Below are 112,367 nucleotides of genomic sequence, written 5' to 3'. Positions count from 1 at the left end.
TCGACGGCCCGCTGCTGGACGCGCTGCGGCTGGGTACGTACCAGTTGTTGCGGACGCGGATCGGGGCGCACGCGGCGGTCGACACCTCGGTGGCCCTGGTGCGCGCCGAATTCGGCATCGGGCGCGCCGGTTTCGTGAACGCGGTGCTGCGCCGGGTGGCGGAGAAGTCCGCCGAGGAATGGGTCGAACAGCTCGCGCCGCGGGATCCGCTGGGGCACATGGCCTTCGAGTTCGCGCATCCGGTGTGGATCGCCCAGGCGTTCGCGGACGCGCTGGGCGCGCACGCGGGGGAACTGCGCGACGTCCTCGAAGCCGATGACGCCCGCCCGCTGGTGCACCTGGTGGCCCGCCCCGGCGAAATGAGCGCCGAGGAACTGGCCCTGGTGACCGGCGGCGAGGAAGGTCGCTGGTCGCCGTACGCGGTGTACCTCGACGGCGGCGATCCGGGCAAGCTCGAACCGGTGCGCGAGGGCCTGGCCGCGGTGCAGGACGAGGGCAGTCAGCTCGTCGCGCTCGCGGTGACCAAGGCTCCGCTGGAAGGTCCGGACGGCGGCCGCTGGCTCGACCTGTGCGCGGGTCCCGGCGGCAAGACCGCGCTGCTGGGCGCGATCGCCGATATCGACGGCTTCCACATCGACGCCGTCGAACCGGCCGAGCATCGCGCCGAGCTGGTCCGCCAGGCCACGCGCGGCCTGCCGGTCGACATCCACGTCACCGACGGCCGCGACAGCGGGCTCACCCCCGGCTACGACCGCGTACTGGTCGACGCGCCCTGCACCGGTCTGGGCGCGCTGCGCCGCCGTCCGGAAGCGCGCTGGCGGCGGCAGCCGTCCGACGTGCGTGACCTGGTGACACTGCAGCGTGAACTGCTCACCGCCGCATGGGATCTGGTGCGCCCCGGCGGCGTGGTCGTCTACTCGACCTGCTCGCCGCATCTGCCCGAGACGGTCTCGGTGGTCTCGGACATGGTCCGCCGCACCGGCGCCGAACAGCTCGACACCCGCGAACTCGTCCCCGGCGTGCCGGATCTGGGCGAGGGCCCGGGCGCGCAGCTGTGGCCGCACCGGCACGGCACCGACGCCATGTTCGTGGCCGCGCTGCGCAAACCGCTTCAGTCGCAGTAGTCCTCGCCCGGGGGTGTGGGCCGCCACGCGACCCACACCCCCGCGCGCGGTGCCTCGCGGCAGTGGATGGCCATCCACTGCGGCTGCCACTCGTCGCGATCGGCGCCGGGATCGCTGCGCCCGAGGACGCACGCGCCGTCCTCGTCCGGCTCCAGTTCGATTGTCTCGCCGTTGACCTGGATGAATCGCCGGAGGGTCCCCGGCTCGCCGAAGCCCGCGGGCACGATGTCCAGATCACCCGCGTGGAAGCAGCACCACCATTGCGGCCGCGCGTGCGTGCGGCGCCGCACCGGCTGGGCGGCCATGGACCGCAGGAGTTCGGCCAGCGCGCGACTCTGATCGGCGGTGGAGTAGGTGCCGGCGTCGTCCGAGCCCGGGCACAGCACCGGCGAGCTGTCGTCGGGATACCGATAACCGGGATCGACCCGGCCCCGCCAGCGCATTTCGGCCATCCGCGTGGTGATCGGCAGCCCGTGCCACTCCTCGTCGCACCAGGGATGCGGGCAACGCGGAAAATCCGGATCCCCGTAGTCGTAGCCGGTACACGGTTCCCCGCCGGCCAGCTGCTCGTTCACGAGCTGGTCGATCTGGTTCACAATGCGTTGATCGCGGTGTTGCCTCATGGTCCCGCCCGAGGATGCGGTACGTGCCGACGAGATCGATCGTCGCACCGCGAACCGGGCGAGGCAAGCCCTCTACGGCGGGTCTCGCTCGCATCGGAGCGTTCACTCCCGGGCTGATTGCTCCCTAAGTCGCGCAAGGGTTTTCGCCAGAATGCGGGACACGTGCATCTGGGAGATGCCCATCTGCTGCGCGATCTGGGTCTGCGTCATGGATTCGAAGAAACGCATGGTGAGGATGCGGCGCTCGCGCTCGGGCAGACCCGCGAGCAGCGGCCGGATCGCCACGTACTCCTCGACCCGATCGAACTGCGATTCCTCCTCGCCGAGCGTGTCGAGCAGCGACGCCTCGGTATCGCGCCCCACCGACACCGCGTCGATGGAGCTGGGCTGGTACGCGTTCCCGGCGATGACCGCCTGGGTCACCTCGTCCGGATCGATGCCGAGCTGGGCGGCGATCTCCTTGGCGGTCGGCGAGCGGCCCAGCTGCTGCGACAGCGTGTCGATGGCCGAGCCGATGCGCAGGTGGGTTTCCTTGACCCGCCGCGGAACTCGCATGGCCCAGGTGTTGTCGCGGAAGTACCGCCGCACCTCGCCCATGATCGTCGGCACCGCGAAGGACAGGAAGTTGGAGCCGCGCGAGATGTCGAACCGGTCCACCGCGTGCACCAGCCCGACCCGCGCCACCTGGGTGAGGTCGTCGAAGGGCTCGCCGCGACCGCTGAACTTGCGGGCGATGTGGTCGGCCAGCGGTATGCAGCGCCGAATGAGCTGCGCGCGCAGGACGGCTCGGTGCGCGGACGCCGGATCGGCGGCGGCGAGCTGTTCGAACAACCCCGCCACGTCGTCGTAGCCGGAGACGCTGCGCACCACCTCCTCGGCCTCTTCGGCGTCGACCGGTTCCTCGGCCTCGGCGGTCGCGGCGGGTTCGGCGGCCGTCGGGTCCGAGCCGTTCTCGGGCGCGGCGGCGCCGTCGTGTTCTTCGGGTTTCTTGGGGTGGGGCGAGTCGGAAGCTTCGAACATGATGTCCTCGTCGTGCACTACGCCTTCCCCCGGACCCGCCGGAATTCCACTGCCGTCGGGTAACCGGAGACCGCCGCGTCGAAGGCGCCCTGGCTGGCGTCGATCTCGTCGGACAGGGTGCGCAGGACATGCCAGCCGAAGCTGCGCTGGTCGGGCAGCCCCTCGGTGGCCGCCACGCCGCTGACGCGCACCACCAGGTCGTTCTCACCGACGGTGAAGACGCACTGCAGGGTGGTGCCGGGCGCGGCCAGCCCGATCACGGTGGAAGCGGCCTCGTCCACGGCCAGGCGAATGTCGGCGACCTCGTCGAGGGTGAAATCGCTGAGCAGCACCAGTGTTTCGGCGAGTCCGCGCACGATGGGCAACTGGGAGACGGATGCGGCGACACCGATCTCGACCGGGGTGGCACGCAGCCCTTGTTCCGCCGAAATGTTGATCACCTGCACTAGGCTACCCATTCCAGCCGCCGGCAATCAGCGCAATGGCAGCGATCGCGGATTCCGGACGCCCTCGCAACGGTGCCGGGGTCCGGGGTGCGGCCTGCCCGTTAGACTGCCGCCTGTGTGCACTCCTACCTCGCCCTTTCAGCGGCCCGCGCCGATGATCGCCCCGTCCATCCTGTCCGCTGACTTCGCGCGTCTCGGTGACGAGGTGAAGGCGATCGAGGGCGCCGACTGGGTGCACGTGGATGTCATGGACAACCACTTCGTGCCGAATCTCACCCTGGGCCTGCCGGTGGTGCAGAGTCTGTTGAAGGCCACCGACATTCCGCTGGACTGCCACCTCATGATCGAGGATCCCGAGCGCTGGGCGCCCGGCTATGCCGAGGCGGGCGCGTACAACGTGACCTTCCACGCCGAGGCCACCGACAACCCGATCGCCGTGGCCCGCGATATTCGCGCCGCGGGGGCCAAGGCCGGTCTGTCGGTCAAGCCCGGCACCCCGATCGAGCCGTACCTGGAGATCCTGAAGGATTTCGACACCCTGCTGGTGATGAGCGTGGAGCCCGGTTTCGGTGGGCAGTCCTTCATCGCCGAGGTGCTGGAGAAGGCCCGTAAGGTGCGCCGGCTGGTCGACGCGGGTGACCTGCGCCTGGTGGTCGAGATCGACGGCGGCATCAATATGGACACCATCGAACAGGCCGCCGAGGCGGGCATCGACTGCTTCGTGGCGGGATCGGCGGTGTACGGCACCGCCGACCCGGCAGCCACGGTGGAAGCCTTGCGGCAGAAGGTGATCGCGGTCGAGGCCGCGTCGGCCTCCTAGTCGCGCGGGTCCGGTCTCAGCGCTCGAGCAGCGCCGAGACGACCGACTCCAGGGGCGGCACCGCGGTGGCGCTCCCGGGGGCCTGAATCCAGGTGCGATAGCCCGTCCGCTCGTCATCGGCGGACGGGAGCACCACCTGCGCGCCCGCGCAGGCGACCGTGGCGTACATGCGGAACAGCGTGGCCGAGACCGCGGCGCCGAGCCCGTCGGGCCGGGTCGGGCCGGTGATGAGCGTCCAGCGCCGGGCCCGGGGGTGGTGCACCACCGGACCGGCCAGATCGGCTGCGGCGAGCCGCTGTTGGACGCGTTCGCCGAGTTCGGCGGGCATGGTGATGGCGCCGTACCGGCTGCCTATCTCCAGCAGGATGTGCCGTGACGTCGGATCGATCGATGCCGGCAGATGAAATTCGCGCCGATACTGAACGCAACGAACCTCGAGTGTCGAATCGAGAAGCATCGTTGTCACACCGCACCCCTAAAAGTGTTGTCTTCCACCTGGATCCGGCCCGCGAGGGCCCAACCTTCCTGAGTTTGACTGCTGCGAGGAGCACCCGGACCGGGACTGGCCACGGGTGGGTAGACCGTTCTTCGTTGAACTGCTGTCTCGCCGGAGAACTGCGGAGAAGTTGTACAGCTGAGTAGCTGAGCTGCGGGGTAGTCGGCTGCGGAGCGGACCGCGGGTGATGTCGAACTGCCGGGCAGTTGAACCGTGAAATCAGCTGCATAACAATCTTGCGTCCATTTTCGCTGTGGCGCAAGAATTTGGTGTAAGCGAGTCGCGAATTGGGTACACCCGCCCGATTAGCCCGAATTAGCTAATTCGCTAAATCTGGAAATGCCCGAATTTCAATTGGGATACGTCGGCAATCGGTTCGATTAGCCCACCTCTGGTCCGGTTCGTCGGCTTCGCCGTGCCTCGAAGTCTCGAACGCTCCAGTGAACTAGGCCGCATGTCGCCTACGACCCGGCGTCGTTAGGCTGAGGGGGAGAACCGGGCGGCAACGGCGCGCCGGGAATACCGCCCGCGGCTCGGGCGGTTACCCCGAGCGGCGGGCCCGGCACCGCGGCCGCAGGCGTAAGGGAGAGGCAGGGCATGTTCACAGGCATCGTCGAGGAGCTGGGCGAGATCGTCGCCTCCGAGCAACTGGCCGACGCGGCCCGGCTCACCATTCGCGGCCCCCTCGTCACCGCCGATGCCGGGCACGGCGATTCGATCGCGGTGAACGGCGTATGCCTGACCGTGGTGGACGAGACCGTCGAATCCGACGTCTTCACCGTCGACGTCATGGCCGAGACGCTGAACCGCTCCAGCATCGGCGGCCTCGGGGTCGGCTCGCGCGTCAATCTCGAGCGCGCCGCCGCGGTGAACAGCCGCCTGGGCGGTCACATCGTGCAGGGCCACGTCGACGGCACCGGCACGGTCCTCGCGCGCACCCCCTCGGAGAACTGGGAGGTCGTGCGAATCTCGCTGCCGGACAGCATTGCCCGCTACGTCGTGGAGAAGGGCTCCATCACCGTCGACGGCATCTCGCTCACCGTGTCCGGGCTGGGCCTGGCCGAGGAGGCCGCCCCCGACGGCAGCAAGGACTGGTTCGAGGTCTCGCTCATCCCCACCACGCTGGCCCTGACCACGCTGGGCACCGCGCCCGTCGGAGCGACGGTGAACCTGGAGGTCGACATCATCGCCAAATACGTGGAGAGACTCGTGCAAAGGGGCTGAACCGCCAGTTCGCGACGCCGAAGGCGGCGCAAATTGGACACTGCCCTACTGTAGGTACGGCACCTAATCGAGATGGAGCACAACAGACGTGACCAGGTTCGACACCATCGAGCGCGCAGTCGCCGACATCGCCGCCGGTAAGGCCGTTGTCGTCGTCGACGACGAGGGCCGGGAGAACGAGGGCGACCTCATCTTCGCGGCGGAGAAGGCAACCCCCGAACTGGTGGCCTTCATGATCCGCTACACCTCCGGTTACATCTGCGTACCGCTCACCGGCGAGGACTGCGACCGGCTGGGCCTGCCGCCCATGTACGCCGTCAATCAGGACAAGCACGGCACCGCGTACACCGTCTCGGTGGATGCCCGGGTCGGCATCACCACCGGCATCTCGGCCGCCGATCGCGCCGCCACCATGCGTGTGCTCGCCGATCCGCAGGCCAAGTCCGACGACCTGACCCGCCCGGGGCACGTGGTTCCCTTGCGCGCCAAGGACGGTGGCGTCCTGCGCCGCGCGGGCCACACCGAGGCCGCGGTGGACCTCTCGCGCATGGCCGGGCTCAGCCCCGCCGGCGTCATCTGCGAGATCGTGAGCCAGAAGAACGAAGGCGACATGGCGCGCACCGAGGAGCTGCGCGTCTTCGCCGACGAGCACGACCTGGCGCTCATCTGCATCGCCGACATGATCGCCTGGCGGCGCAAGAACGAGAAGCACGTGCGCCGCGTTGCCGAGGCCCGCATCCCCACCGATTTCGGTGACTTCAAGGCGATCGGCTACGAGAGCGAATACGACGAGTCCGAGCATGTCGCCCTGGTCATGGGCGATATCGCGGGCGCGGACGGCAAGGGCGAGAACGTGCTGGTGCGCGTGCACTCCGAATGCCTGACCGGCGACGTCTTCGGTTCGCTGCGCTGCGACTGCGGTCCGCAGCTGAACGCGGCGATGCAACTGGTGGCCGACGAAGGCCGCGGCGTCGTGCTGTACATGCGCGGGCACGAGGGCCGCGGCATCGGCCTCATGCACAAGCTGCAGGCCTACCAGGTGCAGGACGAACAGGACCTGGACACCTACGACGCGAACCTGGCCATCGGCCAGCCCGCCGACGCGCGCGACTACGGCACCGGCGCGCAGATTCTGGTCGATCTGGGCATCTCCTCGATGCGCCTGCTGACCAATAATCCGGACAAGCGCGCCGGAATCGAGGGCTACGGGCTCAGTATTACCGAGAGGGTGCAAATGCCGGTCCGTGCGAATTCGCACAATCTGCATTATCTGCGCACCAAGCGGGACCGGATGGGCCACGACCTGGTGGGCCTGGACGATCTCGACCTGGGCGAGACCGCCAACTGAGTCTGCAGTTCCTCCACACACGATGATCGAGAAGGGCGGAAATCGATGAGCGGCACGGGCGTACCGTCGTTCGAGCTCGCGGATGCCAAGGATCTCAAGCTTGGCATCGTCGCGTCGCGCTGGCACACCACCATCTGCGACGCGCTCGTCGCCAACGCCGAGCAGACCGCCCGCGCGGCCGGTGTCTCCGACATCACCATCGTCCGGGTCGCCGGCGCGATGGAACTGCCGGTCGTCGCGCAGGCGCTGGCCCGCACCCATGACGCGGTCGTCGCGCTGGGCGTCGTGATCCGGGGCGGGACACCGCATTTCGAGTACGTGTGCGATTCGGTCACCGCCGGGCTGACCCGCGTCTCGCTGGACGAGGGCACCCCGGTCACCAACGGCGTGCTCACGGTCAACACCGAACAGCAGGCCCTGGACCGCGCCGGCCTGCCCGGTTCCGTCGAGAACAAGGGCGAGCAGGCCTCCGCGGCGGCGCTGGACGCCGCGCTGACGCTGCGCGACCTGCGTCAGACCGTCTGAGCAATGCCTGTCGTCCGGATCTGGAAGCGCGACGGCGGTTCGGACGAGCCGCCCCGCGAGCCCGCCGCGCAATCGAAGGATGGTGCGGCCGAAGTGCCTGCGTCAGAGCCGAAGTCATCGACCACCGCGGCCGCGGAATCGGAGTCCGCACCGGGCGGGGGCGCGGCCGACGCCGGTGCGACCGCAGTGAGCGGCGCCGCCGGAACCCGGTCGCAGCCTCCCGGATCGGCCCCTGCCCCGAGCGCGCAGTCGCCGGACGGCGACTGGGATCTCGTTGTGCGCCCGCATCGTTCGGTGCGCACCGCGTGGATCGTCGCGGTGTTCCTGGCGGTGTTCTTCACGGTGATGGGCGTGTTCCTGCGCCGCGGCTCGACGGGCGTGACCTTCCAGGTCTCGGATCAGATCGGCCTCGCGGTCTTCGGCTTCATCCTCGGTGGCGCGGTGCTGCTGCTCACCCGCCCGCGCGTGCGGGTGGGCCGCCGGGGTGTGGAGGTGCGCAACATCTTCGGCGAGAACGAGTTCGCCTGGCCCGACATCCGCGGCCTGTCCTTCCCGGACAAGAAGTCCTGGGCGCGTCTGGAACTCGTGCACGACGAGTACGTGCCCCTGCTGGCCATCCGCACCAACGACAAACTGCTGGCCGCCGACGCCATGGACCGCTTCCGCGAACTGGGCGCGAAGTACACGGGCGAGAATCAGGGCTGAGGGCTCAGCGCTCCCGGTGCGGTGATCGACCGGCCACAACGGACCACGACACCCGCCACCGATCGGTGGCGGGTGTCGCTGTTCCCGGGGTACCGCTCGCGCCGGACGTAGGTGTCAGCGGGTGTCGCCGAGCACGGCTCCCTCGCGACGGGGGTCCGCGCCGCCGATCAGGTCGTCGCCGTCGCGGACCACGGCCGACAGGCCGCTGGACTGCGGAGCCACCGACACCTGGTGGCCCAGTTGGCGCAGGCGCTGGACCAGCGGATCGTTGTCGCCGTTGTTCGCCGGATCGACGGCCGGATGCTCACCGCCCACGTTCGTCACGGGGGAGTTGGCCGCGCCGAAGGAGACCGCGGAGACCGCCTGCTGCGGGTCCAGGCCCCAATCGAGCATGCCCACCAGGGTTTTCACCACGAACTGGATGATCACCGAACCGCCGGGGGAGCCGGTGACGTGCGTGAGGGCGCCGCGCGAGCCGTCGGCGGCGCGGTCGAAGACCAGGGTGGGGCTCATCGAACTGCGCGGGCGCTTGCCCGGATCGAGCCGATTGGCCACGGGCACACCGTCTTTGCCGAGCGGATCGGCGGCGAAGTCGGTGAGCTGATTGTTCAGCACGAAGCCGTCCACCAGGTGGAAGGAGCCGAAGGCCGATTCCACCGTCGTCGTCATCGCCGCGGCGTTGCCGTACTGATCGATGATGGAGATATGGCTGGTGCCGTGCTCGGGCGGCTGCGGCCCCACACCGAGTGGCACGGGTCCGAAGTCACCGGGTTGCGCGGCGCCCATGCTGCGGGTGGGGTCGATGAGGGCCGCGCGCTGCTTCAGGTAGTTCGGATCCAGCAGCGTCTGCGGTGAATTGCCGGGCAGCGGAATGAAATCCGAGTCGGCGATGTATTTGTCGCGATCGGCATAGGCCAGGCGTTCGGCCTCGGAGATCAGGTGCACGGCCTCGGCGGTGGGCTTGCCGCCGTTGCGCGCGGCGTCGTTGTCGCCGTCGGTGCTCGAAGGGCGCATCGAGCCCAGATCGAAGTTCGACAGGATGCCGAGCGTGGCGGCCACGGTGATCCCGCCGGACGACGGATTCGGCATGCCGCATACCTCGTGCGTGCGATACGGCACGCACAGCACTGTCCGCTTCTTCACCTGATAGGAGGAAAGATCCGCCAGGGACACCGATCCCGGTGTCCGCCCGCCGGAGGTGTCGGCCACGGCCTCGACGATGTCGGCGGCCACCGCCCCGGTGTAGAAGGCGTTCGCGCCGTCCACCGCCAGCGCGGCCAGGGTCTTGCCGTAGGCCGGGTTGGTGAGGGTGGCGCCCTCGGTCTTGGCGGTGCCGTCGGGCTGCAGGAAGTAGGCCCGCGCGTTCTCGTCGCGCGCGAGATCGGTTGCGGATTCGGCGATCTGGCCCGCGAGCCGCGGACTGATCTCGAAGCCCTGGTCCGCTAACGCAACGGCCGGTCCGAAGAGCTCGCCCCAGCCCTGTTTGCCGTGCTCGCGATGCGCGGCCTCCAGCAGGCGCAGCACCCCGGGCACGCCGATCGACCGTCCGCTGGCCCGCGCGTTCGGTTGCGGCACAGTGCGATCGGCGTCGCTGATCCAGCGCAGATAGTCCGGGGTCGCCGCGGCCGGGGCGGTCTCGCGCCCGTCGTAGGCTTCGAGTGCCTTGGAGGTCGCGTCGTAGTACAGCAGGAACGCGCCGCCGCCGATGCCGGACGCCTGCGGCTCGACCAGGCCCAGCACGGTCTGCGCGACGATGAGCGCGTCCGCGGCGGTGCCGCCGTCGCGCAGCACCCGGCAGGCCGCCTCGGTGGCGATCGGATTGGCGGTGGAGACCGCGAAAGTGTTGGTGCGCACCGGTTTCATGCCGGTGCGATAGCCGCTGGCGATCTCGGGCCGCAGGCTCAGATTGGTGGTGGTCGGCCCGCCGGTGGCGCTCGCGCGCACGCTGGTCGGCACGCCATTGGGCGCGGTCGTACAGGACTGCGCCTCGTCCTGCCCGGACGAGCATGCGGTCGCCATACCCAGGAGCAGCAGGACCGCGGCACTCGCGCCGCTCCAGAGATTCCGTCGCACGCGCTTCATGGTCGGACTCTAGCGCCGGACAGCGGTCGGGGTCGGGGTTTGAGCCAGCCGGTGCCAGGGATGTCCGGATACCGCCAATGTGGGTGATAGACACCGTTCTGGCATCGTTTCGGCTATTGCTAATCGACCGCATTTCCGCTGGTTATGTCCGGTTATAACCTTTGGCTGTTACCCAGCTCGGAGCGGCGATGTGATCCACGGCAAATCGCGGGGTACTCTCGGACCGCCTCAATACACGATTGCGGAGGGTTAACCGGCGAATGACCGAGATCCGGACGAAGGCCACCAACCTCACAGCTGAGGACAGCGGCTATCACAAGGCCCTCAAGCCTCGGCAGTTGCAGATGATCGCCATCGGCGGCGCCATCGGCACCGGCCTGTTCCTGGGCGCGGGCGGTCGCCTGCGCGACGCCGGACCGTCGCTGTTCCTGGTGTATCTGATCTGCGGCATCTTCGTGTTCTTCATTCTGCGCGCGCTCGGCGAATTGGTACTGCACCGCCCCTCCTCGGGGTCGTTCGTCTCCTACGCGCGTGAATTCTTCGGGGAGAAAGCGGCATTCGTCGCCGGCTGGATGTACTTCCTGAACTGGTCCATGACCGGCATCGTGGACACCACCGCGGTTGCCACCTATCTGCACTACTGGGGTCCGTTCGAGCCGGTGGCGCAATGGATTCTGGCGCTGGGCGCGCTCGTCATCGTGCTCGGTGTGAATCTGGTGTCGGTGAAATGGTTCGGCGAGATGGAATTCTGGGCCGCCATGATCAAGGTGGCCGCGCTCGTGACCTTCCTGGTGGTCGGCACGATCTTCCTGGCCGGTCGGTTCGACGTCGACGGGCAGCCGACCGGGCTCGGCATGGTGAGCGATGCGGGCGGCTGGTTCCCGACCGGCGTGTTGCCCCTGATCACGGTCACCTCGGGCGTCATCTTCGCTTACGCCGCGGTCGAAATGGTCGGCATCGCCGCCGGTGAGACCGAAAATCCGGCCAAGATCATGCCGCGCGCCATCAACTCGGTCATCGTGCGCATCGCGGTGTTCTATTGCGGTTCGATCGTGCTGCTGGCACTGCTGCTGCCGTACGTCGACTACAAGGCGGGCGAGAGCCCGTTCGTCACCTTCTTCAGCAAAGTCGGTGTCGCGCACATGGGTTCGATCATGAACTTCGTGGTGCTCACCGCCGCCCTGTCCAGCCTCAACGCCGGGCTCTACTCCACCGGCCGCATCCTGCGCTCGATGGCCATGAACGGCAGCGCGCCCAAGTTCACCTCGCGGATGTCCAAAGCCGGTGTGCCCTACGGCGGCATCCTGCTGACCAGCGTCATCGCGCTGGCCGGCATCTGGCTGAACTACATCGTGCCGGACGAGGCGTTCGAAATCGTGCTGAACGTGGCCTCCCTGGGCATCCTGGCCTCCTGGGCCACGATCGTGCTGTGCCAGCTCAAGCTCTGGTACTGGTCGCGCGACGGGCGGGCCGAGCGCCCGGCCTTCCGCATGATCGGCGCGCCCTACACCGGCATCGCCACGCTGGTGTTCCTGTTCGTGGTGCTGGTGCTCATGGCGTTCGACCGCCCGGTCGGCACCTGGACGGTCTCGAGCCTGCTGATCATCGTGCCCGCCTTGCTGATCGGGTGGAAATTCGCCGAGAAGCGGGTGCTGGCCATCGCCGCCGAGCGGGCCGGATACACCGGGGAGTTTCCGGTGATTCCGCCGATTCCCATGGACGACAAGTAGTTTTCGGCTTCCGGCGGTACACTGGAGAATTGCCGGGGGACCTGCGCTTACAACGGCCGCACACGCAAATCGTGTGCGGCCGTTATGTGTTCGAGATCACGTTTGAACCCCTCGCGCTATGCGCTGTGGCCATGGTCATAACTTGCCGAACTCGATTGTCGAGTATCCGAACGTTTGGTTAGCGTCAGGCTCTGTGCGTTCGCAGGGGGCGCGCAATCAGGGGTTACTCGACGAGGAGTGCTGTGAGTACGCATACGGCTGTGGTCGATGAGATGGACATCTCGCCGGCAGCTGCGGGAAACGGTGTTCCGGCTTCGGTTTCGGAGCGTTTCACCAGCATTGTTCGTGTTCTTCGTCGTGATGGTTCCGAGATCGCGCTTCCCGCGAAGGTGCGGGAAACCCAGTACGCGGCCTATGTCGCAGCGGGTTTGGCGCTGGTGCACGGCCTGGTGGCGCTGAGCAGCGGCTTCGAATCGGTCCTGGGCAGCGCCGGGCATTTCTTCGCCGCCTGGGTAACCGGCGGCGCGGCACTGCTTTTCGGCCTGCGCTCACCGTGGGTCTGGGTGGGCACGCTGGGTTTGGCCAGCCTGCAAGCGTTTCTGGGCGTCTTCCGCCTGGTCTCTGCGGACATGCCCACGGGGGTGGGGCCTTTCACGATCCTGCTGGGCGTGATGGCTTCCGGCGTCGTGCTCGCGCTGCTGCTGCGCAAGGACTGCTACCGCTGGTTCTGTGCCGTCTCCCCGGATGTTCAGGGCACGGCCGAGAGCCGCTGACCGTCCCCTTCTCGTGCCGCCGGTCGGGCGCCGGGCCGATGTCGGGGGTACCCCGGGAGTCACCCCGAACCCGCGAGATCGGTCGTCACCGCCGCCCGGACGAATAACCGGGCGGCGGAGCGACTTTCGTTACTTCAGCGTCCGGCCCAGCGCCTTGCCGGCCGCGCGGCCGGAGAAGATGCAGCCGCCGAGGAAGGTGCCTTCCAGTGCGTTGTAGCCGTGGACGCCGCCGCCACCGAAGCCGGCGACCTCGCCCGCGGCGTACAGGCCCGGGAACGCCGAGCCGTCGGGGCGCATGACCTGCGAATCCAGGTTGGTCTGCAAGCCGCCCAGGGTCTTTCGGGTCAGGATGTTCAGGCGCACCGCGATGAGCGGGCCGTGCGCGGGATCCAGGATCTTGTGCGGGGTGGCGACCCGGCCGAGCTTGTCCCCGAGGTAGCGGCGCGCGTTGCCGATCGCCATGAGCTGCGCGTCCTTGCTGAACTTGTGCTCGGCGTCGCGATCGCGCGCCACGATCTGCCGCTCGATGTCGGCCAGATCCAGGTGCGGGCCGCGCGAGATCTTGTTCATGCCCGCCACCAGATCCGCCAGGTTATCGGCGACCACGAAATCCGAGCCGTGCTTCTTGAAGGCCTCGACCGGACCCGGTGCGCCCTTGGCCACCCGGCTCTTGAGCGTGAGTTTCAAATCTTTGCCGGTGATATCGGGATTCTGCTCCGAGCCCGAGAGCGCGAATTCCTTCTCGATGATCGACTGGTCGAGAATGAACCACGAATAGTCGTATCCGGTCGAAAGAATCGCTTTCATCGTGGAATTGGTGTCGAAACCCGGGAAACACGGTGCGGCCATGCGCTTGCCGTTCGCGTCGAACCACAGTGACGACGGTCCCGGAATGATCCGGATGGCGTGATCGGGCCAGATCGGATCCCAGTTGTGGATGCCTTCGGTGTAGTGCCACATGCGATCCCGGTTCACGATGCGCCCGCCCGCGGCCTCGGTGATGCCGAGCATGCGCCCGTCCACGTGCGCGGGGACGCCGGAGATCATGTGCTCGGGGCACGGGCCGAGGCGATCCACCGGCCAGTTGCGCCGGATCAGCTCGTGGTTGTGGCCGATGCCGCCGGAGGTCACGATGACCGCCCGGGCGCCGATCTCGAAGTCGCCCACCACATCCCGGGACGAAGCCACCCCGCGCTCGGCCTCGGACGGCTCGAGCACGCTGCCGCGCACTCCGGTCACCGCGTCGCCGGACAGCACCAGCTCGTCCACCCGGTGCCGGAACGCGAAGCCGACCTGCCCGCGCTGTTCGGCGGCCAGCACCGGTTCCAGGAACACGCGCACCACCTCGGGGCCGGTGCCCCAGGTGAGATGGAAGCGCGGCACCGAATTGCCGTGCCCGTCCGCGGTATCGCCGCCGCGTTCGGCCCAGCCCACCAGCGGGGTCACCCGCAGACCGAGATCGTGCAGGTACTGACGCTTCTCGCCGGCGGCGAACTCGACGTAGGCGCGCGCCCACTGCCGGGCCCAGTGGTCCTCGTCGTCGCGGTCGAAGCCGGCCGAGCCGAGCCAGTCCTGCATGGCGAGTTCGAGGGAGTCCTTCACGCCGAGGCGGCGCTGCTCCGGACTGTCCACGAAGAACAGCCCGCCCAGCGACCAGAACGCCTGCCCACCGAGGTTCGCGCGGTTCTCCTGATCCACGATCAGCACCCGCTTACCGGCCTTGACCAGCTCGTGGGTGGCTACGAGGCCGGCCAGACCGGCGCCGACGACGATGACATCCGGATTCTCGATCATCCCTGTTTCCTGGTTCTGTCGAAGTTCGATACATGAGTGTATCGAGTTTGGGTGTCGGTGGGGCATGGCATTGTGCGAGTGTGCCGATTTCGCTCGAGGGAGCGCCCACGTTGACCGTCGCGACGGCGCGTCGTATCGCCCTGGCCGCCCAGGGCTTCGCCGCCGCTCGCCCGAGTACCCCGCCCACCCGGCGCACGGTGCTCAAAGCGCTCGACAGCACCAAACTGCTGCAGCTCGATTCGGTGGCCGCGGTGGTGCGCGCGCACTACGCGCCGCTGTTCAGCCGCATCGGGGCCTACGATCGCACGCTGCTGGACGACCTCGCCTGGAGTCACAGCGCCCGCCGCCCGCGGCAGTTCGTGGAGTACTGGGCGCACGAGGCCGCGCTGCTGCCGGTGCGGGACTGGCCGCTCATGCGCTGGCGCATGGAGAAGTACCGCAACGGCCGCTGGGCGGGATTGTCGGCGGGCGAACGGGATTCGGCCCTGATCGACGATGTGATCGGTGTGCTGCGCGAGTTCGGGCCGAGCACCGCGGGCGCGGTGGAACGCCACCTGGAACTGGACCGGCCCCGATCCAAGGATCACTGGGGCTGGAACTACAGCGAGACCAAGGTCGTCTGCGAGCAGCTGTTCGCCTCGGGTGAGCTCTCGGTCGCGAAGCGGGTCGGTTTCCAGCGCTACTACGACCTCACCGAACGCGTGCTCCCGCCGGAGGTGGCGGCGCGCGAGGTCGACGAGCCGGACGCCATCCGGGAACTGGTGCGGCGCGCGGCCGTCGCGCACGGGATCGGCACCGAGACCGACCTGCGCGACTACTACCGGCTCAACCGCAAACAGACCGAACCCGCCATCGCGGATCTGCTCGAGTCGGGGGAGCTGCGCCAGGTCCGGGTGCAGGGCTGGGACAAGCCCGCGTACCTGCACGCCGATGCCCGCACGCCCCGCCGGGTCACGGGCGCGGCGCTGCTGTGCCCGTTCGATCCGCTGATCTTCTTCCGCGACCGCACCGAGCGCCTCTTCGACTTCCACTACCGCATCGAGATCTACACTCCCGAACCCAAACGCGTACACGGGTATTACGTCTTCCCGTTCCTGCTCGACGGCGAGCTCGTGGGCCGGGTGGACCTGCGCGCGGACCGCGCCACCGGACGCCTGCGGGTGCCCGGCGCGTTCGCCGAGCCCGGCCGCGACACCGCCCGCGTGGCCGCCGAACTGGCCGGCGCGCTGCGGGAGATGGCGGACTGGCTCGAACTCGACACCGTCGAGGTGGGCGACCGCGGCGATCTGGCCGCGGCCCTGGACCGCGAGGTGCGCGCGGCCCGTGCCCTCGAACCCGATACCCGCGTGCGCGCCTGACCCCGGTCGCTTCGCCGCATGGTGACTGACCATGCGGCAAAGCGGTGCCTGCGCGGGAAGTCGAGCCGTCGCGTCCCGCAGACCGGCTCGTTGTACGTGGGTGAGACCCCATGGGTGCGTCGGCGCGCGAGTGCCACCGCGTTGGCGGGATCCACTGTGGCCGCCCGGGGGCGCTGTTCCTGCGCGTCGGAGCGATGCCGAGTGCCGCGCGGCCCCCGGCACCGCGAAGGCGCTCCGAAAGTCCGCAGCGCCCAGGAGTTTTCAGCGTTGTGTCAGCGGGCCCGGCTCAGAACGGGCCGTCGGTCCAGGTCTCGAGGACCACACCGGTCTTGCCCGCGCCGTTGCATTCGATCGTGGTCGGCACCAGCGGGCGCACGGCGTCGCCGACGATGTAGGTGGGGGACTGGGCCCCGTGTCCCACCTGGCGGCTGCCCGCGCAGCGCACGACCGCGGCGTACCAGTTGCCGTCGTCGGGGCAGGTGAAGGTGGCGGTGTCCACCCCGCGATCGATCCGGCAGGGCTGCGGGTTCGCCCGCGCGGACGGGGCGGTCACCACGGCCAGGGCCGGGCCGACCAGTGCGGCGGCGCCGAGACCCAGCGCGGCGGCGACAGCCGGGAACCGGTTGTGCGGGCGGAGACTGATCATCAATGCTGCTCCCCTCGAATTCGGACAGGTCGTCCTGTGACAGGTCGTCCAATACTGACCTCGCGGGGTTCTTCGATGCCGCAGGCTCGGCGGATGCGTCGCTCGGCGTGGCGCGCCACGGGACGGCTGACCACCGTGTTCGGCCGAATCCCGCAGGCGCGGTCAGGCGATCGTGAACCCGGCGCTCGGCGCGCCGTCGCAGGTGGCCGCCTGTGCGGTGCGCACCGTGAATTCCGCCCGCACGACCGGCGCCGACGCGGCGTTCTCGGCGGCGGACGCGGGTCCGGACACGGCCACGAGAATCGCGGCGGCCAGGCTGGAGGCGGCGCTGATCGCGAGGGACCGGCGGCTGCGGCGAAGGCGGATCATGATGCTGCTCCCATCGTTTCGGTGATCTTGCGGATACCTTCGGTGCCGCGGACGTTCCGGATGAATCGCCCGGCGTGGCGCTTTCCTTCGCCGGTGTCGCGTCGCCGGAGCGCCCGGGGTGCGCCGAGCCCGCGACGCCGTCGCGTACGCCCGCGCAGAGACCTCCGCCCGCGGGCGGAGGCAGCCCCGGCGTCGGTGTCGGAGGGCCTCGTTAACCTGGGGGCGTGGCAGATCCCGCGACGTACCGGCCCGCGCCGGGGACCATTCCCGTTGAACCCGGCGTCTACAAGTTCCGGGACGTCCACGGGCGGGTCATCTACGTCGGCAAGGCGAAAAGTCTGCGCAGCAGGCTGAACTCGTATTTCGCCGACGTCTCCTCCCTGCATCCGCGCACCCGGCAGATGGTGACGACCGCGTCCAGCGTCGAGTGGACGGTGGTGTCCACCGAGGTCGAGGCGCTGCAGCTGGAGTACAACTGGATCAAGGAATTCGATCCGCGCTTCAACGTGCGCTACCGCGACGACAAGTCGTACCCCGTGCTGGCGGTCAGCCTGAACGAGGAGTACCCCCGGGTCTTCGTGTACCGCGGTCCGCGCAAGAAGGGCGTGCGGTACTTCGGCCCGTACGCACACGCCTGGGCCATTCGCGAGACCCTCGATCTGCTGCTGCGGGTCTTCCCGGTGCGCACATGCTCGGCCGGAGTGTTCAAGCGGCACAACCAGATCGGGCGACCCTGTCTGCTCGGCTACATCGACAAATGTTCCGCGCCGTGCGTCGGGCGGGTCACCGCGGGCGAACACCGCCGGATCGTCGAGGACTTCTGCGACTTCCTCTCCGGCAAGACCGACCGCCTCGTCAAAGAGCTCGAGAAGCGCATGGTCGCCGCCGCCGAGGACCTGGACTTCGAGACCGCCGCCCGGCTGCGCGACGATGTCGCCGCGCTGCGGCGGGCCCTGGAGAAGCAGGCCGTCGTGCTGGGTACCGGCACCGACGCGGACGTGGTCGACTTCGCCATCGACGAGCTCGAGGTCGCGGTGCAGATCTTCCACGTGCGCAACGGCCGGGTACGCGGCCAGCGCGGCTGGGTGGTCGACAAGTCCGGCGACGCCATCGACGCGGTGGACACCGGCGGCGAGTTGCCCGCCCTGGTCGAGCAGTTCCTCACCCAGTTCTACGGCGAGCAGACCAACCAGGCCGAACAGACCGGCGACGAGCAGCCCGGCGCGGTCGTGCCGCGCGAGGTGCTGGTCCCGGCCCTGCCCAACGACGCCGAACAGGTCCAGCAGTGGCTCTCGGACCTGCGCGGTTCGGCCGTGCAGCTGCGGGTGCCCCAGCGCGGGGACAAGAAGGCGCTGGCCGAGACCGTGCAGCGCAACGCCAAGGAGTCCCTGGCCCAGCACAAGCTCAAGCGGGCCGGCGATCTGACCGCGCGCTCGGTGGCGCTGCAGGGCATCCAGGACGCGCTCGACCTGGACAGCGCGCCGCTGCGCATCGAATGCGTCGACATCAGCCACGTGCAGGGCACCGACGTGGTCGCCTCGCTCGTCGTGTTCGAGGACGGCCTGCCGCGCAAGTCCGAGTACCGGCACTACAGCATCAAGGAGGCAGCCGGGGACGGCCGTTCCGACGACGTCGGCAGCATCGCCGAGGTCACCCGCCGCCGCTTCGCCAAACTGCGCCGCGATCTCGACGCCGCCGAGGCCGCGGAGCTCGAATTCGATTCCGACGCACTGGATCCCGGCTTACCGGGCATCGACCCCAAGACGGGCAAACCGCGCAGGTTCGCCTATCCGCCCAACCTCTACGTGGTCGACGGCGGCGCGCCGCAGGTCAACGCCGCGGCCGAGGTCCTGGACGAACTCGGCATCACCGACGTGGCGGTCATCGGCCTGGCCAAACGACTCGAAGAGGTCTGGGTGCCCAACGAGCCGGATCCGGTGATCATGCCGCGCACCAGCGAATCGCTGTATCTGCTGCAGCGGGTGCGCGACGAGGCGCACCGTTTCGCCATCACCTTCCATCGCAGCAAACGCTCGCGGCGCATGACGGCCTCGGCGCTGGACGCGGTTCCGGGCCTGGGCGCGACCCGGAAGACCGCACTGGTCACCCATTTTGGGTCCGTTGCCAAACTGAAGCAGGCGACGGTCGAGCAAATCACCGAGGTTCCGGGGATCGGGATGGCCACCGCGAAGGCCGTGCTCGCGGCGCTGAGCACCGAGAACGCGTCGAGCGCGGAGCCGGCGCCCGCCGCGGAGGCGCCGGAACCGGCCGGGCAATCGTTCGGCACCGAATAATTCCGGCACCCGTCGCGAGGTCGGCGAGAGGCGTAAGCTACCCCTCGCCAACCTGTCCGACACGCCGAGGGTAAAACTCGCGACACGCGTACTGTGCAGGTCGGAAGAAGTAATCACACTTGTATCTCGGCTCCCGCGTGCGCCTGCCGCGCAAACGGGAGCCGGTGCAGGATGATCGAGGGACACGCCCAGAAAACGAACCCGGTAGGACATGACGCGCGTCGAAGCCAGCAATAGTGCGGTCGAAAGCAGCAGCACGGCCGACATCGATGATCCACAGTCCACAGCGGCCCGGCGTGCACCATCGCTTCCCGATGGGGTCGACGCTCCGGTCGAAGTCGTTATCGTCACCGGTTTATCCGGCGCCGGCCGCGGTACTGCCGCCAAGGTGCTGGAGGATCTGGGTTACTACGTCGCCGACAATCTTCCGCCCGAGCTCATCGGGCGCATGGTCGAGCTGGGGGCGGGTGCGGACCCGCCGATTCGCAAGCTGGCCATGGTGATGGATGTGCGAAGCCGCTTCTTCACCGGAAATTTGTCGGCAGTCACCGAACAACTGCGTGCGGGCGGGGTGCGAACGCGCATCCTGTTCCTGGAAGCCTCCGATGATGTGCTCATCCGACGTTACGGATTCGCGCGTCGGCGGCATCCACTGCAGAGCGAGAGCGCCGATGGCACCCTGACCGCCGGCATCGCCGCGGAGCGTCACCGGCTCGCCTCGGTGAAGACCGCGGCGGACCTGGTCATCGATACCACCGCGCTGTCCATTCACCAGCTGCACCGCAAGCTGGAGGAGGCGTACGGCGGTGCCGGCACCACGGCTCTGCAGCTGACTATCCAATCGTTCGGTTTCAAGTACGGAGTACCACTGGACGCCGATATGGTTCTGGATTTGCGATTCCTGCCCAATCCGCATTGGGTCCCGGAACTCCGAGAACAGACCGGACAGGATGCCCCGGTCAGTGAGTATGTGCTGTCGCGGCCGGGCGCCCAGGACTATCTGGGCACCGGACGCCATCTCATCGATCTCACCACCGAGGGCTACCGCCAAGAGGGGAAGCGATACATGACCGTGGCAGTGGGCTGCACGGGCGGTAAACACCGCAGTGTGGCGATAGCGGAGGCCCTGGGTGAGCTACTCGGGACCGACGCGAACCCGGGATCGAAAGACGTGGTTCGCGTGGTCCATCGGGACTTGGGGCGGGAATGACTGCGCGAGAAACGAATCCGGCGATCGTCGCGCTGGGCGGTGGGCACGGGCTGTACGCCACGCTCACCGCGGTGCGGCGGCTGACGCGCAAGATCACGGCGGTGGTGACGGTCGCCGACGACGGCGGCTCCTCCGGCCGGCTGCGCGCCGAGCTCGGCATGCTGCCGCCCGGTGACCTCCGGATGGCGTTAGCCGCCTTGGCAGAAGAATCGGACGGCATCTGGGCCCGCACGGTCCAGCATCGCTTCGGCGGAACCGGCGCGCTCGCCGGGCATTCGGTGGGCAACCTGATCCTGGCGGGCCTGACCGAGGAACTCGGCGACCCGGTCGCCGCGCTCGACGAGGTGGGCCGGATCCTGCGGGTGACCGGCCGGGTGCTGCCCATGTCGCCGATCGCGCTGACCATCGAGGCGGATGTGGCCGGGCTGGAGGGAGATCCGCGGGTCAGCCGGTGTATTCGGGGTCAGGTGGCGGTGGCCACGACCCCCGGGAAAGTACGCCGGGTCCGATTGATCCCATCCGACCCACCCGCCTGCCCCGAATCAACCTCGGCGATCGAGCATGCCGACGTGGTGGTGCTGGGGCCGGGAAGTTGGTTCACAAGCGTGATACCCCATGTGCTCGTGCCCGATTTGCACGAAGCCTTGTTGCACACGCGGGCTCGGAAGGTACTGGTGCTCAACCTCGCCGCCGAACCGGGCGAAACGGCCGGATTCAGCGCCGAGCGGCACCTGCATGTATTGTCCCAGCACGCACCGGATTTCACGGTCGACCATGTTCTGGTCGATTCCGGCTCCGTACCCGAGGGTAGGGAACGCGAACATGTAGCAAGAGCTGCCGAACAGCTGCGAGCACGAGTAACCTTCGCTGATGTTGCCGAGGCCGGGACAGACCGGCACCACCCCGGAAAGCTTGCCGCCGCACTGGATCAGGTGATCCGGCAACCTCGGCCGGAATCAGCAGGGCTTCGAGTCGAAGGACGGCATATGGGCCAACGTGTGCGGTCCGGGTTGGGTGGAAAGGAGCGCGTCTCGTGGCGATGACAGCGGAAGTGAAGGACGAGCTGAGCCGACTCACCATTTCACAGGTGAGTTCGCGCAAGGCCGAATTGTCCGCGCTACTGCGGTTCGCCGGTGGATTGCACATCGTCGGTGGTCGCGTGATCGTTGAGGCCGAGGTGGACATGGGTTCCATCGCGCGCCGACTGCGACGCGAGATCTTCGAGCTGTATGGATACGGCTCCGACGTGCATGTCCTGGGCGCGGGCGGGCTCCGCAAAACCTCCCGGTACGTAGTTCGGGTATCTAAGGAAGGCGAGGCGCTCGCGCGCCAGACCGGGTTGCTCGATGTGCGCGGACGTCCCGTGCGGGGTTTGCCCGCACAGGTCGTCGGCGGCAGCATCGGTGATGCCGAAGCCGCTTGGCGCGGAGCGTTTCTCGCGCACGGCTCGCTCACCGAGCCGGGCCGATCGTCCGCGCTGGAGGTGAGCTGCCCCGGACCCGAGGCCGCTCTCGCTCTGGTCGGCGCGGCCCGGCGCATGGGCATCTCGGCCAAGGCGCGCGAGGTCCGCGGCACCGATCGGGTGGTGGTGCGTGATGGCGAGGCCATCGGCGCGCTGCTCACCCGCATGGGGGCCCAGGACACGCGGTTGACGTGGGAGGAACGGCGCATGCGCCGCGAAGTCCGCGCCACCGCGAACCGGCTCGCGAATTTCGATGACGCAAACCTGCGTCGCTCGGCACGGGCAGCGGTCGCCGCCGCCGCCCGCGTGGAGCGCGCCCTGGAGATATTGGCCGACGACGTGCCTGATCATTTGGCCGCCGCCGGCAAACTGCGCGTGCAGCACCGGCAGGCGTCACTGGAGGAGCTCGGCCAGCTGGCCGATCCGCCGATGACGAAAGACGCTGTGGCGGGCCGCATTCGACGCCTCCTGTCGATGGCCGACCGCCGGGCGAAGGAGCTCGGCGTGCCGGACACCGAATCCGCCGTCACCGCGGAGTTGTTGGAAGAGGCGTGATCCCGTCCGAAAATCGGACATAATCGACTGATGGCGCCGCACCTCGAAAAAGGTGCGGTGCCATCGGTGTTTCGAAACACCCCCGCAGACCGTTCCGTACGGGTCGTGCCACCTGCTCACACCGCGCTGCGCGGCCGTGAGAGGGGTCCGTCCGTTACGTTCGCGTGACGGTCTAGGGTGAGGGTGCAACAGAATAAGTTCCGCGACACAACTGAGGAGCGATAACGTGACTGTCCGGGTAGGTATCAACGGCTTCGGCCGCATCGGACGTAACTTCTTCCGGGCCGTAGAGGCGCTGAAGGCCCTCGGCACCACCGACATCGAGATTGTCGCGGTGAACGACCTCACCGACATCAAGACCCTGGCGACGCTGCTGAAGTACGACTCCATCCTGGGTCGTCTGCCGCAGGACGTCTCGGTCGACGGTGACTTCATCGTCGTCGGTGAGCAGCGCATCAAGGCGCTCGCGATCAAGGAGGGCCCGTCCGCCCTGCCGTGGGCCGAGCTGAATGTCGACGTGGTCGTCGAGTCCACCGGTATCTTCACCGACGCGACCAAGGCGAAGGGCCACCTGGCCGCCGGCGCCAAGAAGGTCATCATCTCCGCGCCCGCCAAGGGCGAGGACATCACGATCGTGATGGGCGTCAACGACGACAAGTACGACGGTTCGCAGAACATCATCTCGAACGCCTCGTGCACCACCAACTGCCTGGGCCCGATCGCCAAGGTGCTCAACGACTCCTTCGGCATCGAGCACGGTCTGATGACCACGGTCCACGCGTACACCCAGGACCAGAACCTGCAGGACGCCCCGCACAGCGACCTGCGTCGCGCTCGTGCCGCCGCCCTCAACATCGTGCCCACCGGCACCGGCGCGGCCAAGGCCATCGGCCTGGTGCTGCCCGAGCTGCTCGGCAAGCTCAACGGTTACGCGCTGCGCGTGCCGGTTCCGACCGGTTCGCTCACCGACCTGACCGTGGTGCTGAAGAAGGCCGCGACCGTCGACGAGATCAACGCCGCCATGAAGGCCGCCGCCGACGGACCGCTCAAGGGCATCCTGAAGTACAACACCGATCCGATCGTCTCCACCGACATCGTGACCGACCCGCACTCCTCGATCTACGACGCGCCGCTGACCCAGGTCATCGACAACCAGGTCAAGATCGCCTCCTGGTACGACAACGAGTGGGGCTACTCCAACCGCCTCGCCGACCTCATCGGCCTCGTCGGCAAGTCGCTCTGACACCGATGGCGATCAAGACACTCCAGGATCTGCTGAACGAGGGTGTCGAGGGCCGGGGCGTGCTCGTGCGCTCGGACCTCAACGTCCCCCTCGACAACGGTGTCATCACCGACCCGGGCCGCATCATCGCGTCCGCGCCGACCATCAAGGCGCTCGCTGAAGCCGGCGCCAAGGTCGTCGTGACGGCGCATCTGGGCCGCCCGAAGGGCGAGCCGGATCCGAAGCTCTCGCTCGCTCCGGTCGCCGCGCGTCTCGCCGAGGAGCTGGGCCGCAACGTCCAGCTCGCCGGTGACGTGGTGGGCCAGGACGCGCTCGCGCGTTCGGAGGGCCTCACCGACGGTGACGTGCTGCTGCTCGAGAACATCCGCTTCGATCCGCGCGAGACCAGCAAGGACGACGCGCAGCGGGCCAAGCTCGCCAACGCGCTGGTCGAGCTGGTCGGTGACGACGGTGCGTTCGTTTCCGACGGTTTCGGTGTCGTGCACCGCAAGCAGGCGTCGGTCTACGACGTGGCCAAGGTGCTCCCGCACTACGCGGGTGGTCTGGTCGCGGCCGAGACCGAGGTGCTGAAGAAGCTGACCGAGAACGCGGAGCGCCCGTACGCGGTCGTGCTCGGCGGCTCGAAGGTCTCGGACAAGCTGGCGGTCATCGAGGCGCTCGCGCCGAAGGTCGACACGCTCGTCATCGGCGGCGGCATGTGCTTCACCTTCCTTGCGGCGCAGGGACTTCCGGTCGGCGGCTCGCTGCTGCAGGAAGAGATGATCGAGATCTGCAAGGGTCTGCTCGACAAGTACGCCGACGTCATCCACCTGCCCCGGGACATCGTGGTCGCCGACAAGTTCGCGGCGGACGCGGAGTCGAAGGTGGTCTCGGCCAACGAGATTCCGGACGGCTGGATGGGCCTGGACATCGGCCCCGAGTCGACCGCGCGTTTCGGCGCGCTGCTGACCGAGGCCCGCACGGTGTTCTGGAACGGCCCGATGGGCGTGTTCGAGTTCGAGAAGTTCTCCGCAGGCACCCGCGGCGTCGCCGAGGCCATCGCGGTGGCCACCGGCAAGGGCGCGTTCACGGTGGTCGGCGGTGGCGATTCGGCCGCGGCCGTGCGCACCCTGGGCCTGCCGGACGACGGTTTCTCGCACATCTCCACCGGCGGCGGCGCGTCGCTGGAATACCTGGAGGGCAAGGAACTTCCCGGCATCTCCGTCCTGGAGGACTGAACCATGGCACGTAAGCCTCTGATCGCCGGCAACTGGAAGATGAACCTCAATCACCTCGAGGCCATCTCCCTGGTGCAGAAGATCGCGTTCGCGCTGCCGGAGAAGTACTTCGCGAAGGTCGACGTCACGGTGATCCCGCCGTTCGTCGATCTGCGCAGCGTGCAGACCCTGGTCGAGGGCGATCGCCTGCTGCTCACCTACGGTGCGCAGGACGTCTCCACCCACGACGAAGGCGCGTACACCGGCGAGATCAGCGGTTCCATGCTGGCCAAGCTGGGGTGCTCGTTCGTCGTGGTCGGCCACTCCGAGCGTCGCCAGTACCACCTGGAGGACGACGCGACGGTGCTGGCCAAGGCCAAGCAGGCGCTGAAGTACGGCATCACCCCGATCGTCTGCATCGGTGAGGGCCTGGGCGTTCGCGAGGCCCGCACGCACGTCGAGTACAACCTCGAGCAGCTGCGCGGCTCGCTCAAGGGCCTGACCGCCGAGGAGATCTCCAAGGTCGTCATCGCCTACGAGCCGGTCTGGGCCATCGGCACCGGCAAGGTGGCGACCCCCGCCGACGCGCAGGAAGTCTGCGGCGCCATCCGCAAGGAGCTCGCCGAACTGGCGGATCCCGAAGTGGCGGCGGGCGTCCGCGTCCTCTACGGCGGCTCGGTCAACGCCAAGAACGTCGGCGAGCTGGTCGGCCAGACCGACATCGACGGCGCCCTGGTGGGCGGCGCGTCGCTGAAGGGCGACGAGTTCGCCACCCTCTCGGCGATCGCCGCGGGCGGCCCCCTCCCGTAAAGGGCTGCCGCACAAGGCAATACCCCACAGGGCCGGACATCCACGGATGTCCGGCCCTGTGTCGTTCTCACGCCGCGCGATCAGTCGTCCTCGACCGGAGGGCTCGGACCGGGGAGATTCCACGGCGCCTTCGAAGCATGGACCAACCATTCCGGTGACACCGGAGAGCCGGCGCGATCCGGTCGTCGATGGCCGGGAATCTGGCCGTTGTCGTCAAAGGCGGGGGCATCGCGCTGTGGAATAGTCGAGGCCGGATTGTCCCGAAGGTGGAGGAGATACGCGCGTGCAGGTTTCCGGCAAAGTGGCCATTGTTACCGGTGCGGGGCGGGGGATCGGGGCGGCGCTGGTGCGGGCGCTGGTAGCCGGCGGGGCGCGGGTCGTCGCCGCCGATATCGACGAGTCCGCGGCGAAAGAGGTCACCGAGCGGGTGAACGCCGAGTATCCGGGGGCGGTGGCCGGGGTGGGGGCCGACGTCACCGACAGTGCGCGCATCGCGGAGTTGATCGCGGTGGCCGAGCGCGAATTCGGTCCTGTCGACCTGTATTTCGCCAACGCGGGGATCATCGGGGCGCTGGGGCTGGACGCGGACGACGCGGAGTGGGATCGGGCGTTGGGGGTCAATGTCCAGGCGCATGTGCGGGCGGCGCGGCTGTTGGTGCCGGGGTGGGTCGAGCGAGGTGAGGGATATTTCATCAGCACCGCCTCCGCGGCGGGACTGCTCACGCAGATCGGGTCGGCCACCTATTCGGTGACCAAGCACGCGGCGGTGGGATTCGCGGAGTGGCTGCATATCACGTACGGGGACAGGGGGGTTCGGGTCAGTTGCCTGTGCCCGATGGGGGTCAATACCGAACTGTTGAACCAGGGGGATCCCGAGGCGGCGGCCGCGCATCCGGTGGCGCGGGCCGTCACGGCGGCGGGGGAGGTGCTCGAGCCGGACGCGGTGGCGGAGGTGACGCTGGCGGCGATCGCCGAGGAGCACTTCCTGATCCTGCCGCACCCGCAGGTGCTGGACATGTACCGCCAGAAGGGGTCGGACTACGACCGGTGGCTGCGCGGAATGCGCCGGTACCAAGCAAGTTTGGGGCTCTGAGCGCTCGAGGGGCCAGGCCGCGCAGCGGGCTGCGCGCGGCACCGGGTCGCCCGGGCAGCGCCGCCCGCGGTCGCATACCGGCTCTACGGTCGCGTGCGCGGGGTCGCGGCGGCGCCGAGTAGACGGTTGAAGTTCGGGCAGTCCAGGTGAGAGGGGTGGGGGCAGGCCGCGGCGTGGCGCAGGGCGTCGCGCATGGCGGTCAGGTCGCGGATGGAGCGGTCGAGTTCGTCGGCCTTGGCGGTGAGCTGAGTCGGCTTCAACTGAGAAGCTCGAAGTGTCCGATATTTTCGAGGCAGAGGCAAGGGAGACGAGCCGATGAGTGACGAGCAGGGGCAGCGCGAGCGGTGGAACGGGCGGGCGGGTAGCGCCTGGGTCACCTCGCAGGCGCTCCTCGACCGGATGATGAAGCCGTTCGAAGAGGTTCTCCTGGAAGGGGTTTCGGGCGAGCGGATACTCGATGTCGGGTGCGGCACGGGCGTCACCACCGTGGGAGCGACCCGCATTCCGGGCGTGCGGACGTGCGTGGGCCTGGATATCTCCGAACAGATGGTGGATGCGGCCCGGGAACGGGCCGAGCGCGCCGGCAGCCCTGCGACCTTCGTCGTCGGTGACGCGCAAACCTTCGGCTTCGAGCCCGCCGCCTATGACTTGGTGATGTCCCGCTTCGGCGTGATGTTCTTCGCCGACCCGGTCGCGGCCTTCGCGAATCTGCGCGCCGCGACCCGCCCCGGCGGGAAACTGCGCTGCATCACCTGGCGCGACGCCGCGGAGAACCCGTTCATGACCACCGCCGAACGCGCCGCCGCACCCCTGCTGCCCGATCTGCCGGTCCGCGAGCCCAACGAGCCCGGCCAATTCGGGCTGGCCGACCGGGAGATCGTCCGCAAGATTCTCACCGAGAGCGGCTGGACCGATATCGACATCGAGCCCTTCGGCGCCGAATGTTCCTTCGCGGAAGCGGATCTCATCCGCTACGTGACGCAGATGGGTCACGTCGGCATCGCCTTGGCGGGGGCGGACGACCAGACCCGGGACCGGGTGGTTCCCGTCGTTCGCGCCGCGTTCGAACCGTTCGTCGCCGGCGACGAGGTACGCTTCGACGCCGCGTGCTGGCTGATCCGGGCTCGAAATACCACCTCCTGACCTGCGCACTTTCTTTTTCGCAAGCCTTGATGGTACGTGCATACCAATAACATGGTATGTTCGTACCATCAAAGTTGATGAAGGGGAGAGCGATGGCAGACAAGATCGGACGGTTCAAGAACGACGAGGCCCGCGCGGCGCACGACCGCGCGTACGGCGAGCTCGAGCAGCTCTGGCCGCTGCCCGCGGAGCTCTACAACATCCCGACCCGCTTCGGGTCGACGCATGTGCGCCGCTCGGGATCCGGCACGGGAGCGCCGATCGTGCTCCTGCACCCCTTCCCCGGCAACGGTCTGTACTGGCATCGCTTCATCGAGGATTTCGCCCGCGATCGCACGGTCTACGCGCTCGACACCGTCGGCGCGGCGGGCCGCACGATCCAGACCGCGCCGGTGGGGGAGCAGAACTTCGCCGTGTGGTTCGACGAGGTCATGGCCGGTCTCGGTGTCGAGTGGGCGCACGTGGTCGGCTATTCGCAGGGCTCGTGGACGGCTGCGATCATCGCCCTGCACGGTTCGCGCCGGCTGGCGAGCGTGTCGCTGATCGAACCCGGCGTCTTCACCAAGATGAAACTGCGCGTGCTGTTCAAGGCGATTCGGCTCAGTGCCCGCCCGACGGACGCGAATCTGCGGAAGCTGAGCGAGTGGCTGACCCCGGGCAGCCAACTCGACGACAAGACCATGGCTTGCCTGAAGACCGCGATCGGCTATCAATCCACCGTCGGCTGGCCGCGGGTGTTCAAAGATGCGGAACTGCAGTCGATTTCGGCGCCGACACTGGCGATCTTCGGTAGTGAATCCCTGGGATGCGATCCCGCGCGCTCGGCCCAGCGGATCGCCGAACACCTCCCGTATGGAGAGTCGGAGATCTATCCCGGCATGGGACACGCTGTACTGGATCAGATTCCGGAGCAGGTCATCCCCCGCGTCCTGTCCTTCATCGCCCAGCACGACCACCTGCCCGCGGCGCGCGGCTGAAGCGGTCGTTCACCCGGAACTCCCGAGGGGTAGGAGTTCCGGGTGAACGGCTTCGGCCGCCGGCTAGGACGAGCCGGTGCTTCCGAAGGATCCGGACCCGCCGGACCCGGTGGTGGTCGTGGTCTTCAGCTTCCACGTGCCGCACCCCGCGGTGTAGAAGGCGATATCGGTGGACTTGATCTCCACGGTGACCTTGCCGTTGATCGCGCCGCCGCTTTCGAGGATGGCGGTCACGTCCGGGGTGATGGCGTTCAGGCGCGCCCAGGCGCAGACGGTGGCCGCGGTGGTCGTGGTGTAGACGCCGGGCTGGATGTCGACCCCGACCAGGAAGGTCGCGTCGATGTCCATGATCCCGGTCGATGCGGAAGCGGGTGCCGCGGCCGCCAGTAGTGCGGCGGCGGTCATGGCTATTCCGTTGGCCAGCAAGGCATTACGCATGGTGCGGTTCCTTTCGGCGGAGCCGCGCCGAGCGGGTCCGGTCCGGCCGGGCGCCCGCGGGGAGGACCGGGCGCCCAACAAGTGAAAATTGAGTGTTTCGGAGGCTAGTGGCTCCGGATACGTGATGCGGGGGTTTCACGCATCCTCGTGATCACCTGCGCGACGTGCGCCGCCCGTGGTATTCGATCACCTTGCGCGCGGGCCGAATCGGGCGTCGAACGCGGCGCACGAGCTCGCGCGCCGCGCGGACAACCGCCGCCGGGATTGCGGGCGAACGCGAATTCACTGCGGCGATTACGATGCCGCTATGGCCCGCACCCAGCGTTTGCGCATCGTCCCGTCGCAGTTCGTGGTGGAGCATCTGCCGAACTCGACGTTCCCCGAGGACGACGAGTGGATCGCGCTGGTGCGAGCGCCCGAGGGGCTCACGGTGATTCGCGAATCACCGGCGTGGGCCGACGCCGAGCGCTGGAAGGGCTTCTACAGCGACGGCGGGCACGCCATCGACACCCCGGGCATGCTGGCCTCGCTCATCGCCCCGCTCGCCGAATCGCAGATCCCGGTGTTCGTGGCCTCGACCTATCACGCCGATCTGGTGCTGGTACCCGAACAGCGGCTCACCGAGGCGTCGGAGGTGCTGCGCGCGGCCGGGCACCGCCTGCCCGACTGATCGCGGCCGGGCTCGTGCCCGGCGGGGCGCGCTGCCTCGGTGAACAGTGGTGTCGCCCGGGTGAACAGTAGTGTCGCCGAGTTGCGCGGCGGGCGGGTCGGGTGCACGATATTACGGTCTACGTACGTAGGACGTACTCGAACGGGTATGTCCGAGGTACCTGGGCAAGTGCTCGAGTGCGTGCCGGCGCACCCCTACGATCAGGAACTACGCAACTGGCCAGTTGGCTGGCACACGGTGCGCGTCCGGCGCGCCGTGAGGTGAGGAGACATGAGAAGTGGGAGCGCGAGGCTTCGGTGAGCTGGAAGCGGTCGTGATCGAACGGATCTGGGACCGCGCCGAGAAGACGACCGTGCGCGAGGTGTTCGACGGGCTCGCCGCCGAACGCGACATCGCCTACACCACGGTCATGTCCACCATGGACAATCTGCATCGCAAGGGCTGGCTCGAACGCGAGCGGGTCGGCAAGGCGTATCACTACTGGCCCACGCTGACCCGTGAGGAGTACAGTGCGCGGCTCATGCGCGAGGCCCTCGGTAGCGGCGGCCGTTCGGAATTGGTGCTCGCGCATTTCGTCGAGCAGATGAGCGCGGAGGAATCGGAAGGGCTGCGCACCGCGCTGCGCAAACTGGCCCGCAAGCGCGACTGATCGCGCGCGCCCCGGCTGCGCGGGGCCGAAGTCGTACGCCGGGAAGCTGTACCCGTACATCGGATCGAAGCCGCGCCCGTACATCGGGCCGAAGACATGCCCGTACATCGCCTGTTGACGGCCCGGGCGCGGGCGACGGCCGTGCCTGTCATCGCGCCTCCCGTCGTGCTGTCTCCCGTTCGAGTGTGATCGAGGACTCGCTCACACGGTTCGAACTAAGTACGTACGGAGATAGTAGATTGTTTCGGAGGGATGTCAATCAGGTTGCCCGCATGCACCTGATGCGACTGAAAAGACCGCTGGTCCAATCGTATTCGTGACGGGAAGGGAGTGCCGGTGGCTGCTGTGCCGCGGATTCGGCGCAACCTGCTCGGGCTCGGCTCCCTCGTGGTCGCGATGCTGTTCGCGGCCGGGGTCCTCGCCGACTGCCTGCTGTTGCGCCCGCATGGGCACGCCCACGAACCGGTCGCCGTCGCGGCGGTCGCGCCCGGCGCGACGCCCGGGGTGGCCGGCGCGACCGCCGATCATTGCCCGCCCGCGCAGTGGCACTGCGAGAAGGCCACCCTGCCCGGCACGGTGGCCACGTCGCCCTCGGTCACCGCGGCCGCGCTGCCCGCGGCGGCGATCGTGCTGCCGGTCGTGCTGCTCGCGCTCCCGGGCGGGTCCCGCGGCCCGCCCCGGACCCCGCTCGCCACCGTCAGCGGCCGAATGCTGTTGACGCGCTTGTGTATCGCCCGACGCTGATCGGTCAGCGCCAGGCCGGTGTGTGCTCCCCGCCGGCCGGTGTCCGCTGCCCGCACACGTCATCGCCGTCCCCGGGACGGTTCCGATACCGAAAGCGACAGTCATGGACAAGCTTCTGCACGGCCCGTCCGCCCGTCTCGGCGGCACGGCCGAGGATTTCGTGCTCGCCGCGCCGCACGCGGCCCGTCAACCCCGCGCCCTGGTCGGCAACACGCCCCTGCTGTGGGTGGGCGAACCCCTCGCGCCCACCGGCCGGGGATTCTGGGCCAAGCTCGAAGGCTGCAATCCCGGCGGCATGAAGGACCGCCCCGCGCTGCACATGGTGCGCCGCGCCGTGGAGCGGGGCGACCTCGCCCCCGGTGCGCGCATCGTCGAATCGAGCAGCGGAACACTGGGTTTGGGCTTGGCCCTGGCCGGGCTGGTCTACCACCACCCGGTGACCGTGGTGACCGATCCGGGCCTCGAACCGATGGTGGCGCGCATGCTCACCGCCTACGGCGCACGGGTCGACCTGGTGACCAGCCCGCACCCCACCGGCGGCTGGCAGCAGGCCCGCCGCGACCGCGTCGCCGAACTGCTCGCCGCCGAACCCGATGCCTGGTGCCCCGACCAGTACAGCAACCCCGACAACGTGGACGGCTACGAATCCCTGGCGCTCGAACTCCTCGAACAGCTCGGTGGGGTGGACACGCTGGTGTGCGCGGTCGGCACCGGCGGCCACTCGGCCGGTGTTGCCCGCGTACTGCGCCGCCACAACCCGGCCCTGCGCCTGATCGGCGTGGACACCGTCGCCTCCACGATCTTCGGCCAGGACGCCGGCCCCCGCCTCATGCGCGGCCTCGGCTCGAGCATCTACCCGCGCAACGTCGACTACGCCGCCTTTTCCGAAATCCATTGGGTGGCACCGGCCGAAGCCGTCTGGGCCTGCCGCACCCTGGCCGCCACCCACCACGCCAGCGGCGGCTGGAGCGTCGGCGCGGTCGCCCTGGTCGCGGGCTGGGCCGCGCGCACCCACGCCCCAGGCGCCCGCATAGCGGCGGTCTTCCCAGACGGCCCCCACCGCTACTTCGACACGGTCTACAACGACGCCTACTGCCGCGAACACGGGCTGCTCGATGCCCCGCCGCCCACGACCCCGGCGCGCATCGCGCACCCCGCCGAACGCCGGGTGACCTCCTGGACCCGCTGCACGACGGTCATCGACCCCGGCGCCGGTGCGGGGGATCGGCGATGAGCGTCCTGACCAAGTTCCGGGGGTTCGACACCGCGGCGCAGCTGCTCATGGTCAACCAGTTCGGGATCAACCTCGGCTTCTACATGCTCATGCCCTACCTGGCCGGATATCTCGCCGGGCCACTGGGTTTGGCGGCGTGGGCGGTGGGGCTGGTGCTCGGGGTGCGGAACTTCTCGCAGCAGGGGATGTTCCTGGTCGGGGGCACGCTCGCCGACCGGCTGGGGTACAAGCCGCTCATCGTGGCCGGATGTCTGCTGCGCACCGGCGGATTCGTGCTGCTGGCCTTCGCGTCCTCCCTGCCCGCATTGCTCATCGCCTCGGCGGCAACGGGATTCGCCGGTGCGCTGTTCAATCCCGCGGTGCGGGCCTACCTCGCGGCCGAGGCGGGGGAGCGGCGCGTCGAGGCGTTCGCGGTGTTCAACGTCTTCTATCAGGCCGGTATCCTGGCCGGTCCGCTCGTCGGACTGGCGCTGCTGTCGGTGGACTTCCGGGTGGTGGCGACGGCGGCCGCGGCGGTCTTCGCGCTGCTGACGGTGGCCCAGCTGTTCGCGCTGCCCGCCCGCCGGGGTGCGGAGCCGTCGGGTGCTTCGGTGCTGGCGGATTGGCGGACGGTCGTGGCCAATCGCCCGTTCGTCCTGTTCGCGCTCGCCATGATCGGCTCGTACGTGCTGTCGTTCCAGGTGTATCTGGCGCTGCCGCTGCAAGCCGAGTTCATCGCGGGCGCGAACGCGCAGACGGTCACCTCGGCGGTGTTCGTCATCTCCGGGGTGGTGGCCGTGGCCGGGCAGTTGCGCATCACCGGCTGGCTGCGCTCGCGCTGGGGTTCGGGCCGCAGCCTGGTCGCCGGTATGGCCGTGCTGGCGGTCTCGTTCCTGCCGCTGACGATCGTGCCGACGGCGACGCCGTTCGGCGCGGGCGCGGCGATCACGGTGCTGCTGATCACCGCCGCACTGCTGGCGGTCGGGACGGCGGCCGTCTTCCCCTTCGAGATGGATACCGTGGTCGCCCTGTCCGGCAACCGTCTGGTCGCCACCCACTACGGGTTCTACAACACCGTCGTCGGAGTGGGCATCCTCGTCGGAAACCTCGCCACCGGTGCGGTATTCGGCGCGGCGCGGGACGCCGGTGCGACGTGGGCGCTGTGGGCCGGCCTCGCGGTCATCGGCGCGCTCGCGGCTCTCGCGCTGTATCTGCTCGACCGGCGCGCGCCCGCCGTCGCGGACGATCCGATCACCGACCGTTTCCCCGTGGTGGCCGACCCCGACACGGTTCGGCTCCCGGTGTTCACCGGCGGCCCGCGAACTCGATGAGACGTGCCGGTCTTGTGCCCGCGATGATCACCTCGTAGGGGGCGGGCGGCGGGGCCCGCCGGCGCCGATCGGTCGCGTCCGCGGCGACGGCGGGTGCCGTCCCGTCTCCCGGATCGGCTGCCCGAAGCATTCGCGTCGCGTCGCCGGGTACGGGCACGAACCGCGCGGCCCCCGATATCGCTGCGGCGGTATCGGATTCGGGCGCGTCAGTTCAGCGGGTCGCAGATGGTCAGCCCGACGATGGCCGTCAGCACCGCGGCCAGCGGGACCAGCGTCGCCGTACCCGCCGCCGCGGCCAGCGCGAGCCGCTCGCGGAACCGCGCTGCCGGGGCGGCCGGCGCTGCCAGTCGCTCCACCCGGCTCGCCAGCCCGACCTCGGCGGCCCCGAGCGCCCCGGCGGGACCGGTGGCGATCCCGGACAGCGTCAGCAGCGCCTGCAATACCGTGCCCCGTCCGTGAACACGCGCCGAGGCGTCGTCGGCGATCATCTCGAGCAGTCGCGCCACTTCGTGCTCACCGAGGACGAACAGCGTGATCCGCGGCATCGCCGTGGACAGCCCGCGGGTCAGCGCGAGGATCAGATGATGGCGCCCGGCCAGATGCGCGCGCTCGTGGGTGAGCACCGCGTCCAGGTGCCGGTCGTCCAGGGCGCTGAGTACGCCGCGGCTCACCACCACCGTATGTGGTTTGCCCGCAACGCAATACGCGGCGGGCTCGTCCACCGGCAGCACCACCGCGTCGAGTTCTGGGTGATGCCGCCCGGCCAGCCGGGCCATGCGCGCGTGCTCGAAGGTCAGCCGCCGCGCCCGCAGCAGTGATGTGCCCACCCGGGTGGCCAGCACCCCGGCCGCGAGCGCCGATATCCCCGCCAGCAGGAGCAGGCCCGCCTGCACCGGTGCGCCGTATTCGCCGAGCGCGGCGTCGTGCAGATGCACCATGCACGTATCCATGAATCGCTGCGGCACGGTGGTGATGCGGTGCGTGGCCAGATCGAGCACCAGCATGAACAGCGCCACCGCCCAGGCCAGCACCGTGGACCCCAGTGCGGCCAGCCAGGCCGCCAGCGCCACGCGCGGGGTCGCGCCCCCATGTCCGGCCCGGCACAGCAGCCGCGGCGCGAGCACCGCGACGGCGAATCCGTAGAGCAGTAGACATGCCGCGACCGTCAATGCTTCCCCTGCCGTAGAGCCCGCCCCATTGCGTTCCTCCTCGAGATCGGCCCGAGTGTACGTAGCGATCCTGAGTGGATCCTTACCGCTTCCGGCGGCTTGCGATTCGGGGCCATTGTCCGGTAATACTATCTACGTACGTAGAACGTAGATAGCTTGTGTCGTCCCCTCAACGGCACAGGGGCGCCGACCGGACCGGCGTCGCCGACGAGCGGCCGGGGTGTAACCCTCCATCAGGCTCCGCCCGCTCGTCGCACACCCCTTTCGTCCCGGCACTGTCCCGGCGGTCGCTCAGCGCGCCGCGAGCAGCGCGTTCGCCGCCGCCTCGATCCGGGCCTCGTCCAGCAACACCGTCCCGGCCGCCGGCCCCAGCGGAACGAAGCTGTCCTCACTGGTGACCCGGGCCACGCGCCCGTCGAACCCGGCGTCGACCAGGGCCGCGCACACCGCCTCGGAGACACCGCCGCTGCGCCGGGTCTCGTCGGCGATGAGCACCCGCCCGGTGGCGCGGGCGCAATCGAGCAGATCCTCGATCGGCAGCGGCGCGAGCCAGCGCAGATCCAGCACCCGGGCGTGAATGCCGCGCTCGGCGAGCCGGCGCGCCACCCGCAGGCTCATGGGCACCCCGTTGGCGAAGCTCACGATGGTGAGATGGGTGCCGCTGCCGTGCACCCGACCCTGCCCGATCTCGGCGTGCCGAACGCCGGAAACCGGTGCGAGCCAGCCGTTGTCGCCGTCGCGATACAGATCGCGCGTGTGATAGAGCGCGATGGGCTCGAGGAACACGCACACCCGCCCGTCCACCCGCGCCGCCGACACGCACGTGCGCAGCATGGCCGCCGCGTCGTCCCCGCGCGCCGGCGAGGCGATCACGACCCCCGGGATATCCCGCAGCGCCGCAAGGGAATTGTCGTTGTGGAAGTGCCCGCCGAACCCCTTCTGGTACGCGTAGCCCGCGATCCGGATGACCAGCGGATTGCGATAGCTGCCCGCGGAGAAGAACGACAGCGTGGCCGCCTCGCCCCGCACCTGATCCTCGGCGTTGTGCACGTAGGCCAGGTACTGGATCTCCGGAATCGGCACGAACCCCGCCAGTCCCGCGCCCAGCGCCGTGCCCAGCACGCTCTGTTCGTCCAGCAGCGTGTCGAACACCCGGCGCACCCCGAAGCTCTGCTGCAACCCCTTGGTGACGCCGTAGACCCCGCCCTTGCGGCCGACGTCCTCGCCGAACACCAGTACGTCCGGATCGCGCGCGAGCAATTGCGCGAGTGTGTGATTGACCGACTGCGCCAGGGTCATCGCATCCCCGGCGTCGGCGCCCGGGCGGGTTCCGGCGCGTTCGGGTTCGGGCCCCGAGCGCAGCACGTCGGTGCGGACCACGGTGGGCCGGGCCGGGGCCAGCGGCGCCATCACCGCGGCGGCCGTGGTGAGTTTGCTTTCGCCCCAAGCCTTCTCGGCGGCCGCCCGGACACGGTCTCCGATATCGGTGTAGCGGCACAGGATTTCCCCCGCGGTCGCCACTCCCGCGCCGACGAGCAGGCGCGCGGTCGCGGTCACCGGATCGCCCCGCAGATCGGTGGCGATGTCGGCGGGACGGCGATAGGCCGATTCCACGTCCGAGCCCGCGTGCCCGAGCAGCCGCACGGTCCGCAGCCGCAGGAACGCGGGTTTGCGTTGCGCCCGAACCCAGTCCGCCGCCTCGCGCGCCACCGAAAGGGCAGCGGGCAGATCCGCGCCGTCGGCCTCGAAATAGCGCAGTCCGGGCCGGGACCCGTAGGCGTGCTCGATCCACTGGCGCGGGGTGGGCACGCTGATGCCCAATCCGTTGTCCTCACAGACGAACAGCACGGGCATGGGCACGCCCTGGTGCGCGGTGTGTACGGCGGTGTTGATCGCCCCCGCCGCGGTGGAGTGATTGGCCGAGGCGTCCCCGAAACTGCACACCACCACCGAGTCCTCCGGCCATTCGCACGGCACCCCGAGTCGCGCGGCGTGCTCGATGCTGAAGGCGAGGCCGGCCGCGCGCGGCAGATGCGAGGCGATGGTGGAGGTCTGCGGAATCACGTGCGCGGCCTTGCTGCCGAAAACCTTGTGCCGCCCACCGGAAATCGGATCCCCGACCGCCGCGGTCACCCCGAGCAGGACGTCCCGGATGGGATCCAGGCCCGGCACCTGCCGGGCGCGGTGCACGAAGAAGGCGGCCGAACGGTAGTGCAGCAGAGCCGGATCGGTGACGCGCAGCGCGGCGGCCACCGCCACGTTGCCCTCGTGGCCGGAGGATCCGATGCTGTAGTAGCCCTGCCCGTCGCGGGTGAGCTGCCGGGCGGCGAGATCGAGATGCCGCGCGGTGGCCTGGGCGTCGAACAGGTCCAGATACTGCGCGCCGGTGAGCGGATCATCCGGGGCGAACGGGTCCTGTTGCGGGCGTGCGACACCGGCTCTGGTGGCCGCCACTTCGGCTCGGAACCACGCATCGAGTTCGGCTTCCCGCTCGTTGATGTTCCCCACCTCCCGTATGTCCCAAATGTCACCAAAGTCGGGCCTCAGAGTAAATGTGGAACGCCGATCTCCACCGCAACCGAGACCTCTCGGCTAGTCGGCGGGCCACCCACTCTGTTCCATCATGTCGGCGATGAGGGCCGCGATGTTCCACGCGTCGTCATCGCCCCGGTGATGGGTGCCGATCAGGGGGAGTCCGGCCGCGCCCAGGGCCTCGGCCATGCCGAAGCGCTTGCGGGTGCGGCGGGAGGCGGAGAAGGCGGCCTTGGCGTTGGTGTGCCTGCTGCCGAAGGGATATCGCACCCCGCTCGCCGCGCACTGCCGCTCGAACTGTTTGCGGTCGTAATCGCCCCAGCTCGCCCACGGGCGGGAGTCGGCGTGAAACTCGGTGCGCAGCAGTGCGCACGCCTCGGCGAAGGTGATGCCGGTGGCGACCTGCTCGGGGGTCAGGGTGGTCAGCGTCGTGCAGAACTCGCTGACGACCGAACGTTCGGGCCGCACCAGGATGCTGTGCTTGGCCACGCGCTCACGGGTGTGGGTGTCGAGCACGCAGAGACCGATCTCGATGATCTCGTTCGGCATGCCGGGCGGATTCTGTCCTTCCCAGCAGGTGGCCTCCACGTCGACCACGTTCAGATAGCGATTGTCCATAGCGGCGGACGGTACCCGCCGTTTCCCGCCCGGCGACAATGGTTTTCGATCGCCGGGCGGGTGCGGGACTACTCCGCGCGAAACTTCAGGCCGGTCCCGTTCGCGGTGTTGCGCAGGGTCAGGGTGTCGGAATCGATGGTGGACGTGGTCTTTCCGTTCAGCGCCTCGAGCACCTGCTGCTCGACCTCCATGATCGCCGCGTCGCACATCATCTTGGTGGTGCCGATGCCGTCGAAGGTGACCTCGTTGCCCGCGACCTCGGCTTTGCCGACCATGCGGTTGCAGCCCGCGCTGCCCGAGACCGCGCCGTCGGGGGCGATGGTCAGGGTCGGTCGCGCCTCGTCCAGGGCGACCGAGCGCACCTCGGCCTCTGGGCGCAGCAGCGCGGTGACCACCCAGGTCGTCCCGGCGAGCGGCTTGTCGGGCTGGGCGACCTTGCGGTCCTGCATCCGCACGGTGAGACCGTTGCCGGACAGGGTCAGGTCCGGGCCTTCTAGCTTCCACTCCGGGCTCGCCCGCAGCAGCCCGTCCATCCACTCGTCCGCGCCGGCGGTGTCGCCGGGGCAGCCCATGAGGGTGGAGGCCAGCTCGCCGACCTTCAGGGTGCCGCCGTCCAGGGTCACCGGACCGGAGGCGGTGTTGCAGCCCGCGGTCGCGGTGATCCGGTTGTCGGTGAACGTCAGGGTCAGCGGGCCGCCGCCGGGGATGGGCGTGCCCGTGACCGCGGTGGAGACGTACGCCTTGCCCATGGGGGATTCGGTGGGCGGTGTGTCGTCCCCGGAATCCGAGGAACATCCGGCGAGCACGGCCACGGACGCGGCGAGCAGCACGCCACACCATCTGTGAGTTGCTGACATGTAGCCGATCGTACGGTGATCAGACCGGCATACCGAGTGCCGACGCGAGCGTCTGCCCGATGACGTCCACGAAGGCGGCGATGGCTCCCGGATCGGCGAACGAGGTCAGCACGTCGCGGTTGCTGCAGCCCGCCGGCAACTCGACGCCGTTGAGCCGCTGGTCCAGCCACAGCACTGCGCTCGCGGTGCCCGAGACGGCGGCGATGCCGTGCTCGCTGAGCAGATCCCGGGTGTAGGCGACGCGGGCCTCGGGATCCCGGCAGTAGGTGTCGTAGAGATTGTTGACCGCGTTGATCGGCATCGCCTCGTCCAGTGGCGCCTGATAGATGTAGACCGGCGTGCGCGGGGTGCCGCGATGGCCCAGGCTCAGCTCGTCCAGGACGGGCTGCATCTCGGGGGAGCGCATGGGATCGCCGGGGTAGTCGAACAGGCCCTTGATGTTCACGAACGGAAAGCCCGCGAATTGCAGTGCCACGCACTGGTTCTCGTGCATCAGGCGCAGGCCCTTGCCGAGCGGATTCATATACCGGTCGATGAATTGGTTCACCTGCGGGTATTCGCGGGCCACCCCGAACAGGCCGCCCAGCACCGCACCGCCGAAGGTCGACGTGCCGTTGTTGTAGTCGATGGCCATGCGGATGTCCGCCATCAACCCGCCGGTCGCCGAACCCGTCAGATTCAGCTCCGGCGCGTATTCGGGCTGGAGTTCGGCGGCGTGCGCCGTGGGGATGGCGCCGCCCGAATACCCCCACAGCGCGACCCGGGTGTCGGCGCCCGGCAAGCCGGCGGGCTCGAAGTTCTCCGCGGCGCGAATGCCGTCCAGGGTGATGCGCCCGCCCAGCGGTCCGACCGCGTATGCGGCGTTCGGACCCTGATGGTCGGGCACCACGACCGCGTGCCCGCGCTGCAGCATGGCCTGGACCTCGATGAACTCCGCGCCGATGACCGGGTTCAGGGGATTGGGCAGCGAGCCCATTTGCAAGGCATACGAGGGTGCGCAGTTCTGCGACAGCGAATCCTCGGCCATCTGGAAGGACAGCAGCGCGCGCTGCCCGGTGGGCGACGGGCGATGCGGGACGATCACGGTCGACACCGCGGCGATGGGCTCGCCCCGGGTGTTCGTGCTGCGGAACGAGAGCTGCCAGGCGTTCACGTTGAGCGGAATGAGCCAGAAATTGGCGAGATTCACCTGCCGGGCCGCCAGGATCTCCCCGGGCTGCGCGGCCGCGACCCGCGCCGGATCCGGAGCGTAGAAGGCCGGATCCAGGTACGGCGGTGCGGGCGGCAGGGGGAACGGCATCGCCGGCTCCACCGAAACCGGTTGTGCCCCGGCGGTATCGGTCACCATCGGGCACAGGGCCAGCGTCACCCCGGCCGCCATGGCCAGGGCGGTCCCCGCGCGTCTTCCCACTGCCATCTGTAACTCCTCCACCCCGCACACCGCGGCGAGCCCGCACTCCCCAGATAGAGAGTGACTGTTTTCTAAGTAGTGTCTCAGACGATAAGGTGTCCGGGTGGAATGTGTCAACGGTCACCCGGGGCCGCCGCTTCGCCCGGTGGGCCCGGCACGGCAGGATGTGCGGCGTGAGTGAAGTTTCGCGTCCGCGCCGCACCCAGCACGAGCGCCGAACGGCCACCGTGGGCAAACTGGTCGACGCCACCATCGCGGCCATCGGCGAGGTCGGCTATCAGCGAGCGACCGTGCAGGAGATCTGCGGGCGCGCCGGACTCTCCGCCGGGGCGATGTTCCGGCAGTTCGACACTCGGCTCGACTTGATCGTGAAGACCGCCGAGGAGGCGTTCGGGCGCCAGCTCGACGGATTCCGGGCCGTCATGGCGCACCTAGACGCGCAGGAGAACGCGCTGGCCGCGGCACTTCGCTTCCTGCGCCAGGCCCAGGGGTCGCATCTGAGTCACGCACTGCGCGAGATCTACCTGGCAGCCCGCTCGGACACCGAACTGCGCGACCGCATCGCGCCCATCGCGGACCGGTACTACGCCGATATCGTGGCGGCGCTCAACGAGAGCCATGTGCTGGACGCGTTCCCCGAGGAACTGCGCGAATCACTCTTCTTCGCGATGCTGCACCTGTTCTCCGGCGAAGCCGTCGTGCGCTGCGTCTACCCGCGGCCCGACCTGGACGTGTCGGTGCTGGCCCTGGTCGAGGACATGCTCGCGGTGTACGCCGCGCGGGGAGTTCCGCCGGAGTCGTGATGCCGGCACGACCGCCGCGCGATGACTGCGCACCGGCGCGGGTGTTTCGCTGTCTTCCAGCGGGCTTGCCGCTCGTCCCGGTCGGTTGACGGTCGCGTTATCGATTCCGGTGGTGTTCGCGGATCTGGTTGCCGGCCGCCCGGTCCGGCTCGACGACAACACGCCGGGGATGGGGGCGAGGCCGGGTCGCCGGGCGGCCCATTGCGATCACCCTGATTTGCGAGGTTAGGCCGGGTCTATCGGCAGTGTGGCGCCGGCGCGGGCCTAGGCTTACCCCGGTGACTGCGCTAGCGACGGCTTCCCCTCCCTCCGCTTGGGCGCCTTTGGCGTCGAAGGTGTACCGGGCGCTGTGGATCGCGCAATTGGTGTCCAACCTCGGCACCTGGATGCAGACCGTCGGCGCGCAGTGGCTGCTGGTCGACGAACCCAACGCGGCGATGCTGGTGTCGCTGGTGCAGACCGCGACGACGCTGCCGGTGGTGCTGCTCGTCATTCCGGCGGGGGTGCTCGCGGATCTGGTGGATCGGCGGCGGCTGCTGATCGGGGCCCAGTCGGCCATGGCGTTGACCGCGCTGACGCTGGCCGCCTGCACCGGTTTGGGATTGACCACCCCGGGGGTGCTGCTGGGTCTGCTCTTCCTGCTGGGCTGCGGGCAGGCGCTGACCATGCCGACCTGGCAGTCGATTCAGCCGGAACTCGTACCGCGCGAACAGATTCCGGCGGCGGCCGCGCTGAACGGGTTGAGCGTCAACGGCGCTCGCGCGGTGGGACCGGCGATCGCGGGCGTGCTGATCTCGCTGGCCGGGCCGACCTTCGTGTTCGGCTTCAACGCGGTGTCGTTCATCGGCATCGTGGTGGTGCTGGTCCTGTGGCGCCGGCCCGAGCGGGCGGCGACGCTGCCGAGTGAGCGACCGCTGGCGGCATTGCGAGCGGGTATGCGGTTCGTGCGATCGGGACCGGCGATTCGGCGAGTGCTGTTGCGCGCCATCCTGTTCATCGTTCCGGCCAGCGCGATCTGGGCGCTGCTGCCGGTGGTCGCGCACAATCGGCTCGGGCTCGAATCCTCGGGGTACGGGCTGTTGCTCGGAGCGCTGGGAGTGGGCGCGGTGTCGGGCGGGCTCGGATTCGCCGCACTGCGCAGCCGATTGAGCGCGACCCGCATGGTGACCCTGGCCGCGGTGTTGTTCGGGGCCGCGACGCTGGTGGTCACGCTCGCGGATCGAGTGCCGCTGGTCCTGCCCGCGCTGGTGGTGGCGGGCGTGGGCTGGCCGCTGGCGCTGTCGACGCTGAATTCGACCATGCTGCTGATGCTTCCGGCGTGGGTGCGGGCGCGCGGAATGGCGGTCTACTCGCTGACCTTCATGGGCGGGCAGGCGCTGGGATCACTGCTGTGGGGCGCGGTGGCCAACGCGCTGGGCGTGGTCCCCGCGCTCGGAATCGCCGCCGGTCTGCTTGCGGTGTGCGCGCTGAGCGCGCTGTGGTGGCCGATCAGCCAGGACGCCACCGGTTTCGACCTGACCCCCAAGGTGATCTGGCCCGAACCGGTGCTGGATTCGGAGCCGGACCCGGCCGAGGGGCCCGTGCTGGTGATGCGCAGCTACACCGTGCCGGAGGAAGTGGTGACCGAATTCGTGGCCGCCATGACCCGGGTGGGCCGCTCCCGCCAGCGCACCGGCGCGCGCGAGTGGCGGCTGTATCGCGATGTGGCGGAAGCGGATCGGTACGTGGAGGCATTCGTCGTCCGATCCTGGGCGGAGCACATGCACCAGCACCAGTTGCGCCTGACGGTGCAGGATCAGCGCAACGAACAGGTCGTCGCCCAGTACACGGTCGGCGAGGACAAGATCACCCATCTGATCGCCGTCGGCCCGCCGGTGTGAGTGCGGATTCCGCGTTAATTCGGTTGCGATGGGCCGGCGCCCCTGCGAGTGTTGTTGCACCGCAGGTCCTCCTGACCAGCGGATACGCGGGGTTACCCGCACCGTGGGGCGTGGTGGTCGAAGCCGAAGTGGTCGAGGCACCAGGTTGTGATCCTGGAGAAAGCGGGTTCGAGTCCCGTCGGTCACCCCACCGGCGAATGCCGCGGTGGCGCGGCCGCTGATCAGTCCGGCGTCATTTGCAGGCACCACACCTGCAGGAGCAAGCCGACCGCGGGCCAGATGAACAGCGGCACCTTGCGAGCAGCGGGCCGCCCGCGCACGTCGAGCGCATCGCTCACGTAGTCGACCGCCGCGATCGTCACCAGCGTGAGCAGCGGAATCCAGAAGCCGCTGAAGGCAACCGGATTCAGCCAGACACTGCCCGCACCCGCCGTGTCACACGCCGTGGATTCATCGCGGCAGGCCGCGCTCGAGCTCACGTCCCCGAACAGGTAACTCCCGATGAACCACAGCGCACTGAAGACACACACGACGGTGACGGCCACGCCGAGCAGCGAGGTCGCCACGATATCCACGATCGGCCGCCGCCCGATCTCCTCCACCCCCACTGCCTCTGACTCGGTGGCTTCGCCCCCCGCCGGGTGATTGCCGTCCATCGCCCCCCGATCCGGACTCGACTAGCGGCAATGGTAGCCACCGCCGAGCGGTGCGACCGCACTTTCGAAGGCCGACAATCGGATTGCTGGTACCCCGATCACGACCGGATGTACCAGATGCTCCCAACCTGAACGAGCAGCGCCAATAGCGGCCACAGATACAGCGGCACCTCCTTCAACACAGGACGCCGTGAGATCACCGAAACAACGGTGCCGGCAAGGGCGAGCACCGGCGCGACGACGACACTTCCGAGCAGCAGATTCGACAGGATGTCGACCTCCCGCTGCAACTCCGCACACGCATCCGCCTGCCCGGTGCACGACGGCGAGGACACGGCCCCACTGAATCCCAGAGTCAACGTCAGATAGAACGCGTTGATGATGACCCCGACCACCAACCCGCCCCACCACAGCAGGGTAGCCACGATTTCTCCCGCGGCTCGCGGCTCATACGCAGGCTCTCGAACCCCGCCGAACCTCGCAGGCTCCGGCGGCACAGCTTCGCCCTGATCACTCATCTCCCCGTCCCCCTCCGACTCCGATCCATCGTAATCAGGCCCACCCAACCCTGCTCACGCCCACGCTCGCCCCAAACACCACAGCTGCAGAACCAATGCCAGCAGCGGCCACGGAAACAGCGGCACGCCCTTGCCTTTCCACCCACGCCGCGCCAATAGCCGCCCCGCGCACGCGGCAGCGATCCCGACGACAGCGCCGCCGAGAGGAATCCAAATCCCGCCGGCCAGATACAGTTCCGCGTCCTCCGCCGCGCTCCGCCGAGCCTCGTCGACAGCCGCTGCAAGCTTCTCACCCGGCGACGAAATCGACGCCGCTACCGAACTGACCGCCAGCGATACCAAGCTCGACACCGCACACAACACCACGGCCGTCCCCAATACCCACGAGGCCACGATGTCGGTAACCACCCCCATTCGCCGCGTGCTCGCCCCCACCGGCCCCGCCCCCCGAATCGCTCACTATCCCCCCCGGACCGTGCTCTGCCGCCATGGTAGCCCCGTGTGGAAACGTGCTCCGGGCCGAAGCTGTTGGCGAAGAGCGTCGTTGAGCAAGGTGCGACGTTGGTCCAGCGTGGGCAGTGCCGTTCTGGAGTGTGGCGTGAAGAGGTGGTCGGACGACGAGGTGGATGGCGTCGAATGGTCTTGCACCAGACCACGATCTACACGGCGACGTGGTCGGTCCTCAGTGCCCGGCTCGCCGAGGTGCGCCGCCAACGCCTCGGAGCGACGTAACGATAGAACCACAATCGAATTCTCGGCGAGGCTTGGCCGGCGGGCTCGGGAAATCGCATGGCGGGCATCCTGATCTGCGGAAACCGTTGTGGTGGAGGGGCGGCCGTCGGTCGTGTACCGACCATCAAATCGGTTGATGGGGTGGTGGGGTGGGGGCTATTGGTGGATGGTGTGCCCACTTGTACCGCAAGAGCTTTCGGGGGTCTGTGGGTAGGGGCGAGAACGATCCAGGGGGAATACAGCTATGAAGAAATCATTGATCGGGCTCGGTGTGGTTGCGATCGTGGCCACCGGCGTGCTCGCGGCGTGTTCGTCGGACGCCGACGTCGCTTCGGAGAACATCTCCAAGAAGTCGGACAACTTCGAGATCAACCGGCGAATCGTCTTCTACAACGGCATCACCGACAAGTACATGCTGTTGATCGAAGGGTTCTGCTCGATCGACCCGCAGGACCGGAAGATCACCGTCACCTGCAAGGTGGGGGCCGACGACTACAAGAAGCATTACCTGGGGCTCAGCGACAACGTGACCTATGTGGTCGAGCAGCTGGAAGCGGCCAACGTGTCGTCGGACCACTACATCGTCAACTTCAAGCCGGAAGCCATCCTGCCGAACGTGGAGAAGCGGTGACGCCTGCCTGAGGGCAGGCCCGATAGGCGCGGGCATCGCGAGTCCGCGGGAACGACACCGGCGGCACCGCAGACGCTATGAGCTGCGCGAGCGGTGCCGGCGGCTCAGCCTCCTGATTGTGCCGCGCTATCAGTGGAAGAGAGCGTCGATGACCATGACCTCGCCCGCGCCACCACTGCCGCCGCCCACCGAACCGGCATTGGCGATCTGGCGAGTACCGAGGACCAACTGTTGCCCCGCGCCGGGACCGCTCAGCACGCCGAAAGTGCTGATCGCATTCTGGCCCACGGGGGATGTGACCCAGTTGCCGGAGAGCACGCTGACCGAGCCGTCCGACCAGGCGATAGTGCCATTGGCGGGGTTGCCGCCTGCGCCGGTGCCGGAATTACTGCCGGTGACGACGTTGAACGGGTAGCGGACATTGAGCATGCCGCCGCTGATGCCGGGCAACCCGCAGTCGGTGAGCCCGCCGGTGACATTGGTGTCCATGCCGACGCTGCCGCCGCCCGGGACATTGGTTGTCGTCAGTTGGCCGCCGTAACAGCCGCCGACCACTATGTCAGCGTTTGCGGTGGTAGCCAGGCCGGTCAGAGCCGGAATAGCAAACGTCGCGCCTATCAGAATCGAAGCTGAGCGCTGGAATCGCATTTCTGTACCTTTCGCCGTGACACGCCATGGCATCTCGAATCCAGTACGAATGACAGATTCCATGGTATGCCGGGAGATCGGCGAAAGAGTCGGGGAATGTGGGTGTATCTCGAAATGTGTGTTTCAGCGGGGGAACTGCAGTGATGTAATTCGTGTGAGGGGTTTCTGGGTATGCGTGGCTGAGTCTCGGGGGTACCGGAGCGTTGGGTGCACGGTTGCGTTCGAGGACGACTGGATAACGAGATACCAGCGTTGCGCGGTGGGGAACTCGGCTGCGGTTGGGTGACCTACCGGAGGCAAAGCAGCCTGGATAACGGAATACCAGCGTGGACCGGTTGAGAGCCTCGACGGCGGTACCAGCCCTCCCGGGCCGATAAACGTGATCCACCACTCGTGGGGGTAAGAGCCAGCCTCGAATCGATTACCGCTCACCACAATCACCCTCGGAGGCAGTACCAGCATTCAGAGATGACGGATCTTTGTCTGTAGATCTCGAGAAGGTTCCCACGGCCATCCAGCCAGGCTGGGAGGGCGAACAGGCTCCCACTGGGGAGCCAAAGTCGGGTACGGCAGGCAAGGTAACCAGCACTGCCTCGTTGTTCTTGCTTGTCCTCCCGAACCTGCCGGAAGACGCACGGTGCGTGCGGGTCTCGGCTACGTCGGCCACTGGAGTGAACACCGATCCCGCTCTCAGCTCTTGGGGTGTGGCTTTGGGCTTGGGGTTTCGGCTGCACGGCAGTGCTTTAGCAGAGTCGCCGCGCTGGAATACCCGGCACACCCGAAGGACTCGGCACACGCGGGTGATGACGGAAATTCACCCGAGGTCTACGAGCGGGATCGATATGCGGTGGTGGTATCCATCCGGTTTTGCCCGGATGCTCCGAATCGGGCGGCATGACGATCGTTTTCCAGCCGTTCGGGCCGGAATTGATCTGTGCGTGGCAGGCATCGCACGCGAAGGTCAGGTTCTCGATGTCGGTTTCGCCGCCATCGGCCCATTCCTTGATGTGGTGGACTGCGGAGCGGGTGGCGAGGGCGTCGCATCCGGGGCGGGTGCAGCCGCGTTCGACCGCGGTGAGTGCGAGGCGCTGTTCTGCCGAGGCGAGGCGTTGCCCGCGTGAGAGGTGCAGTGGGCGGCCGTTGGCGTCCATGATCACCAGGTACGGGGTGGACCGCGCGGCCAGTGTGATCGCTTCGGTGATCGAGAGGGTGCCACCGGTGTTCGTGGTAGCGAGCCCGGTGCGCTGCTCCAGGTCGGTCAACCGCATGGTGACGACAGTCGAGACCGGCAGCCCCCGGTGATACCCGAGCTTGGTGGGTCCCATGTCCGGGTGCAGGAACCGCAGCAGCGCATCGTGATTGCGTTGCGCTTCGGAGCGGTGATCACGCTTGGCAGCAGCCCGCAGCACCGCACGCGCGGTGACGGCGGCAGCATCGGCGTCACTGTCGTCGGTTTCGGTTTCGGTGTCGATCCCGAGTTGTGCGGTGGTGTGCGGGCTCTCGGGATCATCGGGGTTGCACATGCCGGGTCGGGCGAATTTGGCGAACATGGGCAGGAACACCGCACCCAACTCCGGGGTGAGCAACCCCGAGATCGGGAACATCCCATCCGCGCGCTGGCGCCCGATGCAGATGCCGCGCATCCGCTGACGGTCCTTGTCGGCGGTCAACACCCCATCGGGGTCGGTGTATGCCAGGACCCGGACCCCGAGTTGGGTCACGCCTTTGGGGTCGCCGGTGCGCGCGTAGTCGGTCAGGGAGCGTTCGGCGAGTTCCTTGAGTTTCGGTTCCACGCTGGCGGGGATCCGATCGAGGACCTTCACGATCGCCTGCACGTGCTCGGCGGAGATCTCTCCCGCGCGCTGAGCGGCAGCAATGTGGGGAAACACGGGCGGCCGCTGGAGACTGCCTTCGGACACCGTGGAGAGCCGGTCCGCGTTCCGCACCCGAGCAGCCGCATCGAAATGGGAAATACGCAGGGTCTGTTGCAGGAACACGATCGGGCTCTTGATCCCGGCCTGCGCGGGCAATCCCCGTGCCGCGCATTCGAGAGCGAAGCGCTGCTTCACCGCTTCGAGTTTGCGGTAGTCCTCTTCCAGCTTCTGCATCATCGCGATGACCTGGTCATCGGATGAGGAAAACAGGGGTGATTCGAGCAGACCCTCCACCGCGACGCCATGTCCTTCAACATGGTCCGCGATGCTGGATTCCCCTCCCGAATTCATACCCCTATTCTACTCCTCGATAGCCACTTGCAATAGCCCAATTCCATTGTGATACAACAGTATTCAGACACAATGTCGATTCAGAAATGCTCGAAAACTCTGCCACAACACCCCTCGGTGACTCCCGCGATGTGATGCCACCACGCCCACGCCCGTTCCAGGCGCACCCGCGCAACCATCCGAACCGAGCCCGCTGCCGCCCGCCCGCGCCGAGCTCCCCGCAAGTTCGAACACAGGTGCGATTTCCGAGCCCACCCGACACCCCGCCCGCCGCCCTCCCACCACAAACCGCCCGCCCCGAAACCACGTGCGCGTCCCCAGGGGGGTTGGCGATTCTCCCCCTGACGACCGCGTATTATCCGTGGAATGCGCATGTTCCTGGATATCCTCCTGATCATCACCAGCGTCCTGCTGGTGTTGCTGGTGCTGTTGCATCGCGCCAAGGGTGGAGGTCTTTCCAGCCTGTTCGGTGGCGGTGTGCAGTCGAGCCTGTCGGGTTCCACCGTTGTCGAGAAGAACCTCGACCGGATCACGGTGTTCGTCGGCGTCATCTGGTTGATCTCGATTCTCGGCATCGGCCTGGAAATCAAGTTCTCCTGACCTCATAAGCTGGGTAAGTAGCCCGGGTGTCGCCACTGCGACACCCGGGCTACTTGTGCTGGGCGGGGTGTGCGCGGACGGCGTTCGCACTGGGGCGTTGCGGAAAATTCCCGGGCGCGGGGTCGGGAGCCGTGCATGATGGAGCGATGGACTTGGTTGATGCGGTCGCGCCGAGCCTCGTGGGGGTATTGCGCCGTGATCTGTGGTGGATGAGCTGGAATACCGTATTGGCTTGGATTCCAGTCGGTCTGGCGTTCGTGGTGTTCCGCTGGGCGGGGCGCAAGGACCGGCGGCTGTCGCCGGCATGGTGGGGCGGCGCGGTGCTGTTGCTGCTGTTCCTGCCGAATTCGCCCTATGTGGTGACCGATCTCGTGCATCTGCGTGACACCGTGCGGGCGGTCGGGGACGGCCCGGTCGTGTCGACTGTGTTGCCGGTGTACGTCGCGTTCATCGCCTCGGGCTTCCTCGCGTACTACCTGGTGCTGGCCGAGCTGGGCCGCTTCCTGGAGCAGCGGGGCTGGGGCCGGTGGCGGACTCCGGTGACGCTGGCGGTGCATCTGCTGTGCGCCGTGGGCGTTTTCCTGGGCCGCTGGGTGCGGCTCAACAGCTGGGAGCCGGTCGTGGAGCCGGTGGGCACCCTCGAGCGTATGGTGCTCGCTCTCACCTGGGAGTGGGCGCCGATTCTCATCGCGGCGGTGTTCGCCGCTACGGCGTTGGGGCACTTCGTGACTCGGGCCGTGGTGGAGACGGGCGCGGTGAGCGTGCGTCGCGGAGTGCGGCAGGTGCGCGCGCTGCGCCTCGGGCCGCCCAGCGTGGATCAGGCGTGAACGACTCGGGCCGAGCGCCTTTCGGCAGCTCGGCCCGAGAGTGGACGGCCGGTCAGGCCGGGGCGATCACGCCAGCCCGAGGCGTTCGGCCGCGAGCACCCGGATGACCTTCTTGTCCGGCTTGCCGAGTCCGGTCAGCGGCAGCTCCTCGACCAGCAGCACGTGCTTGGGCACCTGCACGGAACCCTTGCGCTGCTTGACCGCGGCCTGCACCTCGGCGATGACGGTCTCCACGGCGGCCGCGTCGCCCGCGGTCTCGGGATCGAGCACGACCACCGCGGTCACGGCCTCGCCGTAGTACGAGTCCGGCACACCGACCACGGCCACGTTGCGGACCTTCGGATGTTCGGACACCACGTCCTCCACCTCGCGGGGGAAGACGTTGAACCCGCCGGTGACGACCATGTCCTTGCTGCGGCCGACGATGAACAGGAAGTCGTCCTCGTCCTGGCGGGCCAGGTCGCCGGTGCGCAGCCAGCCGTTGTGGAAGGTCTCCGCGGTCACCTCGGGCAGGTTGAGGTACCCGCCCGCGAGCAGCGGTCCGGACACGCAGATCTCGCCGACCTCACCGGGCTCGACGACGTTGTCGTCCTTGTCCAGCAACGCCACTCGGATCGCGGTGGACGGCCGCCCGCACGAGGCCAGGCGCGCCTTGTCGTGCTCGTCCTTGCCCAGGTAGCTGATCGCCATGGGCGCCTCGGACTGCCCGAAGTACTGGGCGAAGATCGGCCCGAAGCGATCGATGGCCTCCTGCAACCGATTCGGGTCGATGGCCGCGGCGCCGTAGTACACGGTCTCGAGCGAGGACAGGTCGCGGGTGTGCGAATCCGGGTGGTCCAGCAGCGCGTACAGCATGGACGGCACGAGCATCGTGGAGCTGATCTTGTGCTCCTCGATGGCCCGCAGCACCTCGCCCGGCTCGAAACGCGGCAGCACGATGCACTGGCCGCCGAGCAGCACCACCGGCAGGAAGAACGCCGCGCCCGCGTGCGAAAGCGGCGTGCAGATCAGGAATTTGGGGTGCTTGGGCCACTCCCATTCCGAGAGCTGGATCTGCGTCATGGTCGCCATGGCCTGTGACGTACCGATGACGCCCTTGGGCTTTCCGGTGGTGCCGCCGGTGTAGGCGATGGAAATGACGTCGTCGGGCCGCAATTCGACGGCCTGCACCGGACGCGGCTCGAACTTCTCGGCCGTGGCGAGCAGGTCGATGCCCACGTCGGACAGCTCGTCCGGCACCGGGCCGAGCACCAGGACACGATTCAGGCCCGGCACCCGGTCGACCAGTTCGCGGGCGCGCTGCACGAACGCGGGCAGCGGATCCAGGATGAGCGTGGTGATGCCCGCGTCCGCGAGCACGTACGCGTGATCGTCCAGGCCGCCGATGGGGTGCAGCGCCGTGCGGCGGTGGCCCGCGATCTGGCCCGCGCCGATGGTGAACAGCACCTCGGGGCGGTTCAGCGCGAGCACGCCGATCGGGGTCCCGGACACCACGCCGTGTTCGGCGAAGGCGTCGATGTAGCGGCTGATGGCCTTCAGGACCTCGCCGCCGGTGAGCACGGTGTCACCCAGGGTCAGCACCGGCCGGTCCTTGTGGCGGCGCAGTCCGGACACGAGCGCGTGCCCGTTGTGCACGGGCATCCGCAGCCGGGTGTCGGGATCGATGGTGGTCATTGCTGTCTCCGCTCCGAGCGATGGGTTCTGGTCAGGCGTTGTAGCCGCGGTAGAGGGTGACGACCACCGCTCCGCCGAGGCCCAGGTTGTGCGCGAGGGCGGTGCGCGCGCCCGCGACCTGCCGGTCGCCGGCGAGTCCGCGCAGCTGCCAGGACAATTCGGTGGCCTGGGCCAGGCCGGTGGCGCCGAGCGGGTGACCCTTGGAGATGAGTCCGCCCGAGGGGTTCACCACTACCCGACCGCCGTAGGTGGTGGCGCCGGATTCGGCGAACGCGCCGGATTCGCCCTCACCGCACAGGCCCAGCGCCTCGTAGGTGATGAGTTCGTTGATGGTGAAGCAGTCGTGCAGTTCGATGACGTCGACCTCGCCGATGCCGACGCCGGAGGCGGCGAACACCTTCGAGGCGGCCGCGCGGGTCATGGGCGCGCCGACCACGTCGATCATGGAACCGGTGGAGAACGAGGTGCCGTCGTCGGTGGCCAGTTCCTGGGCCAGGATCTCGATGGCCTGGTCCTCGAGCCCGTGCGCCTTGACGTACTCCTCGCTGACCACGACCGCGGCGGCCGCGCCGTCGGACATGGGTGAGCACTGCGAGCGGGTGAGCGGGCCGTGCACCGGCTTGTCGCCGAGGACCTGCTCCAGGGTGTAGGCGTCCTGGAACTGCGCCAACGGGTTTCGCGTGGAGTGCTCGTGGTTCTTGACCGCGACGGCCGCGAGCTGCTCCGGCGTGGTGCCGTACTGCTTCATGTGCTCGATGGCGGCGTTGCCGAAGAACTGCGTGGTGATCGGGGCCTGGCTGAACTCGTAGTGCTCGCGCATGACGGCCAGGTGGTGATCCACGGTGGTGGCCTTGGGCCGGGTGGCCGGGCCCGCCATGGACTCCTTGGTCATCTGCTCGAAGCCGACCGCCAGGGCCACGTCCACGATGCCGGCGCCGACCCATTCGCGAGCGAGCATGAGCGCGGTGGAGCCGGTGGCGCAGTTGTTGTTCACGTTGACCACCGGAATACCGGTCAGGCCAACGTCGTACAGGGCACGCTGGCCGGCCGCGGACGGCTGGAAGACGTACCCGACGGCGGCGCGCTGCACCTGGTCGTAGGTCACACCGGCGTCGCCGAGCGCTCCGTTGACGGCCTCGGCGACCATCTGCGGGTAGGTCCACTCGCGGGAACCGATCTTGACGAACGGCGTCATGTTCACGCCGACGACGAAAACGCGTCGCATAACTTGCTGTACTCCTCTGTGCTGGAACGGATGTGGGGGTCAGTCGGCGCGCGGGACGCGGCCGTCGATATCGGTGAAGCCGTAGTCCCCGGCGAGGTCGGCGACCTTCCAGGCTTTCCCGGTGCGCGCCTTGCGGTTCGGATCCGCTGCCAGGGCGACCACGGCGCGGCCGGGGAAGCGCGGGGTCTCGGCGATGTCGAGATCGAAGGAGCCCTCGCCGGGCAGGGTGACGATGCGGCGGCCCTCGGCGTCGGCCGGAACCATCTGCAGCAGCTCGGTATTGACGATGCCGGGCCAGATGGAGACGGCGGTGACCTCGGTATCGGCCAGGTCGTGGGCGAAGTCGGCGGTCAGGCGGTCCACCGCGGCCTTGCCCACGCCGTAGACGGCGTTGTGCATCTGGCGTTGCGCGCCGGGGGAGGAGACGTTCACGATGAGCCCGCCCGATTCGATGAGCAGGGGCGCGGCGAAAACGCTTGCCACATAGTGCGATCGCACGCCGATGTCGAAGCCCTCGTCCCAGGCTTTGGGCGGCACGTCCCAGAACTTGCGGCCGATCCAGCGCGCCGAGCCGGGGGCGTTGTAGACGTTGTTGACCAGCACGTCGAGGCGGCCGTGCTCGTCGCGGATCTGCGCGAAGAGTTTCTCGACCGCGGAGTCGTCCTTGTGGTCGCAGACCACCGCGACGCCGGTGCCGCCGAGTTCGTCGATTTCGGCGGCGGTGCCGCCCACGGTCCCCGGCAGGTGCCCGGGCGTGGTCGTGCGGCCGGTGACATAGACGGTGGCACCGGCCGCGCCCAGCTCCAGGGCGATGCCCTTGCCGATGCCACGGCTGGCTCCGGTCACCACGGCGACCCGACCGGCGAGAATCTTGGGTATTTCGCTCACGACCTCTGGACACTACCTTGAAATAGGAACGTGTTCTAGAAATTGGAGGCAGCAGTGGAGCTGACGCATCGGACGGTGGATACCGGGGACATCCGGATGCACGTCGCCGAGCAGGGGGAAGGGTTTCCGGTCGTCTTCTGTCACGGGTTCCCGCACACCTGGTTCATGTGGCACAACCAGCTGGATGCGCTGGCCGCCGCGGGCTACCGGGCCATCGCGCCCGACCTGCGCGGTTACGGGCGGACCGATGCGCCCGCGGACCCGGCCGCGTACACCAACGAGGCCGTGATCGGCGATCTGCTCGCCCTGCTGGACGACATCGGCGCGAACAAGGCCGTGTTCGTCGGCCTGGACTTCGGCGCGCAGCTGGTCTGGGAACTGGCCCTGCGCGCGCCCGAGCGGGTGGCCGGGGTCGCGGTCCTGAACAATCCGTTCAGCCCCCGCCCGCCGCGCCCGCCGTCGGCGTTCTGGACGCGTGCGGCCGAGAAGCACTTCCTGCACCTGTCCTACTTCCAGGAGCCCGGGGTCGCCGACGCCGAACTGGCCGCCGATCCGCGCGGGTTCCTGGCGCGGGTCTACTACTCGCTCAGCGGCGAGTACCACTACCTCGACACCTGGAAGAACCCGCCCGGGCTGGGCTACCTGGATGTGCTGCCCGAGGCTCCGCCGCTGCCCTGGCCGTGGCTCTCGCAGGCCGAATTCGACACCCTGGTCGCGGATTTCGAGCGGACCGGGTTCACCGGCGGGCTGAACTGGTACCGCAACCTGGACCGGAACTGGGAGCTGACCGCCGCGTTCGCCGACGCCAAGGTGGAGGTGCCCGCGTTCTTCCTGTACGGCGAGAACGACCCGGATATGGAGGGGTTCAGCGGGCGTGACCCGCTGGCGACGCTGCGGGCCAGTCTCACGGATCTGCGTGCGGTGGTGGAGGTTCCGCGTGCGGGGCACCTGGTGCAGCTCGAGCGGGCCGACCTGGTCAACGACTTCCTGCTGGCGAGCTTGAAGGCGCTGGGGGTCGGGTCGGCCGTGGCTTCCTGAGCCGGGACCGCCCGGCGGGCTCGGGTGCGTGGCGCGGACGGCCCGGGATCGGTCCGCGCCGCGCTCGCGCGGGGGTGTCCCGGCGCGGCGGAGCGGCGTCCGACCGCAACGATCAGGTCAGCGGCGCCGCTGTCCACCAGGTGCGCATCTCCTCGATCGTGTGGAGTTCGTACAGGTTCGAGGTGAACATCAGATAGCGGTCGCGGTCGTCGTTGCCGTCGAAATAGGTGATGAGCCCGTCGCGCCGGGGCGGGCCTTCGCCGTGGAACTCGTAGTTGGCGTAGGTGTGCCCGGCGTTGACGTCCTGCCGGCCGGGCAGCGTGGCGTGGGCCCCGACGACCGAGCGGACCTCTTCGGTGTCGGTGTATCCGTAGATCTGATAGATCGGCAGGCCGGTGCCGTAGCAGGTCCAGCGGGTCAGCCACGCGCCCATGTCGGGCTCGTTGTTCCCGGGCTTGTTCGTCGCTGTGGAGCCCTTGGTGGTTTCGCAGGTGGCGTTCTTGTGCCCGGTGGCTTTGTAGTTGCCCGAGGGCGTGAGTTCGACATCGGCGAACATGTACGGGAATTCCGCTGTGATCGCCTTGGCCATGGCGTCGAAATCCTTTGGGCCGGAACCGCTGTCCCGTTTCATGGCCACGCCGATGCCGATGGCCACCGCGATCGCTACGACCAGGCCCAGGCACAGGCCCACGATGAGCCCGGCCGAGGATCGGCGGGGCGTGCGATCGTGGGGGATCGGTGACATGTTGTAGGCGGGCTGGGGGCGGGGAACGTGCTGGTAGGGAGCAGGACCCGACGGCTGCGGAGCGGGCGCGTAAGGGGCTTGCGCCGACGGTTGCGGGGCGGGTGCGTAGGACGCGGGACCCGATTGTCGAGGGGGTGCATAGGACGCGGGGTTCGACGGCGCGGGTGAGTAGGGAGCGTATTCACGAGGTGCCGCGGGCGGCCCGGCGTCGGCGGGCCGGTGGCCGCCCGGCTCGCGCCGCGCCCGCGATGGGTCGGCCGGCATCGGGGGCTGCGGGTCCGATCTGCGCGGGCTGTGTTGCGCCGGTGCGGGATTGCGCGTGGTGGGCGCGGCCGGGGTCAGGGCGCGCAGCATGGCGTCGGTGAATTCGACGGCGGTCGGGAACCGGTCGACGGGCCGTTTTGCCAGGGCGCGGCGCAGGACGGCGTCCACCGCCTGCGGCAGACCCGGTCGGTGCGTGCTCACCGCGGGTGGATCCTGCTGGAGGTGTCCGCGAATGATGTTGCCCGGCTGCGGCGAATCGAACGGCGCCTGCCCGGCGAGCAGGAAGTACAGCGTGCATGCCAGCGAGTACTGGTCCGACCGGCTGTCCATCGGCTGGGCGGTCAGCTGCTCGGGCGAGGCGAATGCCAGGGTGGCGGTGAAGGTTCCGGTGCGGGTCAGATGGGTGTTGTCCTCGCGTAGTCGCGCGATGCCGAAATCGGTGAGATACACCCGCTGTTGCCCGCCGACGGATTTGGCGAGCAGGATGTTGGCCGGTTTCACGTCGCGATGCAGTACCCCCGCGCCACCCGCGTAGTCCAGTGCCGCAGCGGTTTCCGCGGCGATCTGCACCGCGCGCCGCGGGTCCAGGGTGAGCGGATCCAGGTGCGCGGCATCGACGCCGTCGACGTACTGCATGGAGATCCACAACTGATTGTTCTCGACCCCGCGGTCGTAGACGGTCACGATGTTCGCGTGCTCGAGTTGCGAGACCAGATCGGCCTCGCGCTCGAATCGTGCACGAATCTCCTTGTCGTCGAACAGTTCCCGGTTCAGCAGCTTGAGCGCCGTCTTACGCGGCAGCCGCGGGTGCTGGGCGAGATACACCGATCCCATTCCGCCCCGCCCCAGCTGTCGCTCGATGGTGTATCCGGCGAATACCTCACCCGTACTGAGCATTCCCGCCCCTTCCCGCGTCCCGCCCCGCCCGGTCGCCCGGACGCGTCGATGGTATCGGCCCGGGCATCGGGTCGCGGGCCGCAGGGCGGTGTCATCGCGGGTGCGCGCTCGAGCTGTGGCACCGCGTCCGGGCGATTACTGTGGCCCGGTATGGACATCGCTGGGATCCGCCGGGAAGTCGATCGCCGCCTCGAGCCCTGGTCCGAGCAGCTCGGCGCCGACCGCCCGGGCTACACGAACCACTGCCTGCGCGTGCTCACCCTGTGCGACCGCCTCGCCGCTCCCCACGGCTTCGTCGCCACCGACCGCGAGGAGTTCCTCACCGCCGGCGCCTTCCACGACATCGGCGTCTGGTCCGCGAACACGTTCGACTACCTCGAGCCGTCTGCTGCCCTGGCGACGGCCTGGCTCACGGACAACGGCCGTGCCGACCTGATCGACCTGGTCGCCAGGATGGTCGACCAGCACCACAAGCTCCGCCCCGCCGCGACCCCCGACGACCCGGTGGAGATCTTCCGCCGCGCGGACGCCATCGACGTAGAGTTCGGCATCCTGGGCCGCTTCGGCGTCCCCCGATCCACCTACCGCGAGCTCTCCCGGGACCTCCCGGACGCAGGCTTCCACCGCCGCCTGCTCCGGTTGGGCGCGAAGCGAATCCGCACGAATCCGCTCTCGCCACTGCCCATGCTCAAGTGGTGACGGGCACCGCCGTATAGGGCATGTGCCCGATAGTGCCGGGCGGGATCGCGTCCTACGTTGGAGATTTCCTATCCGACCGTAGAACAGGACATCGCATGAAGAAGGTCGTTGTTGTTGCCGTCGTCGCCGCGGGTCTGGCCATTCCCACCGCATCCGCCGGCGCGGAGACCGCTCCCGCGCCCGTCGCGGCGTCGGCTGCCCCGGTGGGGTCCAGCTCGGAGGATGTGTTCTGTGCCGTGCTGCGGTTTCTGAAGGGTGGGTGGGCCGGGCGGCCCGCCGACTGCTCCTTCTGAGATCGGGGTCGTAGCGGTCGAGGCGGGGCCGGGGACGAGTTGTTCCCCGGCCCCGCCTCGTTCGGTGATACGCGGGGGCACGGTCGTTGACGGGACACGCTGTGTGCGAGAAGCGTTGTGCACCGGCGAATCCAGCGCACTCGAACGCGCGGCCCGGTTGTGCCCGGGGTGTCGAGAAGCCTGCGGGTTTCAGGCCGGGCGGGTGGCGCGGTAGTAGGTGATCCGGCCGATGGCGCGGTGGGGGCGGGATTCGGTTGTTTCGCAGGTGAACCCGGCGGAGCGCAGGAGGGTGGGGATGGCGTCGCCGAGGTTGCCGGTGACGTGGGGGTTGGACAGGAGGCGGCGGGCGGCGTAGCCGTCGGCGGGGGTCACGTCGCCGCCCACGTCGACCAGGTGGAGTTGGCCGCCGGGGCGCAGGGTACGGAAGGCTTCGGCGGCGAGGGCGGGTTTCACCTCGGCGGGGATGTGATGGAGCATGAACGCGGACAGGGTGCGGTCGAACGTGGCGTCCTCGAAGGGGAGATCCTGGGCGTAGGCCAGCCGGTATTCGATTCCGTTGCGGCCGTGTGACTTCGATTCGGCGCGGCGCAGGGCCAGGGGATCGGGATCGGTGCCGGTGATCTCGGCGCGGGGGTGGGCGGCGAGGGCGGCGAGGGCGAGATTGCCGGTGCCGCAGCCGATTTCCAGGACGCGCGCGCCGGGAGCGATATCGGCGTGGCGCAGCAGGGTCCGGTGGACGCCGCGTGCGCCCAGCAGACGGGTGAACAGGTCGTAGAACGGGAGCATCGCGTCGCGGCCCGCGGCGGGGAGGTAGTCGTGATGGCCGTGCCGGCCCGTGGACTCTGCGGCAGGAGTATTTTTCGTCATGTCATTCATGATGTGCGGCATCTGGGCCGCATAATTGGCCGATCATCGGCAGAATCAGGATTATCTTTGGTTATGGCCTCGCGCACCTATCCGGTTCGTTACGAGGCGGGCGTGCCGGTGTACCGCTACTCCGCGGACCCGGCCGTGCCGCCCATGTCGGTCGTACGGTTCACCGTCGGCGCACCGCCCGCGCAGGGCAATCCGCACATCCACGACTTCCCGGTGCTGATGTACGTCGACAGCATCTTGCCGGAGGCGGCAGGCGTGCGGATCGGGGACATCTACGTGGTGTCCCCGGGCGTGGTGGTCGACGGTGCGGGCGTGCATCTGGCCGGGGCGGCGGGCATTCTGTTCGATCCCGCCGCCCTCGGGGACGACACCACCGCGCCCTGGCCGGCCTGGCGCGCCCACCCGCTGCTGTTCCCGTTCCTGCACGGGATACCGGGCGGGCTGCTGCGATTGCATGTGCCGCCGGAGCGGCAACCGCTGTGGGAGAGCGCGATCGCCGCGATCGAGGACGAATTGTCCGGCGGCCGAGCCGGATACCGCCAGGCCGCCGCCGCGCATCTGACGCTGCTGCTGGTGGACGTGGCGCGCCTGGCCGTCGATGTGGTCGGCGACCTGCGGCGCAGCAACGAGGCGGTGCTGGCCGACGTCTTCGAGGTGATCGAGCGGGGGTTCGGGGAGCCCCTGTCGCTGCGGGACGTGGCCGGCGCGGTGGGAATGACCCCGGCCTACCTCACCACCCTGGTCCGCCGCCGCACCGGCCGCACCGTGCAGGACTGGATCCTCGAACGCCGCATGAGCGAAGCGCGCCGCCTGCTCGGCGAATCCGACCTGTCGATCAGCGAGCTGTCCCGCCGCGTCGGCATCGCCGATCCCGCGTACTTCACCCGGCTGTTCCGCCGCGAGCACGGCACCGCGCCGCGGGCTTGGCGCGCGTTGAAAACCGCTTCGGCATAGGCGGATTCCCGTGGTCGCGCTGACCCGCGACCACGATGTCCGCCCCGCTGTGCGGCCTCAGCGCACCGGGCGCATGGCGTCCCGGGTGATGTCGGCCAGGGTGGGATACCCGTCCACCGCCATGATCAGATCCGCTTCGGCGAGCAGCGAGCGCAGCACGTGCACGATGCCGTCCACCCCGCCGAGCGCCAGCCCGTACGCGTACGGGCGGCCGATGCCGACGGCGGTCGCGCCCAGGCCCAGCGCCTTGATGATGTCCGCGCCGGAACGCACCCCGGAGTCGAACAGCACCGGCAGCCCGTCGGCGGCCTCGACCACGTCGGGCAGCAGATCCAGGGCCGGAATGCCGCCGTTGGCTTGGCGGCCACCGTGATTCGAGCAGTAGATGCCGTCCACGCCGAGATCACGGGCGCGGCGCGCGTCCTCGGGGTGGCAGATGCCCTTGACGATGAGCGGCAGCGTGGTGAGCGAGCGCAGCCACGGCAGATCCTCCCAGGTCAACGGGTTGCCGAAGACCTGGATCCAGCGCAGGATGGCCGACTGCGGATCCTGTTCGGGCGACTGCGCCAGCGCCTTGCGGAAGACCGGATCGCTGAAGTAGTTCGCCAGGCAGTGGCCGCGCAACTGCGGGAAGTTGCCGGTGGACAGGTCGCGGGGCCGCCAGCCCGTCACCCAGGTGTCCAGGGTGACCACGATGCCCTTGTAGCCGGCCGCCTCGGCGCGCTCGACCAGGCTCGCGGCCAGATCCCGATCGGTGGGGGTGTAGAGCTGGAAGAAGCCGGGGGTGTCGCCGAATTCGGCGGCGACGTCCTCGAGGGGGTCGACCATGAGGGTCGAGGCGACCATGGGCACACCCGTGCGGGCCGCGGCCTTCGCGGTGGCGACATCGCCGTGACCGTCCTGCGCACACAGGCCGATGACGCCGATGGGGGACATGAAAACCGGTGCGGGCAGCTTCATTCCGAACAGATCCAGGGACAGATCGCGTTCCTTGGCGCCCACGAACATGCGCGGCACGATGCCCCAGTGGTCGAAGGCTTCGACATTGGCACGCTGGGTGCGCTCGTCGCCCGCGCCGCCCGCCACGTACGACCAGATCGAGGGCGGCAGGGCCGCCTGCGCGCGCTGCTCCAACTCCGCCGCGCTCACCGGGTAGGCGGGCACCACGCCGCGCAGCCCGTTGAAATAGATCTCGTTCTGATAGTCACCGAATGCCACGATCAACCTCCGCTGTGAGTTGGCTCGCCCGTCATTGTGCGAGACTGGTCGCCTGGACCATTCGAATCGCAGGAATTCGCCGTGAGGAACTGGACGCGTGCAGGATGATGTCAGGCTACTGACCGAAGAGGATCTCGCACTCATCCACGCGCTGCAATTGCGACCGCGGGCCTCCTGGACCGAACTCGGCGGGGTGCTCGACGTCGATCCGGTGACCGTGGCCCGGCGCTGGCAGCGGTTGCACGAGCGCGGCGACGCGTGGGTGTGCGTCTCGCCCGGGCCCGCGCTGTACGACGACGTCTGCGCCGCCTACATCGATATCGACTGTGCCGCAGGCGAAACCGCGACGGTGGTGCGGATGCTCGCGGCGCATCCGCACATGCTGACCCTGGAACGCTCGGCCGACGGCAATCGCATCTTCGCCACCGTCGCCACCGGCGATCTCGAGCGGATGGCGACCTACACCCTGGACGTGCTGCCCGCCCTGCCGCACGTGGTCGCCGTGAAAGCGCAGATCGTCACCCACTGGTTCGCCGAGGGCGGCAGCTGGCGCATCGACGCCCTCGCCCCCGGCCAGCGTGACCGCCTGCGCGCCCAGCCCGATCCCACCCGCGCGGATCGCCTGCGCCGCCGCCTGACCGATCTCGATCGCGCCATGCTCGGCCACCTCTCATTGGACGGGCGCGCCTCCCACCAGGCGCTGGCCGCCGCCCTCGGCATCAGCAATTCCACCGTCAAACGTCGCCTCGACGAGCTGACCCGCCTCGGTCTACTGTCCTTCCGCTGCGATTTCGCCCGCCCGCTCGGCGGCTGGCCGGTAGCGGTCACCTTCCGCGCCACCGCACCCGCCGCGACCCTCCCCGATATCGGCTACAACCTCATCCGTCTCCCACAAACCCGCAACTGCGCGGCGGTCAGCGGCCCCAACAACATCGTGCTGCAGGCGGCCCTGCACTCGGTCTCCGAGGTAACCCGCTTCGAAAACCAACTGGCCACCCTCCACCCCGATCTCACCATCGCCGAACGAGCCATCACCCTCCGCCACGAAAAACTCCTCGGCCGCATCCTCGACCCCCACGGCCGCACCAGAGCCACGGTCCCCCCGGATATCTGGCAACCCCCGACGCTGTCCGATCGGCGTCGGTGAGCCGATCGCTCGGGTCGCTGACGGCCCGGACCCATCCTTGCCGTGGGTGAGTCCGGCCCGGGACGAAGCGTGCGCCATGTGTGCCGTGGTCGACCCGGCGATCGGGATCGAGTAGTTATCGGCGTACCGCGTCGGGTGATGTGACATACGGTGTCGGCGTGAGTGATTCAGTGCACGAGGCCGGTGGCGTTCGAAACCTGTCGAGACGTGGCCCGGTCGGCGAGATGGCGTGGGTACGGGAGTACTCGCCGTGGTTCGGGTTGGGGCTGATCGGGCTGATTGTTGCGGCCGCAGGCGGGGGATTGCTGGTCGGGGTGCTGGTCGGGCGACGGCTCGAGCCGCTGGGGTTGGGCGAATTGGCGTGGCCGGAATGCTCGGTCTACGTGAAATTGCTGGTGGTGCCGCTGGTGGTGGGGCTCGCTTTCGCCGCGACGGTGATCGGGCCGCTGCTGCGCACCGGGGCGCGACCGGCGCTCTCGGCGTCGCGGCTGGGGTGGGGTACGGCGGTCGCGGCCGTGGTGGTCGCGGTGTTCTGGGTGGTCGCGTCGGCCGTTGCGGCTCCGATGTCCGAGCGCGGATCGCGGTGGGTCACCGAGGCGTCGGACGAGTCGCTGGCGCACTACGGGGTGTATCTCGCGCCTCCGGATTCAGCGGTGGTGTCGTTCCTGTCCGCGGTGGCTTTCGCGGCGGCGGTGTCGATGGCCCTGGTCTTCGCGATTCGGCGCGGTGCGGCGGCCGGGGTGCTTACCCCGGTTCGCGCCGTCGTGCTGGTAATGATCACGTGCACAGCGGTATTCGGGATCGTGTTCAGCGTGCACGCTACTTACGCCAAGCACACCTGGCAGCGAGAGGTCACCGAACCCGCGCATACCTGGTAGCGGTCACGGCCCGAAGCAGGCGGCGGGCGTCGGCGTACCCGAAAACTCGCCGGGCGGGATCGGAAAATTCGGTGGCGGCGGGCAATACCGTGGAACACATGGCCATCGCGGTGCAAGTCGAGCGAGCGTACGGTTCCCTGGTCGGGTTGGCGATCGGGGACGCGTTCGGATGCTGCTACACCGACGCGCTCAATCACGCCGCGCTGCGGGAGCGTTCACTCCTGGCGGGGCCGTGGTTGTGGAGCGATGACACCGAGATGGCCTGCTCGGTGTTCGCCGTGCTGCGCGAGCTCGGGCGGATCGATCAGGACGCGCTCGCGAAATCCTTTGCCGCGCACTACGACATCTACCGGTGGTACGGGCCGGGGACCGGGCGGATCCTGCGGCTGATCCGGGACCGGGGCGGGGACTGGCGCGAGCTGGCGGGGCGGGCCCGGGACGGGCGGGGATCGTGGGGGAACGGCGCGGCCATGCGGGTCGCACCGGTGGGCGCTTATTTCGCCGGTGACCTCGACCGGGTTGTTCGAGAGGCTGCCGCCTCGGCGGTGGTGACCCATGCCCATGCGGAAGGGGTGGCGGGGGCCGTTGCCGTGGCGGTAGCTGCGGCACTGGGTGTTTCGGATCCGGGATTGCGCGGCGAAGCACTGCTCGCGGCGGTCGCGGAGCACACCCCGGGCGGTGCTGTCCGGGAGGGCATCTCCGCCGCCGGCGCGCTCGGGCCGCTCGCGGACATCGCGGAAGTTATCGCCCTGTTGGGGAACGGGAGCCGGACCTCCGCACAGGACACCGTGCCGTTCTGCCTGTGGATCGTCGCCGAGCACGGCGCGGACGTCGCCGAGGCGCTGTGGCGGACGGCGGCCGCGGGCGGGGACATGGACACCACATGTGCGATCGTCGGCGGGATTCTCGGTGCGCGGCTCGGGGTTTCGGGACTTCCGGACGAACTCCGGGAACGCTGCGAACCCCTGCCGGAGTGGATTCGGCAGTGATTCGCAGCGGCCCGCGGATCAGGGCATCAGCTGGGAGAAACGCAGGTGATTGCCCCACGGGTCGCGGAAACCGCAGTCCCGCACGCCGTACGGCTGGGTGACGGGCGGCTGGGCCACCTCGACCCCGGCCGACTTCAGGCGGGCGAAGGTGGCGTCCACGTCGTCGGTGCTGAAGATGAGCGTGCCCTGCGCGCCGGTCGCGATCCGGGTGCGCGCGCCCTGCTGTACTCCGTCATTGGGCACCATTTCCGGCACCTCGAGCAGGAACTCGATGGTGGGCTGGCTGATCGGGCCCACCGTCAGCCAGCGAACCTTGCCGAACGGCATATCCTGGCGGACCTCCAGACCGATGGCGTCGCGATAGAACTCCAGGGCTTCGCGCTGATTGCCGACCAGCACACTGACGTGGGTCAGTGCGAGGTCCTTGCCGCTGCTCAATTTTTCTACTCTCTGTATAGCTCGATCGGATCGCTGAGGAGGAGTACGCCGAGCAATGTAGCCGACGTGGCACAGATTCGCGCGGAACGGATTTCGGGCGATGGCGGCGCCCGCTGGCTCGCTGTTCAGCGACGATGAGAGAGATTCGCTGCCGAGGGTACCCGTGGACGGGACATAGCCGTCATCGCGGCGGCGCGTACGCGGTGACCGCGCCCGCGGCCCGCGGGGAGCGCGGCCGAGCCGCCCTCAGTCCCGGGGTTCGGGATCGTTCAGCGTCGCCGATTCGCCGATATCGCCGATCACCCGGTGCAACCGGGCCCGGCCGTCGGCCAATTCGTAAGTCACACAGGCGATGGCGCACCCGCCGGTGGCGACCGCCCGCGCCACCACCATGGACCGCTCCATCAGCAACCGCCCGGTCTCCACCACGTGCCGGGCCTCGAGATCGTCGACGCTCGTCAGGCCCTCACCGCGCCCGATGAGAATGGACGGGGTGATCCGTTCGACGATGCTGCGGATGAACCCGCCCGGCACGTCACCGCCGTCCAGCGCGTTGATGGTCGCGTTCACCGCGCCGCAGCTGTCGTGCCCGAGCACCACGATCAGCGGCACGTGCAGCACCTCGACCCCGTATTCGATGGATCCGAGCACCGAGGAATCGATCACGTGGCCCGCGGTGCGGACCACGAACATGTCGCCCAGGCCCTGATCGAAGATCAGCTCGGCGGCCACCCGCGAGTCACCGCAGCCGAACAGGATGACCGAAGGCTGTTGCCCGTGTACGAGTTTCGCGCGTTCGGCCGCGCCCTGGCCGGGATGCTCGAGGGTACCGCTGGTGAAACGCTCATTGCCGGCGCGCAGAGATTTCCACGCGCCGATCGGGTCGGTCTGCGCCATGGTCCTCAGCATGGCAGCTCGAGCCGGATTCAGTGGGCGTACATGCCTATTACGGGTCGCCGATCGGGATGCAGCGTGGTGAGCAGGCTGCGCATGACATCCGCCGAGACCGCCACGCAGCCCGCGGTCGGCCCGTCGGTCGCCACGTGCAGGAAGAACGCCGAGCCGGCGGCGGAAACCACCGGCGCCCGGTTGTAGTCGATGACCAGTGCGTAGTCGTACGCCTCCCCGGTGCGGCCGAGGTTCTCACCGGCCGCTGTGTCGAACGGGCACGCGGACTCCGCGCAGCGGAATCGCTGGTTGTAGTACGGACTTTCGGTGTCCGAGACCCACCACCAGGTGTCGGACGAACCGACGGTGAGATACGGCAGCCATGTCGCCGGGGCGGGCCGCCTGCCGAAACCCTCGGTCAGCGGGAAGATGCCCTGCGGGGTGTACGCCGAACCCTCGCGCGCGTGCTCGGAGATGCCCTCGCCGCCCACCCGGGCGCTTACCGCGAAGGTCTGCCGCCACTCGCGCAGGCGATTCCGCTCCCACAGCTCCAGCATCGCGTGCGAGGCCCCGGCCCGCGCGGTCACCCACACCACCTGGGATCCGGGCACCCGTTCGGGGTCGAAGGGCGGTGCGTCCGGCGCCGGACGCGGCAGCATGATCAACGCCAGCAGCGCCGCTCCCACCGCGACCGAGGCCCGCGCCGCGCGGGCGCGAGTGGCGGACAGGCGCATTCAGCTCTCCGATAGCTGCGTCGGCCACCCGTACAGGCCGAAATTCTCCCCGCGCAGGTACAGATCCACCCCGGCGCTGGTGTACGGCACCGTGTCGGCGGGCAGCTGACCGATGGGGAACCACCGCAGGTCCGAGCACTTGTCCGGCTCGGCGTTGTAGGGCTCGCCCACCCAGCGATCGGCGTGGAAGAAGAACCCGACGCGGCCCACCTCGTCCGGCGTCCGCACGTGCAGGCTGGCCGCCATGCGAATGTCCTTGCGGGTGAGCGTGATCCCGAGCTCCTCGGCCGCCTCGCGGATCATGGCGGCCTCGAGGTCCTCGTCCGCGTCGAGTTTGCCCGAGGGCAGATTCCACAGCCCGTCGGAGTAGCCGGTGTTGGCCCGGCGCGCGAGCAGGACCTCGTCGCCGCGGGTGGCGATGAGCAGAACGTCGACGTGGCTGAGGTAGATCATGGTCGAATTCTTCCAGTCCGGTCGCGCGCACGGAGCGAACGGGCTGATCGTCGGTGTGCCGTGGGGGCGCGCCGTTGCGACACAGCACCCGCGGACGAAGAAACCGGCCCCCGCGAGGAGACCGGTTTCGAGGAACGAGCTGTGTCAGCCGGGCAGGTCGCTCGCGGCCGCGGTGTCCAGCAGCCAGGTGGTCGACTCGCTGCCGATCGCGCCCGCGGCCGGGATGTCCAGGGGCGACGCGCCGTTGAGCGCCGCGGCGACCGCGGCGGCCTTGGCCTCGCCCGCGACGATCAGCACGACGTGCCGCGAGCGCCGGACGGCGGGCAGGGTCAGCGTGATGCGCACCAGCGGCGGCTTGGGCGAATGTGTCTCGGCGACAACGAGTTCGCGCTCCTCGCGGGTGGCCGCGGTGTGCGGGAACAGCGAATTGACGTGCCCCTCACCGCCCATGCCGAGCAGATGCACGTCGAACGAGCCGTGTTCGGCCAGATACGCGTGCACCGCCGCCGAGTACTCGCCGGTGGCCTCGAGCACGTCCGGGTAGTCGCCGCTGGAGGTCTCGGTCGGATGCACCCGGGCGGGGTCGACCGGAACGTGGTCCAGCAGCGCCGCGCGGGCCTGCACCTCGTTGCGCTCGGGATCGCCGACCGGCAGGAACCGCTCGTCGCCCCAGAACACGTCGAGCTTGGACCAGTCGATCTCACCCGGCGCCTTGCGGACCCATTCCAGCAGCCCGATGCCGTTGCCGCCGCCGGTCAGCACGACCGAGGCGGAGCCGCGCAGGCGCTGGGCCTCCACGACCTGCGCCACGAAGCGCGCGGCCGCGGCCATGACGAGTTCCTCTGTGCCTGCGAAGGTTTCGACGACGGGCTCACTCATAGTTCACCTTTTCGATTCCGGTCAGGGCCTCGGCGTAGATCACGTCGGCATCGAGGTGGCGCAGTTCTTCGGCCAGACAGTCCCTGGTCTCGCGGCGGGCAAGCGCGAAACGCTGATCCGGCTCGCCGGTGCGGGTCAGGGTCGCGGTGCGCCCGTGCTGCGGGCGCGCGATCGAAATGGACACCGTCGGGCGCTTGACCTCCACCTTGAGCTCGCCGGTGCGGCGCACGATCGGGCAGTCCAGGCGCGCGGCCAGCCAGCCGGCCAGCATGTCCAGGGCGGGCTCGTCCCGCAGGCCCGACACCGTCACCGACTCGACGGCTTCGAACGGGGCCTCGTCCAGGGCGGCGGCCAGCAGGGCCCGCCAGTAGGTGATGCGGCTCCACGCCAGATCGGTGTCGCCCGAGGCGTAGGAGTCACGTCGTTTCTTGATGGTGCCCTGCGGATCCGGCGCGAACGTGGCGTCGGTGATGCGCCGGGTGGCCAGGCGGCCCACCGAATCCTTGGACGGGAACTCCGGGGCGCCGCGCGGCCACCACGCCACCACGGGGGTGTCGGGCAGCAGGAACGGCACCACCACGCTGCTCTCGTGGCTGACCAGCTCACCCTGCAACCGCAGCACGATGACCTCGGCCGCGCCCGCGTCCCCGCCCACGCGGATCTGGGCGTCCAGACGCGTCGCGGCATTGCGATCCCCGCGCGCCAGCACGATCACCCGGCAGGGGTGTTCGCGGCTGGCGTCGTTGGCCGCGTCGATGGCGTCCTCGGCCTCGGAGCTGTCCAGGGTGCACACCACCAGGGTGAGCACGCGGCCCACGGTGACCACGCCGTTGGCCTCGCGCAGCTGGATCAGCCGCTTGGACACCTCGCGGGTGTCGGTGTCGGGCATGTCGATGATCACGGCCGCCGCCATTCCCGCCCGCTGCGCGCGAGCATCTCGTCGGCCGATTCCGGGCCCCAGGTGCCGGCCTCGTACGGATCCGGCTTACCGGTCGCGGCCCACTGCTCCAGCACGGGATCGAGGATGCGCCAGGACAATTCGACCTCCTCGTTCACCGGGAACAGCGAGGGGACGCCGAGCAGCACATCCAGGATGAGCCGCTCGTACGCCTCGGGGGAGTCCTCGGTGAAGGCTTCGCCGTAGCTGAAGTCCATGTTCACGTCGCGGACCTCCATGGAGGAACCCGGCACCTTGGACCCGAATCGCATGGTGATGCCCTCGTCGGGCTGCACGCGAATCACGAGCGCGTTCTGCCCGAGTTCCTCGGTCATGGTCTGATCGAAGGGCAGGTGCGGGGCGCGCTTGAACACCACCGCGATCTCGGTGACGCGGCGGCCCAGGCGCTTTCCGGTGCGCAGGTAGAACGGCACTCCCGCCCAGCGGCGGGTCTCCACGGCCAGGGTGATGGCCGCGTAGGTCTCGGTGCGCGAATTCGGGTCGAAACCGTCCTCCTGCAACAGGCCCACGACCGATTCGCTGCCCTGCCAGCCCGCGGTGTACTGCCCGCGCGCGGTGGTCTGCTCGAGCGGCTCGACCAGCTTGGTCGCCGAGAGGACCTTGATCTTCTCCGCCTGCAATTGCTTGGGCTGGAAGGAAACCGGCTCCTCCATGGCCGTCAGCGCGAGCAGCTGCAACAGGTGGTTCTGGATCACGTCGCGGGCCGCGCCGATGCCGTCGTAGTAGCCCGCGCGCCCGCCGAGGCCGATGTCCTCGGCCATCGTGATCTGCACGTGGTCGACGTAGTTGGCGTTCCAGATCGGATCGAACAGCTGGTTCGCGAAGCGCAGCGCCAGAATGTTCTGGACCGTCTCCTTGCCCAGGTAGTGGTCGATGCGGAACACCGACGACTCCGGGAACACCCGATTGACCAGCGCGTTCAGGTCCAGCGCGCTGTCCAGGTCGTGGCCGAACGGCTTCTCGATGATGACGCGCCGCCACGCGGGCGGCTGATTCTGCGGGGCGATACCCGGTTGTGCCAGACCGTTCTTCGACAGCTGATCCAGCACCACCGGGAACTCGTCCGGCGGAATCGACAGGTAGAAGGCGTGATTGCCGCCGGTGCCGCGATCGCGGTCCAGGTCCTTCAAGGTCGTCGCGAGCCGATGGAAGGCCGCGTCGTTCTCGAAAGTGCCCTGGACGAACCGCAATCCGTCCCGCAGCTGCTGCCACACCTCTTCCCGGAACGGGGTGCGCGAGGAGGAGCTCACGGACTCGTGTACGAGTGCCGCGAACTCCTCGTCGGTCATCTCCCGGCGGGCGAATCCGACCAGGGCGAAACCCGGGGGCAGCAGCCCCCGGTTCGCCAGGTCGTAGATGGCCGGCAGCAGTTTGCGCCGCGACAGGTCACCGGTAACACCGAAAATCACCATGCTGCAAGGTCCAGCGATTCGGGGTACCCGGCTGTCCCGCCCATCGCGGAGCGGATTCCCCTTCGTGACCTTTGTCGCCGCGCGGGCTGCCACCGTCAGTTGCCTCCTGCTACCCGGAGCTGCTCGGTTGTGGCTTCGAGCAGTTCCTGCCAGGACGTCACGAACTTCTCGACGCCCTCGGTCTCCAGCACGTCGAACACATCGACCAGGTCGATGCCGACGGCGGTCAGCTGGTCGAAGATCGCCTGCGACTCCGGGCCGGTGCCCGAGAGCGTGTCGCCGGTGATCTCGCCGTGGTCCGCGGCGGCCTGCAGGGTCTTCTCCGGCAGGGTGTTCACCGTGTTCGGGCCCACCAGTTCGGTGACGTACAGGGTGTCCGGGTAATCCGGGTTCTTCACACCGGTCGAGGCCCACAGCGCGCGCTGGGCGTTCGCGCCGCCGGAAGCCCGCAGCTGCGCGAACACCGAGGTGTGGTCGCCGCCGTCGAAGACGTCCTGGTAGGCCGCGTACGCCAGGCGGGCATTGGCCAGACCGGCCTTGCCGCGCAGCGCGAGCGCCTCGTCCGAGCCGATGGCCTCGAGCCGCTTGTCGATCTCCGAATCCACGCGCGAGACGAAGAACGAAGCGACGGAATGGATCTTGGCCACGTCGTGCCCGGCGGTCTTCGCGTTGCGAATGCCCGCCAGGTACGAACCCATCACCGCGACGTAGCGCTCGACCGAGAAGATCAGCGTCACGTTCACGCTGATGCCCTCGGCGATGACCCGCGAGATGGCCGGCAGGCCGGCCTCGGTGGCGGGAATCTTGATGAACAGGTTGGGCCGGTCGACGATCTTCCACAGCTCGATCGCCTGGGCGACCGTGCCGTCCTCGTCGTTGGCCAGGCGCGGGTCGACCTCGATCGAGACGCGGCCGTCCTTGCCGTTCGTGGCGGCGAAGACCTCGGCGAACACGTCACAGGCCGCGCGCACGTCATCGGTGGTGATGGTGCGGATGGTGGTGTCCACGTCCGCGCCCTGGCCCGCGAGCTCGTTGACCTGCGACTCGTAGTCGTGGCCCTGCGACAGCGCGGCCTGGAAGATCGACGGATTGGTGGTGACGCCGACGACGCTGCGGGTATCGATCAGGTCCTTGAGATTTCCGGACTGGATGCGATTGCGCGACAGGTCGTCCAGCCACACCGAAACCCCGGCGGCCGACAGGGCCGCGAGATTCGCGTTCTGGGTCATGTTCTGACTATCCCTTCACCTTGGCGAGCGAGCGGGTGGCGGCGGCGACGACGGCGTCGGTCGTGATGCCGAACTCGCGGAACAGCGTCTTGAAGTCGGCCGAGGCGCCGAAGTGCTCGATCGAGACGATCTCGCCGGCGTCGCCGACGAAGCGGTACCACGGCATGGCGATGCCGGCCTCGACCGTGACGCGCGCCTTGACCGACGGCGGCAGCACGGAATCCTTGTACGCCTGGTCCTGCGCGTCGAACCACTCCACACACGGCATGGACACCACGCGGGCGCCGATGCCCTGCGCCTCGAGGGTAGCGCGCGCCTCGACCGCCAGCTGCAGTTCCGAACCGGTGCCGATCAGGATGACCTGCGGTGTGGCGGTGGAGGATTCGGCCAGCACGTACCCGCCCTTGGCGACGCCCTCGAAGGAGGTGCCCTCCTGGATGGGCAGATCCTGACGGGTCAGCGCGAGCGCGGACGGGCCGTCCTGGTGCGCGGGCTCGGACACCGAGAAGTGCGAATGCCGTTCCGCGGAGTCACGTTCCAGGATCGTGCGCCAGGCGTAGGTGGTCTCGTTGGCGTCGCCCGGGCGCACGACGTTCAGGCCCGGGATGGCGCGCAGCGCGGCCAGGTGCTCGATCGGCTGATGCGTCGGGCCGTCCTCGCCCAGGCCGATGGAGTCGTGCGTCCACACGTAGGTGACCGGGGTGCGCATGAGCGCGCCCAGGCGCACCGCGGGGCGCATGTAGTCGGAGAACACCAGGAAGGTGCCGCCGTACGGACGCGTCGGGCCGTGCAGCGCAATGCCATTGAGAATCGAGCCCATGGCGTGCTCACGAACGCCGAAGTGCAGGGTGCGACCGTACGGGTTGGCCTTCCACATGCCGGTGGAGATCGACTCCGGGCCGAAGCTCGGGGTATTCGGCATGGTGGTGTTGTTGGACTCGGCGAGGTCGGCGGAGCCGCCCCACAGCTCCGGCAGCACCGGCGCGAGCGCGGCGAGCACCGCGCCGGACGCCTTGCGGGTGGCCATGCCCTTGGGGTCGGCGGCCCAGGTCGGCAGCGCCTCGGCCCAGCCCTCGGGCAGGCTGCGGGTGGCCAGGCGATCGAACAGCGCCTTGTTGTCGGGGTTCGCCGCGGCCCACGCGTCGAACTGATCCTGCCAGGCGGCCTTGGCGGCCTTGGCGCGATCGGCGACCTGGTTGCGGGTGTGCGAGATGACCGCGGGGTCCACGTCGAAGTTCTTCTCCGGGTCGAAGCCCAGGATCTTCTTGGTGGCGGCGACCTCGTCCTTGCCCAGCGCGGCGCCGTGCGAGGCGCCGGTGTTCTGCTTGTTCGGGGCCGGGAAGCCGATGATGGTGCGCAGCAGGATGATCGACGGCTTGTCGGTCACGGCCTGCGCGGCGGCCACGGCTTCCTCGATGGCGGTGACGTTCTCGCCGCCCTCGACGACCTGCACGTGCCAGTCGTAGGCGCGGTAGCGCTCGGCGACGTCCTCGGTGAAGGCGATGCGGGTGTCGTCCTCGATCGAGATGCGGTTGTCGTCGTAGAACAGGATCAGGTTGCCCAGCTGCTGGGTGCCCGCGAGCGAGGACGCCTCGGAGGTGACGCCCTCTTCCATGTCGCCGTCGGAGGCGATCACGTAGACGAAGTGGTCGAAGGCGCTCTCGCCCTGTGCCGCTTCGGGATCGAACAGACCGCGCTCACGCCGTGCCGCCATCGCCATGCCGACCGCCGAGGCCAGGCCCTGGCCGAGCGGGCCGGTGGTGATCTCCACGCCGTCGGTGTGCCGGTACTCGGGGTGGCCGGGGGTGAGCGAGCCCCACTTGCGCAGGTTGACGAGGTCGTTCAGCTCCAGGCCGAAACCGGCCAGGTACAGCTGTACGTACTGGGTGAGGCTGGAGTGGCCGCAGGACAGCACGAAACGGTCGCGTCCCACCCACTCCGGATCGCTCGGATCGATCCGCATGACGCGCTGAAACAGCGTGTACGCCAACGGCGCCAGGCTCATCGCGGTGCCGGGATGGCCGTTTCCGGCGTTCTGGACGGCGTCGGCGGCCAGCACACGGGCCGTGTCGACGGCCTTCGTGTCCAGGTCGCTCCAGTCGGTGGGGTGATGCGGCTGCGTGAGGGCGCGGATGTCGTCTGTGACTGACACGACCGAGGTTCTCCTGACCTTCTCGTGAACACTGAGGTTGTCGGCGGCTTCGCTGGCGGGGGGATGCGCGATGCGCCGACACGAGCATCCGACAGCGCACCGGACTACTACCACCCTAAAGGGGGCCGTTTCCGCGCTATACGGGAACCCGCGTTCACCGGCCGTCGTGTCGTGAGTTCGTGTCCGGGCGCGGACCTGCCCGTGACCCGGCGTCATCGCCGCGTTCGGTGACACGCCCGGACTTACCCGTTCGAAAACTCGCGAAACGCCCAGGGCAGAACGTTTTCGCGGACCCGCGACACGCACTCGGGACGGCGACGGCGACCCGTCCGGCCGGGCACCGATCACAGCGGAGGCGCGTGCCGCGGGTGCGGATTTTAGAAAGAACGAGACCTCGCGACAGCGAACTCGCCCGGGCGTGGTGACGGCCACGCAGACGGAGGGCGAATTAGCGGTTGCGCGGCGTGGGTCTACCATTCCGTGTAGTAGTAGCCGCGCCGCCGGGGCCTTGACACAGGTAACGGCCGAGCGCGCTGCTGGTTCGAGACCGGATCAAGTGCACGGCGTGCGAGGAGAAACAGTGCGGATTGGGCAACAGCCGGGTGGCGCTCACGGCACCTCCGGGACGGTGCTTGCTGAGCGCGTCACGGGCAGTGGACCGCTGGCAGCCGGCACCCGCCGGGTCCTGGCCTACATCGCGCTCACCAAGCCGCGCGTCATCGAGCTGCTGCTCGTGGCAACGATTCCCACCATGCTGCTCGCGGATCGCGGCACCGTGGACATTCGCCTCATCCTGGCCACGCTGTTCGGCGGCTGGATGGGCGCGGCCAGCGCGAACACGCTGAACTGCGTCGCGGACGCGGACATCGACAAGGTCATGAAGCGGACCTCCAAGCGACCGCTGGCCCGGGACGCGGTGCCCACCCGCAACGCCGCGGTCTTCGGCATCACGCTGGGCCTCGGGTCGTTCGCGTGGCTGTGGTGGCAGGCGAACCTGCTGTCCGGCGCGCTCGTGGTGGCGACCATTCTGTTCTACGTCTTCGTCTACACCCTCGGACTCAAGCGCCGCACCTCCCAGAACGTGGTGTGGGGCGGCGCGGCCGGCTGCATGCCCGCCCTGGTCGGCTGGTCCGCGGTCACCGGCACCATCGCCTGGCCCGCCATCGTGCTGTTCCTGGTGATCTTCTTCTGGACGCCGCCGCACACCTGGGCGCTGGCCATGCGCTACAAGGAGGACTACAAGGCGGCGGGCGTGCCCATGCTGCCCGTGGTCGCCACCGAGCAGGTCGTCACCAAGCAGATCGTCATCTACACCTGGCTGACGGTGCTGGCGACCCTGGCCCTGGTCCCGGCCGCCGGCGCGATCTACGCCGCCGTGGCGATCGCCGCGGGCGCGTGGTTCCTGCTGATGGCACACCAGCTCTACTCGGGTGTGCGCCGCGGCGAGCCCGTCAAGCCCCTGCGCCTGTTCCTGCAGTCGAACAACTACCTGGCGATCGTGTTCTGCGGCTTGGCCGTGGACTCGGTCATGGGCTGGAACACCTTGGGCAGCATCGCCTTCGGCTGACGCTCGACCCGATACACAGCGAACCGCCGCCGAGCACGAGCTCGGCGGCGGTGTCGTTTTCGGGCGCTGAAACGACCGAACGAGTTTCAGGTGCTGGAGCTGACCGAGCTGTAACCGGCTGAGCGGTCCACGTCGGCCTGGTCGCCGGCCTGCTGCTCGTACCCGGCCACCTGGTTCTCGATGCCGGTGAACCCGGGGTCGGTGACTTCGTCGGCGTCCGCCGTCGCTTCGGCTGTGGGGGCCTCGAATTCGCCCGATTGCTCGAGGGGGTCCGGCTCGGGCTCGGGCGGTGCGATCGTGCGGGCTTCGGGGCCGGCCGGGGGCAGGGTTTCGAGTTCGTCGCGCAGGTCGGCCACCTCGGCGGCGAGGGCGTCGCGGACCTGTACCTGCTCGTCGAGACTGGCTCGCATGCCCTCGATCGTGTCGTTCAGGGTGTTCAGCCGGCGGTCCGCGCCGAGCAGGCGCCACTCGATCACCACGCGGCGGTCCACCTCGCCGCTGACGTTCTCCACCCACGACACCACGTATTCGAGCCACTCCGGCTGCTTGGGCATGGGCTCGGCCTCGGTCCACCCCTTGCGCAGCAGGGTCTTTCCCGACAGCACCCGCTCGGACCTGCGCCGGGTCAGGTCGTTGACGTGCACCAGACTCAGCTTCCCCGCACTGGTCACCGCCGCCGACACCCGGTACCGGCCCGCGAGATGCATCCGCAGCTCGGCCGTTCCGCGCCCGTCGGCGTCCATGATCCCCAGCCAGGGCCCCTCCGCCGCGTCGATGATCGACTCCAGCACCCCCAACTGCCCCATACCCCGTCGCAGCCGCGTAGCCCGCCGCCGCAGATCCTCGGGGGTATCGGTCATCTGATCCCAGTGCATGGCACCCACTCTCTTCTCGGCCCACCCCGAACAATCACCGGGTACGAACATAGCCGTGCGCGGGCGGAACACAGCCGCGCGCGGCCGCGGATCGCGCGCACCGCTGGTCAGCCGAGCAGGTGGCGCGGACCCGCCCCGTCCGTCGACGGCCGAATCGGGCAACCGTGGACCCCATCGGCGCGCAGGCGGTTCGACCGCCGCCCGCACGGGTTCGATCTCGAAGGCGTGAAACCGGGCGCCCGGGGCGTCGTCGCGGGCTCGGACATGGCATCGGGTCACCGGTCGGCGCGCGAGCCCGGGCGGCATCAGCAGTTGGGGTCGAGGGGGAAGCAGGCCGGGGGGACCGTGGTCTTCGGGATCGTGGGGTCGGTGGTCGTGGTTCCGCCGGTGCTGCCGCGCTGGGAGGTGGTGGGGCGGACGGGGGTGTTCGTGTCGTCGTCCTTGGTGGAGGTGGTGCGGCCGGTGCACATCACGGCGATCAGCAGGATCAGGAAGACCAGGACTATCGCGCCGACGATCGGGATGTCTCGGCGGCGGCGGGCCTTGGCGGGCTGGGTCGCCGATTGCGGGGTGTTCCAGATCGGGAAGCCCGGGCCGCCGGTCGGGCGGGTGGGGGCGTTGGGGGGCTGGGGCTGGGGGTTGGCGATCGGGGCGGGGGCGGGGGCGCGCAGGGGAGCGGCGGGCTGATTGCGCTGGGGCCCTTGGGCTCCGGGCTGTTGCGGGGCACGGGGACCGGTCAGGGAAACGCCGGGGCCCTGCGGTGCGCCCGGACCCTGCGGTGCGCCCGGACCCTGCGGTGCGCCCGGACCCTGCGGTGCGCCCGGACCCTGCGGTGCGGGACCCCGTACGGGGGCCGGGCCCTGGGGTGCGCCGACAGGCTGGCCCGGACCGGGGCGCTGGGGCGCGCCCTGCCCCGGAAACTGGGGTGCGCCCGGGCCCTGCGGTGCGCCACCCTGCGGTCCGGCGGGCTGGGGACCCGGGCCCTGAGGTTCGGCGGACCGCTCGGGGCGATCGGAGGGGGAACCACCACCGGTGATGTGCCGGTACGCCGCGACGGCGGCGGCGGCCGCGGCGCCCCCGGCGAGCACGCCGCCCACAGCGGCCTTACCGGTCGAGCCGCCCTTTCCGGACTTGCCCGACTTCTCGGACTCCAGCTCGGTGGTTTCGCCCGCGGGTCTGTCGGGCGCGGATTCGCCCGCGCCGGAACGCGCTTCGGCCGCGGCGCTCGGCGGCGCGGCGGGCGGGTCCTGCTGGATCGGGACCGAGGGGACCTTGACGGTCGGCGCGGCCGCCAGCGGCGGCGGGGAGGTCCGTGCCGACTCCGGCGGCGGGAAGCCCTCCGAGACCAGGTCGGAATAGGTTGCGGCGGCGGCGAATCCGAGCGCCCCCAGCGCCTGCCCGACCTGCGCGGCATCCCAGGAGGGCTCGGCGCCCTCGGCGATCGTGGTGAAGTACGTGCGCAGCGAGGACGGTCCATCGCCGATCAGCACGTCGATTCCCGGTGGCAGTTCGCCCTTCTCGAGTTTGATCCGGCTGCCGAGCTGCGGGCACAGCAGCACCAGGCCGCTCACCGGAACTTCCTCACGCCCGGGCGCGGAACGCAACTGGCGGGCGAGTTCGGCGGTCTGCTGCCGGACGCGCTCGAGCGGATTGGCGTCGCCGTCGATCGGCGCGGGTTTGCCGTCGACTGTCCAGGGCACGTCCTGCGCACAGGACAGGGTGCCGTTGACCCGCTCGGTGAAACCGTGCACCCCGACCACCACGCTGGTCTGCGGCGTCCACACCACCACGTCGGCGTCCTGGCACTGCACCACCGCGATCCCGGGCACCGCGTGCGGCCCGCTCCAGGATTTGAGCCAGTTCACCACGGTGCGCTCGGTGGCCGACAGCCGCGACGGGTCGTCGTTTCGGACCTTCACCAACATGCGAACCACCTCTGACCGATGCCTCTACCTGCCGCCCGCCCGAACGAACGCCGCGACAACCTTACGGCGTCCCGTGAGCGGTCGTGGCGAATCGTCTTGCGGTGCAGCAAGATCATTCTGCACGGTTTCGCCGAACGACGCGCCGGGGGAGTGCAACTGGCCGGTTGCCCGTGGTGGGCGTGCCCGAACGTCCGGGTGATCAGTTCGACGTGCGGGCGCCGACGTAGCCGTCGGGGCGCACGAGGATCTGGGTCCCGTCGGCGGCGTCGTAGGCGTGTGCGGCATGCCCGCCGGCGTCGACCAGCGCGTCCCCGGTCGCGGCGCCGGACCGCCCCACCCGGACGACTTGTGGTCGCACCCCGAAGGATTCGAGCGCGGGCGCACCGTCGCCGAAGATCAGCAACGTCGCGTGCGGTCCCCGGAACACCTCGAACAGCCGGATCCTGCGGCCGTCGGCGGTCAGCAGCGGCGCGTCCGGCGCGCGATCACCGGGACGCAGGGTCGCGGACCCGGTGTCCGGGAACAGCATCCGATAGCCGAGGTCGAGCTGGTGCGTCCCCTCCCGATCCAGCGCGTCCGGATCGCCCTTCACGGTCTTGTCCAGCAGCGCCGAGGAGATCCCGAGCACCTGCGCGGCCACGGCCCGCCGCTCGGCCGCGTAGGAATCGAGCAGCGCCTCGCTCTCCGGCCCCGGATTCCGCAGCGCGACTTCGAGTTTCCAGCCCAGGTTGTAGGCGTCCTGCACGCCGGTGTTCAGGCCCTGCCCGCCGGTCGGCGGGTGCACGTGCGCGGCATCCCCGGCCAGCAGCACCCGGCCGTCCCGGAACCGTTCGGCCAGGCGGGTATTGGGCCGCCACACCGTCGCCCAGCCGAGCTCGCTGAGCACGATGTCGGCGCGTCCCGAGCGCTCGGTCACATACCGTTGCAGCACGGCCAGATTCGCGTCGCCGTCCCCGTCGACCGGCGTCGCGAACTGGAAGCGCCGCCCGCCCGGCAGCGGGGAGAGCGCGATACCGGACATCGGAGCGTCCGGCCGGGCGAACCAGTAGCCGAAGTCGTGGTCCAGCGCATCGGCGCGCACGTCGCCGAGCAGCATGCGCACCGAGTCGTCGGTGCTGCCCTCGAAGGCGATGCCGAGCCGTTTGCGCACGGTGCTGCGCCCGCCGTCCGCGCCGACGAGGTAGGCGACCCGGAGTGTTTCGGAATCGCCGCCGCGGGTCAGTGTCGCGGTGACCCCGTCCGCATCGGCGGTGAAATCGGTCAGCTCCGTGCCGAGTTCGACCCGCACCCCGAACTCCGCCGCGCGCTCACGCAGCAGCCGCTCGGTGTCGGATTGCCCGAGCACCCACGGATTCGGTTGCGGCACCGCCGGAGTCGGTTCCCGCCATTCGGTCATGCGGCGCTCCATGACGAACTCGCCGCCGAAGAACACCCGCATGGTGGCCTGCGGCGACCCCGCGGCCAGGACCGCGTCCAGCACCCCCAGATCGTCGAACACCTCCAGGGTGCGCGGCTGGAGGCCGTCGCCGCGCGAGCCGTCGAAGAATTCGGCGGCCCGGTCGACGATGCGCACCGGTACGCCGCGCCGGGCGAGATCGATGGCGAGGGTGAGGCCGGTGGGACCGGCGCCGGCGATGAGGACCTGCGGCGACATGATTGCTCCAATTACTGAATTAGGATTCACTGAATGTTGATTCAGTATTATGGGTGGTACTTTCCGCTGTCAAGGAGGTGGTGTGCATGGCCGGGCGACGCCGGGAGAAGTCGACGGAGACCGAACACGCGCTCAAGGCCGCCGCGCGCGGATTGTTCGCCGAACGCGGGTACCTGAACACCAAGATCACTGACATCACCGCGGCCGCCGGGCGGGCGGCGGGCTCGTTCTACAACCACTTCGCGAGCAAGGAAGAATTGCTCCAGGCGCTACTGAAAGACCTTGCCGACGAAGGCGATTCAGCCGCCGAGCAGCCCGAGCACAATCCGGACTTCACCGATCCGGACGCGGTGCGCTACCACCTGGCCGCGTACTGGGGATTCGCCCGCAAGAACTGGGCGGTTCTGCGCGCGGTGCAGCAGGCGGCGCTGGTCAACGCGGATTTCGCCCGCACGGCCGCCGAGTTCGGCGCGCAGCAGCGCGCGGAAATGGCCGACCACCTGGACGGCTTCGCCGCCGCGGGCCTCGAACTGCCCGGCAGCCCGGACGCCAGCCTGACCCTGATGTTCCAGCTCGCCTCCGGCCTGCTGGAGGCGGTGGAGGGCGGCGCGATCGAGCTGACCGACGCCGAAGCGGTCGACACCCTGACGCGCTTCGTCTATCGCGGCCTCACCGGCCGCGACTGCTGAAAAGAGTTGTTGCCGCTACGACTACGGCAGCAGGACGATCGATCCCGTGGTCTTGCGCCCTTCGAGATCGCGATGCGCCTGCTCGGCCTGGGCGAGGGGGTAGCTCGCGCCGACGCGGATCAGCAGGGTGCCGTCGGCGATCGCGTTCATGATGTCGCCTGCCCGCCACAGCAATTCGGCCCGGTCGCGGGTGTAGTGCACCAGGGTCGGGCGGGTCACGAAGATCGAGCCGGCCGGGTTGAGGCGCTGCAGGTCGAACGGGGGCACCGGGCCGCTGGCCGCGCCGAACAGGGCCAGGGTGCCGCGAACGCGCAGCGATGCCAGGCTCGCCTCGAAGGTCGACGCGCCGACCCCGTCGTAGGCCGCCGCGACGCCCACGCCGTCGGTGAGTTCCCGTACCCGCGTGGCGATCTCGTCGTCGTAGCGCAGCACCTCGGCCGCGCCCGCCTCGCGCGAGAGCTTCTCCTTGTCGTCGGTCGACACCGTGGTGATCACCCGCACCCCGCGCGCGGCCAGCAACTGGGTCAGAATGAGCCCGACCCCGCCCGCGCCCGCGTGCACCAGCACGGTCTCGCCCGGTTCGGGCTTGTAGATCGACTCGATGAGGTAGTGCGCGGTCATGCCCTGCAGCAGCGCCGACGCCGCGACCGCCGGTTCCACGCCCGCGGGCACCGGAATCGCCACCGCCGCGTCCACGACGACCCGCTCGGCGTAGCTGCCGGGCGCGGCGGCCCACGCCACCCGATCCCCGGCCGCGAAGTCGGTGACGCCGGATCCGACGGCGAGCACCACGCCGCTGCCCTCGGCGCCCGGAACATACGGCACCGCCTGCGGATAACGCCCGGTCCGGATGTAGGTGTCGATGAAATTCACGCCGATCGCCTCGGTCTCGACCAGCAATTGCCCCGGCCCGGCCTGCGGCTCGGGCACCTCCGCGACGAGTAGGACCTCGGGACCACCGTGCTGGGAAACCTGGATGGCGCGCATGTGTCGTTTCTACACCCGGCGCCCGGACGGCCGCTCGGCGCGGCCGCCGTTCGTGGACTTCGATGTACCCATGGGTAAACTGCGGGCATGAGCACTACCGATGCACCGGCACCCGTCAAACTGTCGCCGTCGATCGTCGACTCGGTCAAGGGATTCGTCGCTGACCACGGCGGTTCCGCCACCGCGGTGCTGCAGCCCGTCGGCCGTATCGGCGTTCGCGTCACCCTGGTCGGCCAGGACGGCGTGCTCGGCGATCGCGTGGTGGGCGATCTGGCCACCGCCAAGGAACTCGTCGCGGTCGTGGACGGGCTCACCGAGGCCGATGAGTGGAACCGCGAACTCGTGAACCTGGTCACCCCCGCCAAGGGACACTGGGCCAAGATGGCCGGCTGGGTCGCCAAGCAGAAGCGATTCCCCAAGGCGCGCAACGAGAAGTAGGTCCCTGCTCACAGTCACCCGCTCCCGCCGGGCGCGGGAGCGTGCGACAAGACAAGGATGCCGTGTCGGGCCGAGTGACGAAACAGGCGCAGCTGCGCTCCGCGCTGACCACCCTGTGCTCCCAGTTGCGACCCGGCGAGATGCTGCCCAGCGAACGCCAGCTCTGCGACGACTACCGCGTCAGCCGCATGACGGTGCGTGAGGTGCTGGGCCAGCTCGATTCCGAGGGTGTCATCACCCGGGTGCCCGGCAAGGGCACCTTCGTCGCGGAACGGGTGGCCCGCTCACGCCTGCACATGGCCTCCTTCAGCGACGACATGCGCCGCCTGGGCCGCACCCCCAGCACCGTGGTGCTGCACACCGACTTCGCGCTGCCCCCGCCCGCGACGATCAACGCCCTCGGACTCTCCATGGAGGACAAGGCCTTTCACCTGGTGCGCCTGCGCCTGGCCGACGGGCTGCCGATCTCGATCGACGACGGCTGGTACCGCGCGGACCTGCTCCCCGGGCTCCTGGACCACGATCTGACACAGTCGCTGTACTCCCTGCTGGAGAAGGAATACGACTGCCCGATCGACCGGGCCGACCAAACGGTGCGCGCGGTGGCCGCCGACGAGCGCGGCGCGGGCTGGCTCGGCACCGACGTCGGCTCGCCGCTGCTGGCCTTCGATCGCCAGTCCTACTCCCGGGACCGCTGCGTGGAACACGCGCAGTCCTGGTACCGCGCCGATCGCTACCAGGTCTACATGACCGTCTCCGCCGGAGACGGCGGCCAGAACGACTGAGCCCCGGCTGCTTTCGCGGGTTCCGGGAAACCGCTGTCGCTTGCCCGAAACGATTCGAGCCCCGGCCCATCATGGGCCGGGGCTCGAATCGTTTCGGGCGTTCAGATGGTGTACAGCACCGCGCCCGTTTCCACGGTCCCGGTGGCGGCGTCGCGGGCCGAGCCCGGCGCGGTGTCCATCACCACCACCGGCACGACGGCGCTCAGGCCCATGCGGCGAACCGCGTTGGGGGAGAACGTCACCAGGGGCTGACCGATCTCGACGCGGTCACCCTCGGCGGCTCGTACCCGGAACAGCTCCGTCTTGCCGACGGTGTCGATGCCCACGTGCAGCAGCACACCCGTGCCGGTGTCGGACAGGATCACCGCGGCGTGCGGGTGCAGCTTCACGATCGTGCCCGCGATCGGGGCGACGACCGTGACGTCCGCGTCGGTGTCGGGTGGCTCGATGGCCACGCCCGCCCCGACCATCTCCGCCGAGAACACGGGGTCGGGCACCTCCGACAGGGGGATCGCGGTGCCGGGGAGCGGGGCGAGAACTCGGGTGCTCATGGCGGTCAGAGCAGATCGTTGATGTCTTCGGCCAGGGCGTCGGCGGTCGGGCCGACCACGACCTGCACCGCGGCCCCGGCCTTGACGACGCCGTGCGCGCCCGCGGCCTTGAGGTCCTTCTCGTTGACCAGGGACGCGTCCTTCACCTCGACGCGCAGCCGGGTGATGCAGCCCTCGACTTCGACGATGTTCCCGGCGCCCCCGAGTCCGGCGATGATCTGATCGACTTTCGACATCTTTCCTCCGTGCGTGTCGAGTGGACAAAGCTGGTTATAACCAGTTATATGTGGTTATAACCAGTCACCATACCTTCAGGTGACCCTATTCACAGACTGAGGACGACCGCTATGGCCGATGCAGCCCAGAGCGCGCGCAAGAAAATAGACCTGTCCGGACTGCAGAAGCTCGGCCGCAGCTTGATGCTGCCCATCGCCACGCTACCCGCCGCGGGCCTGCTGGTACGGCTGGGACAGGACGACATGCTCGGCCGGTGGTCGGCGACGCGGACCGTCGCCGATGTCATCGCCGGAGCGGGCGGCGCGCTGCTCGACAACCTCCCCCTGCTGTTCGCCGTCGGCATCGCCATCGGCTGGGCCAAGAAGGCCGACGGCTCCACCGCGCTGGCCGCCGTGGTCGGCTACCTGGCCTTCAACGGCGTACTGAAAGCCATGTCCCCGGTGGTCATGGAGGGCAAGACCGACGCCAAAGGTGCTCAGGCCCTGGTGAATTTCGGTGTCCTCGGCGGCATCGTCATGGGCTTGACCGCGGCCATCCTGTGGCAGCGCTACCACCGCACCCAGCTACCGGACTACCTCGGCTTCTTCTCCGGGCGCCGCCTGGTCCCGATCCTGACCGCCTGCGCCGCGGTGGTCATCGGCGTGCTGATGTCCTTCATCTACCCGGCCTTCAACGCGGGCCTGACCTGGCTCGGCGAGGCCGTCGCGAACAACGCGGTCGCCGGCGGCGGCATCTTCGGCTTCGCCAACCGCCTGCTGCTCCCGCTGGGCCTGCACCACATCCTGAACTCGGTGGTGTGGTTCGTGATCGGCGACTACAACGGCGCGCACGGCGACATCCCGCGCTTCCTGGCCGGTGATCCGTCCGCGGGCACCTTCATGACCGGCTTCTTCCCGATCATGATGTTCGGCCTGCCCGCCGCCGCGTTCGCCATCTACCGCAACGCCAAGCCCGAGAATCGCAAGATGATCGGCGGCATCATGCTCTCCACCGGTCTGACCGCCTTCGTCACCGGCATCACCGAACCGCTGGAATTCGCCTTCATCTTCGTGGCCTGGCCGCTGCTGCTCATCCACGCGATCTTCACCGGTTCGGCGCTGGCGCTGACCAACGCCCTCGGCATCCACGACGGCTTCACCTTCTCCGCGGGCGCCATCGACTATCTGCTGAACTTCGGCAAGGCGACGCATCCGCTGCTGCTCATCCCCATAGGCTTGGGCTACGCCGTCCTCTACTACGTCACCTTCAGCTTCATCATCAAGCGCTGGAATCTGCCGACACCGGGTCGTGAACCCGACGAAGAAGAGATCGAGAAGGAGAACGTCGCGTAATGATCACCCGTACCGCCGTGGTCGCGTCCGAGACCGGACTGCACGCCCGCCCCGCCGCCCTGTTCGCCAAGGCCGCCGCCGAATCGCCCGTCCCCGTGACGATTTCGATCGACGACAAGCCCGCCGTCGCCGCCGGCAGCCTGCTGCAGGTCATGACCCTGGGCGTCAAGCAGGGCGACACCGTGACCCTGTCGACCGAAGAGGGGAACGAGGCCGCGCTCGACAAGCTCGTCTCCCTGCTGGAGACCGATCTTGACGCGTGAGATCCACGGTGTCGCCGCCGCTCCCGGAGTGGCGCTCGGACCGGTGCGGTGGCTGGCGTCCGCGCCGACCACCAGCGCGTCCGATACTCCCGGGAGCGATGCCGATGCCGAGATCGCCCGCGCCGAGGCCGCTTTCGACACCGTCGCGGCGCGGTATTCCGCCCAGGCGCTCGAGGCCAAGGGCCCGGCCGCGGACATCCTGTTCATGACCGCAGCGCTGGCCGCCGATCCAGCCCTGCTCGATCAGGTGCGCGCGGGCATCCGCGCCGGCGGCCCCACCGCGCACTCGGTCACCCAGGCCGTGGCGCACTTCGCCGACCAGTTGACCGCGCTCGGCGGCATGATGGCCGAACGCGCGTCGGACCTGCGCGATGTCGGACAGCGCGTGGTCGCCGAACTGCTCGGTGTCGACCCACCCGGAATCCCGGGCAGCGCTACGCCTTTCGTGCTCGCCGCCCAGGATCTCGCTCCCGCCGATACAGCGACCCTCGATCCCGAGATCGTGCTCGGCCTGCTCACCGTCGCGGGCGGACCGACCTCGCACACCGCGATTCTGGCCAAGGCCCTGGGGATTCCGGCCGTGGTCGCCGCCCCGGGCGCGGTCGAGATCACGGAGAACACCGAGATCGTCCTGGACGGAACCACCGGAATCGTCCAGCTCGAACCCGACGCGGCGCGCCGCGCGGACGTGCTCGCCGCCCGCGCGCGCCAGGCGGACGCGCCCACCGGCCCCGGCCGCACGGCGGACGGGCACGCGGTCCCGCTGCTGGCCAACGTGGGCGGTGCCGCCGATGCCCGGCTCGCGGTGGAACTCGGCGCGGAGGGCGTCGGGCTCTTCCGCACCGAATTCCTGTTCCTGGGCGCGCACACGGCCCCGACGGTGGCCGAGCAGACCGCCAAATACGCCGAGGTGTTCGCCGAGCTGGGGGAGCGGCCCATCACCGTGCGCACCCTGGACGCGGGCTCGGACAAGCCGCTGCCGTTCCTCGGCCTGCCGGACGAGGAGAATCCCGCGCTCGGAATACGTGGATTGCGGTTGAGCAGTGTCGATGAGGGGACACTGCTCGATCAGCTCACCGCGATCGAGGCCGCCCGCCGGGACACCGGCGCGGCGGTCAAGGTCATGGCGCCCATGGTCGCCACGGTGGAGGAGGCGAACTACTTCGTCACCCGCGCCCGGGCGGCCGGGCTCGACTCGGCCGGGGTCATGATCGAGATCCCCGCCGCCGCACTGCGTTCGGAACACGTGGGCGCGGAAGTGGACTTCTTCTCCATCGGCACCAACGACCTGTCGCAGTATCTGTTCGGCGCGGACCGCATGTCCTCCGCGCTGGCCGCGCTGCACAACCCGTGGCAGCCCGCGCTGGCCGCGACCATCGCCGCGGTGGTCGCGGGCGCGAACAAGAACGACGTCAAGGTCGGGGTGTGCGGCGAATCCGCCTCCAATCCCGAGTTCGCCTGCGTGCTCGTCGGTTTGGGGGTCGAGACGCTGTCCATGGCGCCGCGCTCACTGGCCGGCGTGCGGGCCGCGCTGGCCGAGGTGACGCTGGATCAGTGCCGGGCCGCCGCGTCCGCGGTCGTGGCCGCAAGGACCGCCGAGGATGCGGCGAACGCGGCCCGCGCAGCCCTGGGGCGAGGTCGGTGAGGACGACCCTGCGCGGCCGGATCCTCACCCTCACCGAAGCGGGCGACATCCCGGACGGGGTGGTGTCCTTCGACGGACCGGACTTGGAGTTCGTGGGACCGGCCGGGGATTTCCCGGGCGCACTGCCGTCGCCGACCGAGCTGCCGCCGGTGATCCTGCCCGGACTCATCGACGTGCACTGCCACGGCGGTGGCGGGTTCGGCTTCCCCGAGGCCGACGCCGCGGGCGTCGCGGCGGCGGCGCGCTTCCACCGCGGCCGGGGGACCACCACGCTGGTGGCCTCGCTGGTCTCGGCGACCGAAGCCGAACTGTGCGCCCGCATGGACGTTCTGGGCGCGGCCGTCGATTCCGGCTTGCTCGAGGGCATCCATCTCGAAGGCCCGTTCATCAGTGCACACCGCTGCGGCGCACACGATCCCGAACGCATTCACGACGGTGATCCGGCCATGCTGCGCCGGCTCGTCGAGCACGCGGGCGGGCGGATCGTCTCGGTCACCATCGCCCCCGAGGTGAGCGAGTTCGACGCCCTGGCCGATGTGCTCGCCGACGCGAATGTGGTGCTGTCCCTGGGACATACCGTCGCCGACTACGAGCGCTCGGTGCACGCCATGTACCGGGGGCGGCGGGTGTCCATCACCCACCTGTTCAACGCCATGCCCGGCCTCGCGCACCGGGACGCGAACTTCCTCACCGCCGCCATGGCCGCGGCCGGTCGCGGTGACGTGGTCGCCGAGGTCATCGCCGACGGCGTGCACCTGGCCGACGGCACCGTGCGCATGGTCTTCGACACCCTCGGCCCGCACAACCTCGCGCTCATCACCGACGCCATGGCCGCCGCCGGGGAGCCCGACGGCCGGTATCAGCTCGGCAGCCTGGACGTCGTGGTGCGGGACGGCGTGTCGCGCCTGTACGACCCGCACGGCGCGGGCGCGATCGCGGGCGGCACCTCGTCGGCATCGGATGTGCTGCGCCGCACGGTTTTCCACGCGGGCGTCGAGCTCTGGGACGCCGCCGTCGCGGCGGCCGCCACCCCCGCCCGCCTGCTCGGGATCGCGCACCGGGTGGGCTCGCTGCGCGCGGGCCTGCGGGCGGATCTGCTCGTGACCGACCACCACCTGAACCCATTGACCGTGTACAAGGACGGAATTCCATGGAACTCGTGATTGCCGAAAACCTGGTCGACGCCGGAGTGCTGGCCGGGCGGATCATGGCCGACCACGTGCGCGCCGGCGCCCGCTCGATCGGCCTGGCCACCGGCTCCTCCCCACTGGGCGCCTACCGCGAGATGATTCGCCAGTACAACGACGACGAACTCAGTTTCGAAGGGGTGCAGGCGTTCCTGCTCGACGAGTACATCGGCCTGCCCGCCGGGCACCCGCAGTCCTATCGGCAGTTCATTCGCGACGAGTTCGTCTCCTACGTGAACTTCGACGACGCGCTGGTACACACCCCCGACGGGTCCGCGGCCGACATCCCTGCCGCCGCGGCCGATTACGAGCGCACGATCGCCGAGAACGGTCCGGTCGCCGTGCAGATCCTCGGCATCGGGGCGAACGGCCACCTCGGCTTCAACGAACCCGGCTCGTCGCTGCGCTCGCGCACCCGCGTCAAGACGCTGACCCCGCAGACCCGCGAGGACAACGCGCGCTTCTTCGACAACGACCTATCCAAGGTGCCGACCCACGTGCTCACCCAGGGGCTCGGAACCATCAGCGACGCCGAACATCTGGTCATGATCGCGATCGGCATGGGCAAGGCCGAGGCGGTAGCCGCCGCCGTCGAAGGCCCCGTGTCCGCGTACTGCCCGGCCTCGATCCTGCAGATGCACCCGCACGTGACGGTGATCGTGGACCCGAGCGCGGCCTCGTACCTCAAATCCGTGGACTACTACCGCTTCGCCTTCGAGAACAAGCCGGCCTGGCAGAACTTCTGAGCCTGTCCTCCCCTCGCGCGTGCCCCGGGGTGCGGATAATTCAACGATGATCGAGCGCAAGGCGAGTCGAACAGCGGTCCTGGTGTGCCAGGGCCGGGCGGTGGCGGACGGCCGATTGGCGGTGGGGCGCTTCACGGATCCGCTCGCCGCCGACCTGCTGCACGCCGACGAGCGCGAACCCGTGGAACGCGTGCGGGCGGGGGAGCGCCCCGCGGGCTTCGGGCCGCGCATGGAGTTCGAACTGCTCTCCGGCACAGCCGAACTCATGGCCGCCCGCACCGTCGCCATCGACGACGGCGTGCGCGACAGCGCCACCGCGCAACTGGTGCTGCTCGGTGCGGGCCTGGACGCCCGCGCCTGGCGGATGCCCGAACTCGCCGCGACGGCCGTCTTCGAGGTCGATCAGCCGGCCTCGCAGCAGGACAAGCGCGCCCGGCTGGGAGATCGCACACCCCTGGCGAAATCCCTGACCTTCGTCCCCGTCGACTTCGCCGAGGATTCCCTGGCCGCCCGTCTGGCCGAATCCGGCCATGACCCCGGGGTTCCCACCACCTGGATCTGGGAGGGCGTCGTGCCCTACCTGACGCCGGACCAGGTCGCGGCGACCACAGCCCTGGTCGCGGCCGCCAGCGCACCGGGCAGCCGCTTCATCATCACCTACCCCGTGCCTTCGCCGCGGAACGCCCTCGGTCGCAAGGCCCTCGGCCTCCTGCTGCGCGGGGCGCGCCACCCCAATCCCCTCGCGAACGAGCCCTTCCGCTCCTCCTGGACCCCACCCGTGCTCGAATCCCTGCTCGCCGCACACGGTTTCGAGGTCACCACCGACATCGATCTACTGACGATCGCCCGGGATCTCGACATCACTCCCGGCCGCCCCCGATTCCTGAGCACCGGTCGCATAGCCATCGCGGACCGGCCCTGACCGCGTTCGAGCAGTCCACGGCCGCGTCCGCCCGGTGCCGATGACCCGCTCGCCGGAATCGCGGCCATCGGGTTTCCCGGCCGCGGTCCGGCCGGGCGGGTCTAGCATCGGGGCATGACCAAAATCGTCCCCCACCTCTGGTTCGACGATCAGGCACGTGAAGCCGCGGAGTTCTACACGAGCGTTTTCCCGGACTCCACCGTCACGAACGTGACGACCATTCGCAACGTGCCGAGTCCGACGGGCGAGAGCGACATCGTCTATTTCACGCTGGCCGGTCAGCCGTTCATGGCGATCAGCGCGGGCCCGGTATTCACGCCGAATCCATCGATTTCCTTCATCGTCAATTTCGATCCGTCCCGTGACCCGCAGGCACGCGAACACCTCGACGCGGCCTGGGCGGCACTGTCCGACGGCGGCGCAGCGCTCATGCCGCTGGATGCCTACCCGTTCAGCGAACGCTACGGCTGGGTCGCCGACAAGTACGGCTTCACCTGGCAGCTCATGCTCACCGACCCGGCCGGTGAGCCCCGCCCATTCATCATTCCGTCCCTGCTGTTCGTCGGCGACGTCGCCGGCAAGGCCCGCGAGGCCACCGACTTCTACCTGTCGGTCTTCCCCGACTCCCAGCGCGGCACCCTGGCCCCCTACCCGCCCGATGCCCCGGAACCCGAGGGGTCGGTCATGTTCACCGATTTCCGCCTGTCCGAAACCTGGCTCACCGCGATGGACAATTCGAGCCCGGACCACGGCTTCACCTTCAACGAGGCCGTCTCGCTGCTGGTCCCGTGCGACAGCCAGGACGAGATCGACCGCTATTGGAAACTGCTGTCCGCCGATCCGGCCGCGGAACAATGCGGTTGGTGCAAGGACGGCTACGGGGTCTCCTGGCAGATTTCCCCCGCCGTCGCAGACGAGATGCTGCAGAACGGCACCCCCGAACAGGTCGACCGCGTCACCGCCGCCTTCATGCCGATGAAGAAGATGGACATCGACACCCTGCGCCGCGCCTACGACGGCGCCTGACAGCGTCCCGAGTCCTCTTCAGCGGCAGGACGATTCGTCCCGCCCTACCGCACCGGTTCCGGTTCGGCCGCGTGCTCCACGGCCGCGACCGGTTCGCGGGTGCGCATGGACGCCCACAGGGCGGCCGTCGCGGCCACGCAGGCCGCGGCGCCGCCGACGTGGATGGCCACCAGGGCGGCCGGAACGTCGGTGAAGTACTGGACGATCCCGACCAGGGCCTGACTGCTGATCAGGGCGATCAGGACCACCAGGCGCTTGCGGATCGCGGGGGTCATGCCGATCGCGGCCAGGCCGAAGCCGAGGCCGACCACCAGGCTCAGATAGGCGACCAGCAGTTCCGCGTGCAGATGGACCAGGGTGCTGATCTCCACCTCCAGGCGCTCGACCTGCCGGTCGATGCTCTTGTCACCGGCGTGCGGTCCCGCGCCGGTCACCAGGGTGCCCGCGACAAGGGTTGCGCTGAGCGCGATTCCGCTCAGACCGGTGAGCAAACGCAGGGGCTTGGGGACCAGGACCGTCTCCACGCCGTCGTCCGGCTCGGCGATCTTGGCGTACATCAGCACCGCGAGCCACACCATGAGCATCGACGCCAGCAGGTGCACCGCCACGGTCCACCACAGCAGGCCCGTGCGCACCGTGATGCCGCCGATGACCGACTGCAGGACGGTGCCGCCGGGCATCAGCCAGGCGTAGATCAGCACCTCGCGCCGGCGCCGGGCCCGCGTCACCGCGATCACGATCGCGGCCGCGCCCAGGACCACCACGAAAGTCAGCATGCGATTGCCGAATTCGACCAACTGGTGGAACACCGGCACCTCGGCCACGGGGACCGGGACGAAACTGCCCGGGAAGCACTGCGGCCAGGTGGGGCAACCCAATCCCGAGGCGGTCACGCGGACGATGGCTCCGGTCACCGAGATTCCGGCCTGCGTCAGGATCACCGCGAAGGCGATGAGCAGCTGCGTCCGCCGCGAGGGCAACGGGAACCGGTCGGCGAATCGCTGGAAGGCGCGAGATAGCACGCGTCGATGGTAGCGGGAGCGTATCCACACCCGGCACTCGGCCTACTACGGCGCGTCGTGGATTGTGTTCCGCGACCTAGTCGAAGCGGAAGTACTTGGTCGCCAGCCAGCCGGCGAGCCCGCCCCAGCCGGCCAGCACCGCGAAGCCGTACCAGTCCACGCCGCCCTGCAACGCCCGTTCCAGGGTCGAGGTCAGCGCGCCGGAGGGCACCGCGCGCGCCAGCAGATTCACCGCCCGCGGAATGTCGTCGGACATCAGCACCAGGCTCGCGATACCCAGCATGACGAACCAGAGCACGTTCGCCAGCGCCAGCACGATCTCGGCCTTGAGCGTCCCGCCCAGCAGCAGGCCCAGCGCCGCGAAGGTCGCGGTGCCCAGCGCGATCACGATCGCCCCGAGCGCGAGCCCGGCGATCGAGGGCCGCCAGCCCAGTGCGAAACCTATGGCCCCCAGCAGAATCGACTGCAGCACCACCACGATCAGCACCGCCGCGCACTTGCCCGCGACGATGCCCCAGCGCGGCAGGGGAGTGGCCCCGAGGCGCTTGAGCGCCCCGTACCGCCGGTCGAAGCCGACCGCGATGGCCTGCCCGGTGAACGCGGTCGACATGACCGCCACCATCATGACCGCGGGCACGATCCGGTCGACCCGGTGCCCGCCGAGCCCGGTCAGGGGCAGCAGGGTCAAACCGATCAGCAGCGTGATCGGAATGAACATGGTCAGCAGCAGCTGTTCGCCGTTGCGCAGCAGCAGAATCAGTTCCAGCCGCGTCTGGGCGGCCATCATCCGCGCCCGCGTGGTCGGCTGCGGATTCGGGGCGAAGGTGCCCGGCGCGAAGCGGTTCAGCGTCTCGGTCATCCGCGCAGTTCCCGTCCGGTGAGTTCGAGGAAGACATCTTCCAGGCGGCGCTGGTCGATGCGAATATCGGTGGGCAGCACGTCGATTCGCGCGCACCACGCGGTGACGGTGGCCAGCACCTGCGGGGTGATCTCGCCCTGCAGATGGTAGGAGCCGGGCGTGGCCTCCTTGGGCAGGAACCCTTCGGGCAGTGCGGCTTCGAGCAGGGTGAGATCGAGATTGGGCGGGGCGGAGAACGCCAGGCGGCCCTCGGCGTTGTGCGAGGTCACCTCGCTCGGGGTGCCCTGGGCCACGATGCGCCCGTGATCGATGATGACCAGCTGATCGGCGAGCTGCTCGGCCTCGTCCATCAGGTGGGTGGTGAGCAGCACGCTCACCCCGTCACGGCGCAGCGCGTCGATGAGCTCCCACACCAGATGCCGGGCCTGGGCGTCCAGGCCGGCGGTGGGTTCGTCGAGGAAGACGATCTCGGGCCGCCCGACCAGCGCGCACGCCAGCGCCAGGCGCTGCTGCTGGCCGCCGGAGAGCCGCCGGTACGGGGTGCGGCGGGCGTCCTGCAGGCCGAGGGTCTTGAGCAGCCACTCCGGGTCCAGCGGGTGCGCGGAGTAGGACGCGACCAGATCGAGCATCTCGCCCGCTCGCGAGCCCGGGTACGCGCCGCCGCCCTGCAGCATGACGCCGATGCGCGGGCGCAGGCGATCCGAATCCGCGATCGGATCCAGGCCCAGCACCCGCACGCTGCCCGCGTCCGGGACGACGAAGCCCTCGCACATTTCGGTGGTGGTCGTCTTGCCCGCGCCGTTGGGGCCGAGCAGCGCCAGCACCTGCGCGCGTTCGATCTCGAAGCTGATGCCGTCCACCGCGGTGGTCTCGCCGAAGCGTTTCACAATGCCGTCGACTTTGACGGCGGGTGCGGAGGCTGCGGTCACGATGAGACACCGTAGGCCGTGGGCTGCTGTGACGGAGCCGACACCCCCGGCTGATTGCGCCACGGCAGCACATTTCGGGTCAGGAAGATGAACGCGACGCCCACGAGCACGGTCGCGATGGCGGACTCCACGATCTGGAAGACGTAGAAGTCCGCACCGCGCGGCATGACGATCACACTGACCACCGCGGAGAAGCAGACGGCGGGGACGCGGAAGGCGGGCCGGTTGGCCCACGCCGCCAGTGGGACGATGGCCCACAGCAGGTACCAGGGCTGGACCACCGGGAACAGCAGCACGATCGCACCGAGCGAGACACCCATCGCGCCGACCGGGTGCAGGCGCCCGGTCCAGGTCGCCACCAGCATGCGAACGGTGATGAACGCGGCGACGCTGCCGGCGATGGGCCGGGTGATGGCGAGCAGGGCGGTGGTGTGGTCGCCGAGCCCGAGCAGGACGCCGCCGAATCCGGTGATGACCCCGATAGCCGTCGGCAATGACATCCAACTGCGCACGGCGCTGGCCACATTCAGGGTGTGCACCCAGCCGAAGCCGAGCCCGCTGAGCCCGCTGACGGACAGCGTGGTGGCCACGGCGATGACGCCGAGCAGCGCGCCGGTGCCGACGATGACCTTGAGTCCGCCGCCCCAGCGTTTGGCCAGGGCCATGGTCACGAAGCCGAGCGCGATGATCGAGGTGATCTTGATGGAGGAGGACAGCGTGATGACCACGGTCCCGAAGATCAGCAGGGCCCACGCGCGCCGGTCGAAGGGGTGGGTGTCCTCCACGGCCCGCAGGCAGAACTCCAGCCCGGCCAGCATGAGCCCCAGCATGATCGCGTCGTTGTGCACGCCGCCGACCAGGTGGAACAGCACCAGCGGATTGGCCGCGCCCAGCCACAGCGCGCTGACCGCCGCGACACCGCAGCGCCGCGCCAGCCGCGGCAGCGCCCACACCATCAGCGCGACGCCCGCGAGGACCAGCAGCCGGTGCAGCCACACCCCGGCGATGATGTTGTCGCCGGTCAGTTCCGCGATCCCGCGACCCATCCACAGGAACAGCGGGCCGTAGGGCGCGGGCGTCTCACGCCAGATGTTGGGCACGTTGTTGGTCAGCACGTTGTTGATGCCCAGCCCGCCCGCGGGCCCGACCTGGTAAGGGTCCAGGCCGCGCGCGGCGATCTCGCTCTGTGCCAGATACGAATACACGTCGTTGCTGAACATGGGCGGTGCGACGCTGAGCGGGATGATCCACAGCAGCAGCGTCCGATCCAGCTGCGAGCGGGTCAGGCGATGACGCGGGTTGCCGCCCCACCCGCCGACCGCGAACCGCCCCAGCAGCAGCCACGCCATGACCACCAGTACCGCGCCGATCATGCACAGCGCGAGGGTCGAGGTGTGCGCCCGCGCGAAGAAGCCCAGCACCCGGACCCCGGAGGTCGGGTTCTGATGCACGGGCTGCGCGCCCACGCCCAGCGCGGCGATCGCCATGATCACCGCGCCGGTCGCCCCGAGCAGGCGGATCCGCATCAGTTGCAGCGTTTCTCGCCGGTCGAGCCCCGGCACGTCCGCTTCGGCGGTGTGCAGCACCGCGATGGTGTGATCAGCGGGCGAGACGTCCAGGCCGAGCGCCCGGCGTCCCAGTTCGATCACTCTGCGCCGCGCGCCGTCCACTACCGCCACGGTCCCGAAGCCTAGTCGGCCGAACCGCCCCCGACTCCGATCGCCCGTCTCGACCCGTCGGTGCGTCGGTCCGTACTGGTGAAGACCTCCGCACGCGCGGTGCGGGCGGTCGAACAGAGCCGGGCCTCGAGCTATGTTTGTGACAACCATCCGTGCGGATTGGAGTGGTCGACCGTGACTGTCCCTGCCATGCATCCACGCCCGGGGAATCTGCGTGCGGTTGCCGAGCAGATCCAGCAGGCCACGGGACTACGCGTTGAGATCCTGGGGGGCAGCCTGGTGATGTCGCCGACACCGCGCGGCAAGCACGCCGGCTCGATTCGCCGCATCCGTCAGCAACTCGAAGCCCAGATGCGTCCGGGGTCGGCGACCTACGAGGTCACCTCGATTCCCATGCCGGGCGACGACGATGATTACTGCACACCGGATTTGATCGTGCTGCCCGAGAGCTGGGACGAGGACGACGAGTGGCTTGCGGATCCAGCGGATGTGGAACTCGCGGTCGAGGTGATCTCCAAGAGCGAGAAGCCACGGGAGATCGCGGACAAGAACGGCTGGTATGCCGTGGCCGGTGTGGCTGTGTTGCTGGTCGTCGATCCCCGGTACGGCCGCTGGATCCTGCACACGCATCCGAAAGATGGCGCCTACCACGGGCTGTTGGACGGGGAATACGGCGATCCGATACCACTGCCGGATCCGTTCGGCTTCGTGCTGGACAGCGGGTGTCTGCCACGCTACGGGGACTGATCGCGCGGATTCGTTCCAGGGGTGGGGAGTTCGGCGCGGGCGGTGTGAAAACGCCGTCGGTGCAATCTGATTGAGGGAGTTCGCGGGTCTTCCGCGCGCATTCCGGCTTTCCGTGTCGGACCCCGCTCATACGCTGGGGGGATGGTGTCGGAGTCGAAGCGGCGAATCGAGATGGCGGCGGCGGGGTTGTTGGCCCGGCACGGCTATCACGGGTTCGGCCTGAAGAAGCTGAGTGAAGCGGCCGGACTGCCGTACGGGTCCATCTACCACCACTTTCCGGGCGGGAAGGAGGAGATCGCGGTCTCCGCTGTCACCAGCACCGGGGTGGTGCTCGGGCAGATGCTGCGCGAGGCGCCCGAGGACGTGTTCGACAGGACGGCAACGCTGTTCGAGGTCATGGTCACGAAACTGACTGCCTCCCAGTGGACCGACGGCTGTCCGGTGGGCACCCCGGCCCTGGACGGGGGCAGTGATGTGGCCGCGGTGCGCACCGCCTGCGTATCGGCATTCGATGCCATGGCGAGCGGCTTCGCCGAGCTGCTCACCGAAATGGGCATGCCCGAACCGCAATCGCGCGAGCTGGCCACCACGGTCGTGGCGGCCTACGAGGGCGCGACGCTGCTCGCGCGCGTCCGCCGGTCCGATGAACCACTCTTGACGGTGGCCGCGGCCATGGCCCGGCTGATCCGGCAGAGTCTGGCCGAGATGCCGGTCGTCGATCGGAGCCCGACCTAGGGCGACTCCGGGGCCGAATGCCGTATCCGCAACGAGCTGGCGAATTATTGGCAATCAATTAGAGTGCGAGGGGGGATCGCCGCGCGGCCGGTGCGGCGATCGCCGATCGATTCCGTACTGCCCTACGAGGGAACGGGGAGATCATGGCTCGCAATTCGGTCGCTACCCAGCTGGTGGACGTGCTCGTCGCCGCCGGGGTGCAGCGGGTGTTCGGTTTGGTCGGCGACAGCCTCAATCCTTTCGTCGATGCCATCCGGCGAACATCCGGCATCGAATGGGTGCACTGCCACAACGAGGAGAGCGCCGCCTTCGCCGCCGGGGCCGAAGCGTTGCTGACCGGTCGCCTCGCGGTCTGCGCCGCCAGCTGCGGGCCGGGCAACACGCACCTGATCCAGGGGCTGTACGACGCCCACCGCAACGGCGCGCCCGTGCTGGCCATCGCGTCCCACATCCCCAGCCGCGAGATCGGCACCGGCTTCTTCCAGGAGACCCATCCGGAGCGACTGTTCGTGGAATGCAGCCACTTCTGCGAGATGGTGAGCATCGCCGACCAGATGCCCAGGCTCTCCTACATCGCCATGCAGACCGCGCTCGGCAGGCGCGGCGTCTCGGTACTGGTCGTTCCCGGCGATGTCCTGCAGGGCGAGGCCGAGCATCGCGGCTGGCGGTCGGACCTGGTCGCCGAGGCCGCGGTCGCGGTGCCGCCCGCGGCCCAGGTGGACCGGCTCGCGGAGGCCATCAACGACGCCGACACCGTGACCCTGTTCGCCGGTTCTGGCGTGCGCGGGGCGCACGCGCAGGTCATGGCCCTGGCCGAGCGCATCAATTCCCCGGTCGGCCACGCCCTGGGCGGCAAGGAATGGATTCAGTTCGACAACCCGTACGACGTCGGCATGACCGGTCTACTCGGCTACGGCGCGGCGTACGAGGCGATGCACGAGGCCGATCTGCTCCTCATGCTCGGCACCGATTTCCCCTACGACAACTTCCTGCCGCAGGACGGCCGGATCGCCCAGGTCGATCGCGATCCGTCCCGCATCGGCCGCCGCGCGGCCATCGACATCGCGGTGCACGGCGACGTGGCCGCCACCATCGACGCGCTGCTGCCGGTGGTGCAGCGCAAACCGAGCCGCGCGTTCCTGGACGACATGCTGCGCAGGAACGCCGCCTCGCTCGAACACGTGGTGGACGCCTACACCCACGACATCGAGCACCACACCCCGATCCATCCCGAGTACGTCGCCGCCCTGCTCGACGACATCGCCGACGACGACGCGGTTTTCACCGTGGACACCGGCATGTGCAATGTCTGGGCCGCGCGCTACCTGAGCCCGAACGGCCGCCGCCGCATCATCGGTTCGTGGCGGCACGGGACCATGGCCAACGCGCTGCCGCATGCCATCGGCGCGCAGTCGGCTTTTCCGAGCCGCCAGGTGATCTCGCTGTCCGGAGACGGCGGCCTGGCCATGCTGATGGGGGAGTTGCTCACGGTTTGGCGGCACCGGCTGCCGGTGAAGATCGTGGTGTTCAACAACTCCTCGCTCGGCATGGTCAAGCTGGAGATGCTGGTGGACGGGCTGCCCGACTACGGCACCGACCACGAGCCGGTCGACTACGCCGCCATCGCCGCGGCCGTCGGGCTGAAGTCGATTCGGGTCACCGATCCGGCGAATGTGCGTGCGGCACTGGAACAGGCGTGCGCCGAGCCCGGCCCCGTCCTGGTGGACGTGGTCACCGATCCCAACGCGCTGTCCCTGCCGCCCAAGATCGATGCCGCCCAGGTCAAGGGCTTCGCGCTGGCCGCGGGCAAGATCGTGCTGGGTGGCGGGGTGGGGCGCATGGTCGATCTGGCCCGCAGCAATCTGCGCAACATTCCGCGGCCCTGACGGCGGCGCCCGAACGTCCGCGCGGAAGCCGCACCGCCACAGCGGCTTCGGGCGGCCGCGGCTGCCGACCTGAACCGCTTGCTGTTTCCCGGCGACGGGCCGAGGATCCGGATCAGAACAGCCCGCTGATCCCGTCGCCCAGCGATTTCGCGCTCAACAGCGTGAACAGCACCGCCATGACCACGTAGTGATTGCGGATAGTCCAGTCCTTCCACCGCTCCAGGGTGACCGAGGACGAGCGGCTGCTCACGACGTGCATCGCGAGCGGAATCAGCACGCCCAGTGAGGAAATGGCGACGAAGATCGATCCGGCGACGAGCTGTCCCGGAACGTGCAACGCGGATTCGGCGGTCGTCACCGCCCCGGACGCGATCTGCATGACGTTCTTCGGATTCGCGACGACCAGCACCACACCCAGGACAACGCACTTCGCGGTGGTGAACTGCTCGAGATTGCGCAGCCGGCGCGGCAGCGTGCCGACCTCGGCCGCTCGGGCCAGCCGCAACTGCCGCAGCGTCATCAGCGCCAGCAGCACGCCGAGGGTGAGCCGGAACCAGGCGACCCAGGTTCCCGGATGCCCGTGCCGATGCGCGCCGGCCGCCTCCGCGAGCAGCAGCAGTCCCGCGAAGATTCCCGCCACCGCCAGGACCCACCCCAGCGCGAAGGCCACGGCGTTTCGCCGTCCACCCCGCGGCACCGCCACCAGCAGGATGACCGCGATCAGCGCGAGCGGACTGATCGCCACACCGACCGCGTGAGTGAGAAACTGCCCGATCGCGTTCCCCATGAAAACTCCTGCCGTCGAGGTGAATTCGAGTCGTGATCGCCGCGAGAATCAGCTGTTCGAGGGGTCCTGCCCGCCTGCACCCGGTTCGTCGCCCTGCTTGTTCCGGATCGTTTCGTCGCCGTGCCCGTGGCGGCCCGGCTCGTCGGTCTGCGCGCCGCCGCGGGGCCTGCGGTCAGGAGTCTCGCGCGGCTGCACGGGCTGCGTGCCGCGTGGTGCACCGTCCGATTTCCCCTGCACCGCCGCTGCCGCGTCGAGGGGATGGTCGGGTCGCACCGCGTCGATCCGCCGATACACCCCACCCTGACCCGGCCTGGGATCGGGCTCATCGACGTTCGGCCAGAAGGCGGCCGCGCGTTCGGCCTGCGCGCACACGGTCAACGCCGGATTCACCCCGGGATCCGCGGTAACCGCGGCCGCGCCTACCACACTGAGCGAGGGGTAGCCGAACACCCGGTGATAGGCATCGATCACCCCGTCGCGCGGATTCCCGCCGATACAGCATCCACCCAGCTCCCGGTCGGTACCCGGCAGGCCGATCGTGCCCGCGCCCGTCCGTGACCGCACGGTCGCCACGAGGTGACGCAGAGCCGTGTGGCCGGCGGATATCTCGGTTTCGCGGCCATCCGGTCCGGTGTGCCCGGCGTGCGTCCCCCATGCGTCACAGCCACCGCCGGTAGGCGTGGGTTCGCCCAATCGCGCCGACAGATGATTCAGCACCCCGCGATCACGCATATCGGCCAGCAATCGCCGGGTTCCGTGCGCCCCGGCCGCGAGCACCACCTGCCCGGCGGTGAACGTCCGCCGCCCGACCCACCAGGGCCGCCCGGTGCGCTGAGCCGACACCTTCCAGCCGCCGGCGCGCAACGGCCGCACGGTCATCACCATCGTCATCGGCACGATCCGCGCCCCGCCGCGCTCGGCGCAGGTCAGGTAGCGCCGAGGTGGAATGGTCAGTGCCCGTTCGTAATACGGCTCGAGCTCGGCTCGCCAATCGGTGATCCCGGCCCACCGCTCGTCGCCGAAGAACGTGTCCCCCGGCAACTGCGCCCGCGCCTCGCCGCCCGGTTCGGCGAATCCGCGTCCCGCGGCGATCACCGCCACCCGGTAGCCCTTCTCGATCAGCCGCAGCGCGGTGACGCTCCCGCCGCAGCCGGACCCGACGATGACCACATCGAAATCGTTGTCCGCCGCCACACGGCCGCCTCTCGATAGGGAAGGTGGTGGCTCGAGCGTAGCTATCGATTTGCCGATCGTCGGGGATCTGCCGGGATTTCACCCTTTTCTGTGGACGCTGGTCGGTCGGTTCGGTCGAGCCCTCGCTCAGCCGCAAATTTCCCGCGAATCCGGCCCGCTCGCCGGGCCAATCCGGCGCAGGTTGGACGGTGTGCAGAGAGTCACACGCCCCAGCCCCCCGAAGTCAGGTGACCCTTACTGGAACGCGGGATGGAATTCCGTCACACTGATGTTGTGAAAACCGTGGGTTTGCGGAATGTGGGGACGGAGACCGGGCGCCGGAAGGGCGCCCGGGCCGTTGTCGCGTCCGGACCCGCCGGTGAAGGCCACACCCGCGAGGCCGTCATCAAGCTCCTGCTGGAAGAGGGGCCCATCACCGCCACCGATATCGGCAAGCGGCTGGCCCTGACCCCGGCGGGCGTGCGACGCCACCTGGACGCGCTCATCGAATCGGGCGAGGCACGCGCCGCCCGGTCGGCGGCGTGGCAGCAGAAGGGCCGCGGGCGCCCGGCCAAGCAGTTCCAGCTGACAGCCACCGGCCGGGGCCGTTTGGGTCATGCCTACGATGACCTCGCCGGCGCGGCCATGCGCCAGCTGCGCGAGATCGGCGGCGACAAGGCCATCACCGAGTTCGCGCGCAAGCGGGTCGCCGCCATAGTCGCCGGAATCGAGCGGCTCGGCGGGAACACCCCGGAGGCGACCACCGAGAAGGCCGAGGAGATCGCGGAAGCGTTCACCGAAGCCGGCTTCGCCGCCTCCACCCGGAAAGTTGGTGCGGGCGTGCAGATCTGCCAGCATCACTGCCCGGTGTCGCATGTGGCCGAGGAGTTTCCGGAGCTGTGTGCCGCCGAGCTGGAGGCCTTCCGGGAATTACTCGGCACGCACGTGCAGCGCCTGGCGACCATCGCCAACGGCGATTGCGCGTGCACCACGCATGTCCCGGTGCTGCCGCTGGCCGTGCCGCCTAGAACGAGTACCGCTTGAACCACCGCAAGACCCCGCAGCAAGTTCCGTTGCACAGCCCGCAACGGCATCTACACAACGACTCCGGAAGGAGTGCCGAATGACGACGACGACCGACCAGGTGCAGCCGCTGTCCCAAGAGGAGACCATCGCCTCGATCGGGACTTACGGGTATGGCTGGGCCGACAAGGATGTGGCCGGTGCCAGTGCCAAGCGCGGCCTGTCCGAGGAGGTCGTGCGCGATATCTCGGCGAAGAAGAGCGAACCCGAGTGGATGCTCGACTTCCGGCTGAAGGCGCTGCGCATCTTCGAGAAGAAGCCCATGCCGAACTGGGGTTCGGACCTCGACGGCATCGACTTCGACAACATCAAGTACTTCGTGCGCTCGTCCGAGAAGCAGGCTGCCACCTGGGACGACCTGCCCGAGGACATCAAGAACACCTACGACAAGCTCGGCATCCCCGAGGCGGAGAAGCAGCGCCTCGTCTCCGGTGTCGCGGCGCAGTACGAGTCCGAGGTCGTCTACCACTCGATCCGCGAGGACCTCGAGAAGCAGGGCGTCATCTTCCTGGACACCGATACCGCGCTCAAGGAGCACCCGGAGCTGTTCCAGCAGTACTTCGGCTCGGTCATCCCGTCCGGTGACAACAAGTTCTCGGCGCTGAACTCGGCCACCTGGTCCGGCGGCTCGTTCATCTACGTGCCGAAGGGCGTGCACGTGGACATCCCGCTGCAGGCGTACTTCCGCATCAACACCGAGAACATGGGTCAGTTCGAGCGGACGCTGATCATCGTCGACGAAGACGCCTACGTGCATTACGTCGAGGGCTGCACCGCGCCGATCTACTCCTCGGACTCGCTGCACTCCGCGGTCGTGGAGATCATCGTGAAGAAGGGTGGCCGCTGCCGGTACACCACGATTCAGAACTGGTCGAACAACGTCTACAACCTGGTCACCAAGCGGGCCAAGGCCGAGGCGGGCGCGACCATGGAATGGGTCGACGGCAACATCGGCTCCAAGGTCACCATGAAGTACCCGGCCGTGTGGATGACCGGTGAGCACGCCAAGGGCGAGGTTCTGTCCATCGCGTTCGCGGGTGCGGGTCAGCACCAGGACACCGGTGCGAAGATGCTGCACCTGGCGCCGCACACGTCCTCGAACATCATCTCCAAGTCGGTGGCGCGCGGCGGCGGTCGTGCTTCGTACCGCGGCCTGGTACAGGTGAACAAGGGCGCGTACGGCTCGAGCTCGTCGGTCAAGTGCGATGCGCTGCTGGTGGACAACATCTCTCGCTCGGACACGTACCCGTACGTGGACATCCGCGAGGACGACGTGACCATGGGCCACGAGGCGACCGTCTCCAAGGTGTCCGAGGACCAGCTGTTCTACCTCATGAGCCGCGGTCTGACCGAGGACGAGGCCATGGCGATGGTGGTGCGCGGCTTCGTCGAGCCCATCGCCAAGGAACTCCCCATGGAGTACGCCCTCGAGCTCAACCGCCTGATCGAACTGCAGATGGAAGGAGCCGTCGGCTGATGACGGTCGAGAACGTAGCCGTTGCCGCTGAGGCTCGTACCCCGGCAGTGAACAAGGGCGAGGTCTTCGCCTCGTTCGACGTCAACGCCTTCGAGATCCCCTCGGGTCGCGACGAGGCGTGGCGTTTCACCCCGGTCCGCCGCCTGAACGGCCTGCACGACGGCACCGCCGTCCGGGACGGGCAGGCGACGGTCGAGGTCAACTCGGTCGAGGGCGTCACCGTGGAGACGGTCGAGCGCACCGACGAGCGCCTCGGCCAGGGCGGGGTGCCCACCGATCGCGTTGCCGCGCAGGCCTACTCGGGCTTCGAGCAGGCGACCGTCATCTCGGTCGGCGCCGAAACCGAAGTCGCCGAGCCGGTTTTCGTGACCATCACCGGCCCGGGCGCGGGCAAGGTGGCCTTCGGCCACACCCAGATCCGCCTGGCCAACTTCGCCGTCGCCACCGTGGTCATCGACTACCGGGGCAGCGGAACCTTCGCGGACAACGTGGAATTCGTGCTCGGGGACAGCGCCAAGCTGTCGGCCGTCATCGTCCAGGACTGGGCCGATGACGCCGTGCACGTGACCATGCATCACCCGCGCGTGGGTCGCGACGCGACGCTGCGGCACACCAATGTCACCCTCGGCGGCGATCTGGTGCGCCTGGCCGCGAACGTGCGCTACGCGGGCCCGGGCGGCGACGCCGAACTGCTCGGCCTGTACTTCGCCGACGACGGCCAGCACTTCGAACAGCGCCTGCTGGTCGATCACTCGCAGCCCAACTGCAAGTCCAACGTGCAGTACAAGGGTGCCCTTCAGGGTGATCCGAGCTCCTCGAAGCCGGACGCGCACACCGTGTGGGTGGGCGATGTGCTCATCCGCGCGGCCGCCGAGGGCACCGACACCTACGAGGTGAACCGGAACCTGGTGCTCACCGACGGCGCGCGCGCCGATTCGGTGCCGAACCTGGAGATCGAGACCGGTGAGATCGTCGGTGCCGGGCACGCGTCCGCCACCGGGCGGTTCGACGACGAGCAGCTGTTCTACCTGCGCTCGCGCGGCATCACCGAGGAAGCGGCGCGGCGTCTGGTCGTGCGCGGCTTCTTCCACGAGATCATCCTGAAGATCGCCGTCCCCGAGGTTCGGGAGCGGCTCGAGGCGGCCATCGAGGCCGAACTCGCCGCCGTGGGCGTCTGACGCTCACACCTGAACCCCCATACTTCCCTCCCCATAAAGGAATTCGAATTCGATGACCACCCTGGAAATCAAGGACCTGCACGTCGAGGTCGCGAACCCCGACGAGTCCGGCGAGACGATCAAGATCCTGAAGGGCGTCAACCTGACCGTGCGCTCCGGTGAGACGCACGCGATCATGGGCCCCAACGGCTCGGGCAAGTCGACCCTGTCCTACGCCATCGCCGGTCACCCCAAGTACACCGTCACCTCGGGCACCATCACCCTCGACGGTGAGGACGTGCTGGAGATGTCGGTCGACGAGCGCGCTCGCGCCGGCCTGTTCCTGGCCATGCAGTACCCGGTCGAGGTCCCCGGCGTCTCGGTGTCCAACTTCCTGCGCACCGCCGCCACCGCGATCCGCGGCGAGGCCCCCAAGCTGCGCACCTGGGTCAAGGAAGTCAAGGAGTCGATGTCCGAGCTGGAGATCGATCCTGCGTTCGTCGACCGCTCGGTCAACGAGGGCTTCTCCGGCGGTGAGAAGAAGCGCCAGGAGATCCTGCAGCTGAGCCTGCTCAAGCCGAAGATCGCGATCCTGGACGAGACCGACTCGGGCCTGGACGTGGACGCACTGCGCATCGTCTCCGAGGGCGTGAACCGCTACAAGGAGCGCGAAGAGGGCGGCGTCCTGCTGATCACCCACTACACCCGCATCCTGCGCTACATCAAGCCGGACTTCGTGCACGTGTTCGTCGGCGGTCGCATCGTCGCCGAGGGCGGCGCGGAACTCGCCGAAGAACTCGACTCGAACGGCTACGTGCGCTTCACCTCTGCTGCTGTAGGAGCCTAGTTATGACGACCACGGTGCCCGCCCTGGACGTCGCCCGCATCCGGGCCGACTTCCCGATCCTGAGCCGCACTGTGCGCGATGGCAAACCCCTGGTCTACCTGGACTCGGGCGCCACCTCGCAGCGGCCGACGGAGGTGCTGGACGCGGAACGCGAATTCCTGACCCAGCACAACGCGGCGGTGCACCGTGGTGCTCATCAGCTGGCCGAAGAGGCCACCGATGCGTACGAGGGCGCACGCGCCGACATCGCCCGGTTCGTGGGCGCGGGCGTGAACGAGATCGTGTTCACCAAGAATGCGACCGAATCGCTCAACCTGGTGGCCAACGCGTTCGGTGACGCGCGGTTCCCGTACCACGTGGGCCCGGGCGACGAGATCGTCGTGACCGAGCTCGAGCATCACGCGAATCTGGTGCCGTGGCAGGAACTCGCGCGCCGGACCGGTGCCACGCTCAAGTGGTACGGGGTCACCGACGACGGCCGGATCGATCTCGATTCGCTCGAGCTCTCGCCCGCCACGAAGGTGGTCGCGTTCACGCATCAGTCGAACGTGACCGGTGCGGTCGCACCGGTGGACGAATTGGTACGCCGCGCAAGGGAAGTCGGCGCGCTGGTCGTGCTCGACGCCTGCCAGTCGGTGCCGCACATGGCCGTGGACTTCCGTGAGCTGGACGTGGACTTCGCGGCCTTCTCCGGGCACAAGATGCTCGGGCCGTCCGGCGTCGGCGTGCTGTACGGGCGCTACTCGCTGCTCGAGCAGACCCCGCCGTTCATCACCGGCGGTTCCATGATCGAGACCGTCTTCATGGACCACAGCACCTACGCCGCTCCGCCGCAGCGTTTCGAGGCCGGCGTGCCGATGACCTCGCAGGTCGTCGGATTGGGCGCGGCCGTGCGGTATCTGGAGGCGCTCGGCATGGACGCGGTTGCCGCCCATGAGCATTCGCTGACCGCGCATGCGCTCGACGGGCTGAGCAAGATTCCCGGCGTGCGCATCGTTGGCCCCGCCGACACCGAGAATCGCGGCGGCGCCGTGGCTTTCGTGGTGGACGGCATCCACGCCCACGACGTGGGCCAGATCCTCGACGACGAGGGTGTGGCGATCCGCGTCGGCCACCACTGCGCCTGGCCGCTGCACCGCAAGTTCGGCGTCGCCGCCACGGCCCGCGCGTCGTTCGCCGTCTACAACACCCTCGACGAGGTGGACGCGCTGCTCGCGGCGGTGCGGAAGGCTCAGAGCTTCTTCGGAGTTGCATAGATCATGCGCATGGAGCAGATGTACCAGGAAGTGATCCTGGATCACTACAAGCACCCGCACCACCGGGGGCTGCGCGAGCCCTTCGGCGCCGAGGTGCATCACGTCAACCCGACCTGCGGTGACGAGATCACGCTGCGTGTGCGCCTGGACGAGAACAGTGACGTCGAGGACGTCTCCTACGACGGCCAGGGCTGCTCGATCAGCCAGGCGTCGACCTCGGTGCTGGCCGATCAGGTCATCGGCCTGCCGGTGCAGCAGGCGCTGAAGGTGGTCGAATCGTTCAACGAGATGATCACCAGCCGCGGCACCCTCGAGGGCGACGAGGATGTGATCGGCGACGGCATCGCCTTCGCCGGTGTGGCCAAGTACCCGGCGCGCGTGAAGTGCGCGCTGCTGGGCTGGATGGCGTTCAAGGACGCGGTCGTGCAGATCGCCTCCGCCGAGGAGACCAAACCGTCGATGTCGAACGGGGAGAAGAAGAACGATGAGTGACACCACGCCCGTCCCGGCCGAACCGGCCGCCGAAGTGACTGCCGCCCAGTCGGATTCCGCCGCGGTCGAGGCCACCGAGCCCGAAGCCGAGCTGACCGAGGAAGAGATCAAGTTCCTCGAGGATCTCGAGGAGGCCATGCGCGACGTGGTCGACCCCGAGCTCGGGATCAACGTCGTCGATCTGGGACTGGTCTACGGCATGAAGGTCACCGACGGCATCTGCAAGCTGGACATGACCCTGACGTCCCCGGCGTGCCCGCTGACCGACGTGATCGAGGACCAGTCCCGCAACGCCCTGGTTCGTAGCGGCCTGGTCGAGGACCTGCAGATCAACTGGGTCTGGATGCCGCCGTGGGGCCCCGACAAGATCACCGAGGACGGCCGCGAGCAGCTGCGCGCCCTGGGCTTCACCGTCTGACTTCGGTATACATGACCGCCCCCGCCGATTCGGCGGGGGCGGTTGTTGTTTCACGCGCGTCGTGGTGGCTGCGATCGCCGCCGGGTATCAACGGCCGGGCAGCGGACCCGCTCCCATGCCGCAGTTGGGAGTACCGCTGAGCGTTACAACGGCACAGTACAGCGGAAGGATCACCGCGTCCCGGACCGGCGGGTACAGCACCTGCCCGCTGCCGCTGTTGACCAGATCCGGCAGCAGTTTCGGTGGCACCAGGGACGAGACGCCCGAGGACAGCGAATTCAACAGCGGGACATTGGTGCTGCCGCTGTACGACGGTTCGTCCGCGACCGTCGCGGCCGCGGGGTCGGCGGGCGCGAGGGCGATATCGGCCGCGGCCGAACCGCTGCCGGAGACCACCGCACCCGCGACGGCGAGCGCGGCCACGGTGCAGCGGAGTGCAGTGTGCTTCATGGCGAGAAAGCTATTCGAAACGCCTTCTATTCAGAAGATTTCGGTGTGCCCCGAAAAGTAGCGGCACCGGGATTCGGGGGCGTTGTGCCGTGCGGGCGTGCCCTGGGTTGATGTATCTGTGGCCGCTGGGCGTCGAAAGTTCTGTGATCGCACCGAGTTTCGAGCGCATCGCCGGTCGCCGTACCGGCCCGCCGCTCAGGCCGGAGCGTCGCCGTAGGTGGTGAGCCAGATGGCGCGGCCGAGGGAGCGGGCCATTTGCTCGTCGGTCACCGCCTCGGTGCCGAGCAGGAAGTCGATCGAGCGCTCGACCATGCAGGTCAGGACGATCGCGGTGGCGGTGATGTCCACGCGGGCGGGCAGGCGGCCCGCGGACTGATCGGTGTGCAGGCGTTCGCAGACCAGGGCGACGAAGGAGGCTATCCGGCCGCGCCAGTACTGCCCGACGTCGGGGTCGTAGGTCGAGACCTCGGACAGGGCGCGCAGGAGTTGGGCGTGCGGGCGGGAGCCTTCGATCATCAGGCGCATGGCGTGCACGACGCCGTCCTCGCCGTCGGCGTGACTGCCGGACCACCACTGCTCGGCCGCGCTGAACTGATCGTCGGTGGCGAGTTCGGCCATGCGGATCAGTAGCCGGCTCTTGTCCGGGAAGTAGCGGTAGAACGTCGAGCGCGCGATGTCGGCCTCGGCGGCGATGCGCTGGACCGCGAGTTCGGTGAAGGTCGCGCCGCCGCCGAGGAGTTCGTCGACCGCCGACAGCACTCGCCGTTCGACGGCCTCGCGGCGTTCGTCGCGCTGGGCGCGCCCTGCGCCCGGGGCGCGGGTCAGTGAGGGCATGCGAGCTCCCCGGGTGTGGCACTGCGGTGACGGTGCGACGGGGGAGTCATGGGGCCATTGTGCCGCAACGCGGGTGACACGCCGAGGTGGAGCGAAAAGTATTGACAAGAGACGTTTTCCATCTCACTCTCTCATGTGAGACATGGTGTCCGAACACTATGTCCCGTCGCGGGAGTTTCGATGCGCACTGAATACGCCGAAGTCGTCATAGTCGGAACGCGGTGCGCCGGTACCGCGGCCGCCATCGAATTCGCCCGTGCGGGTAGACGGGTCATCGGCCTGGACAGCGGGCGCTTCCCGTCCGACACGCTGTCCACGCATCTGCTGTGGCCCACCGGCGTCGCCGAGCTGGCGGCGCTCGGCGCGCTCGAGCGGGTCTTGGCGCTGGGCGCGCCCAAGCTGCACACGGCCTTCGCCGGTGGCGCGGGCTACGCGGTGCGCACCGACTTCGCACCGGTCGGCGGCGTGAATTACGCACTGTGCGTGCGCCGTTCGGGCCTGGACGCGGCCCTGGTGAGCACGGCCCGCGACCACGGCGCGGATCTGCGCGAGGGCGCGCTGGTCACCGAATTGATCCACGAGCGGGACCGCGTCGCGGGCGTCCGCTACCGCGACCGCGGCGGCGTGCTCACCGAGGTGCGCGCCCCGCTGGTCATCGGCGCGGACGGACGGCGCAGCACCGTCGCCCGGCTGGTGGGGGCCCAGACGCCCTACCGCGACGCCCCCAGTGGCCGGGCCTGCTACTTCGGCTACTGGCACGACGCGCATCCCGGACAGCGCGGGATCGCGGCGCAGTGGCGCAGCGGTGATCTGCTCGGCACCGCGTTCCCCTGCGACGGCGATCTGGTGCTGTGCCTGATCCAGCCGCCGATCGAGCGCGCCGAGCGTGGGGTGCGCGCGGCCGAGCCGCTGTACCGCAACTTCATCGCCGAGATCCCGGAACTGGCCGCGCGCCTGCGGGATTGCACGCCGGCCGGCCGCGTGCGCACGGCCTTCGACCTGGTCTCGTACTTTCGCCGCTCGTCCGGTCCCGGCTGGGCCCTGCCGGGCGACGCCGGCCATTTCAAGGATCCCATCACCGCGCAGGGCATTCGGGACGCGCTGCGGTACGGCGGGCTGCTCGCGCGCGCCGCCGCACCCGTGCTGGACGATCCGGTCGCCCTGGACGCCGCGCTGCTCGGCTGGGAGCGGCAGCGGGAACTGGACTGCCTGCCCATCTATCAGTGGACCAATCGGCTCGCCCGCGGCGCGGCCATGACTCCGCTGGAGGTGGAGTTGTATCGCGCCGCGGACGCCGATCCGGGCCTGGCCGCCCGGGTGCTGGAAGTCATGACCCGCGTACGCCCGCCGGAACAGATGCTGCCGCTGCGTGTTTCGGCGCAACTGGCCGCCCGCGCGGTGCGCAGGCACGCACCGGTCCCCGTGGCGCACACGCTCGTGCGCGAACTGCTTGACACCGCCACCGAACACCATCAGCGCCTGCGCGCCCGCTGGGACGGCCTGCCGCCCCTGCCCGCGCGGACGGACACCGCCGTCGGTTCGCCGAGCTGATTCGGCCGCGATCTCGGCACTTCGCCGCACACGCGGCGATGCCGCGTCCGAGCTGCTCGCCCCGCCCGCCGCCCGCCCCGGCTCATCGTTTCCACTCACTCCGCCACCCGCCGATCCCGCCATTCCCCGCTACCTCCGGTCCCCGATATCCCTGCCACCTCCGGCCCGCCATTGCCACTCGGCGGCGGCGCGCACCCTGCCCGTCCACCTCTTCGCCGTCACCGCCTCCGCGGGCGCTTCGCCGCACCGTCCCGAGGCTCCTGCCGTCCGCGGCGGCTCCGCATCTCATCCGTTCGCACCGTCTCCGCACACCCTCCGCGCCCATCCATCCCACGTCCCAGGAGTGCTCCGTGAACCGCCGACCCGATACGCCCGTCCCCGCCATCTCCCGACGAAACATGCTGCGCGGCACCGCCTTGGCCGCGGCGGCGGTCACACTCCCCGCGGCCGGGCCGCTGCGTGCCCGCGCCGCCGCGCCCGGCCGATCGGTCGCCGTCTTCGGCGGCGGCGTCTCGGGGCTGACCACCGCGCACGAACTCATCGATCGCGGCTACGAGGTCACCGTCTACGAACCGCTCGCGCTGGGCGGCAAGGCCCGCAGCATGCCGGTGCCGGGCACCGCGGCGGGCGGCCGTGCGGACCTGCCGGGGGAGCACGGGTTCCGGTTCTTCCCCGGCTGCTATCAGCACGTGCCCGAGACCATGAGCCGAATCCCGTTCGCGGGCAACGGCAACGGCGTCGCGGACAATCTCGTGCGGGTCGAGGCGACCACGGCGGGCTTCCCGAACCTGGCCCCGATCGTGCTCCCGGTGGAGGTCGGCGGCCTGGCCCAGCTGACCCCCGAGGTGATCCAGTCGACCATCTCCGGCGCGGTGGGCTTCATTCCGCAGCTGCCGCCCGCCGAACTGGCGTTCTTCGTCCAGCAGATGATGCGCTGGTTCACCAGCTCCACCGAACGGCGCTTCGGGGAATGGGAGTACCGGTCCTGGACCGATGTCATGCAGGCGAACGGAAAGTCGACCGCCTACCGCGAGTACCTGGTGAACGCCCTGACCCGAATCACCGTGGCCGCCAAGCCGCATCGCAGTTCCGCGCGCACCATCGGCACGATCGGCGAGGCGCTGGTGCTGGCCGGAACCGGCCTGGTGCCGGGCTATCAAGGCGGCGTCGATCGCATTCTCAACCGTCCCACCAACGAGGCGTGGATCGACCCGTGGGTGGACCACCTGCGCGGGCGCGGCGTGCGATTCGTCATGGGGGCCAAGGCGACCGGGCTCCAGTTCGACGGCGGCCGGATCAGCGGGGCGAGTGTGTCCGGGGTCGGCCGGGTGGAAGCGGACTGGTATGTGTGCGCCATGCCGGTCGAGCGCACCGTGCCGCTGCTGAACGACTCGATCCTGAACGCCGATCCGAGCCTGGACGGCATGCGGAACCTGGAGGTCGACTGGATGGTCGGCATCCAGTACTACCTGACCACCCCGACCGAACTCCCCGAAGGACATGTCGCGGCCCTCGGCTCACCCTGGGCGCTGACCGCGCTGCGCCAAGCTCCCATGTGGGTGGGCGATTTCGCCGCCCGCTACGGCGACGGCACCGTTCGCGAATGCCTGTCGGTGGACGTCTCGGACTGGGACACCCCGGGCATCCTGTTCGGCAAGACCGCCAAGCAGTGCACCAAAGACGAAGTGGCGCAGGAAGTATGGGCCCAGCTCAAGGCCTGGCTCAACACCGGCACCGGCTGGCTGCGCGACGAGGACATCCACTCCTGGTTCCTGGATCCCGGAGTGCACTGGGACGGCGGCGCCGCCGTCAACGACACCCCGTTGCTGGTGAACACCGCGGGCTCCTACGACCATCGCCCCACCTCGCACTGCGGCATCGAGAATCTCTTCTTCGCGGGCGATCACGTCCGCACCCATATCGATCTGGCGACCATGGAGGGCGCCAACGAATCCGGCCGCACCGCCGCCAACGCCATCCTCGACGCGGCCGCCGACAACGCCGCCCGCGCACCCATCTATCCGCTGTTCGCACCGCCGATCTTCGAGCCGCTCAAACAGCTCGACGCCCAGCGCTACCGGGCGGGCCTGCCGCACGTGCTGGGCTGAGGGCGTCCCCGGCCACAGCGGATCCCACGTGACCCGGCGGGACTGTTAGGGTGTGCCGACCGTGCCGGAAGGGGAGTCGTGTCCTACGTTGTCAGTCCGTATGCCGTTGACCTGGAAGGCCTTCGGTTGATCGGGTCGTATGGCCAGGAGTTCGTCGACGATATCGTGCGATCGGCGCCTGCCAATGTGCTCGAGCGGCTCGACGAGGCCGAGGACGTGGGACTCACGCCCGGCGACGTCATTCGGCAGCTGCTGCGCGGGGAACCCATGCACCGTGACTTCGGGCCGTCCTACGGGCACGCGCTCGAGGCGCTGTGCCGGCACAGCGGCACTCAGCTGAACAACGCGCACTGGGCCGGTATGCGATTCGGGTATTTCGCCCTGGTGCAGAACGCGCTGGCCGAGATCGGCGTGGACTTCGATCCGTCCGAGTTGGTGCTGAGCGGATCGCCGGTGAACCTGCCCGAGATCGAGGACTTCCCGAGCATCGGCTACCTCGACAATCGCGAGATCAAGTCGCTGGCCGAGATTTTCGCGGACGCCGACCTCGACCGGCTGGCCGACGACACCGTGCGGGCATCGGTCGCCGATCTGGTCGAGTGGCTGCGCGTCTGCCAGGACAACGGCACCGGGCTGGTGTGCTTCTACTACTAGAACACCCGCCCGGGCACCGCGGCCCGGTCAGGACACCGGTTCCCAGTGCAATTCGTTCAGGGCCTCGTGCCGGTCGTTGACCCAATCCCACATCAGGCGCGCCACCAGTAGCGGATCCTGCACGCTGGTGGTGACCATGTCCCCGTCCCGGTATTCCAGGATGTACTCGTCCGGCGCTTCCCGATACGTCTGGATGAAGGTGCCCTCGTTGCCGGGTTCGTCCACGATCAGGAACGGCTTGTTCGTCAG

The 112,367-nt window shown here is 69.0% G+C and carries 110 protein-coding genes and 1 tRNA gene (2 of these 111 only partly in view); 61 read left to right on the top strand and 50 right to left on the bottom strand.

Annotated elements, in window-relative coordinates; all coding sequences use genetic code 11:
- On the top strand, positions 1-1,124 hold the 3' portion of the coding sequence (locus tag ACFVBH_RS04495) for an RsmB/NOP family class I SAM-dependent RNA methyltransferase (RefSeq protein WP_379001583.1). 292 nt of this gene lie to the left of the window's left edge; only the last 1,124 of its 1,416 coding nucleotides appear in the window; its start codon lies off the left edge, out of view; the stop codon is at positions 1,122-1,124.
- Here the strand turns inward: ACFVBH_RS04495 and ACFVBH_RS04490 are convergent.
- The 3 genes from ACFVBH_RS04490 to ACFVBH_RS04480 all read right to left on the bottom strand — a co-directional run bounded on the left by ACFVBH_RS04490 (position 1,112) and on the right by ACFVBH_RS04480 (position 3,207).
- Positions 1,112-1,720, bottom strand: a complete 609-nt coding sequence (locus tag ACFVBH_RS04490; RefSeq protein ID WP_354986381.1) for a hypothetical protein — start codon at positions 1,718-1,720, stop codon at positions 1,112-1,114. The two genes, ACFVBH_RS04495 and ACFVBH_RS04490, sit on opposite strands and share 13 nt — an antisense overlap.
- A 129-nt stretch (positions 1,721-1,849) precedes the next feature.
- A complete protein-coding gene (locus ACFVBH_RS04485) occupies positions 1,850-2,767 on the bottom strand; it encodes an RNA polymerase sigma factor SigF (protein WP_378999739.1) in 918 nt (305 codons plus the stop codon).
- 17 nt (positions 2,768-2,784) lie between these two features.
- The gene (locus ACFVBH_RS04480; RefSeq protein ID WP_378999737.1) at positions 2,785-3,207 is read right to left on the bottom strand and encodes an ATP-binding protein; all 423 of its coding nucleotides are present in this window, start codon (positions 3,205-3,207) and stop codon (positions 2,785-2,787) included.
- A 160-nt stretch (positions 3,208-3,367) separates the two neighbouring features.
- On the opposite strand from ACFVBH_RS04480, the gene rpe reads away from it, so the two are divergent.
- Positions 3,368-4,033, top strand: coding sequence for a ribulose-phosphate 3-epimerase (gene rpe, locus ACFVBH_RS04475; protein WP_354986431.1), 666 nt, complete (start codon positions 3,368-3,370; stop codon positions 4,031-4,033).
- Positions 4,034-4,049: 16 nt separating this feature from the next.
- On the opposite strand, the gene ACFVBH_RS04470 is transcribed toward rpe, so the two are convergent.
- On the bottom strand, positions 4,050-4,490 hold the full coding sequence (locus tag ACFVBH_RS04470) for a hypothetical protein (protein WP_379001579.1): 441 nt from the start codon (positions 4,488-4,490) through the stop codon (positions 4,050-4,052).
- A gap of 636 nt (positions 4,491-5,126) precedes the next feature.
- Between ACFVBH_RS04470 and ACFVBH_RS04465 the strand changes: the two genes are divergently transcribed.
- From ACFVBH_RS04465 to ACFVBH_RS04450, 4 genes are all read left to right on the top strand, one after another.
- Positions 5,127-5,753, top strand: coding sequence for a riboflavin synthase (locus ACFVBH_RS04465; RefSeq protein ID WP_354986384.1), 627 nt, complete (start codon positions 5,127-5,129; stop codon positions 5,751-5,753).
- Between the two features lie 88 nt (positions 5,754-5,841).
- Positions 5,842-7,101, top strand: coding sequence for a bifunctional 3,4-dihydroxy-2-butanone-4-phosphate synthase/GTP cyclohydrolase II (locus tag ACFVBH_RS04460; protein WP_354986385.1), 1,260 nt, complete (start codon positions 5,842-5,844; stop codon positions 7,099-7,101).
- Positions 7,102-7,146: 45 nt separating this feature from the next.
- Complete coding sequence (gene ribH, locus ACFVBH_RS04455; protein ID WP_354986386.1) at positions 7,147-7,626, top strand: 6,7-dimethyl-8-ribityllumazine synthase; 480 nt, start codon at positions 7,147-7,149, stop codon at positions 7,624-7,626.
- 3 nt (positions 7,627-7,629) lie between these two features.
- Positions 7,630-8,331 (top strand): PH domain-containing protein, encoded by a 702-nt coding sequence (locus tag ACFVBH_RS04450; RefSeq protein ID WP_378999734.1) that lies wholly within the window; start codon positions 7,630-7,632, stop codon positions 8,329-8,331.
- 114 nt (positions 8,332-8,445) lie between these two features.
- Here the strand turns inward: ACFVBH_RS04450 and ACFVBH_RS04445 are convergent, their stop codons facing one another.
- Complete coding sequence (locus tag ACFVBH_RS04445) at positions 8,446-10,413, bottom strand: gamma-glutamyltransferase family protein (protein WP_378999732.1); 1,968 nt, start codon at positions 10,411-10,413, stop codon at positions 8,446-8,448.
- Between the two features lie 260 nt (positions 10,414-10,673).
- Between ACFVBH_RS04445 and ACFVBH_RS04440 the strand changes: the two genes are divergently transcribed.
- Entirely contained in the window at positions 10,674-12,143 is a 1,470-nt protein-coding gene (locus tag ACFVBH_RS04440) for an amino acid permease (RefSeq protein ID WP_354986389.1), read from the top strand.
- 260 nt (positions 12,144-12,403) lie between these two features.
- Positions 12,404-12,916, top strand: a complete 513-nt coding sequence (locus ACFVBH_RS04435) for a hypothetical protein (protein WP_378999729.1) — start codon at positions 12,404-12,406, stop codon at positions 12,914-12,916.
- A gap of 129 nt (positions 12,917-13,045) precedes the next feature.
- Here ACFVBH_RS04435 and ACFVBH_RS04430 read toward each other — a convergent pair whose 3' ends face one another.
- Entirely contained in the window at positions 13,046-14,710 is a 1,665-nt protein-coding gene (locus ACFVBH_RS04430; RefSeq protein ID WP_378999727.1) for an FAD-binding dehydrogenase, read from the bottom strand.
- A gap of 80 nt (positions 14,711-14,790) precedes the next feature.
- Here ACFVBH_RS04430 and ACFVBH_RS04425 point away from each other — a divergent pair, with 80 nt between their 5' ends.
- Positions 14,791-16,068 (top strand): winged helix-turn-helix domain-containing protein, encoded by a 1,278-nt coding sequence (locus ACFVBH_RS04425; protein ID WP_378999725.1) that lies wholly within the window; start codon positions 14,791-14,793, stop codon positions 16,066-16,068.
- 286 nt (positions 16,069-16,354) lie between these two features.
- On the opposite strand, the gene ACFVBH_RS04420 is transcribed toward ACFVBH_RS04425, so the two are convergent.
- On the bottom strand, positions 16,355-16,714 hold the full coding sequence (locus ACFVBH_RS04420) for a hypothetical protein (protein ID WP_354986393.1): 360 nt from the start codon (positions 16,712-16,714) through the stop codon (positions 16,355-16,357).
- A gap of 162 nt (positions 16,715-16,876) precedes the next feature.
- Entirely contained in the window at positions 16,877-17,083 is a 207-nt protein-coding gene (locus tag ACFVBH_RS04415) for a hypothetical protein (protein ID WP_354986394.1), read from the bottom strand.
- A 224-nt stretch (positions 17,084-17,307) separates the two neighbouring features.
- Between ACFVBH_RS04415 and uvrC the strand changes: the two genes are divergently transcribed.
- The 8 genes from uvrC (at position 17,308) to ACFVBH_RS04375 (ending at position 26,946) form a co-directional block, all read left to right on the top strand.
- Positions 17,308-19,377: an excinuclease ABC subunit UvrC gene (gene uvrC / locus ACFVBH_RS04410; RefSeq protein WP_378999722.1), complete on the top strand. Its 2,070-nt coding sequence runs from the start codon at positions 17,308-17,310 to the stop codon at positions 19,375-19,377.
- A 211-nt stretch (positions 19,378-19,588) separates the two neighbouring features.
- Positions 19,589-20,587 (top strand): RNase adapter RapZ, encoded by a 999-nt coding sequence (rapZ, locus tag ACFVBH_RS04405; protein WP_378999720.1) that lies wholly within the window; start codon positions 19,589-19,591, stop codon positions 20,585-20,587.
- On the top strand, positions 20,584-21,630 hold the full coding sequence (gene yvcK, locus ACFVBH_RS04400) for a uridine diphosphate-N-acetylglucosamine-binding protein YvcK (RefSeq protein ID WP_354986397.1): 1,047 nt from the start codon (positions 20,584-20,586) through the stop codon (positions 21,628-21,630). The genes rapZ and yvcK overlap by 4 nt, the downstream gene beginning before the upstream one ends.
- On the top strand, positions 21,627-22,604 hold the full coding sequence (whiA, locus tag ACFVBH_RS04395; RefSeq protein ID WP_354986398.1) for a DNA-binding protein WhiA: 978 nt from the start codon (positions 21,627-21,629) through the stop codon (positions 22,602-22,604). Before yvcK ends, whiA begins: the two co-directional genes overlap by 4 nt.
- Before the next feature lie 226 nt (positions 22,605-22,830).
- Positions 22,831-23,847 carry a type I glyceraldehyde-3-phosphate dehydrogenase gene (gene gap, locus ACFVBH_RS04390; RefSeq protein WP_354986399.1) on the top strand — a complete coding sequence of 339 codons (1,017 nt, stop codon included), beginning with the start codon at positions 22,831-22,833 and terminating at the stop codon, positions 23,845-23,847.
- Positions 23,848-23,852: 5 nt separating this feature from the next.
- A complete protein-coding gene (locus ACFVBH_RS04385) occupies positions 23,853-25,064 on the top strand; it encodes a phosphoglycerate kinase (RefSeq protein ID WP_378999716.1) in 1,212 nt (403 codons plus the stop codon).
- 3 nt (positions 25,065-25,067) lie between these two features.
- On the top strand, positions 25,068-25,853 hold the full coding sequence (gene tpiA, locus ACFVBH_RS04380; protein ID WP_354986401.1) for a triose-phosphate isomerase: 786 nt from the start codon (positions 25,068-25,070) through the stop codon (positions 25,851-25,853).
- 283 nt (positions 25,854-26,136) lie between these two features.
- Positions 26,137-26,946 (top strand): SDR family oxidoreductase, encoded by an 810-nt coding sequence (locus ACFVBH_RS04375; protein WP_378999714.1) that lies wholly within the window; start codon positions 26,137-26,139, stop codon positions 26,944-26,946.
- Positions 26,947-27,029: 83 nt separating this feature from the next.
- Here ACFVBH_RS04375 and ACFVBH_RS04370 read toward each other — a convergent pair whose 3' ends face one another.
- On the bottom strand, positions 27,030-27,206 hold the full coding sequence (locus tag ACFVBH_RS04370; protein ID WP_354986403.1) for a hypothetical protein: 177 nt from the start codon (positions 27,204-27,206) through the stop codon (positions 27,030-27,032).
- Positions 27,207-27,261: 55 nt separating this feature from the next.
- On the opposite strand from ACFVBH_RS04370, the gene ACFVBH_RS04365 reads away from it, so the two are divergent.
- Both ACFVBH_RS04365 and ACFVBH_RS04360 read left to right on the top strand, forming a co-directional pair.
- Positions 27,262-28,089, top strand: a complete 828-nt coding sequence (locus ACFVBH_RS04365) for a class I SAM-dependent methyltransferase (protein ID WP_378999712.1) — start codon at positions 27,262-27,264, stop codon at positions 28,087-28,089.
- A 92-nt stretch (positions 28,090-28,181) separates the two neighbouring features.
- The gene (locus ACFVBH_RS04360; protein ID WP_378999710.1) at positions 28,182-29,066 is read left to right on the top strand and encodes an alpha/beta fold hydrolase; all 885 of its coding nucleotides are present in this window, start codon (positions 28,182-28,184) and stop codon (positions 29,064-29,066) included.
- A gap of 63 nt (positions 29,067-29,129) precedes the next feature.
- Here ACFVBH_RS04360 and ACFVBH_RS04355 read toward each other — a convergent pair whose 3' ends face one another.
- Positions 29,130-29,504 (bottom strand): hypothetical protein, encoded by a 375-nt coding sequence (locus ACFVBH_RS04355; RefSeq protein WP_378999708.1) that lies wholly within the window; start codon positions 29,502-29,504, stop codon positions 29,130-29,132.
- A 307-nt stretch (positions 29,505-29,811) separates the two neighbouring features.
- Here ACFVBH_RS04355 and ACFVBH_RS04350 point away from each other — a divergent pair, with 307 nt between their 5' ends.
- From ACFVBH_RS04350 to ACFVBH_RS04330, 5 genes are all read left to right on the top strand, one after another.
- Positions 29,812-30,174: an ACT domain-containing protein gene (locus ACFVBH_RS04350; RefSeq protein ID WP_354986407.1), complete on the top strand. Its 363-nt coding sequence runs from the start codon at positions 29,812-29,814 to the stop codon at positions 30,172-30,174.
- Positions 30,175-30,451: 277 nt separating this feature from the next.
- Positions 30,452-30,823: a BlaI/MecI/CopY family transcriptional regulator gene (locus ACFVBH_RS04345; RefSeq protein ID WP_354986408.1), complete on the top strand. Its 372-nt coding sequence runs from the start codon at positions 30,452-30,454 to the stop codon at positions 30,821-30,823.
- A 336-nt stretch (positions 30,824-31,159) separates the two neighbouring features.
- A complete protein-coding gene (locus ACFVBH_RS04340) occupies positions 31,160-31,567 on the top strand; it encodes a hypothetical protein (protein ID WP_378999705.1) in 408 nt (135 codons plus the stop codon).
- Positions 31,568-31,670: 103 nt separating this feature from the next.
- Positions 31,671-32,801 (top strand): PLP-dependent cysteine synthase family protein, encoded by a 1,131-nt coding sequence (locus tag ACFVBH_RS04335; RefSeq protein ID WP_354986410.1) that lies wholly within the window; start codon positions 31,671-31,673, stop codon positions 32,799-32,801.
- Positions 32,798-34,111 carry an MFS transporter gene (locus ACFVBH_RS04330; protein WP_378999702.1) on the top strand — a complete coding sequence of 438 codons (1,314 nt, stop codon included), beginning with the start codon at positions 32,798-32,800 and terminating at the stop codon, positions 34,109-34,111. Before ACFVBH_RS04335 ends, ACFVBH_RS04330 begins: the two co-directional genes overlap by 4 nt.
- A 206-nt stretch (positions 34,112-34,317) precedes the next feature.
- Here the strand turns inward: ACFVBH_RS04330 and ACFVBH_RS04325 are convergent, their stop codons facing one another.
- From ACFVBH_RS04325 to ACFVBH_RS04305, 5 genes are all read right to left on the bottom strand, one after another.
- Entirely contained in the window at positions 34,318-35,280 is a 963-nt protein-coding gene (locus tag ACFVBH_RS04325; RefSeq protein ID WP_354986412.1) for a M56 family metallopeptidase, read from the bottom strand.
- A 291-nt stretch (positions 35,281-35,571) separates the two neighbouring features.
- Entirely contained in the window at positions 35,572-37,788 is a 2,217-nt protein-coding gene (locus ACFVBH_RS04320; protein WP_378999700.1) for a thiamine pyrophosphate-dependent enzyme, read from the bottom strand.
- Between the two features lie 84 nt (positions 37,789-37,872).
- Entirely contained in the window at positions 37,873-38,430 is a 558-nt protein-coding gene (locus tag ACFVBH_RS04315) for an exonuclease domain-containing protein (RefSeq protein WP_378999698.1), read from the bottom strand.
- A 68-nt stretch (positions 38,431-38,498) separates the two neighbouring features.
- Positions 38,499-39,287, bottom strand: a complete 789-nt coding sequence (locus ACFVBH_RS04310) for an META domain-containing protein (protein ID WP_378999696.1) — start codon at positions 39,285-39,287, stop codon at positions 38,499-38,501.
- A gap of 19 nt (positions 39,288-39,306) precedes the next feature.
- On the bottom strand, positions 39,307-40,704 hold the full coding sequence (locus ACFVBH_RS04305; protein WP_378999694.1) for a lipase family protein: 1,398 nt from the start codon (positions 40,702-40,704) through the stop codon (positions 39,307-39,309).
- A gap of 158 nt (positions 40,705-40,862) precedes the next feature.
- Between ACFVBH_RS04305 and ACFVBH_RS04300 the strand changes: the two genes are divergently transcribed.
- The 3 genes from ACFVBH_RS04300 to ACFVBH_RS04290 all read left to right on the top strand — a co-directional run bounded on the left by ACFVBH_RS04300 (position 40,863) and on the right by ACFVBH_RS04290 (position 43,571).
- Positions 40,863-41,501, top strand: a complete 639-nt coding sequence (locus ACFVBH_RS04300; RefSeq protein ID WP_379001577.1) for a TetR/AcrR family transcriptional regulator — start codon at positions 40,863-40,865, stop codon at positions 41,499-41,501.
- 278 nt (positions 41,502-41,779) lie between these two features.
- Positions 41,780-43,381: an MFS transporter gene (locus ACFVBH_RS04295; protein ID WP_354986416.1), complete on the top strand. Its 1,602-nt coding sequence runs from the start codon at positions 41,780-41,782 to the stop codon at positions 43,379-43,381.
- A gap of 113 nt (positions 43,382-43,494) precedes the next feature.
- Positions 43,495-43,571: transfer RNA gene (locus tag ACFVBH_RS04290), tRNA-His, on the top strand.
- Positions 43,572-43,602: 31 nt separating this feature from the next.
- On the opposite strand, the gene ACFVBH_RS04285 is transcribed toward ACFVBH_RS04290, so the two are convergent.
- From ACFVBH_RS04285 to ACFVBH_RS04275, 3 genes are all read right to left on the bottom strand, one after another.
- Positions 43,603-43,983, bottom strand: coding sequence for a hypothetical protein (locus tag ACFVBH_RS04285; RefSeq protein WP_378999692.1), 381 nt, complete (start codon positions 43,981-43,983; stop codon positions 43,603-43,605).
- 152 nt (positions 43,984-44,135) lie between these two features.
- Positions 44,136-44,462 carry a hypothetical protein gene (locus tag ACFVBH_RS04280; RefSeq protein WP_378999690.1) on the bottom strand — a complete coding sequence of 109 codons (327 nt, stop codon included), beginning with the start codon at positions 44,460-44,462 and terminating at the stop codon, positions 44,136-44,138.
- Positions 44,463-44,609: 147 nt separating this feature from the next.
- Positions 44,610-44,963: a hypothetical protein gene (locus ACFVBH_RS04275; RefSeq protein ID WP_378999688.1), complete on the bottom strand. Its 354-nt coding sequence runs from the start codon at positions 44,961-44,963 to the stop codon at positions 44,610-44,612.
- A 568-nt stretch (positions 44,964-45,531) separates the two neighbouring features.
- Between ACFVBH_RS04275 and ACFVBH_RS04270 the strand changes: the two genes are divergently transcribed.
- Positions 45,532-45,918 carry a hypothetical protein gene (locus tag ACFVBH_RS04270; protein ID WP_378999686.1) on the top strand — a complete coding sequence of 129 codons (387 nt, stop codon included), beginning with the start codon at positions 45,532-45,534 and terminating at the stop codon, positions 45,916-45,918.
- 129 nt (positions 45,919-46,047) lie between these two features.
- On the opposite strand, the gene ACFVBH_RS04265 is transcribed toward ACFVBH_RS04270, so the two are convergent.
- On the bottom strand, positions 46,048-46,599 hold the full coding sequence (locus ACFVBH_RS04265) for a hypothetical protein (RefSeq protein WP_378999684.1): 552 nt from the start codon (positions 46,597-46,599) through the stop codon (positions 46,048-46,050).
- A 710-nt stretch (positions 46,600-47,309) separates the two neighbouring features.
- Positions 47,310-48,791, bottom strand: a complete 1,482-nt coding sequence (locus tag ACFVBH_RS04260) for a DUF222 domain-containing protein (RefSeq protein WP_378999682.1) — start codon at positions 48,789-48,791, stop codon at positions 47,310-47,312.
- A gap of 366 nt (positions 48,792-49,157) precedes the next feature.
- On the opposite strand from ACFVBH_RS04260, the gene secG reads away from it, so the two are divergent.
- Positions 49,158-49,391, top strand: coding sequence for a preprotein translocase subunit SecG (secG, locus tag ACFVBH_RS04255; RefSeq protein ID WP_354986422.1), 234 nt, complete (start codon positions 49,158-49,160; stop codon positions 49,389-49,391).
- Positions 49,392-49,537: 146 nt separating this feature from the next.
- Positions 49,538-50,218, top strand: a complete 681-nt coding sequence (locus ACFVBH_RS04250; RefSeq protein WP_378999680.1) for a DUF1361 domain-containing protein — start codon at positions 49,538-49,540, stop codon at positions 50,216-50,218.
- Positions 50,219-50,284: 66 nt separating this feature from the next.
- Here ACFVBH_RS04250 and fadD8 read toward each other — a convergent pair whose 3' ends face one another.
- From fadD8 to ACFVBH_RS04235, 3 genes are read right to left on the bottom strand one after another with little or no spacing between them, the layout of a single operon-like run.
- Positions 50,285-51,892, bottom strand: a complete 1,608-nt coding sequence (fadD8, locus tag ACFVBH_RS04245; protein WP_378999678.1) for a fatty-acid--CoA ligase FadD8 — start codon at positions 51,890-51,892, stop codon at positions 50,285-50,287.
- Positions 51,893-51,923: 31 nt separating this feature from the next.
- A complete protein-coding gene (locus ACFVBH_RS04240) occupies positions 51,924-53,117 on the bottom strand; it encodes a Nonspecific lipid-transfer protein (RefSeq protein WP_354986425.1) in 1,194 nt (397 codons plus the stop codon).
- Positions 53,118-53,156: 39 nt separating this feature from the next.
- Positions 53,157-54,005: an SDR family NAD(P)-dependent oxidoreductase gene (locus ACFVBH_RS04235; RefSeq protein ID WP_378999675.1), complete on the bottom strand. Its 849-nt coding sequence runs from the start codon at positions 54,003-54,005 to the stop codon at positions 53,157-53,159.
- 54 nt (positions 54,006-54,059) lie between these two features.
- Here ACFVBH_RS04235 and ACFVBH_RS04230 point away from each other — a divergent pair, with 54 nt between their 5' ends.
- Complete coding sequence (locus tag ACFVBH_RS04230) at positions 54,060-55,043, top strand: alpha/beta hydrolase (protein WP_354986427.1); 984 nt, start codon at positions 54,060-54,062, stop codon at positions 55,041-55,043.
- Between the two features lie 112 nt (positions 55,044-55,155).
- Here ACFVBH_RS04230 and ACFVBH_RS04225 read toward each other — a convergent pair whose 3' ends face one another.
- Positions 55,156-56,949, bottom strand: a complete 1,794-nt coding sequence (locus ACFVBH_RS04225; RefSeq protein WP_378999672.1) for a serine/threonine protein kinase — start codon at positions 56,947-56,949, stop codon at positions 55,156-55,158.
- A gap of 150 nt (positions 56,950-57,099) precedes the next feature.
- Between ACFVBH_RS04225 and ACFVBH_RS04220 the strand changes: the two genes are divergently transcribed.
- Complete coding sequence (locus tag ACFVBH_RS04220; protein ID WP_378999669.1) at positions 57,100-57,648, top strand: HD domain-containing protein; 549 nt, start codon at positions 57,100-57,102, stop codon at positions 57,646-57,648.
- A 95-nt stretch (positions 57,649-57,743) separates the two neighbouring features.
- Entirely contained in the window at positions 57,744-57,941 is a 198-nt protein-coding gene (locus ACFVBH_RS04215; RefSeq protein ID WP_378999667.1) for a hypothetical protein, read from the top strand.
- A gap of 189 nt (positions 57,942-58,130) precedes the next feature.
- Here ACFVBH_RS04215 and ACFVBH_RS04210 read toward each other — a convergent pair whose 3' ends face one another.
- A complete protein-coding gene (locus ACFVBH_RS04210) occupies positions 58,131-58,808 on the bottom strand; it encodes a class I SAM-dependent methyltransferase (protein ID WP_378999665.1) in 678 nt (225 codons plus the stop codon).
- Positions 58,809-58,880: 72 nt separating this feature from the next.
- On the opposite strand from ACFVBH_RS04210, the gene ACFVBH_RS04205 reads away from it, so the two are divergent.
- Positions 58,881-59,771 (top strand): helix-turn-helix transcriptional regulator, encoded by an 891-nt coding sequence (locus ACFVBH_RS04205; protein WP_378999663.1) that lies wholly within the window; start codon positions 58,881-58,883, stop codon positions 59,769-59,771.
- 57 nt (positions 59,772-59,828) lie between these two features.
- Here ACFVBH_RS04205 and ACFVBH_RS04200 read toward each other — a convergent pair whose 3' ends face one another.
- Positions 59,829-60,989: a lactate 2-monooxygenase gene (locus tag ACFVBH_RS04200; protein WP_354990992.1), complete on the bottom strand. Its 1,161-nt coding sequence runs from the start codon at positions 60,987-60,989 to the stop codon at positions 59,829-59,831.
- A 97-nt stretch (positions 60,990-61,086) separates the two neighbouring features.
- Between ACFVBH_RS04200 and ACFVBH_RS04195 the strand changes: the two genes are divergently transcribed.
- The 3 genes from ACFVBH_RS04195 to ACFVBH_RS04185 all read left to right on the top strand — a co-directional run bounded on the left by ACFVBH_RS04195 (position 61,087) and on the right by ACFVBH_RS04185 (position 64,003).
- On the top strand, positions 61,087-62,136 hold the full coding sequence (locus ACFVBH_RS04195) for an Lrp/AsnC family transcriptional regulator (protein WP_354990993.1): 1,050 nt from the start codon (positions 61,087-61,089) through the stop codon (positions 62,134-62,136).
- A 158-nt stretch (positions 62,137-62,294) separates the two neighbouring features.
- A complete protein-coding gene (locus tag ACFVBH_RS04190) occupies positions 62,295-63,014 on the top strand; it encodes a hypothetical protein (RefSeq protein WP_354990994.1) in 720 nt (239 codons plus the stop codon).
- Positions 63,015-63,112: 98 nt separating this feature from the next.
- A complete protein-coding gene (locus tag ACFVBH_RS04185) occupies positions 63,113-64,003 on the top strand; it encodes an ADP-ribosylglycohydrolase family protein (RefSeq protein ID WP_378999659.1) in 891 nt (296 codons plus the stop codon).
- Between the two features lie 18 nt (positions 64,004-64,021).
- On the opposite strand, the gene ACFVBH_RS04180 is transcribed toward ACFVBH_RS04185, so the two are convergent.
- The 9 genes from ACFVBH_RS04180 to tkt form a co-directional block, all read right to left on the bottom strand.
- Positions 64,022-64,441, bottom strand: coding sequence for a VOC family protein (locus ACFVBH_RS04180; protein WP_378999657.1), 420 nt, complete (start codon positions 64,439-64,441; stop codon positions 64,022-64,024).
- A 246-nt stretch (positions 64,442-64,687) separates the two neighbouring features.
- Positions 64,688-65,338, bottom strand: a complete 651-nt coding sequence (locus ACFVBH_RS04175) for a carbonic anhydrase (protein ID WP_354990997.1) — start codon at positions 65,336-65,338, stop codon at positions 64,688-64,690.
- Positions 65,339-65,367: 29 nt separating this feature from the next.
- Positions 65,368-66,063: a L,D-transpeptidase gene (locus ACFVBH_RS04170; RefSeq protein WP_378999654.1), complete on the bottom strand. Its 696-nt coding sequence runs from the start codon at positions 66,061-66,063 to the stop codon at positions 65,368-65,370.
- A complete protein-coding gene (locus ACFVBH_RS04165) occupies positions 66,064-66,516 on the bottom strand; it encodes an NUDIX domain-containing protein (protein WP_378999652.1) in 453 nt (150 codons plus the stop codon). It abuts the gene before it with no gap.
- A 144-nt stretch (positions 66,517-66,660) separates the two neighbouring features.
- Positions 66,661-67,395: a 6-phosphogluconolactonase gene (pgl, locus tag ACFVBH_RS04160; protein ID WP_354991000.1), complete on the bottom strand. Its 735-nt coding sequence runs from the start codon at positions 67,393-67,395 to the stop codon at positions 66,661-66,663.
- Positions 67,388-68,296, bottom strand: coding sequence for a glucose-6-phosphate dehydrogenase assembly protein OpcA (gene opcA / locus ACFVBH_RS04155; protein WP_354991001.1), 909 nt, complete (start codon positions 68,294-68,296; stop codon positions 67,388-67,390). Before opcA ends, pgl begins: the two co-directional genes overlap by 8 nt.
- Positions 68,293-69,858 (bottom strand): glucose-6-phosphate dehydrogenase, encoded by a 1,566-nt coding sequence (gene zwf / locus ACFVBH_RS04150; RefSeq protein WP_354991002.1) that lies wholly within the window; start codon positions 69,856-69,858, stop codon positions 68,293-68,295. Before zwf ends, opcA begins: the two co-directional genes overlap by 4 nt.
- A 2-nt stretch (positions 69,859-69,860) precedes the next feature.
- Positions 69,861-70,994 carry a transaldolase gene (gene tal / locus ACFVBH_RS04145; RefSeq protein ID WP_354991003.1) on the bottom strand — a complete coding sequence of 378 codons (1,134 nt, stop codon included), beginning with the start codon at positions 70,992-70,994 and terminating at the stop codon, positions 69,861-69,863.
- 7 nt (positions 70,995-71,001) lie between these two features.
- The gene (tkt, locus tag ACFVBH_RS04140; RefSeq protein ID WP_378999647.1) at positions 71,002-73,146 is read right to left on the bottom strand and encodes a transketolase; all 2,145 of its coding nucleotides are present in this window, start codon (positions 73,144-73,146) and stop codon (positions 71,002-71,004) included.
- A gap of 580 nt (positions 73,147-73,726) precedes the next feature.
- On the opposite strand from tkt, the gene ACFVBH_RS04135 reads away from it, so the two are divergent.
- A complete protein-coding gene (locus ACFVBH_RS04135; protein ID WP_378999645.1) occupies positions 73,727-74,713 on the top strand; it encodes a heme o synthase in 987 nt (328 codons plus the stop codon).
- A gap of 86 nt (positions 74,714-74,799) precedes the next feature.
- On the opposite strand, the gene ACFVBH_RS04130 is transcribed toward ACFVBH_RS04135, so the two are convergent.
- From ACFVBH_RS04130 to ACFVBH_RS04120, 3 genes are all read right to left on the bottom strand, one after another.
- Positions 74,800-75,588 carry a hypothetical protein gene (locus tag ACFVBH_RS04130; RefSeq protein WP_378999643.1) on the bottom strand — a complete coding sequence of 263 codons (789 nt, stop codon included), beginning with the start codon at positions 75,586-75,588 and terminating at the stop codon, positions 74,800-74,802.
- 305 nt (positions 75,589-75,893) lie between these two features.
- Positions 75,894-77,513 carry a hypothetical protein gene (locus tag ACFVBH_RS04125; protein WP_378999641.1) on the bottom strand — a complete coding sequence of 540 codons (1,620 nt, stop codon included), beginning with the start codon at positions 77,511-77,513 and terminating at the stop codon, positions 75,894-75,896.
- A gap of 199 nt (positions 77,514-77,712) precedes the next feature.
- Positions 77,713-79,167: an FAD-dependent monooxygenase gene (locus ACFVBH_RS04120; protein ID WP_378999639.1), complete on the bottom strand. Its 1,455-nt coding sequence runs from the start codon at positions 79,165-79,167 to the stop codon at positions 77,713-77,715.
- Positions 79,168-79,253: 86 nt separating this feature from the next.
- On the opposite strand from ACFVBH_RS04120, the gene ACFVBH_RS04115 reads away from it, so the two are divergent.
- Positions 79,254-79,856, top strand: a complete 603-nt coding sequence (locus ACFVBH_RS04115; protein WP_378999637.1) for a TetR/AcrR family transcriptional regulator — start codon at positions 79,254-79,256, stop codon at positions 79,854-79,856.
- 21 nt (positions 79,857-79,877) lie between these two features.
- On the opposite strand, the gene ACFVBH_RS04110 is transcribed toward ACFVBH_RS04115, so the two are convergent.
- Positions 79,878-80,843 carry a quinone oxidoreductase family protein gene (locus ACFVBH_RS04110; RefSeq protein WP_378999635.1) on the bottom strand — a complete coding sequence of 322 codons (966 nt, stop codon included), beginning with the start codon at positions 80,841-80,843 and terminating at the stop codon, positions 79,878-79,880.
- 87 nt (positions 80,844-80,930) lie between these two features.
- On the opposite strand from ACFVBH_RS04110, the gene ACFVBH_RS04105 reads away from it, so the two are divergent.
- Positions 80,931-81,281, top strand: coding sequence for a hypothetical protein (locus ACFVBH_RS04105; RefSeq protein WP_354991567.1), 351 nt, complete (start codon positions 80,931-80,933; stop codon positions 81,279-81,281).
- 62 nt (positions 81,282-81,343) lie between these two features.
- On the top strand, positions 81,344-82,066 hold the full coding sequence (locus ACFVBH_RS04100; protein ID WP_354991568.1) for a GntR family transcriptional regulator: 723 nt from the start codon (positions 81,344-81,346) through the stop codon (positions 82,064-82,066).
- A gap of 101 nt (positions 82,067-82,167) precedes the next feature.
- Here ACFVBH_RS04100 and ACFVBH_RS04095 read toward each other — a convergent pair whose 3' ends face one another.
- Positions 82,168-82,617: a PTS glucose transporter subunit IIA gene (locus ACFVBH_RS04095; protein ID WP_378999632.1), complete on the bottom strand. Its 450-nt coding sequence runs from the start codon at positions 82,615-82,617 to the stop codon at positions 82,168-82,170.
- Between the two features lie 5 nt (positions 82,618-82,622).
- A complete protein-coding gene (locus tag ACFVBH_RS04090) occupies positions 82,623-82,853 on the bottom strand; it encodes a glucose PTS transporter subunit EIIB (protein ID WP_378999630.1) in 231 nt (76 codons plus the stop codon).
- Positions 82,854-82,964: 111 nt separating this feature from the next.
- Between ACFVBH_RS04090 and ACFVBH_RS04085 the strand changes: the two genes are divergently transcribed.
- The 7 genes from ACFVBH_RS04085 to ACFVBH_RS04055 all read left to right on the top strand — a co-directional run bounded on the left by ACFVBH_RS04085 (position 82,965) and on the right by ACFVBH_RS04055 (position 89,974).
- Positions 82,965-84,185 (top strand): PTS transporter subunit EIIC, encoded by a 1,221-nt coding sequence (locus ACFVBH_RS04085; RefSeq protein WP_354991571.1) that lies wholly within the window; start codon positions 82,965-82,967, stop codon positions 84,183-84,185.
- Positions 84,185-84,448: an HPr family phosphocarrier protein gene (locus ACFVBH_RS04080; protein WP_354991572.1), complete on the top strand. Its 264-nt coding sequence runs from the start codon at positions 84,185-84,187 to the stop codon at positions 84,446-84,448. Before ACFVBH_RS04085 ends, ACFVBH_RS04080 begins: the two co-directional genes overlap by 1 nt.
- Positions 84,438-86,093, top strand: a complete 1,656-nt coding sequence (gene ptsP / locus ACFVBH_RS04075) for a phosphoenolpyruvate--protein phosphotransferase (protein ID WP_378999627.1) — start codon at positions 84,438-84,440, stop codon at positions 86,091-86,093. Before ACFVBH_RS04080 ends, ptsP begins: the two co-directional genes overlap by 11 nt.
- Positions 86,090-87,256, top strand: a complete 1,167-nt coding sequence (locus ACFVBH_RS04070; protein WP_378999625.1) for an N-acetylglucosamine-6-phosphate deacetylase — start codon at positions 86,090-86,092, stop codon at positions 87,254-87,256. Before ptsP ends, ACFVBH_RS04070 begins: the two co-directional genes overlap by 4 nt.
- The gene (gene nagB, locus ACFVBH_RS04065; protein ID WP_378999622.1) at positions 87,244-88,026 is read left to right on the top strand and encodes a glucosamine-6-phosphate deaminase; all 783 of its coding nucleotides are present in this window, start codon (positions 87,244-87,246) and stop codon (positions 88,024-88,026) included. Before ACFVBH_RS04070 ends, nagB begins: the two co-directional genes overlap by 13 nt.
- A 46-nt stretch (positions 88,027-88,072) precedes the next feature.
- Positions 88,073-88,948, top strand: coding sequence for a class I SAM-dependent methyltransferase (locus ACFVBH_RS04060; RefSeq protein WP_378999620.1), 876 nt, complete (start codon positions 88,073-88,075; stop codon positions 88,946-88,948).
- 114 nt (positions 88,949-89,062) lie between these two features.
- Positions 89,063-89,974, top strand: coding sequence for a VOC family protein (locus tag ACFVBH_RS04055; protein WP_378999618.1), 912 nt, complete (start codon positions 89,063-89,065; stop codon positions 89,972-89,974).
- Between the two features lie 44 nt (positions 89,975-90,018).
- Here ACFVBH_RS04055 and ACFVBH_RS04050 read toward each other — a convergent pair whose 3' ends face one another.
- The 4 genes from ACFVBH_RS04050 to mptB all read right to left on the bottom strand — a co-directional run bounded on the left by ACFVBH_RS04050 (position 90,019) and on the right by mptB (position 94,463).
- A complete protein-coding gene (locus ACFVBH_RS04050) occupies positions 90,019-90,996 on the bottom strand; it encodes a heme A synthase (protein WP_378999616.1) in 978 nt (325 codons plus the stop codon).
- 76 nt (positions 90,997-91,072) lie between these two features.
- A complete protein-coding gene (locus ACFVBH_RS04045) occupies positions 91,073-91,855 on the bottom strand; it encodes an ABC transporter permease (protein WP_354989191.1) in 783 nt (260 codons plus the stop codon).
- A complete protein-coding gene (locus ACFVBH_RS04040; RefSeq protein WP_378999613.1) occupies positions 91,852-92,784 on the bottom strand; it encodes an ABC transporter ATP-binding protein in 933 nt (310 codons plus the stop codon). Before ACFVBH_RS04040 ends, ACFVBH_RS04045 begins: the two co-directional genes overlap by 4 nt.
- A complete protein-coding gene (gene mptB / locus ACFVBH_RS04035; protein ID WP_354989189.1) occupies positions 92,781-94,463 on the bottom strand; it encodes a polyprenol phosphomannose-dependent alpha 1,6 mannosyltransferase MptB in 1,683 nt (560 codons plus the stop codon). Before mptB ends, ACFVBH_RS04040 begins: the two co-directional genes overlap by 4 nt.
- A 174-nt stretch (positions 94,464-94,637) precedes the next feature.
- Here mptB and ACFVBH_RS04030 point away from each other — a divergent pair, with 174 nt between their 5' ends.
- The 3 genes from ACFVBH_RS04030 to ACFVBH_RS04020 all read left to right on the top strand — a co-directional run bounded on the left by ACFVBH_RS04030 (position 94,638) and on the right by ACFVBH_RS04020 (position 97,831).
- Positions 94,638-95,210 carry a Uma2 family endonuclease gene (locus ACFVBH_RS04030; RefSeq protein WP_378999610.1) on the top strand — a complete coding sequence of 191 codons (573 nt, stop codon included), beginning with the start codon at positions 94,638-94,640 and terminating at the stop codon, positions 95,208-95,210.
- A 141-nt stretch (positions 95,211-95,351) separates the two neighbouring features.
- The gene (locus ACFVBH_RS04025; protein WP_354989187.1) at positions 95,352-95,945 is read left to right on the top strand and encodes a TetR/AcrR family transcriptional regulator; all 594 of its coding nucleotides are present in this window, start codon (positions 95,352-95,354) and stop codon (positions 95,943-95,945) included.
- A 143-nt stretch (positions 95,946-96,088) separates the two neighbouring features.
- Positions 96,089-97,831, top strand: coding sequence for a pyruvate dehydrogenase (locus tag ACFVBH_RS04020; RefSeq protein ID WP_378999607.1), 1,743 nt, complete (start codon positions 96,089-96,091; stop codon positions 97,829-97,831).
- A gap of 112 nt (positions 97,832-97,943) precedes the next feature.
- Here the strand turns inward: ACFVBH_RS04020 and ACFVBH_RS04015 are convergent, their stop codons facing one another.
- Together ACFVBH_RS04015 and ACFVBH_RS04010 are read right to left on the bottom strand one after the other, a co-directional pair.
- Positions 97,944-98,618, bottom strand: coding sequence for a GAP family protein (locus tag ACFVBH_RS04015; protein WP_378999604.1), 675 nt, complete (start codon positions 98,616-98,618; stop codon positions 97,944-97,946).
- A gap of 48 nt (positions 98,619-98,666) precedes the next feature.
- On the bottom strand, positions 98,667-99,812 hold the full coding sequence (locus ACFVBH_RS04010; RefSeq protein WP_378999602.1) for a GMC oxidoreductase: 1,146 nt from the start codon (positions 99,810-99,812) through the stop codon (positions 98,667-98,669).
- Positions 99,813-100,061: 249 nt separating this feature from the next.
- Between ACFVBH_RS04010 and ACFVBH_RS04005 the strand changes: the two genes are divergently transcribed.
- From ACFVBH_RS04005 to ACFVBH_RS03975, 7 genes are all read left to right on the top strand, one after another.
- Entirely contained in the window at positions 100,062-100,835 is a 774-nt protein-coding gene (locus ACFVBH_RS04005; protein ID WP_354989184.1) for a metalloregulator ArsR/SmtB family transcription factor, read from the top strand.
- Positions 100,836-100,914: 79 nt separating this feature from the next.
- Entirely contained in the window at positions 100,915-102,351 is a 1,437-nt protein-coding gene (gene sufB, locus ACFVBH_RS04000; RefSeq protein ID WP_354989183.1) for a Fe-S cluster assembly protein SufB, read from the top strand.
- Positions 102,351-103,529 (top strand): Fe-S cluster assembly protein SufD, encoded by a 1,179-nt coding sequence (gene sufD / locus ACFVBH_RS03995; RefSeq protein WP_378999599.1) that lies wholly within the window; start codon positions 102,351-102,353, stop codon positions 103,527-103,529. Before sufB ends, sufD begins: the two co-directional genes overlap by 1 nt.
- 52 nt (positions 103,530-103,581) lie before the next feature.
- Positions 103,582-104,355: a Fe-S cluster assembly ATPase SufC gene (gene sufC / locus ACFVBH_RS03990; protein ID WP_378999597.1), complete on the top strand. Its 774-nt coding sequence runs from the start codon at positions 103,582-103,584 to the stop codon at positions 104,353-104,355.
- Between the two features lie 2 nt (positions 104,356-104,357).
- Positions 104,358-105,611, top strand: a complete 1,254-nt coding sequence (locus tag ACFVBH_RS03985; protein ID WP_354989180.1) for a cysteine desulfurase — start codon at positions 104,358-104,360, stop codon at positions 105,609-105,611.
- Positions 105,612-105,614: 3 nt separating this feature from the next.
- Positions 105,615-106,103, top strand: coding sequence for a Fe-S cluster assembly sulfur transfer protein SufU (gene sufU / locus ACFVBH_RS03980; RefSeq protein WP_378999594.1), 489 nt, complete (start codon positions 105,615-105,617; stop codon positions 106,101-106,103).
- The gene (locus ACFVBH_RS03975) at positions 106,096-106,521 is read left to right on the top strand and encodes a metal-sulfur cluster assembly factor (RefSeq protein WP_378999591.1); all 426 of its coding nucleotides are present in this window, start codon (positions 106,096-106,098) and stop codon (positions 106,519-106,521) included. Before sufU ends, ACFVBH_RS03975 begins: the two co-directional genes overlap by 8 nt.
- Before the next feature lie 87 nt (positions 106,522-106,608).
- Here ACFVBH_RS03975 and ACFVBH_RS03970 read toward each other — a convergent pair whose 3' ends face one another.
- Together ACFVBH_RS03970 and ACFVBH_RS03965 are read right to left on the bottom strand one after the other, a co-directional pair.
- Positions 106,609-106,971, bottom strand: a complete 363-nt coding sequence (locus tag ACFVBH_RS03970; RefSeq protein ID WP_378999589.1) for a hypothetical protein — start codon at positions 106,969-106,971, stop codon at positions 106,609-106,611.
- Positions 106,972-107,166: 195 nt separating this feature from the next.
- Entirely contained in the window at positions 107,167-107,805 is a 639-nt protein-coding gene (locus tag ACFVBH_RS03965; RefSeq protein ID WP_354989176.1) for a TetR/AcrR family transcriptional regulator, read from the bottom strand.
- 180 nt (positions 107,806-107,985) lie between these two features.
- Between ACFVBH_RS03965 and ACFVBH_RS03960 the strand changes: the two genes are divergently transcribed.
- The 3 genes from ACFVBH_RS03960 to ACFVBH_RS03950 all read left to right on the top strand — a co-directional run bounded on the left by ACFVBH_RS03960 (position 107,986) and on the right by ACFVBH_RS03950 (position 112,118).
- Positions 107,986-109,356, top strand: coding sequence for an NAD(P)/FAD-dependent oxidoreductase (locus ACFVBH_RS03960; RefSeq protein ID WP_378999587.1), 1,371 nt, complete (start codon positions 107,986-107,988; stop codon positions 109,354-109,356).
- A 398-nt stretch (positions 109,357-109,754) separates the two neighbouring features.
- The gene (locus ACFVBH_RS03955; RefSeq protein ID WP_379001575.1) at positions 109,755-111,464 is read left to right on the top strand and encodes an FAD-dependent oxidoreductase; all 1,710 of its coding nucleotides are present in this window, start codon (positions 109,755-109,757) and stop codon (positions 111,462-111,464) included.
- Between the two features lie 126 nt (positions 111,465-111,590).
- Positions 111,591-112,118 (top strand): hypothetical protein, encoded by a 528-nt coding sequence (locus tag ACFVBH_RS03950; protein WP_378999584.1) that lies wholly within the window; start codon positions 111,591-111,593, stop codon positions 112,116-112,118.
- A gap of 27 nt (positions 112,119-112,145) precedes the next feature.
- On the opposite strand, the gene ACFVBH_RS03945 is transcribed toward ACFVBH_RS03950, so the two are convergent.
- On the bottom strand, positions 112,146-112,367 hold the 3' end of the coding sequence (locus ACFVBH_RS03945) for a hypothetical protein (protein ID WP_354989172.1). 405 nt of this gene lie beyond the right edge of the window; 222 of the gene's 627 nt are visible here — the last part of the coding sequence; its start codon lies off the right edge, out of view; its stop codon occupies positions 112,146-112,148.

Source organism: Nocardia sp. NPDC057668 (assembly GCF_042799795.1).
Classification (GTDB): domain Bacteria; phylum Actinomycetota; class Actinomycetes; order Mycobacteriales; family Mycobacteriaceae; genus Nocardia.
Note: the sequence above shows the minus strand (reverse complement) of the source record. Positions and strands in the feature narration are given on the sequence as shown.

Bases quoted from the DNA above. Each gene is read 5' to 3' on its own strand.
- ACFVBH_RS04485 (WP_378999739.1), bottom strand. From the start codon at position 2,767: ATGTTCGAAGCTTCCGACTCGCCCCACCCCAAGAAACCCGAAGAACAC.
- rpe (WP_354986431.1), top strand. From the start codon at position 3,368: ATGATCGCCCCGTCCATCCTGTCCGCTGACTTCGCGCGTCTCGGTGAC.
- ACFVBH_RS04470 (WP_379001579.1), bottom strand. From the start codon at position 4,490: ATGCTTCTCGATTCGACACTCGAGGTTCGTTGCGTTCAGTATCGGCGC.
- ACFVBH_RS04465 (WP_354986384.1), top strand. From the start codon at position 5,127: ATGTTCACAGGCATCGTCGAGGAGCTGGGCGAGATCGTCGCCTCCGAG.
- ribH (WP_354986386.1), top strand. From the start codon at position 7,147: ATGAGCGGCACGGGCGTACCGTCGTTCGAGCTCGCGGATGCCAAGGAT.
- ACFVBH_RS04450 (WP_378999734.1), top strand. From the start codon at position 7,630: ATGCCTGTCGTCCGGATCTGGAAGCGCGACGGCGGTTCGGACGAGCCG.
- ACFVBH_RS04445 (WP_378999732.1), bottom strand. From the start codon at position 10,413: ATGAAGCGCGTGCGACGGAATCTCTGGAGCGGCGCGAGTGCCGCGGTC.
- ACFVBH_RS04440 (WP_354986389.1), top strand. From the start codon at position 10,674: ATGACCGAGATCCGGACGAAGGCCACCAACCTCACAGCTGAGGACAGC.
- ACFVBH_RS04430 (WP_378999727.1), bottom strand. From the start codon at position 14,710: ATGATCGAGAATCCGGATGTCATCGTCGTCGGCGCCGGTCTGGCCGGC.
- ACFVBH_RS04420 (WP_354986393.1), bottom strand. From the start codon at position 16,714: ATGATCAGTCTCCGCCCGCACAACCGGTTCCCGGCTGTCGCCGCCGCG.
- ACFVBH_RS04415 (WP_354986394.1), bottom strand. From the start codon at position 17,083: ATGATCCGCCTTCGCCGCAGCCGCCGGTCCCTCGCGATCAGCGCCGCC.
- rapZ (WP_378999720.1), top strand. From the start codon at position 19,589: ATGACGCGCGTCGAAGCCAGCAATAGTGCGGTCGAAAGCAGCAGCACG.
- yvcK (WP_354986397.1), top strand. From the start codon at position 20,584: ATGACTGCGCGAGAAACGAATCCGGCGATCGTCGCGCTGGGCGGTGGG.
- whiA (WP_354986398.1), top strand. From the start codon at position 21,627: ATGACAGCGGAAGTGAAGGACGAGCTGAGCCGACTCACCATTTCACAG.
- ACFVBH_RS04385 (WP_378999716.1), top strand. From the start codon at position 23,853: ATGGCGATCAAGACACTCCAGGATCTGCTGAACGAGGGTGTCGAGGGC.
- tpiA (WP_354986401.1), top strand. From the start codon at position 25,068: ATGGCACGTAAGCCTCTGATCGCCGGCAACTGGAAGATGAACCTCAAT.
- ACFVBH_RS04365 (WP_378999712.1), top strand. From the start codon at position 27,262: ATGAGTGACGAGCAGGGGCAGCGCGAGCGGTGGAACGGGCGGGCGGGT.
- ACFVBH_RS04360 (WP_378999710.1), top strand. From the start codon at position 28,182: ATGGCAGACAAGATCGGACGGTTCAAGAACGACGAGGCCCGCGCGGCG.
- ACFVBH_RS04355 (WP_378999708.1), bottom strand. From the start codon at position 29,504: ATGCGTAATGCCTTGCTGGCCAACGGAATAGCCATGACCGCCGCCGCA.
- ACFVBH_RS04350 (WP_354986407.1), top strand. From the start codon at position 29,812: ATGGCCCGCACCCAGCGTTTGCGCATCGTCCCGTCGCAGTTCGTGGTG.
- ACFVBH_RS04335 (WP_354986410.1), top strand. From the start codon at position 31,671: ATGGACAAGCTTCTGCACGGCCCGTCCGCCCGTCTCGGCGGCACGGCC.
- ACFVBH_RS04330 (WP_378999702.1), top strand. From the start codon at position 32,798: ATGAGCGTCCTGACCAAGTTCCGGGGGTTCGACACCGCGGCGCAGCTG.
- ACFVBH_RS04315 (WP_378999698.1), bottom strand. From the start codon at position 38,430: ATGGACAATCGCTATCTGAACGTGGTCGACGTGGAGGCCACCTGCTGG.
- ACFVBH_RS04310 (WP_378999696.1), bottom strand. From the start codon at position 39,287: ATGTCAGCAACTCACAGATGGTGTGGCGTGCTGCTCGCCGCGTCCGTG.
- ACFVBH_RS04305 (WP_378999694.1), bottom strand. From the start codon at position 40,704: ATGGCAGTGGGAAGACGCGCGGGGACCGCCCTGGCCATGGCGGCCGGG.
- ACFVBH_RS04300 (WP_379001577.1), top strand. From the start codon at position 40,863: ATGTGCGGCGTGAGTGAAGTTTCGCGTCCGCGCCGCACCCAGCACGAG.
- ACFVBH_RS04270 (WP_378999686.1), top strand. From the start codon at position 45,532: ATGAAGAAATCATTGATCGGGCTCGGTGTGGTTGCGATCGTGGCCACC.
- ACFVBH_RS04265 (WP_378999684.1), bottom strand. From the start codon at position 46,599: ATGCCATGGCGTGTCACGGCGAAAGGTACAGAAATGCGATTCCAGCGC.
- ACFVBH_RS04260 (WP_378999682.1), bottom strand. From the start codon at position 48,791: ATGAATTCGGGAGGGGAATCCAGCATCGCGGACCATGTTGAAGGACAT.
- secG (WP_354986422.1), top strand. From the start codon at position 49,158: ATGCGCATGTTCCTGGATATCCTCCTGATCATCACCAGCGTCCTGCTG.
- ACFVBH_RS04250 (WP_378999680.1), top strand. From the start codon at position 49,538: ATGGACTTGGTTGATGCGGTCGCGCCGAGCCTCGTGGGGGTATTGCGC.
- fadD8 (WP_378999678.1), bottom strand. From the start codon at position 51,892: ATGACCACCATCGATCCCGACACCCGGCTGCGGATGCCCGTGCACAAC.
- ACFVBH_RS04240 (WP_354986425.1), bottom strand. From the start codon at position 53,117: ATGCGACGCGTTTTCGTCGTCGGCGTGAACATGACGCCGTTCGTCAAG.
- ACFVBH_RS04225 (WP_378999672.1), bottom strand. From the start codon at position 56,949: ATGCTCAGTACGGGTGAGGTATTCGCCGGATACACCATCGAGCGACAG.
- ACFVBH_RS04220 (WP_378999669.1), top strand. From the start codon at position 57,100: ATGGACATCGCTGGGATCCGCCGGGAAGTCGATCGCCGCCTCGAGCCC.
- ACFVBH_RS04215 (WP_378999667.1), top strand. From the start codon at position 57,744: ATGAAGAAGGTCGTTGTTGTTGCCGTCGTCGCCGCGGGTCTGGCCATT.
- ACFVBH_RS04210 (WP_378999665.1), bottom strand. From the start codon at position 58,808: ATGACGAAAAATACTCCTGCCGCAGAGTCCACGGGCCGGCACGGCCAT.
- ACFVBH_RS04205 (WP_378999663.1), top strand. From the start codon at position 58,881: ATGGCCTCGCGCACCTATCCGGTTCGTTACGAGGCGGGCGTGCCGGTG.
- ACFVBH_RS04185 (WP_378999659.1), top strand. From the start codon at position 63,113: ATGGCCATCGCGGTGCAAGTCGAGCGAGCGTACGGTTCCCTGGTCGGG.
- ACFVBH_RS04175 (WP_354990997.1), bottom strand. From the start codon at position 65,338: ATGGCGCAGACCGACCCGATCGGCGCGTGGAAATCTCTGCGCGCCGGC.
- ACFVBH_RS04170 (WP_378999654.1), bottom strand. From the start codon at position 66,063: ATGCGCCTGTCCGCCACTCGCGCCCGCGCGGCGCGGGCCTCGGTCGCG.
- ACFVBH_RS04165 (WP_378999652.1), bottom strand. From the start codon at position 66,516: ATGATCTACCTCAGCCACGTCGACGTTCTGCTCATCGCCACCCGCGGC.
- pgl (WP_354991000.1), bottom strand. From the start codon at position 67,395: ATGAGTGAGCCCGTCGTCGAAACCTTCGCAGGCACAGAGGAACTCGTC.
- tal (WP_354991003.1), bottom strand. From the start codon at position 70,994: ATGACCCAGAACGCGAATCTCGCGGCCCTGTCGGCCGCCGGGGTTTCG.
- ACFVBH_RS04130 (WP_378999643.1), bottom strand. From the start codon at position 75,588: ATGCACTGGGATCAGATGACCGATACCCCCGAGGATCTGCGGCGGCGG.
- ACFVBH_RS04125 (WP_378999641.1), bottom strand. From the start codon at position 77,513: ATGTTGGTGAAGGTCCGAAACGACGACCCGTCGCGGCTGTCGGCCACC.
- ACFVBH_RS04120 (WP_378999639.1), bottom strand. From the start codon at position 79,167: ATGTCGCCGCAGGTCCTCATCGCCGGCGCCGGTCCCACCGGCCTCACC.
- ACFVBH_RS04115 (WP_378999637.1), top strand. From the start codon at position 79,254: ATGGCCGGGCGACGCCGGGAGAAGTCGACGGAGACCGAACACGCGCTC.
- ACFVBH_RS04110 (WP_378999635.1), bottom strand. From the start codon at position 80,843: ATGCGCGCCATCCAGGTTTCCCAGCACGGTGGTCCCGAGGTCCTACTC.
- ACFVBH_RS04105 (WP_354991567.1), top strand. From the start codon at position 80,931: ATGAGCACTACCGATGCACCGGCACCCGTCAAACTGTCGCCGTCGATC.
- ACFVBH_RS04095 (WP_378999632.1), bottom strand. From the start codon at position 82,617: ATGAGCACCCGAGTTCTCGCCCCGCTCCCCGGCACCGCGATCCCCCTG.
- ACFVBH_RS04090 (WP_378999630.1), bottom strand. From the start codon at position 82,853: ATGTCGAAAGTCGATCAGATCATCGCCGGACTCGGGGGCGCCGGGAAC.
- ACFVBH_RS04085 (WP_354991571.1), top strand. From the start codon at position 82,965: ATGGCCGATGCAGCCCAGAGCGCGCGCAAGAAAATAGACCTGTCCGGA.
- ACFVBH_RS04080 (WP_354991572.1), top strand. From the start codon at position 84,185: ATGATCACCCGTACCGCCGTGGTCGCGTCCGAGACCGGACTGCACGCC.
- nagB (WP_378999622.1), top strand. From the start codon at position 87,244: ATGGAACTCGTGATTGCCGAAAACCTGGTCGACGCCGGAGTGCTGGCC.
- ACFVBH_RS04060 (WP_378999620.1), top strand. From the start codon at position 88,073: ATGATCGAGCGCAAGGCGAGTCGAACAGCGGTCCTGGTGTGCCAGGGC.
- ACFVBH_RS04055 (WP_378999618.1), top strand. From the start codon at position 89,063: ATGACCAAAATCGTCCCCCACCTCTGGTTCGACGATCAGGCACGTGAA.
- ACFVBH_RS04045 (WP_354989191.1), bottom strand. From the start codon at position 91,855: ATGACCGAGACGCTGAACCGCTTCGCGCCGGGCACCTTCGCCCCGAAT.
- ACFVBH_RS04025 (WP_354989187.1), top strand. From the start codon at position 95,352: ATGGTGTCGGAGTCGAAGCGGCGAATCGAGATGGCGGCGGCGGGGTTG.
- ACFVBH_RS04020 (WP_378999607.1), top strand. From the start codon at position 96,089: ATGGCTCGCAATTCGGTCGCTACCCAGCTGGTGGACGTGCTCGTCGCC.
- ACFVBH_RS04015 (WP_378999604.1), bottom strand. From the start codon at position 98,618: ATGGGGAACGCGATCGGGCAGTTTCTCACTCACGCGGTCGGTGTGGCG.
- ACFVBH_RS04005 (WP_354989184.1), top strand. From the start codon at position 100,062: ATGGAATTCCGTCACACTGATGTTGTGAAAACCGTGGGTTTGCGGAAT.
- sufB (WP_354989183.1), top strand. From the start codon at position 100,915: ATGACGACGACGACCGACCAGGTGCAGCCGCTGTCCCAAGAGGAGACC.
- sufD (WP_378999599.1), top strand. From the start codon at position 102,351: ATGACGGTCGAGAACGTAGCCGTTGCCGCTGAGGCTCGTACCCCGGCA.
- sufC (WP_378999597.1), top strand. From the start codon at position 103,582: ATGACCACCCTGGAAATCAAGGACCTGCACGTCGAGGTCGCGAACCCC.
- ACFVBH_RS03985 (WP_354989180.1), top strand. From the start codon at position 104,358: ATGACGACCACGGTGCCCGCCCTGGACGTCGCCCGCATCCGGGCCGAC.
- sufU (WP_378999594.1), top strand. From the start codon at position 105,615: ATGCGCATGGAGCAGATGTACCAGGAAGTGATCCTGGATCACTACAAG.
- ACFVBH_RS03975 (WP_378999591.1), top strand. From the start codon at position 106,096: ATGAGTGACACCACGCCCGTCCCGGCCGAACCGGCCGCCGAAGTGACT.
- ACFVBH_RS03970 (WP_378999589.1), bottom strand. From the start codon at position 106,971: ATGAAGCACACTGCACTCCGCTGCACCGTGGCCGCGCTCGCCGTCGCG.
- ACFVBH_RS03965 (WP_354989176.1), bottom strand. From the start codon at position 107,805: ATGCCCTCACTGACCCGCGCCCCGGGCGCAGGGCGCGCCCAGCGCGAC.
- ACFVBH_RS03960 (WP_378999587.1), top strand. From the start codon at position 107,986: ATGCGCACTGAATACGCCGAAGTCGTCATAGTCGGAACGCGGTGCGCC.
- ACFVBH_RS03955 (WP_379001575.1), top strand. From the start codon at position 109,755: ATGCTGCGCGGCACCGCCTTGGCCGCGGCGGCGGTCACACTCCCCGCG.